97 protein-coding genes, 3 tRNA genes, 2 pseudogenes and 1 riboswitch (2 of these 103 running past the window's edge) are annotated in these 115,343 nt (G+C 36.3%); of the genes and pseudogenes, 45 read left to right on the forward strand and 57 right to left on the reverse strand.

The features are described from left to right. The 6 genes in view from BUB91_RS00555 to BUB91_RS00580 are tightly spaced (at most 42 nt apart) and all read right to left on the reverse strand, a layout consistent with a single transcriptional unit that may run on beyond the window. A protein-coding gene (locus BUB91_RS00555) for a hypothetical protein (RefSeq protein WP_073095751.1) crosses the window boundary here: on the reverse strand, nucleotides 1-573 show its 5' portion. Its footprint begins 495 nt before the window's first position; the window shows 573 of its 1,068 coding nt (coding positions 1-573); it begins with the start codon at nucleotides 571-573; its stop codon lies off the left edge, out of view. Continuing rightward, nucleotides 573-1,883 (reverse strand): oligosaccharide flippase family protein, encoded by a 1,311-nt coding sequence (locus BUB91_RS00560; protein ID WP_073095753.1) that lies wholly within the window; start codon nucleotides 1,881-1,883, stop codon nucleotides 573-575. Before BUB91_RS00560 ends, BUB91_RS00555 begins: the two co-directional genes overlap by 1 nt. 42 nt (nucleotides 1,884-1,925) lie before the next feature. Continuing rightward, entirely contained in the window at nucleotides 1,926-2,873 is a 948-nt protein-coding gene (locus BUB91_RS00565; protein WP_073095755.1) for a hypothetical protein, read from the reverse strand. Then, entirely contained in the window at nucleotides 2,874-4,565 is a 1,692-nt protein-coding gene (locus BUB91_RS00570; RefSeq protein ID WP_073095757.1) for a DUF6909 family protein, read from the reverse strand. Nucleotides 4,566-4,583: 18 nt separating this feature from the next. After that, on the reverse strand, nucleotides 4,584-6,077 hold the full coding sequence (locus BUB91_RS00575; protein ID WP_073095759.1) for a GH3 auxin-responsive promoter family protein: 1,494 nt from the start codon (nucleotides 6,075-6,077) through the stop codon (nucleotides 4,584-4,586). After that, nucleotides 6,077-6,943 (reverse strand): M23 family metallopeptidase, encoded by an 867-nt coding sequence (locus tag BUB91_RS00580; RefSeq protein WP_073095761.1) that lies wholly within the window; start codon nucleotides 6,941-6,943, stop codon nucleotides 6,077-6,079. The genes BUB91_RS00575 and BUB91_RS00580 overlap by 1 nt, the downstream gene beginning before the upstream one ends. Nucleotides 6,944-7,062: 119 nt before the next feature. Here BUB91_RS00580 and BUB91_RS00585 point away from each other — a divergent pair, with 119 nt between their 5' ends. Further along, nucleotides 7,063-7,269 (forward strand): Sec-independent protein translocase subunit TatA/TatB, encoded by a 207-nt coding sequence (locus BUB91_RS00585; protein ID WP_073096364.1) that lies wholly within the window; start codon nucleotides 7,063-7,065, stop codon nucleotides 7,267-7,269. Between the two features lie 80 nt (nucleotides 7,270-7,349). Here the strand turns inward: BUB91_RS00585 and BUB91_RS00590 are convergent, their stop codons facing one another. From BUB91_RS00590 to BUB91_RS00600, 3 genes and pseudogenes are all read right to left on the reverse strand, one after another. After that, nucleotides 7,350-8,318, reverse strand: a complete 969-nt coding sequence (locus BUB91_RS00590) for a DUF4837 family protein (protein ID WP_073095763.1) — start codon at nucleotides 8,316-8,318, stop codon at nucleotides 7,350-7,352. A gap of 18 nt (nucleotides 8,319-8,336) precedes the next feature. Next, nucleotides 8,337-9,874, reverse strand: a pseudogene (locus BUB91_RS00595) (transglycosylase SLT domain-containing protein). A gap of 85 nt (nucleotides 9,875-9,959) precedes the next feature. After that, on the reverse strand, nucleotides 9,960-11,147 hold the full coding sequence (locus tag BUB91_RS00600) for a phosphoglycerate kinase (protein WP_073095764.1): 1,188 nt from the start codon (nucleotides 11,145-11,147) through the stop codon (nucleotides 9,960-9,962). Between the two features lie 139 nt (nucleotides 11,148-11,286). Between BUB91_RS00600 and BUB91_RS00605 the strand changes: the two genes are divergently transcribed. After that, entirely contained in the window at nucleotides 11,287-12,435 is a 1,149-nt protein-coding gene (locus BUB91_RS00605) for a DNA polymerase III subunit (protein WP_073095766.1), read from the forward strand. A gap of 46 nt (nucleotides 12,436-12,481) precedes the next feature. Here BUB91_RS00605 and BUB91_RS00610 read toward each other — a convergent pair whose 3' ends face one another. The 5 genes from BUB91_RS00610 to BUB91_RS00630 form a co-directional block, all read right to left on the reverse strand. After that, nucleotides 12,482-13,045: an OmpH/Skp family outer membrane protein gene (locus tag BUB91_RS00610; RefSeq protein ID WP_073095768.1), complete on the reverse strand. Its 564-nt coding sequence runs from the start codon at nucleotides 13,043-13,045 to the stop codon at nucleotides 12,482-12,484. A 211-nt stretch (nucleotides 13,046-13,256) separates the two neighbouring features. Further along, on the reverse strand, nucleotides 13,257-14,099 hold the full coding sequence (locus BUB91_RS00615; protein ID WP_241652546.1) for a class I SAM-dependent methyltransferase: 843 nt from the start codon (nucleotides 14,097-14,099) through the stop codon (nucleotides 13,257-13,259). Nucleotides 14,100-14,155: 56 nt separating this feature from the next. After that, nucleotides 14,156-16,033: a tRNA uridine-5-carboxymethylaminomethyl(34) synthesis enzyme MnmG gene (gene mnmG / locus BUB91_RS00620; protein ID WP_073095770.1), complete on the reverse strand. Its 1,878-nt coding sequence runs from the start codon at nucleotides 16,031-16,033 to the stop codon at nucleotides 14,156-14,158. Nucleotides 16,034-16,112: 79 nt separating this feature from the next. Next, nucleotides 16,113-16,526 carry an rRNA maturation RNase YbeY gene (ybeY, locus tag BUB91_RS00625; protein ID WP_073095772.1) on the reverse strand — a complete coding sequence of 138 codons (414 nt, stop codon included), beginning with the start codon at nucleotides 16,524-16,526 and terminating at the stop codon, nucleotides 16,113-16,115. Next, entirely contained in the window at nucleotides 16,519-19,911 is a 3,393-nt protein-coding gene (locus tag BUB91_RS00630; RefSeq protein ID WP_073095774.1) for a hypothetical protein, read from the reverse strand. The genes ybeY and BUB91_RS00630 overlap by 8 nt, the downstream gene beginning before the upstream one ends. 212 nt (nucleotides 19,912-20,123) lie before the next feature. Between BUB91_RS00630 and gltX the strand changes: the two genes are divergently transcribed. After that, the gene (gene gltX, locus BUB91_RS00635) at nucleotides 20,124-21,638 is read left to right on the forward strand and encodes a glutamate--tRNA ligase (RefSeq protein ID WP_073095776.1); all 1,515 of its coding nucleotides are present in this window, start codon (nucleotides 20,124-20,126) and stop codon (nucleotides 21,636-21,638) included. Here gltX and BUB91_RS00640 read toward each other — a convergent pair. Next, entirely contained in the window at nucleotides 21,633-22,292 is a 660-nt protein-coding gene (locus BUB91_RS00640) for a hypothetical protein (protein ID WP_073095778.1), read from the reverse strand. The two genes, gltX and BUB91_RS00640, sit on opposite strands and share 6 nt — an antisense overlap. A gap of 89 nt (nucleotides 22,293-22,381) precedes the next feature. Between BUB91_RS00640 and BUB91_RS00645 the strand changes: the two genes are divergently transcribed. Continuing rightward, on the forward strand, nucleotides 22,382-23,404 hold the full coding sequence (locus BUB91_RS00645) for an SPFH domain-containing protein (protein ID WP_073095779.1): 1,023 nt from the start codon (nucleotides 22,382-22,384) through the stop codon (nucleotides 23,402-23,404). Nucleotides 23,405-23,475: 71 nt separating this feature from the next. Here BUB91_RS00645 and BUB91_RS00650 read toward each other — a convergent pair whose 3' ends face one another. From BUB91_RS00650 to BUB91_RS00665, 4 genes are all read right to left on the reverse strand, one after another. Further along, nucleotides 23,476-23,718 carry a DUF6327 family protein gene (locus BUB91_RS00650; protein WP_073095781.1) on the reverse strand — a complete coding sequence of 81 codons (243 nt, stop codon included), beginning with the start codon at nucleotides 23,716-23,718 and terminating at the stop codon, nucleotides 23,476-23,478. Nucleotides 23,719-23,720: 2 nt separating this feature from the next. After that, nucleotides 23,721-24,119, reverse strand: a complete 399-nt coding sequence (locus BUB91_RS00655; RefSeq protein ID WP_073095783.1) for a hypothetical protein — start codon at nucleotides 24,117-24,119, stop codon at nucleotides 23,721-23,723. Between the two features lie 6 nt (nucleotides 24,120-24,125). Further along, nucleotides 24,126-24,500, reverse strand: a complete 375-nt coding sequence (locus BUB91_RS00660) for a YtxH domain-containing protein (protein WP_073095785.1) — start codon at nucleotides 24,498-24,500, stop codon at nucleotides 24,126-24,128. Nucleotides 24,501-24,697: 197 nt separating this feature from the next. Further along, complete coding sequence (locus tag BUB91_RS00665; RefSeq protein WP_073095787.1) at nucleotides 24,698-26,728, reverse strand: glutamine--tRNA ligase/YqeY domain fusion protein; 2,031 nt, start codon at nucleotides 26,726-26,728, stop codon at nucleotides 24,698-24,700. A 183-nt stretch (nucleotides 26,729-26,911) separates the two neighbouring features. Between BUB91_RS00665 and folB the strand changes: the two genes are divergently transcribed. Further along, nucleotides 26,912-27,268 (forward strand): dihydroneopterin aldolase, encoded by a 357-nt coding sequence (gene folB / locus BUB91_RS00670; protein WP_073095789.1) that lies wholly within the window; start codon nucleotides 26,912-26,914, stop codon nucleotides 27,266-27,268. Between the two features lie 51 nt (nucleotides 27,269-27,319). Next, nucleotides 27,320-27,390: transfer RNA gene (locus BUB91_RS00675), tRNA-Cys, on the forward strand. A 99-nt stretch (nucleotides 27,391-27,489) separates the two neighbouring features. Here BUB91_RS00675 and BUB91_RS00680 read toward each other — a convergent pair. From BUB91_RS00680 to rnr, 3 genes are all read right to left on the reverse strand, one after another. Next, complete coding sequence (locus BUB91_RS00680) at nucleotides 27,490-28,206, reverse strand: LysE family translocator (RefSeq protein WP_073095791.1); 717 nt, start codon at nucleotides 28,204-28,206, stop codon at nucleotides 27,490-27,492. Nucleotides 28,207-28,330: 124 nt separating this feature from the next. Then, complete coding sequence (locus tag BUB91_RS00685; RefSeq protein WP_073095793.1) at nucleotides 28,331-28,999, reverse strand: head GIN domain-containing protein; 669 nt, start codon at nucleotides 28,997-28,999, stop codon at nucleotides 28,331-28,333. Nucleotides 29,000-29,055: 56 nt separating this feature from the next. Further along, complete coding sequence (gene rnr / locus BUB91_RS00690; protein ID WP_073095795.1) at nucleotides 29,056-31,260, reverse strand: ribonuclease R; 2,205 nt, start codon at nucleotides 31,258-31,260, stop codon at nucleotides 29,056-29,058. A gap of 1,005 nt (nucleotides 31,261-32,265) precedes the next feature. Between rnr and BUB91_RS00695 the strand changes: the two genes are divergently transcribed. Beyond that, nucleotides 32,266-32,706, forward strand: coding sequence for a GNAT family N-acetyltransferase (locus BUB91_RS00695; RefSeq protein ID WP_073095797.1), 441 nt, complete (start codon nucleotides 32,266-32,268; stop codon nucleotides 32,704-32,706). Between the two features lie 45 nt (nucleotides 32,707-32,751). On the opposite strand, the gene BUB91_RS00700 is transcribed toward BUB91_RS00695, so the two are convergent. The 8 genes from BUB91_RS00700 to BUB91_RS00735 form a co-directional block, all read right to left on the reverse strand. Further along, a complete protein-coding gene (locus BUB91_RS00700) occupies nucleotides 32,752-33,129 on the reverse strand; it encodes a hypothetical protein (protein WP_073095799.1) in 378 nt (125 codons plus the stop codon). Between the two features lie 143 nt (nucleotides 33,130-33,272). Continuing rightward, nucleotides 33,273-34,898, reverse strand: coding sequence for a S41 family peptidase (locus BUB91_RS00705; RefSeq protein ID WP_073095801.1), 1,626 nt, complete (start codon nucleotides 34,896-34,898; stop codon nucleotides 33,273-33,275). 3 nt (nucleotides 34,899-34,901) lie between these two features. Continuing rightward, nucleotides 34,902-35,720: a DUF4349 domain-containing protein gene (locus BUB91_RS00710; RefSeq protein ID WP_073095803.1), complete on the reverse strand. Its 819-nt coding sequence runs from the start codon at nucleotides 35,718-35,720 to the stop codon at nucleotides 34,902-34,904. Between the two features lie 17 nt (nucleotides 35,721-35,737). Next, on the reverse strand, nucleotides 35,738-36,121 hold the full coding sequence (gene rnpA / locus BUB91_RS00715; protein WP_073095804.1) for a ribonuclease P protein component: 384 nt from the start codon (nucleotides 36,119-36,121) through the stop codon (nucleotides 35,738-35,740). Nucleotides 36,122-36,201: 80 nt separating this feature from the next. Then, nucleotides 36,202-38,775 carry a M1 family metallopeptidase gene (locus BUB91_RS00720; RefSeq protein ID WP_073095806.1) on the reverse strand — a complete coding sequence of 858 codons (2,574 nt, stop codon included), beginning with the start codon at nucleotides 38,773-38,775 and terminating at the stop codon, nucleotides 36,202-36,204. Between the two features lie 130 nt (nucleotides 38,776-38,905). Beyond that, nucleotides 38,906-40,750: a M1 family metallopeptidase gene (locus BUB91_RS00725; protein WP_073095808.1), complete on the reverse strand. Its 1,845-nt coding sequence runs from the start codon at nucleotides 40,748-40,750 to the stop codon at nucleotides 38,906-38,908. Between the two features lie 6 nt (nucleotides 40,751-40,756). After that, nucleotides 40,757-42,415, reverse strand: coding sequence for a S8 family peptidase (locus BUB91_RS00730; RefSeq protein WP_073095810.1), 1,659 nt, complete (start codon nucleotides 42,413-42,415; stop codon nucleotides 40,757-40,759). 88 nt (nucleotides 42,416-42,503) lie between these two features. Beyond that, complete coding sequence (locus BUB91_RS00735; RefSeq protein ID WP_073095812.1) at nucleotides 42,504-43,361, reverse strand: MBL fold metallo-hydrolase; 858 nt, start codon at nucleotides 43,359-43,361, stop codon at nucleotides 42,504-42,506. 228 nt (nucleotides 43,362-43,589) lie between these two features. Here BUB91_RS00735 and BUB91_RS00740 point away from each other — a divergent pair, with 228 nt between their 5' ends. Continuing rightward, the gene (locus tag BUB91_RS00740; RefSeq protein ID WP_073095814.1) at nucleotides 43,590-45,467 is read left to right on the forward strand and encodes a cation:proton antiporter; all 1,878 of its coding nucleotides are present in this window, start codon (nucleotides 43,590-43,592) and stop codon (nucleotides 45,465-45,467) included. 153 nt (nucleotides 45,468-45,620) lie between these two features. Continuing rightward, the gene (locus tag BUB91_RS00745; RefSeq protein ID WP_073095816.1) at nucleotides 45,621-46,715 is read left to right on the forward strand and encodes a Gfo/Idh/MocA family protein; all 1,095 of its coding nucleotides are present in this window, start codon (nucleotides 45,621-45,623) and stop codon (nucleotides 46,713-46,715) included. Between the two features lie 62 nt (nucleotides 46,716-46,777). Here the strand turns inward: BUB91_RS00745 and BUB91_RS20865 are convergent, their stop codons facing one another. Continuing rightward, nucleotides 46,778-46,945, reverse strand: coding sequence for a hypothetical protein (locus BUB91_RS20865; RefSeq protein WP_164917808.1), 168 nt, complete (start codon nucleotides 46,943-46,945; stop codon nucleotides 46,778-46,780). Then, nucleotides 46,946-48,742: a translation elongation factor 4 gene (gene lepA, locus BUB91_RS00750; RefSeq protein ID WP_073095818.1), complete on the reverse strand. Its 1,797-nt coding sequence runs from the start codon at nucleotides 48,740-48,742 to the stop codon at nucleotides 46,946-46,948. Between the two features lie 168 nt (nucleotides 48,743-48,910). On the opposite strand from lepA, the gene BUB91_RS00755 reads away from it, so the two are divergent. Then, entirely contained in the window at nucleotides 48,911-51,316 is a 2,406-nt protein-coding gene (locus BUB91_RS00755; RefSeq protein ID WP_073095820.1) for a TonB-dependent receptor family protein, read from the forward strand. A 135-nt stretch (nucleotides 51,317-51,451) separates the two neighbouring features. Then, on the forward strand, nucleotides 51,452-52,456 hold the full coding sequence (gene dusB / locus BUB91_RS00760) for a tRNA dihydrouridine synthase DusB (RefSeq protein ID WP_073095822.1): 1,005 nt from the start codon (nucleotides 51,452-51,454) through the stop codon (nucleotides 52,454-52,456). Here dusB and BUB91_RS00765 read toward each other — a convergent pair. Then, nucleotides 52,453-53,655 carry an ABC transporter permease gene (locus tag BUB91_RS00765; protein WP_073095824.1) on the reverse strand — a complete coding sequence of 401 codons (1,203 nt, stop codon included), beginning with the start codon at nucleotides 53,653-53,655 and terminating at the stop codon, nucleotides 52,453-52,455. The genes dusB and BUB91_RS00765 overlap by 4 nt on opposite strands. A 10-nt stretch (nucleotides 53,656-53,665) precedes the next feature. Further along, nucleotides 53,666-54,058, reverse strand: coding sequence for a 30S ribosome-binding factor RbfA (gene rbfA, locus BUB91_RS00770; RefSeq protein WP_073095826.1), 393 nt, complete (start codon nucleotides 54,056-54,058; stop codon nucleotides 53,666-53,668). A gap of 193 nt (nucleotides 54,059-54,251) precedes the next feature. Here rbfA and mce point away from each other — a divergent pair, with 193 nt between their 5' ends. Both mce and BUB91_RS00780 read left to right on the forward strand, forming a co-directional pair. Next, nucleotides 54,252-54,674, forward strand: coding sequence for a methylmalonyl-CoA epimerase (gene mce / locus BUB91_RS00775; RefSeq protein ID WP_073095828.1), 423 nt, complete (start codon nucleotides 54,252-54,254; stop codon nucleotides 54,672-54,674). A 70-nt stretch (nucleotides 54,675-54,744) separates the two neighbouring features. Continuing rightward, nucleotides 54,745-54,818: transfer RNA gene (locus tag BUB91_RS00780), tRNA-Ile, on the forward strand. An 80-nt stretch (nucleotides 54,819-54,898) separates the two neighbouring features. Here BUB91_RS00780 and BUB91_RS00785 read toward each other — a convergent pair. Further along, nucleotides 54,899-55,129: a helix-turn-helix domain-containing protein gene (locus BUB91_RS00785; RefSeq protein ID WP_083557794.1), complete on the reverse strand. Its 231-nt coding sequence runs from the start codon at nucleotides 55,127-55,129 to the stop codon at nucleotides 54,899-54,901. A 153-nt stretch (nucleotides 55,130-55,282) separates the two neighbouring features. On the opposite strand from BUB91_RS00785, the gene BUB91_RS00790 reads away from it, so the two are divergent. The 3 genes from BUB91_RS00790 to BUB91_RS00800 all read left to right on the forward strand — a co-directional run bounded on the left by BUB91_RS00790 (nucleotide 55,283) and on the right by BUB91_RS00800 (nucleotide 57,029). Next, nucleotides 55,283-55,573 (forward strand): hypothetical protein, encoded by a 291-nt coding sequence (locus tag BUB91_RS00790; RefSeq protein ID WP_073095830.1) that lies wholly within the window; start codon nucleotides 55,283-55,285, stop codon nucleotides 55,571-55,573. Between the two features lie 365 nt (nucleotides 55,574-55,938). After that, on the forward strand, nucleotides 55,939-56,361 hold the full coding sequence (locus BUB91_RS00795) for a hypothetical protein (protein WP_073095832.1): 423 nt from the start codon (nucleotides 55,939-55,941) through the stop codon (nucleotides 56,359-56,361). A gap of 44 nt (nucleotides 56,362-56,405) precedes the next feature. Next, nucleotides 56,406-57,029, forward strand: a complete 624-nt coding sequence (locus BUB91_RS00800; protein ID WP_128759270.1) for a hypothetical protein — start codon at nucleotides 56,406-56,408, stop codon at nucleotides 57,027-57,029. Between the two features lie 44 nt (nucleotides 57,030-57,073). On the opposite strand, the gene BUB91_RS00805 is transcribed toward BUB91_RS00800, so the two are convergent. From BUB91_RS00805 to BUB91_RS21705, 5 genes are all read right to left on the reverse strand, one after another. Next, nucleotides 57,074-57,994, reverse strand: a complete 921-nt coding sequence (locus BUB91_RS00805) for a hypothetical protein (protein ID WP_073095836.1) — start codon at nucleotides 57,992-57,994, stop codon at nucleotides 57,074-57,076. Next, nucleotides 57,994-58,197 carry a helix-turn-helix domain-containing protein gene (locus BUB91_RS00810; RefSeq protein ID WP_073095838.1) on the reverse strand — a complete coding sequence of 68 codons (204 nt, stop codon included), beginning with the start codon at nucleotides 58,195-58,197 and terminating at the stop codon, nucleotides 57,994-57,996. The genes BUB91_RS00805 and BUB91_RS00810 overlap by 1 nt, the downstream gene beginning before the upstream one ends. A 167-nt stretch (nucleotides 58,198-58,364) precedes the next feature. Beyond that, nucleotides 58,365-59,315: a hypothetical protein gene (locus BUB91_RS00815; protein ID WP_128759271.1), complete on the reverse strand. Its 951-nt coding sequence runs from the start codon at nucleotides 59,313-59,315 to the stop codon at nucleotides 58,365-58,367. A gap of 4 nt (nucleotides 59,316-59,319) precedes the next feature. Beyond that, a complete protein-coding gene (locus BUB91_RS00820; protein ID WP_073095842.1) occupies nucleotides 59,320-60,603 on the reverse strand; it encodes a tyrosine-type recombinase/integrase in 1,284 nt (427 codons plus the stop codon). 180 nt (nucleotides 60,604-60,783) lie between these two features. Continuing rightward, entirely contained in the window at nucleotides 60,784-61,296 is a 513-nt protein-coding gene (locus tag BUB91_RS21705) for a transposase (protein WP_241652547.1), read from the reverse strand. Between the two features lie 468 nt (nucleotides 61,297-61,764). Between BUB91_RS21705 and BUB91_RS00830 the strand changes: the two genes are divergently transcribed. From BUB91_RS00830 to BUB91_RS00855, 5 genes are all read left to right on the forward strand, one after another. Continuing rightward, nucleotides 61,765-62,163, forward strand: a complete 399-nt coding sequence (locus BUB91_RS00830; protein WP_073095844.1) for a hypothetical protein — start codon at nucleotides 61,765-61,767, stop codon at nucleotides 62,161-62,163. A 931-nt stretch (nucleotides 62,164-63,094) separates the two neighbouring features. Further along, nucleotides 63,095-63,841 (forward strand): hypothetical protein, encoded by a 747-nt coding sequence (locus BUB91_RS00840; protein ID WP_073095846.1) that lies wholly within the window; start codon nucleotides 63,095-63,097, stop codon nucleotides 63,839-63,841. Between the two features lie 56 nt (nucleotides 63,842-63,897). Then, entirely contained in the window at nucleotides 63,898-64,926 is a 1,029-nt protein-coding gene (locus tag BUB91_RS00845; RefSeq protein ID WP_073096370.1) for a sensor histidine kinase, read from the forward strand. Between the two features lie 2 nt (nucleotides 64,927-64,928). Then, entirely contained in the window at nucleotides 64,929-65,693 is a 765-nt protein-coding gene (locus BUB91_RS00850) for a LytR/AlgR family response regulator transcription factor (RefSeq protein WP_217653695.1), read from the forward strand. Between the two features lie 2,113 nt (nucleotides 65,694-67,806). Then, nucleotides 67,807-68,028: a hypothetical protein gene (locus BUB91_RS00855; protein WP_073095850.1), complete on the forward strand. Its 222-nt coding sequence runs from the start codon at nucleotides 67,807-67,809 to the stop codon at nucleotides 68,026-68,028. Here the strand turns inward: BUB91_RS00855 and BUB91_RS00860 are convergent. Next, entirely contained in the window at nucleotides 68,015-68,599 is a 585-nt protein-coding gene (locus tag BUB91_RS00860; protein WP_073095852.1) for a riboflavin synthase, read from the reverse strand. The genes BUB91_RS00855 and BUB91_RS00860 overlap by 14 nt on opposite strands. 63 nt (nucleotides 68,600-68,662) lie before the next feature. Between BUB91_RS00860 and pdxA the strand changes: the two genes are divergently transcribed. From pdxA to accC, 6 genes are all read left to right on the forward strand, one after another. Then, nucleotides 68,663-69,733: a 4-hydroxythreonine-4-phosphate dehydrogenase PdxA gene (gene pdxA, locus BUB91_RS00865; RefSeq protein ID WP_073095854.1), complete on the forward strand. Its 1,071-nt coding sequence runs from the start codon at nucleotides 68,663-68,665 to the stop codon at nucleotides 69,731-69,733. A gap of 104 nt (nucleotides 69,734-69,837) precedes the next feature. Next, nucleotides 69,838-70,392 (forward strand): YceD family protein, encoded by a 555-nt coding sequence (locus tag BUB91_RS00870; protein WP_073096373.1) that lies wholly within the window; start codon nucleotides 69,838-69,840, stop codon nucleotides 70,390-70,392. A 9-nt stretch (nucleotides 70,393-70,401) separates the two neighbouring features. Next, nucleotides 70,402-70,602 (forward strand): 50S ribosomal protein L32, encoded by a 201-nt coding sequence (rpmF, locus tag BUB91_RS00875; RefSeq protein ID WP_073095856.1) that lies wholly within the window; start codon nucleotides 70,402-70,404, stop codon nucleotides 70,600-70,602. A gap of 162 nt (nucleotides 70,603-70,764) precedes the next feature. After that, on the forward strand, nucleotides 70,765-71,760 hold the full coding sequence (locus tag BUB91_RS00880; RefSeq protein ID WP_073095858.1) for a beta-ketoacyl-ACP synthase III: 996 nt from the start codon (nucleotides 70,765-70,767) through the stop codon (nucleotides 71,758-71,760). Nucleotides 71,761-71,790: 30 nt separating this feature from the next. Further along, the gene (gene accB, locus BUB91_RS00885) at nucleotides 71,791-72,285 is read left to right on the forward strand and encodes an acetyl-CoA carboxylase biotin carboxyl carrier protein (protein WP_073095860.1); all 495 of its coding nucleotides are present in this window, start codon (nucleotides 71,791-71,793) and stop codon (nucleotides 72,283-72,285) included. A 178-nt stretch (nucleotides 72,286-72,463) separates the two neighbouring features. Next, nucleotides 72,464-73,816, forward strand: a complete 1,353-nt coding sequence (gene accC / locus BUB91_RS00890) for an acetyl-CoA carboxylase biotin carboxylase subunit (RefSeq protein ID WP_073095862.1) — start codon at nucleotides 72,464-72,466, stop codon at nucleotides 73,814-73,816. Nucleotides 73,817-74,325: 509 nt separating this feature from the next. Here the strand turns inward: accC and BUB91_RS00900 are convergent. Next, complete coding sequence (locus BUB91_RS00900; RefSeq protein ID WP_073095866.1) at nucleotides 74,326-75,252, reverse strand: ABC transporter ATP-binding protein; 927 nt, start codon at nucleotides 75,250-75,252, stop codon at nucleotides 74,326-74,328. Between the two features lie 138 nt (nucleotides 75,253-75,390). On the opposite strand from BUB91_RS00900, the gene BUB91_RS21595 reads away from it, so the two are divergent. Further along, a complete protein-coding gene (locus tag BUB91_RS21595; protein ID WP_394342895.1) occupies nucleotides 75,391-75,549 on the forward strand; it encodes a PLDc N-terminal domain-containing protein in 159 nt (52 codons plus the stop codon). A 189-nt stretch (nucleotides 75,550-75,738) separates the two neighbouring features. Here the strand turns inward: BUB91_RS21595 and BUB91_RS00910 are convergent. From BUB91_RS00910 to BUB91_RS00930, 5 genes and pseudogenes are all read right to left on the reverse strand, one after another. Continuing rightward, a pseudogene (locus tag BUB91_RS00910) lies at nucleotides 75,739-77,904 on the reverse strand (prolyl oligopeptidase family serine peptidase). Nucleotides 77,905-78,010: 106 nt separating this feature from the next. Next, on the reverse strand, nucleotides 78,011-79,000 hold the full coding sequence (locus BUB91_RS00915; protein WP_073095870.1) for an aspartate-semialdehyde dehydrogenase: 990 nt from the start codon (nucleotides 78,998-79,000) through the stop codon (nucleotides 78,011-78,013). A 443-nt stretch (nucleotides 79,001-79,443) separates the two neighbouring features. Next, nucleotides 79,444-79,863, reverse strand: coding sequence for a large conductance mechanosensitive channel protein MscL (gene mscL, locus BUB91_RS00920; RefSeq protein WP_073095872.1), 420 nt, complete (start codon nucleotides 79,861-79,863; stop codon nucleotides 79,444-79,446). 76 nt (nucleotides 79,864-79,939) lie between these two features. Beyond that, a complete protein-coding gene (gene alr, locus BUB91_RS00925; protein ID WP_073095874.1) occupies nucleotides 79,940-81,037 on the reverse strand; it encodes an alanine racemase in 1,098 nt (365 codons plus the stop codon). Further along, on the reverse strand, nucleotides 81,038-81,679 hold the full coding sequence (locus tag BUB91_RS00930; protein ID WP_073095876.1) for a thymidine kinase: 642 nt from the start codon (nucleotides 81,677-81,679) through the stop codon (nucleotides 81,038-81,040). Nucleotides 81,680-81,780: 101 nt separating this feature from the next. On the opposite strand from BUB91_RS00930, the gene BUB91_RS00935 reads away from it, so the two are divergent. Beyond that, a complete protein-coding gene (locus BUB91_RS00935) occupies nucleotides 81,781-82,674 on the forward strand; it encodes a hypothetical protein (protein WP_073095878.1) in 894 nt (297 codons plus the stop codon). Between the two features lie 55 nt (nucleotides 82,675-82,729). Next, nucleotides 82,730-83,407 carry a 16S rRNA (cytidine(1402)-2'-O)-methyltransferase gene (rsmI, locus tag BUB91_RS00940; RefSeq protein WP_073095880.1) on the forward strand — a complete coding sequence of 226 codons (678 nt, stop codon included), beginning with the start codon at nucleotides 82,730-82,732 and terminating at the stop codon, nucleotides 83,405-83,407. Here rsmI and BUB91_RS00945 read toward each other — a convergent pair. Further along, nucleotides 83,404-83,820 carry a hypothetical protein gene (locus tag BUB91_RS00945; protein WP_073095882.1) on the reverse strand — a complete coding sequence of 139 codons (417 nt, stop codon included), beginning with the start codon at nucleotides 83,818-83,820 and terminating at the stop codon, nucleotides 83,404-83,406. The two genes, rsmI and BUB91_RS00945, sit on opposite strands and share 4 nt — an antisense overlap. Nucleotides 83,821-83,914: 94 nt before the next feature. Between BUB91_RS00945 and BUB91_RS00950 the strand changes: the two genes are divergently transcribed. From BUB91_RS00950 to BUB91_RS00960, 3 genes are all read left to right on the forward strand, one after another. Then, nucleotides 83,915-85,501 (forward strand): hypothetical protein, encoded by a 1,587-nt coding sequence (locus tag BUB91_RS00950; RefSeq protein ID WP_128759272.1) that lies wholly within the window; start codon nucleotides 83,915-83,917, stop codon nucleotides 85,499-85,501. Next, a complete protein-coding gene (gene recJ, locus BUB91_RS00955) occupies nucleotides 85,501-87,195 on the forward strand; it encodes a single-stranded-DNA-specific exonuclease RecJ (protein WP_073095886.1) in 1,695 nt (564 codons plus the stop codon). The genes BUB91_RS00950 and recJ overlap by 1 nt, the downstream gene beginning before the upstream one ends. 61 nt (nucleotides 87,196-87,256) lie before the next feature. Next, nucleotides 87,257-87,604 carry a hypothetical protein gene (locus tag BUB91_RS00960; RefSeq protein WP_073095888.1) on the forward strand — a complete coding sequence of 116 codons (348 nt, stop codon included), beginning with the start codon at nucleotides 87,257-87,259 and terminating at the stop codon, nucleotides 87,602-87,604. Here BUB91_RS00960 and BUB91_RS00965 read toward each other — a convergent pair. Together BUB91_RS00965 and BUB91_RS00970 are read right to left on the reverse strand one after the other, a co-directional pair. After that, nucleotides 87,601-88,380, reverse strand: a complete 780-nt coding sequence (locus BUB91_RS00965) for a UDP-2,3-diacylglucosamine diphosphatase (RefSeq protein WP_073095890.1) — start codon at nucleotides 88,378-88,380, stop codon at nucleotides 87,601-87,603. The genes BUB91_RS00960 and BUB91_RS00965 overlap by 4 nt on opposite strands. A 33-nt stretch (nucleotides 88,381-88,413) precedes the next feature. Beyond that, a complete protein-coding gene (locus tag BUB91_RS00970; RefSeq protein ID WP_073095892.1) occupies nucleotides 88,414-88,869 on the reverse strand; it encodes a 6-pyruvoyl trahydropterin synthase family protein in 456 nt (151 codons plus the stop codon). A 373-nt stretch (nucleotides 88,870-89,242) separates the two neighbouring features. Between BUB91_RS00970 and BUB91_RS00975 the strand changes: the two genes are divergently transcribed. Next, on the forward strand, nucleotides 89,243-89,890 hold the full coding sequence (locus BUB91_RS00975; RefSeq protein WP_073095894.1) for a 2OG-Fe(II) oxygenase: 648 nt from the start codon (nucleotides 89,243-89,245) through the stop codon (nucleotides 89,888-89,890). Between the two features lie 15 nt (nucleotides 89,891-89,905). Here the strand turns inward: BUB91_RS00975 and BUB91_RS00980 are convergent, their stop codons facing one another. Next, complete coding sequence (locus BUB91_RS00980) at nucleotides 89,906-91,240, reverse strand: MATE family efflux transporter (RefSeq protein WP_073095896.1); 1,335 nt, start codon at nucleotides 91,238-91,240, stop codon at nucleotides 89,906-89,908. A gap of 42 nt (nucleotides 91,241-91,282) precedes the next feature. Next, the gene (locus BUB91_RS00985; protein WP_073095898.1) at nucleotides 91,283-91,786 is read right to left on the reverse strand and encodes a GNAT family N-acetyltransferase; all 504 of its coding nucleotides are present in this window, start codon (nucleotides 91,784-91,786) and stop codon (nucleotides 91,283-91,285) included. Between the two features lie 117 nt (nucleotides 91,787-91,903). Between BUB91_RS00985 and BUB91_RS00990 the strand changes: the two genes are divergently transcribed. From BUB91_RS00990 to BUB91_RS01010, 5 genes are all read left to right on the forward strand, one after another. Next, a tRNA-Ala gene (locus BUB91_RS00990) sits at nucleotides 91,904-91,977 on the forward strand. A 104-nt stretch (nucleotides 91,978-92,081) separates the two neighbouring features. After that, nucleotides 92,082-92,741, forward strand: coding sequence for a sugar-binding protein (locus BUB91_RS00995; protein WP_083557796.1), 660 nt, complete (start codon nucleotides 92,082-92,084; stop codon nucleotides 92,739-92,741). A gap of 8 nt (nucleotides 92,742-92,749) precedes the next feature. Further along, nucleotides 92,750-93,676 carry a nucleotidyltransferase family protein gene (locus tag BUB91_RS01000; protein WP_073095901.1) on the forward strand — a complete coding sequence of 309 codons (927 nt, stop codon included), beginning with the start codon at nucleotides 92,750-92,752 and terminating at the stop codon, nucleotides 93,674-93,676. Beyond that, on the forward strand, nucleotides 93,667-94,779 hold the full coding sequence (locus BUB91_RS01005; RefSeq protein ID WP_073095904.1) for a phosphotransferase enzyme family protein: 1,113 nt from the start codon (nucleotides 93,667-93,669) through the stop codon (nucleotides 94,777-94,779). The genes BUB91_RS01000 and BUB91_RS01005 overlap by 10 nt, the downstream gene beginning before the upstream one ends. Before the next feature lie 10 nt (nucleotides 94,780-94,789). Further along, the gene (locus tag BUB91_RS01010) at nucleotides 94,790-96,154 is read left to right on the forward strand and encodes a Gfo/Idh/MocA family oxidoreductase (protein WP_073095906.1); all 1,365 of its coding nucleotides are present in this window, start codon (nucleotides 94,790-94,792) and stop codon (nucleotides 96,152-96,154) included. 95 nt (nucleotides 96,155-96,249) lie between these two features. Here the strand turns inward: BUB91_RS01010 and BUB91_RS01015 are convergent, their stop codons facing one another. Continuing rightward, on the reverse strand, nucleotides 96,250-99,165 hold the full coding sequence (locus BUB91_RS01015; RefSeq protein WP_083557797.1) for a helix-turn-helix and ligand-binding sensor domain-containing protein: 2,916 nt from the start codon (nucleotides 99,163-99,165) through the stop codon (nucleotides 96,250-96,252). A 278-nt stretch (nucleotides 99,166-99,443) separates the two neighbouring features. Here BUB91_RS01015 and BUB91_RS01020 point away from each other — a divergent pair, with 278 nt between their 5' ends. The 6 genes from BUB91_RS01020 (at nucleotide 99,444) to BUB91_RS01045 (ending at nucleotide 109,776) form a co-directional block, all read left to right on the forward strand. After that, nucleotides 99,444-102,560, forward strand: a complete 3,117-nt coding sequence (locus tag BUB91_RS01020) for a SusC/RagA family TonB-linked outer membrane protein (RefSeq protein ID WP_073096375.1) — start codon at nucleotides 99,444-99,446, stop codon at nucleotides 102,558-102,560. Nucleotides 102,561-102,570: 10 nt separating this feature from the next. Then, a complete protein-coding gene (locus tag BUB91_RS01025) occupies nucleotides 102,571-104,085 on the forward strand; it encodes a RagB/SusD family nutrient uptake outer membrane protein (RefSeq protein ID WP_073095910.1) in 1,515 nt (504 codons plus the stop codon). A gap of 16 nt (nucleotides 104,086-104,101) precedes the next feature. Next, nucleotides 104,102-104,968, forward strand: a complete 867-nt coding sequence (locus BUB91_RS01030) for a hypothetical protein (protein ID WP_073095912.1) — start codon at nucleotides 104,102-104,104, stop codon at nucleotides 104,966-104,968. A gap of 162 nt (nucleotides 104,969-105,130) precedes the next feature. After that, complete coding sequence (locus tag BUB91_RS01035) at nucleotides 105,131-106,615, forward strand: glycoside hydrolase family 30 protein (RefSeq protein ID WP_073095913.1); 1,485 nt, start codon at nucleotides 105,131-105,133, stop codon at nucleotides 106,613-106,615. 9 nt (nucleotides 106,616-106,624) lie between these two features. Beyond that, entirely contained in the window at nucleotides 106,625-108,355 is a 1,731-nt protein-coding gene (locus BUB91_RS01040; protein WP_073095915.1) for a cellulase family glycosylhydrolase, read from the forward strand. Nucleotides 108,356-108,372: 17 nt separating this feature from the next. Next, a complete protein-coding gene (locus tag BUB91_RS01045; protein ID WP_083557798.1) occupies nucleotides 108,373-109,776 on the forward strand; it encodes a glycoside hydrolase family 30 protein in 1,404 nt (467 codons plus the stop codon). A 542-nt stretch (nucleotides 109,777-110,318) separates the two neighbouring features. Here BUB91_RS01045 and BUB91_RS01050 read toward each other — a convergent pair. The 4 genes from BUB91_RS01050 to BUB91_RS01065 all read right to left on the reverse strand — a co-directional run. Further along, nucleotides 110,319-111,629 carry a voltage-gated chloride channel family protein gene (locus BUB91_RS01050; RefSeq protein ID WP_073095917.1) on the reverse strand — a complete coding sequence of 437 codons (1,311 nt, stop codon included), beginning with the start codon at nucleotides 111,627-111,629 and terminating at the stop codon, nucleotides 110,319-110,321. Between the two features lie 45 nt (nucleotides 111,630-111,674). Further along, nucleotides 111,675-111,739: riboswitch (Fluoride riboswitch) on the reverse strand. Between the two features lie 118 nt (nucleotides 111,740-111,857). Next, entirely contained in the window at nucleotides 111,858-112,247 is a 390-nt protein-coding gene (locus BUB91_RS01055) for a hypothetical protein (RefSeq protein WP_073095919.1), read from the reverse strand. 122 nt (nucleotides 112,248-112,369) lie between these two features. Beyond that, nucleotides 112,370-114,313, reverse strand: coding sequence for a M1 family metallopeptidase (locus tag BUB91_RS01060; RefSeq protein WP_073095921.1), 1,944 nt, complete (start codon nucleotides 114,311-114,313; stop codon nucleotides 112,370-112,372). Nucleotides 114,314-114,496: 183 nt separating this feature from the next. Continuing rightward, nucleotides 114,497-115,343, reverse strand: partial view of a PD-(D/E)XK nuclease family protein gene (locus tag BUB91_RS01065; protein ID WP_073095922.1) — the 3' end only. 1,853 nt of this gene lie beyond the right edge of the window; 847 of the gene's 2,700 nt are visible here — the last part of the coding sequence; its start codon lies off the right edge, out of view; the stop codon is at nucleotides 114,497-114,499.

Consider the following 115,343-nt stretch of genomic DNA (forward strand, 5'->3'; position numbering starts at 1 on the left):
ACCGGTAAGCACTTTTCGTTTAAAATTAATCAAGCTCGTTAGATAGATCACTCCTGCAATTATGGGAATCAAAACATAATATGGGCGGTACCAAACACCAAAAATAAACAGGCTCAAAAAGATTAAAACAATGGTTTTTGAAAGGCTGAAATACTGTTTTTTTAGAAGAAAAGGAACAAACGAAATAAAGATAAATGTGATGAACTCTTTGGAAGGCATCGAGATAAAAAAAGCAAGCATCAATATCAAAGAATAGGCTAAAGCATTACGCACGGTCAACTTTGCAAAACACTCAGGAATTCCCAATTTGTAAATGATAAACAACAACACCGGAAGCTGCATCAAAGCAACTAATGAAAAGGTTAAACTACCTAATCCCGTAATATCGTAAAAGAGCATGGTCACCGGGTAACTGCGCCAAACCCCTTTCTCATTGTAAAAATCTTCAGCAATAACGACCGCATCATAAAAAAAACGTGCTGGTAAGTAAAAAGGTGCTAAAATTCCGAGTATCAAAACCGCCAGTCCTAAAAGCCAATAAACCAATTTCGATCTTGAAATAAAGAGCTGCATTAGTGTAGAAAAATTTTGATGTTATCTTTTTTGTAAACCCAAAGCGCCGCGAGTAAATTCCAGAAAATCACACTTAGTGCCGAAGCGATGGCAGCGCCTTCCATTCCGTATTTTGGTATTAATAAAAAGTTTAAAAGCGCATTGAGCAGCACAGCAAAAATTAAGATGTATTGTAAAACCACTTGCTTCTTAGTCATATTGAGATACACTTGTGTGATACCACATAAAGTGCTCAAAAAGTGTCCTGTAATTAAGATTAATAAAGCACTATTGGCCTGTTCATATGCAGCTCCAAAAACCTGCAAAATAGATTTTGAAAAAAGCATTAAAAAAACCGAAAGTACAGTCGTCAAGATTACAATTACACGCACTCCGTTTTTCACCAAGGCTTGCAATTTTTGCTTATCTACCGCATACAAATTAGCGATTTTAACTGCTATAAACGAGCTTATTGTATTAACCACCGTAGAAATCAAAAAAATGATTTTTATAGAAGTCCCGTAGTACGCCAGCGTTTCAAAATCTGTGTAGCGTTTCAAGAAAAATACATCGATACTGATCAATAAATAAAAGCCCAGCGCACTTATAGCAATGGGAAGCGTGGCTTTTAAAACACTTTTAATGGGTATTTCTAAATCTTGATTTTTACGCTGAACGCGTTTTTTGTACTGAAAAAACACCTCAATGGAAGATATAATTGCCAAAACAAAATAACTGAGTAAAAATACCTCAACTACATAATGCTGTTCCCGAAGCAAAAACAGAATGAGTAAACCAATCCCAAAAGGGAGCTGTTTGAAAATGCCGCGGTATAATTCTGATTTTGGGTGCAATGCAAAACCCCTGAAGAATTCTGTATTCAACAGTGTGATGGCATAAAAAAAAAGACAAGCCGCAGCTTTAAGAATCAACGTGCCCGAAGTTTCATCATTAAAAACAGATTTATAAACCGAATCAGAGATATTCCAGGCTAGAATTAAAAGAACGATAGCGCCTGCCAATAGCAATAAAACCATTTTGAAATAAACCTTGAATAATGCACCTAGTTGTTCCTTTTTTGAAAACCTTCCGGAAAAAAATAAAATAGATTGATCTGTGCCCAGAATGGTAAAACCACCGATTAAAAAAAGTGCAGAACGCGTAAACTCATAAGCTCCTACTTCTTCTGCAGGATAAAAATTGGTAAGAAATAAGGTAATTCCAAAAAGAAAAATCACACCACAAACACGCAATATCAAAACCTGAAACCCACCTCGCAGAACCGAAAGATCTCCTAATTTGCTGAGCTGATTTCTGAATCTATTCCGCATAAAGTGTCATCAAATTATAAAACGGGTTGAGGTTGAAATCTTTTACAATTCGTTTTTGAATCGCTTTTTAAAGCGATTCAATGCATGGTAGCAAACAAACAAAAAGACCAGTAAAACCGGAATAATTAAAACCAATACACTTCTTAAAGATATCTTTTCAACCCAAGCGGACTTAGAATATACTTTGAAAACAGCATCTAATTTTGTTACTTTTTGCTCTAAAATTCTGTTATTAAGCAGTAATTCTGTCTTAGAATTGAGAATCGCACTTGTTGATGAATTCTCATTATTTGCTAAAACATTAAGCGATGTGTTTCCCTGTTTTAAGGCGGCAGAAACATTAGTAAGCACACTGTCTATCTGACGAATGGAAAAATTATTAGCTTCTATTTCCTTTTTCATGCTTGATACAGCTGCTATTCTTTTTTGCTGTAAAAACGTATTGGATTCAAGATATGCCATAACTGCATCCAGATCTACTAAAGAATCTGAAGCGACGAGGACAATGCGATGTAAATCATAAGCGGGAGCATACAAAGGTTTATCGTAAAACGCAGATTTATCTGAATAATTCTCAGAAATTCTGGGAATAATATCCTGCGGCAAATCTTCCAGATTCTTTAAAACACTTGTAATATCTTCAATAGGTTCAACAGCAATTTTCTTTAGATTTTCGGTTGAAAAATCAGTACTAAATTTGTGATTTTCATTTTTTAAGCTTTTTTCAATTTGCTCAACTTTTCCATAGAGATAAGCGGTGCTTTTTACATTAGGAGCAACAAGTATTTCTGCAGTTTGTAAGGGCTTAATGAGCTTTGATAAACCATAGCCCACAACCACTCCCAGAATAATCAGACCAATAATGATGAGCGCTTTTCTAACAATAAACCGACCAAAACGATAGGCATAAATCAAGCACTTTTTAAACAGATTTCGCATCCCTCTAAAAAGATCAAACAGATCTATATCTTGATTTTTGTCTTGGCTCATTTAGTCTCTAAATATCTGTTCTAGAATTTGCTCAGTGATTAAATAAGTTGGTTTAACACCCGTAGTTCCTAATCCCCCTGAAGCCAGTGTACTTCCTGTTTCTAACGGGTTATCTGAAGCATAGTACGCATAACGTACTTTCACCTCATCGCTGATACTTCCGCGTAATTTTGCAGCTGCCTGAATCGCTTTTTGATAATGTGCGCCTTCCATCTCCAGACCTATAACATTCCAGGTGCTCTCGTAAAAGAAGCGCAAAATATCTCTGTTTTGAAGTGAAGTCCCTAGTACGGTAATCATCGCTCCATCAAATACTGAAATCCCGTGACCTTCCAAATCCTCTTTTTTAAGTTGGTTTTCAAACGGATAATTATCTGCAGTCCCTTCAAATAAATGCGCAGAAGGAATCATAATATCGCCTTTTCCGCCTTCTAAAATTCCGGCTTTACCCATTATAGAAACCGACTTTACATCAAGATGCACCGTTTTACGTTTGTCTTCATAGGGCTTCAGCAACTCTTCCATCGTCTCGTATGCCTGCTCACCAAATGCATAATCCATCACGATAATAACCGGCTCTTTTCCTTTTATATACTCCGTTTTTGAACAGAAATTATTTTGAGCCAAATCTAGCTTTGCCGTGTCAAATATTTGCACGTCAATGTTGGTCCCACTCTGATCTGGAATGAAGAGCATCCCATGTTGTTGTGCGGTTTTCTCAACGCGTGAACGCAGTTTGCCACTGCCGGCATTGCTCAAGGTCTCGTAAATCTCCAGGTTGTTCTTTTTAACCATTTCTTTAGCTAATGCAACCGGAGCAAAAAGCGTATTCATCACACTGTGCATATTGGCACTAATGATATGAATAGGTCTTCTTAAAAGATCTTTATTTTCTAGTTCTTTTTTAATGTTATCAGCCCAAACTTCTCCGTGAATGTGATGTCCAAGACGCTCCCGTAAAACCGGTGAAAAAGTAACTAAACGCTTATCGTTCTCCACAATTTCTTCAATTGCGCGTTTACCCAGCCAATACACTAGTTTTAAAAAACGCTTTTCATTATTAGGTGCCGAAAATTTGCTGTAAATCGAAGAAACCTCGTGAAAAGTTCGGCCTAAAATATTTGCGGTGTGGGTTAATGCAATCTCGCGATCTTGCTGCGAAAGTGGCTCTTCTGCAAGAACGGCTTTCTCCAGTTTTTGCCAATCGCGGGTGGTATGCCCCTCTTCATTAATCACAACACGTTTCATAATCTTGTGTGACTCTACAAAAAGAAATGTAAGGTGCGTCAAAATATCATAAATCTCAGAGCGACCTCTGGTGATTTCAATATTCATTTGCTCATCATCTATGCGGTAGCAATTGCGACGACGCTTAGGCGGAACAATAGGTTTAAAATGTGAATCTTTATAACCTTCATCACTTGTGAGATTGATATACCTGCACTCCTCAATACCTTCCGGAAGGCGATCAATTACATAAAGCAATCCATTTAATTCTACTTTTTCTTCGGCAATGGTACCGTAGATTTCAGGACGAAGAATTAAAAGTGCTTCGCGTAACGTTTCGCCAGAAACACCCATTGGTTTATAAAAACCTCTGTTAAACAAATGCCGCATGGTAATATACATACGCTCAATAGCTGCAGAGCTTTCTTGAGAACGGGTTCGATCTTGTTGTTTTATTAAACTCATTAAATCAAATATACTTTTTTAAAAATCAAGTTTGTCGAGGGCATCTGCAATAGTGCGATCGTTTGATAATCTAGGCAGTTTATTTTGTCCGCCCAATTTTCCTTTTGACTTCATATACGCATTAAAGCCACCCTGCGGAATTACTTTGATTTCTAATGTTTTTAAAATTTTTCCTGTTATTAAATCTTTATAATAACTGTTTTGTTCCTGAAGCTCTTTGTCTATCGCATTTGCGAAAGCTTCAAAATCTTCTGGCTGAGTATCAAATTCTATAAACCACTCGTGATACGGTAAGCCAGTTTCCGGATTGATTTGCGGTGCTACGGTAAATTCACTTACCTGAGCTTTAAATTGGCTCGCTGTGCTCGCCAGAGCTTCTTCTACCTCCTTACCTATTACATGCTCTCCAAAAGCCGAAATAAAGTGCTTTATACGTCCCGTAACAACAACTCTATGAGGTTTTGTTGAAGTAAACATCACCGTGTCACCCACATTGTAAGCCCACAATCCGGCGGTTGTAGAAATAATCATCACATAATTTACACCGATTTTGACTTCGCCTATGGTTAAACGCTGCGGATTCTTATTAAAAAATTCGTCTGCTTTTATAAACTCATAGAAAATACCTGAATTTAAAAGCAGCAACATCCCTTTCTCGTGTTGTGAATCCTGAAAGGCAAAAAAACCTTCACTTGCGGGATACAACTCGATACTATCAACTTTACGACCTATGAGGTTTTCAAACTTTTTGCGGTACGGCTCATAATTAACACCGCCATAAATAAACAGGTTAAAATCTGGGAAAATGTCTCCAATATCTTTTCCGGTTTTAGCCTGAAGTTTTTCAAAATACATTTGCACCCAAGGTGGAATACCGCTAATCACGCTCATATTCTCAGGAAGAGTTTCTGCTACAATTGCATCAACTTTAGACTCCCAATCTTCAATACAATTAGTTTCCCAACTTGGCATTCGGTTTTTCTGAAGGTAACCGGGAACATAATGCGCCACAATCCCAGATAGTCTTCCGGTCTTGATGCCATTTTTTACCTGAAGCTCTGGGCTTCCTTGTAAAAAAATCATTTTACCATCTACGAACTTACTTTTTCCGCTTTCGGCGATATAATGCAAAATTGCATCACGTGCTGCGTTAACGTGCATCGGCATAGATTCACTCGTAATAGGAATGTATTTTGCTCCAGAAGTTGTCCCTGACGTTTTAGCAAAATACTCTGGCAATCCCGGCCATAAAACATCAGGTTTGCCGCCAACTACTTCTTCAACATAGCTTTTCAACGCCTCATAATCCCTTATAGGAACCTGTTTTGCAAAATCTTTATAAGACTGTATGTTGTCAAACTTATGGTCTTTTCCAAAATGGGTATTTGCAGCATTTTTAATCAAATACTCAAAAACCTTCTGCTGAGTTTCTTCAGGATTTGCACTCCATTTTCGTGTCTGCTTAGCAATGTATTTAGCAAAGATTTTTGCTGAAAAAGATTTAATAGACATTATTCAAATGAAATATAATTAGTAGGATCTACTGGGTACCCGTTGTTCCAGAGTTCAAAATGTAAATGCGGTCCGGTAGATAATTTTCCGGTAGAGCCGGCGGTTGCGATAACCTCTCCTGCTTTTACCAAATCACCCTGATCTTTTGTGAGCGAAGCGTTGTGTTTATAAACCGAAATCAAATTATTACCGTGATCTAAAATAATCACATAACCTGTTTCTGCTGTCCATTCTGAGAAAATAACGATACCATCAGCTGCAGCTTTTATGGCTTCATTCTTAGGGACAACTACATCTACGGCATAATGCTTTTCTTCTGCGTCATAACCTTGGGTGATATTACCTTTCACTGGTGGAAATAATGAAAAACTAACTGTTGAAGATGCGGGTTCAAAAAGATTGTATCGATCTTCATTAGCAACCTGTTCGCGCAACAAACTATCTTCTTTAGAAATCTGAATATCGAGTCCGCCGGTATCTCTAGGTTCGATAAGTAAAATAGAGTCTTTATTAAAATCTACCTCATCCACATCACCGGTAAGTACCTTTTTTATGCTCGAATAATATTGCTGGTTTATATCTAGCTGACGCTTTAAAGAATCAGTCTCAAACATCAATTCTGTCGCTTGGCGTTTGAGTTTCACCGAAGAATAACCCGGTATGTATTCGCGAAGCGGAGTATAAGCAATTAAAAAGGTGGTTAGCGCGATAAGAATTATAATCGAAAAGCCAACAACTATAAAAACATTGAGGCGCGTAAGCTTGAATGAAACACGCTCTTCAAACGTATCTTCATTAAGAATAAGTAGCCTGTATTTGTGTAAGAGGCGCTTTTTAAACTTCTTTCTTTCTTTAGATTTTGCCATAAAAATCAATAGTTAAGCAAATATAAAATTTAAAAGGCATAACCCGACTGCTAAAGTTTTCAAAGGAAATGTCTATTCTTACGAATTCTTGTTATATTTACGGTCTAAATTATCATGATATGAATGCATTAGCAATATTTTTAGGAATGGTAGGGCCTTGGCAGATAGGACTTATCGTGGTTGTAATACTTTTACTTTTTGGAGGAAAGAAAATACCAGAGATGATGAGAGGGTTAGGAAGCGGGATTAAAGAGTTTAAAGATGCTTCTAAAGATGAAGATGCTCCACATAAATCTGACGAAACAATCGAAGAAAAAAAGTCTTAACTCTTAACGCGTTTAAGAGTATAAAAAAAGCCCTTTAAGTTTTACTTAAAGGGCTTTTTTCTTGTGTTCTATTTTATGGATTAGTCTACAAATTCTACTGAGCGTAAAATAGATTCCAATTCAAAAATATTATCTCTTTTATTTGCTGAAGGTTTAAACACAAAACCTTCTAAAACTAAATATCTGTTGTTCTTTTTATCGTCAACAGTGAAGTTTACAAAAGGTCCTGCCATAAAGCGACCTTTTACTTCCCACATACCTTTCATTTGGTAGGCCGGTTTCCCGTCTATTGTAGTTTCACTTAGATAAGGAGCAAAAGCTTCTTCAGTAATAAAGCGCATTCCTTCAGTTACCGTGATATTATCGCCGCCTATAGAATCACGCATTTTAATCAACGAGCCTATGATATTAGAGTCTTTATTGATGAGATTATAAGGTACTTCGTAAACTGTGATGTTCATATCCCCATTAGGAATATCTTTTCTAATCCAGAAAAAGTCTGGGTCTTCTTTTGCATAACGATACGCTGACGGAAACTTCATAGTAATCCCAAAAGCTTCAGTTAGAGGCTTGTCTTCTTTAAGTGATAAACTTATACGTCTAATTTTTTCTGTAATCTCAGCATTTTTATACGTGTCAACAATCTTAGCACTATCTTTTTTGATGAGATTTATAATCTCTTCTTCTGTAGGGCCTTTAAGAATAATACCCGTTTGAGGACGTGCATATTCGTCTTTAACAACTTCTAATGATGCAGTATCTGCCTGTTCCACTTTTAGAAACGTACGTTGTTTCCGCATAAAACCAGAAAATGCCTCATTGGGCATCTGATTGATCTCAAACATAGGTTCTACCTGAGGTAGACCATTTACGGGACCTGCTAGTTTTTCTCTGATATTTTCACCTACCAGACCAGACCATAAATCATTAGGCATTACAACCGTAAGATTGTTCAATCCGCCAGAAGATGCGGATAATATCTTACCTTGAGGTTTGTCATTACAAGCTACGAGAGCAAAAAGAAAGAAGGCTAAAAGTAGTTTTTGCATAATAAAAATCTATTGTAGTTAGTTAGCTATAACCAAGGTCATCCCTGGTTTTAGTTTAGTACCACTAATATCGTTCCAAACTTTAAGATTTTCTGCACTTACGCCAGGAAATTTACGGGCGATCTTCCATAAACTGTCTCCACGTTGCACTACATATTTCTTTTCACCACTACTTACAACAGATTTTGAACTCCCTTTAGAAGGGTTTGTAGCCATAGGTTTACTTGGGTATAAGCTCAATCGCTGTCCTATTCTTAGATTATTAGATCTAAGGTTATTCCATCGTTTTATTTGCGAAACGCTTACACCATATCGAGAAGCGTTTTTTCATCACGCTCCAGCTCCTTTTTTGCAGTATTGTAAATATTTTTTTCATTAGCTACGAAAGGTCCTATTGCAGTAATAGGCAAACGCAAATAGTACTTTTCTTCTTTAACATAAGGAATTACATCTAGCTTATAAGCAGGATTTAAAAACTGAATTTCATTTAAGGAAACTCCTGTATACGCTGAAACTTGCTGAAGGGTGATGGTCTCTTTAACCCGAATGGTATCGGTTTCAAAATAATTTACATCAGGTTGAGCCGGATGATACCCATGTTCTTCGGCATATTCAAAAATGTACATCGTGGCCAAAAATGCCGGAATGTAACCCGCTGTTTCACGTGGTAAATGATGACGAATATTCCAGTAATTAGTTCGCCCGCCACTGCGGCGTATGGCTTTACTCACATTACCAGGACCTGAATTATAAGAGGCTAATGCTAAATCCCAATCCTCAAAAATCTCATAGAGCTTAGATAAATATTGCGCTGCAGCTTCCGTAGAAAGAATAGGATCCATACGCTCATCTACATAAGAGCTAACGTCCAAACCGTATAACTTACCGGTGTTGAACATAAATTGCCACATACCCGTAGCTCCAACACGAGATTTTGCGCGTGGCCTTAAAGCAGATTCTACAATTGCTAGGTATTTTAATTCGAGCGGCATATTGTGCTTATCAAGCGTTTCTTCAAAGCCTGGGAAATAAAAATGGGACAATCCCATCAAACGCTCTAAAGTAGGTTTATGACGCTTTAAATAGCCTTTTATGACATTCTCAAGTGAGCGATTGTACTCCACATTAAATGGAGTGCGTGCATCAAGCTCTGCTAAGCGTTGTTTAAGAACTTCGGTAGTGAGTTCTGGATAATCTACATCTTCATAGTCAATATCATTTACTATAGCAGATATAGAGTCGTAAAGTGTACCTGTTGTAAGCTCTTCCATCCAGAGTCTATCAATCTTTGCGGCATATTTACGATCATTCAGGTTTTGCAGGGTACTGTCCCACACCACTTCTTTATATAAAAAAGGCTGCTTTTTCTGGGCAGTATTGCTTCTAGCAATTTCCTGTTCCATTAAAAGCAGCTTTTCTTTTAATTCTATAGTATCAACTATTGGAAGTGTTCTAGACACATCATATGTATCAAGACTTGTCGGTTTCTTTTGAGCATTTAAGCTCATTGTGGTCATGACTACAAGTGCACAACCTAGACGATAACGTTTTTTCATACCTCTTTACAACGATAAAAATGCGAAAGTCGTATTTTTAAATCGAAATCTAAAACGCCAAATTCATTCAGTATTGCGAAGCTAATTAATCACGTATTGCAGCAATACCCGGAAGCTCTTTACCTTCAAGCATTTCTAGCATTGCGCCACCACCTGTAGAAACATAACTTACTTTATCTTCAAAACCAAATTGTTTTACAGCAGCCACACTATCACCTCCACCTACAAGAGAAAAGGTTCCATTCTTGGTAGCATCTGCAATAGCATTTCCTAAAGCGATTGTACCTTTTGCAAAAGGCTCCATCTCAAAAACACCTAAAGGACCATTCCAAAGAATTGTTTTACTGTTTGCAACAACCTGAGCAAAATTTTCTAAAGACTTAGGACCTGCATCAAGACCTTGCCATCCATCAGGAATGCTGTCTATTGGCTCTACTTTTGTATTTGCAAATTCAGAGAAGCTATCTGCCGCAAGAACATCTACAGGTAAATGAACATTTACATTTTTCTCTTTTGCTTTTTTAAGAATTTCTAATGCCAATTCTTGTTTATCATCTTCACAGATAGAGCTTCCTATCTTTCCGCCTTGCGCTTTGATAAAGGTATAAGCCATACCACCACCTAAAATTAGGTCATCAACCTTGTCCAATACATTTTCAATAACCGTGATTTTAGAAGAAACTTTAGCTCCGCCTAAAATAGCCAATACTGGCTTTTCATTGTCGTTAAGCACCTTATCAATGCTTTCAATTTCTTTAGCTAAAAGGTATCCGAAGCATTTATCTTCTGGAAAAAACTGAGCGATTATAGTCGTTGAAGCGTGTGCGCGGTGAGCTGTACCAAAGGCATCATTCACATAAATATCTCCCAATTTTGAAAGTTGCTCAGCAAAATCTTTATCTCCATTTGTCTCTTCCTCGTGATAACGTAAGTTCTCTAAAAGAAGAATCTCTCCCGGCTCTAATTCAGCTGCTGCTTTTTCTGCAGTTGCACCTACACAATTTTCAGCAAATTTAACCTGAACACCTATGATTTCAGAAATCTTAGCAGTGATATGCTTTAAAGAGAATTCTGGTTCGTTATCCTTCGGTCTTCCTAAGTGAGACATTAAAATAGCAGAACCACCATCTTCTAAAACTTTTAAAATTGTAGGTTTTGCAGCTTCAATACGAGTAGCATCTGTAACCTGGTGATTTTCATCTAAAGGAACATTAAAGTCTACACGAATTAGTGCTTTTTTATTTTTAAAATTAAAATCTTCGATGGTTTTCATGAATTCGTTATTTGTGATTTCAGTAATTAATTAGTAGTTTCTCTTTGAGAGAAAACACGCCATTCAAGGGCGTGCTGTAGCTAACAAATATAACAGATAGGTTCAAAAAATACGTTACATTTCTGTTATATTTGAGCCCATGTTATTTCAAACTATACTCGGTCAGAATTTTATAAAAAAACACCTCACTACCAGTGTTGACCGCAAACGCGTGGCTCACGCCCAATTATTTGTAGGTACCAGCGGTAGCGGCGTCTTACCGTGTGCCATCGCTTACGCACAATATTTAATTTGTAGCAACACCGAAGGTGAAAATACCGGTGGCTCTACTTCTTGCAATTTAAAGTTTGACCATCTGGCTCATCCTGATTTGCATTTTGCCTATCCTGTGGCAACCACAGATAGCATAAAATCGCATCCAGTATCTGATAATTTTGCAAAAGAATGGCGCAGTTTTATAAAGCAAAATCCTTACGGAAGCCTTTATGACTGGCATCAGCACATAGGTATTGATAAAAAACAGGGAAAAATAGGTGTAGATGAAGCCCATGATATCGTCAAAAAACTTTCTTTAAAATCCTACGAAGGAGGTTTTAAAGTGATGATTATCTGGATGGCTGATAAGATGAATAGCGCTGCTTCTAATAAATTGCTAAAGCTTATAGAAGAACCGCCACAAAAAACGGTTTTTATACTCATTGCCGAAAATGAAGATCTCATTTTAGACACTATAAAATCACGCTGTCAAATACTTAAATTTCCTCCTTTAGCAGCAGAAGCTTTAGAAACAGCACTCATAAATGAGCACAATTGCAATGCTTCGGAAGCTAAAAAACTAGCTATAAAGGCACACGGAGATTACAATCTGGCAATGCATTTACTAGATCACAGCAGTGATGAAGAAGAATTTGAAACTTGGTTTGTAAGCTGGGTCCGTACAGCATTTAAAGCTCGCGGAAATAAAAAATCTATCATTGATCTAATATCCTGGAGTGAAAGTATTGCCTCAAAAGGAAGAGAAACTCAAAAGAATTTTTTAGGCTACTGTGAAGATTTTTTTAGGCAAGCCATGCTACTGAATTACGGTGCTACCAATCTCGTATATTTACAACCGGTAACCCAATTTGAACTCGCAAAATTTGCTCCATTTATTCACGGAAACAATATAGAATCTCTTATTGAAGAGTTGCAAACTGCTGCTTACCACATAGAACGCAACGGAAATGCGAAAATCATTCTTACAGATCTTTCTATAAAACTTACCCGTTTATTACACACTAAAGCATAAAAAAAGCAGCCAATGAGCTGCTTTTCAGTTTCTTTTTTAAAACAAATTATTCTACAGCTGTTGTATCTGCAGAAGCTTCCGTTTTAACAGGTTCAGTTGAACCTGACGAATAATGCTTATTTAAAGCTTCTAAAACTTTGTCTGTAATATCTAATTCAGATTTACCATAAAGCACATTACCACTTTCATTTTTACCGTAAATAAAATCGTAACCGTTTTCTTCACCATAGTTATCAATAAACTTTCTTACTTTACTGATTACTGAATCTACAGCTATCTGACTCTCTTGTTGAATCTGACCGCCACGGCTTTGTTGCATTTGTTGAATTTCTTGTTGAAGTGTTCCTAATTCTTGCTCTTTTGCCTGGCGTTCTGCAACACTCATGGATTGTGCGTTTTTTTGATACAAATCTACTTTAATTTGAAAAGCTTGAATTTTTGGTTCTAAATCAGCTCGTACATCATCTGTAAGTTTGGTGTATTTATCTTGAACTTCTGTCATTTCTGTATAATCCTCAAATAACTTTTGAGTATCAACAAAAGCTGATTTTGATTTTGAACAACCGATAAGGCTTAGTGCAATTAATAAAATGCTAAATGTAGTTTTCATAAGTTTTTTAAAATTTGGCGTAAAAGTAATTAGTTGGTTTAAATAAGAACTCTATTCTTCAGAAATAATATCTATTTATAAAATCTATTTTAATTTAATCAAAAATAACAAATTCCTATTAAAATTAAACCCCTCAGAGCTTATCTAAGAACGTTTTGATGATTTCTAAATAATAACTAAAGCTTTAGCCTTAAAACAGCTTTAAAGAGGCTTATTTATCTAAATTGATTCTTTTGAGTACATAAATAAGGGAAGAATACTCGCCAGAACGATTTGCCTTTAAATTAGAGCGTAAACCATTAATAAATGCCGGAATAAATTTTAATTGAGAACCTTTGTATTTTTCTGAAAGTAAGCTCACATAAAATGAATCAAAGATTAAAGGTTTTTGATCTATAACTTCAAATCCGTTTTTACTAAAAAGTTCATTTATACTTTTAGCTGAAAAGTGATGCAAATGTCTAGGCACATCCCAAGCTGCCCAGAATTCTTTATAAGCTTTAGCGTCGTAAGAATTAAAATTGGGAACTGCTATTATAAGTGTTCCATTTTTATCAAGATGCTTAGCTAACCAATTCATTTGTTTTTGAAGATCGGGTACATGTTCTAAAACGTGCCACATTGTAATCACATCAAAAGTTTGCTCCCCTAGTCCACTTTCATCTGCATTTAATGAAAGATCTTTTGTCGCTGCATGAGTTCTTGCGATTTCGCTGGGTTCTATTCCTTCAACTTCCCAGCCTTCATTTTTTGCAATTTTTAAAAAATCACCGGTACCAGCACCAATATCTAAAAGTGATCCTGTTATTGAATAATTAGAGATAAGTTTCAGCTTTTTCTTCAACATATAACTTTTTACAAGCTGATATAATTTTTCGACAGCGCCTTTTTTGGAATCGGTGTGAGAAATATAATTTTCGCTTAAATAATACTTTTCAATATTCTGAGGAATTGGATTTGTACTATACATATCCAATTCTTCATTATAAATAAGATCAAATTTTTCTTTAGAAACAGAATGATCTTTGATATTGATTTTAGATTTTTTATTCAAGGAATGTTTACTTTTTTCTGAATTTTAAACTGATTGTTTCACGTGGAACTATAAATTCATCTTCCCATGTAAACCAACATAACCGAAATATCACTTGGTGAAACTCCACTAACTCGTGAAGCTTGAGAAATAGTTGTGGGTTGGATTTTGGTTAATTTTTCACGCGCTTCATAAGACAATGATTTCAACTTCGTATAGTCAAAATCAGCAGGAATCTTTATATTCTCTAAGCGCTGTAGTTTATCTGCATTCGCTTTTTCTTTTGCGATATAACCAGAATATTTAATTCTAATTTCTGCTTGCTCTAAAACTTCAATATCCAGATTATGTTCTGCAACGTAATCTTTCACATCATTAAAAGATAACATATCATTGAGATCAATCTGAGGACGACTAAAGATTTTAACCATCTTATCAGATTGCTTCATTGGCGTTGTACCCTTCTCAGCTAATACAGGATTTGCCTCTTCCGGAGCAATACTTGTAGTATTGAAAAAATCTACTAGACTTTGAGCTTCACTTTCCTTTTGTTCTAAAGCACGCATACGCTCGTCATTAGCGAAACCTATTGCATGAGATAAAGGCGTTAACCTACTATCTGCATTATCCTGACGTAAAAGGGTTCTATACTCTGCACGAGATGTAAACATTCTGTACGGTTCTTTAGTTCCTTTAGTGATCAAATCATCAACTAAAACACCGATATAAGCTTCATCTCTTTTTAAAATAAAAGGATCTTTTTCCTGAACTTTTAAGCTAGCATTTACACCTGCAACTAATCCTTGAGAAGCTGCTTCTTCATAACCTGTAGTTCCATTAATCTGACCTGCAAAATATAATCCAGAAACCAATTTGGTCTCTAAAGTATGACGCAATTGTGTAGGTGGAAAGTAATCGTATTCTATTGCATAACCGGGTCTAAAAAACTTCACGTTTTCAAAACCTGCGACTTGACGCAATGCTTTAAATTGAACTTCTTCTGGTAAAGAAGTAGAGAAACCATTCACATAATATTCAATCGTATTCCATCCTTCAGGTTCAACAAAAAGTTGGTGACGATCTTTATCTGCAAAACGGTTAATTTTATCTTCGATAGAAGGACAATATCTAGGTCCTGTACTTTGAATTCTTCCATTAAACATGGGTGAACGATCAAAACCTTCGCGAAGCAAATCGTGAACTTCAGGACTTGTATAACTCATCTGACAAGACCGTTGATTTGTGAGTGGTTTAGTCACATTACTGTAACTAAATTTCTGCGGATTGTCATCCCCAGGTTGCTCTATCATTTTAGAGAAATCTAAACTTCTACCATCAACGCGTGGCGGAGTTCCGGTCTTCATTCTCCCGGAATCAAAACCTAAATCAATAAGTTGCTCTGTAATACCAGTTGAATTTCGTTCTCCTGCTCTACCTCCACCAAATTGTTTATCTCCAATATGAATTAATCCATTTAGAAAAGTACCGTTAGTAAGAATAACAGATTTGGCCTTTATTTCAATTCCTAAAGAAGTACGAACACCAGTTACGCGATCTCCTTCTACTAAAAGACCATTTACCATCTCCTGATAAAAATCGAGATTAGGAGTGTTTTCTAACATCAAACGCCACTCTTCTGCAAAGCGCATACGATCACTTTGCACACGAGGACTCCACATGGCGGGACCTTTACTTTTATTGAGCATTTTAAACTGTATAGCTGTACGGTCTGAAACGATACCACTATAGCCTCCCATTGCGTCAATCTCGCGTACAATCTGCCCTTTAGCAATACCCCCCATAGCCGGATTACAAGACATCTGTGCAATGTTTTGCAAATTCATAGTAACCAATAAGGTGCTGCTCCCTGTGTTAGCTGCAGCAGCTGCGGCTTCACAACCAGCATGTCCTCCTCCTACTACAATAACATCATATGTCTGATCAAAAAAACTCATTGTTCCACGTGAAACATTTAATTATACTTCCTTTAAAAATGGGCGCAAAGATACTTAAAATAAAGGCGCTAGCAATAACTTAGGTATTCCATAGAATAAGACACTCATCTTCCTTAGCTCGCATGATATTCTTTTCTTTATTTGTCTTATCACCATATCCACACATATGTAATAACCCATGAGAAATTACACGAAGTAATTCCGTATTAAAAGACACCTCAAATTGCTCAGCATTTTCAGCTACACGATCTGTACTTATATAGATCTCGCCATTCAAAATTTTATTTTCAGTATAGTCAAAAGTGACTATATCAGTAAGCGTATCATGGTTTAAAAACTTCTTGTTTATATCTAAGAGAAAATCATCAGAGCAAAAAACATAACCTAATAAATCGATACCATAAGACTCTTTCAGAGCAATACCCTTTAACCACTTCGTAACGCGTTCTTCATTATCAAGAACGAAATCATTTTGACTACTAAATTCAATCATTACTTTCTTTAAAATATTCTTTTACTCTACGTTTATAATATCCATCCAAGGGCAATTTATCACGGTTTAATATCTCCTGAGAATTGAAATACTTTTTAATTTCAGGAAGTTCATTAGTCGTATTATTTTGAAAAGATGACGTATTGGAATTAGATTCCCTTTGATTGTTTTTGTCTTTTTTATTTTCAGCATCTTTTAACTTTAAAAATTGCTGAATCACATCACTCATACGCTTTTTGGCATTCTGAGAATTACCAGATAAAAGATCTTCTTGAATCAGATCTAATTGCTCTAAGGCCTTTTTTGCCTCTTCCTCTAATCCATTCTTTTCAATCAAATCTTGCAACTGATTACGTATCGCTTCTTGCTGCTTATAAACTTCATATTGTCTGGCCAATTCAGTTTCAGAAATTCCATTTTCTTCAGCACCACCTGTTCTATTTTGGCGTCCAGAATTTGCTCCATTTTCACCTTCTCCTTTACTACCTTTCTCTCCAGAACTTCCTTCTTTAGCCTCTTCTTTTCCCATTGCTTTTTTATCACCATCTTCTCCTAATTTATTTTGCAATTCCTCTTGAGACATTATAATATCAGAAAGTTGCTTGCCGGCACCTCCGCCTGCATTAGGAATTGGCATCGGCATACCACTAGAACCAGAACCCATAGCAAGAGATAATTGCTGATTCATATTATCTAAAATATCAGATAACATATCTGCTAATTTATTAGCCCCCGCAAACACATATTGCTGACTAGAAACCCCTTTTACAACATCATTATCTGCTAATCGCTCTAAGGTTTGATCCAAATTATAAGTAATCGAAGTCAATTCTTTATTGATGTCTTCTTCAAGAATTGGGTTGCGCAATGAAAGCACAAACAAACTATCATCAATATGCTTAAAATTTTCTTTTAAAGTATTCTGATGCACTAAATATTTTGAGAATGCCGGATTTGAATTGTTGATGTTTTGAAACATATCTTTCAGATCTTCCTGATCAAAAGAGAACACCATAAGGTTATCTAATATTTGCCGAAGCATTTCAACATCTTCTTCTAATTGTTGAGCGCCTCCACCTCCAGCACTCATCTGTTGCATCATTTGCTCCCCCATTTTTTGCATCTTCTTACCAGCATTTTTTTGATTCGATTTTGTATCTTTCTGTTGTTGAGATTCCCTTTCAGTATCTTTTGGTTCAGACTTAAGTTTATCTAAAGCTTCTTGCTGTTCTTTTTCGATATCCCTTTTCTGATCTTTGTTATCCGGAAGCTCTATAGGTTGCTTCAACTCCTCATTTTCCTTATCCAAATTATCCAATTCTTCCTTTAAATCTTGAAAATCTTTATTCAACTCTTTTTGTTTTTCAGCAGAGGAAGACTCCTTTTTAAGACCCTCCTGAACTTGTTCTTCACCCAGCTTTTTTAGTTGTCTTCCTATACGGTCAGCTTTGGTCTGAATAAAAAATCGCTTGGTTAATTCCAGTAACTGCTCCATACTTCTGCTAGAGTTCTTACTATTCTTACTCATCTTATCAAGGCGATCTTTAAGCTCTTCATCATCCATCATATCTTGCAATTTATCGAGCTCATCAAGTAGTTTTTCTTGCTCTTCTAACTGCTTTTCATTATTCTCGATCCTCTTTTTTAAAAGTTCATTTGCAGGGGATTTTTCTTCACTTAACTTATCAAGTTCGTTAAGACTATTCTTTAATTTTTCAGAATAACTTTTCATTAAAATCTCCTGAGATTTCTGGCGCTGTAAGAAGGATTTCAGTTTACGTTTATCGTTAAAATCAAGACTGTTTTTTTCTTTCTGTAAATTTTGTAATTCTTTTAGGTCGCGCTCTTGTTCCTGCATTTTAGAAACAGATATATCTAAACCATTAATACTGTTCTCTTGGAGTTCTAATTGTTTTTCTATTGCTTCATCTTGGGATAATGAAGCATAGCTTTGTACATCAGACCGTATAGCTTTATAACCGTTTGGAGCATCATTATCTCGAACTTCAAAGTAATAATTATAACCAACTCCTTTCTCTAAATCTAAATTTCCAGGGAATGCAGTGTAAAATTGATCAACTGTACTTTGATTTATCGAAATTGGTTCTGCTTTCTTATTATTTAATTGATTATCAATATAATAAACTAATTTTAAATCTTTTAAACCATAATCGTCAGAAACAATACCCCTAAAATAAGTTTGTGTGTCATTTAGGCTATCTTTTTTTATGGTCAACTCCAATTCTGGATACGCATCTCTTATAACGTCAATTTTATAATTCAGTTCTTCATAGCGGTGCAGGTTAGAATTACTTGTTGCTATACTGTAATCTGTATTGTTGAAAAAACGTTTTGAAAAAACGAATTGTTTCTTTTGCTGATTAAACAAATAAATAGAATCACTAATCCATTCTAACCTATCCGCATTACGGGTATCAATATTCCAAGAGATTTTGGTTCCTTCGGGTATAGCGACCGAACCGGTATTTTGTATCGTTTCAGCGCTTCGATTTAAATAAACCGGAAAATCCAAATGCATTTTAAAATCTGAAATCAAGGGCGTCTTAACAACCGGAAGATTATGGGTGGAAGAATTAAAACCATTACCTGAAAACTGAAACTTTAAATCTTCAGTTGCTTGTTCTACGGTATAAGAAAAACGACCTCCTCCCCTATTTTTCATTAGGTAGGTTATACCGTTAAGATCTAGACTTACCTCTTCAGGAATTTTATCTCCTTCAACCTTAGCTAGAATTTCAACAGATTTTCCTTCAATAATATTTCGCTCTTCATTAAGCAGCACAAATTGAAAAGGTGCCGGCGGAATGTATTCTGTTTTATAATCCAAAACACGTTCTGCGCTTTCGCTAAAAAAAGAAGTGCCTTTACTCAGACTTATAGCAACAAAGACTAAAACCGGAATCAAAGCGTATTTAATATACTTTGCATTCTTTTTATAATTAATCGCAAGTGAAAAAGGAACCGCCTCGAGCTCTTTACTTTTTTGTAAAATACTAGCCTGAATCAAATCTGAATCACCAAAAGTATTTTTAAGCTGTAATGTGTTTAGTAATTTGTCACGCACTTCAGGAAAATGATTTCCTATAAGTTTTGAAGCGCTGTTGTAATCAATTCCTTTAGAAAGTTTAAATAATCTGAATAACGGAATTAAAATCAATCTAACAAGGAGCAATAATTCTACTCCAATAAAAGACCAAAATAAAAAGGCTCTTCCCCACCTACTAAACCAGAAAAAATATTCAATACCTACAATCAGTAAAACATAAGTAAGCCCAATCGCAATAAAAAACAGTAAACCTCTAAGAATCTCATTCTTGTAATATTTCTTGATAAACTGTTCTAATTTTTGCTCTAAAACTTTCATAAACCACTTGGTTTTTTGGTCTCTCTCATTTAATAACTAAAACTACAATTTTATAGTGTAGTGGGTTATACTAAAAGTTACAAGATATTATTGCATAGAATGACTACAAAGTATCCTTTCCAGTTTATAATTTCCATTATCGAGTAAAACAGAAACGTTCTAGTGTGTGTCAATTAGGGTTATTAAGTACCTTTACATCCTAAAATTTTACTATGTCTCAAAATGTACGTGTGCGTTTTGCACCCAGTCCCACCGGTCCTTTGCATATAGGCGGTGTACGAACAGCTTTATATAATTATCTATTTGCTAAAAAACACGGGGGAACCTTTGTTTTGAGAATAGAAGATACAGACCAAAATCGTTATGTTGAAGGTGCTGAAAATTATATAATTGAAGCTTTAAACTGGTGTGGAATTCCTTTTGAAGAAGGTCCCGGTAAAGAAGGTGGTTTTGGTCCCTACAGACAAAGTGAACGCAAGGATAAATATTTCGCATTCGCGGAAAAATTAATCGTTTCTGGTGATGCGTATTATGCATTTGATACCGCCGAAGCACTTGATGCCCATCGTAAAGAACACGAGGAGAATGGCAAAACATTTATCTACAACTGGCATAATCGCAACAAATTAGATAACTCACTTACGATTTCTGCTGAAGAAACACAGCTAAGAATTGAAGCAGGCGAAGACTATGTAATACGTTTTAAATCTCCAGATAGTGAGATTTTAGAACTCGAAGATATCATTCGGGGTTCTGTAGAAGTAGATACCAGTCTTCTTGATGACAAAGTACTTTTTAAAGCAGACGGGATGCCTACCTATCACCTGGCAAATATTGTAGATGATCATTTAATGGAAATCTCTCACGTTATTCGTGGTGAAGAATGGTTGCCATCACTAGCCTTACACGTGATGTTGTATCGTGCATTTGGTTGGGAAGCTCCTCAATTTGCGCACTTACCCTTAATTATGAAACCCGTAGGAAAAGGAAAATTGAGCAAAAGAGATGGAGACAAAATGGGATTTCCTGTTTTTCCTTTAGAGTGGAAAGATCCTAAAACAGGAGATAAGGCTTCCGGTTATCGAGAAGATGGGTATTTACCGGAATCAATGGTAAATATGCTGGCATTCTTAGGTTGGAATCCGGGAACTGAAAAAGAGATTTATACTTTAGAAGAGCTGGTAAAAGACTTTGATCTAGAACGTGTTCATAAATCAGGAGCTAAATTTGATCCTGAAAAGACAAAATGGTTTCAACAGCAGCATTTGCATTTAGCAACAGATGAATCTTTGGTGTCTGGTTTGCAGGCTATCTTAGCAGAAAAACAAATCAATTGTGATGATGCTTATGTGCAACACGTTATTCATTTGGTAAAAGATCGTGCTATTTTCATCGCAGATTTATGGGAACAAGGCAGTTTCTTCTTTGAAAGACCAACATCTTATGATGAAAAAGCAGCTAAAAAAGCCTGGAAAGAAGATACCGGAAACATCATGACTTTATTAACAAAAATCATCGCAGAAACTGAAGATTTTACAGCAGAAAATCTATCTGCAAACGTAAAAGATTGGATTCAATCCGAAGGTTTAAGTTTTGGGAAGGTTATGCAACCGCTAAGATTGAGTCTGGTAGGCTCTATGTCTGGACCAGATGTGTTTGAGATTGCTTCAACTATAGGTCAAGAAAAGACCTTAGAGCGCATCAGATTTGCGATAGAGACTCTATAAATACAAAACGATTCCTGCAGTAATAAGCCCTAGATTTCCTTTGAAGTTTATTGCTGCAGGATCTTTTAATTCAAGATCTTGGTCATTTAGTTTATTCAGTGCATTTGTAAATCCGTATTGATAATTTACTGTTAAACGTACATGCGTAAAACCTGCACTTATACCGGTCATAACAATACCATTTACCCGAGACCATTCTTGTAGATCTTCAGCTTGTAAATTGGTATATCCTTTTACAATCAGATTGCTTTGATCTCCAGTATCTAATTTCATTTTTCCGTTTACTTGTAAAACAGGTCCTGCTTCAATACTCAAGTGATCACCGGCAATCAAATAACTCAACAATAATTTAACCTGTGCCCCACTCCAAGTATATCCTACTTGTTCAATAGCTGTAGTACTTTCAGCATTTACAGCAATCGAAGTCTGCATAAAATCAACTCCAAAGATTAAATCAAAATCATTGTAAAAAGCAGAACGCTTAGATAAACCAACTAAGAAACCCGATTCCTGAGTGGTTTGAAAATTGGACGTATTTAAGTCTAATAAAGCATATTGCCCTTGTAAACCTATTCTATTGGAAGAGTAACTTTTACGTTGAGCCTGAATTGAAATTGAATAAAAAATTAGCAGAGAAAAGAAAAAATGCTTCAAAACGTTACATATTTTTAAAAAAGACGACAAATGTATTATATTATTGATAATCCTATTCTTTAATTTTTCAATTAATTAAAACTTAAAATATGTCACCAACATTTATCTTACCCATCATTCTCTTTTTTGGGTTAATCATTTTGATTTCGGCAGTGTTTATTGTCAAACAACAAACAGCTGCAATTATAGAACGCTTCGGAAAATTTACCAGCGTACGTAATTCCGGTATTCAGTTAAAAATTCCGATTATAGACAAAGTTGCGGGTCGCGTGAACTTACGTATTCAGCAATTAGATGTGATTGTTGAAACAAAAACTAAAGATGATGTTTTTGTAAGATTGAAAATTTCTGTACAATTTCAGGTAGTAAAATCTAATGTATATGATGCATTTTATAAGCTTGAAGATCCACAAAATCAGATAACTTCTTATGTATTTGATGTGGTGCGTTCTGAAGTGCCAAAAATGAAGTTGGATGATGTTTTTGAACGTAAAGATGATATCGCAATTGCTGTAAAAAGTGAATTGAACCAGTCTATGACAGACTATGGTTATGACATTATTAAAACGCTTGTTACCGATATAGATCCAGATCAGCAAGTTAAAATCGCTATGAACCGTATTAACGCTTCTGAGCGGGAGAAAGTAGCTGCAGAGTATGAAGCAGAGGCTGAACGTATTAAAATAGTTGCTAAAGCGCGCGCAGAGGCTGAAAGTAAGCGTTTACAAGGTCAAGGTATAGCAGATCAGCGTAGAGAGATTGCACGCGGTCTGGAGGAGTCTGTAGAGGTTTTAAATAACGTTGGTATCAACTCGCAAGAAGCTTCGGCTTTAATTGTAGTTACGCAACATTATGATACGTTACAATCTGTAGGAGAAAATACCAATTCTAATCTTATTTTGATGCCAAATTCTCCGCAAGCCGGTAGTGATATGCTCAACAATATGATTGCGAGTTTTGTCGCTTCTAACAAAATAGGAGAAGAAATGAAGAAAAAGCGCAATGACGAATTGGGAATACAAGCTAAAGCAAAAAAGAAATCGCAACCTAAATCACAGTCTGGTTATGATGATGATTTCACAGATTTAGACGACGATTTATCGAGATTATAGCTCAAATTGATACCCATAAAAAAACCGAGGCTTTCACCTCGGTTTTTTTATTTTTCTATTTCAATAGCAATTTATTTCTTATCGTCAATATTCTTGACTTTCACTTTTTTGATACCTAATATTTTATTAACTGCTTTAAGAACAACTGCTTTTTGAACAATAGCTCCTAAAGAACCTGCTACCAGACTTACGGGTGAAAAGGCATTTTTAGTATCATTTATACTTAATTTTAGTTGCTCTTCATCAATTTGCTGTTGCAACTTTAAAATTTTAAGATCGTTATCTATCTGATCAAATGATTTATATACTTTCATACTTATTCTCTTAAGTGTTTAAATTCTTCATCTAAAACTTCTTCTTGAGTAGACTCATTAAAAAAGACCTTAGAATATTTTCTTAAGACAATTTCTGTTATAAAAGATTTTCCAAAAAGTTTATAAAGTATAAATATCACTAGATATATACCCGCTACGATAAAATAGCCATAGCTCAAACTTTCTAAAGATTCACCTATTATTATAGCAATCCCAACAGAAATGAAAAGTATGAATATAAGAAAAATACTACCGCTTACCATTAGATTTACTAATGATACGGCACCATCCATCATTTTTTTAAAACTATCTAATTTGTAATATTCTAAACTACTATTTAGATATTTTTTTGCATCATCTGATACTTTATTTATGTGCTCTGAAATATTAAATATAGACATGCACGCTTATGCTTTTGCAGTTGGTACATCAATATTTTTTACCTCTTCAACAACTTCATCAGCAGTTTTAGCATTTTTCTTTCTTAATTCTTCTAATTTCTTTTCCATTGAAACTAAAATGTTATCAGCTTTAGAACTTGCCGTTTTTAAGGTGTCTTCTAATTTAGCATCAAAAGATTTCTTAGCATCCTTTGCAGAAGCAGATAAATGCTCAGAAGTTTCTTGAATTTGCTTTTCTAATTTCTTTTTAGCGTCTTTAGCATTTTTTGAGATTTTTTTTCTTGTTTTATCTCCACTCTCTGGTGCATATAATAGACCTAAACCTGCTCCTATTGCTGCTCCTGTTATTAATGCTAAAATTGTATTTCCTGTTTTTGACATGGTGATTGTTTTTAGTTATAATCAAAAGTAAGAATGTTAAAATCTAATCTCCGTTAATAACCGGTTAATAAATTGACTATTAACCTTAAAGGTATGCTAAAAAAGAGCCATTGAGACTCCTTTTAGTTGATATACGGTAATTTAAGAGTTAACTTTAATGAAACGCTCTTTTAAAATAAGCTTCTAACTTTAATTAGTTACAGCTGATTTAGTGATTCTTGAAGCAATTCATTATCAGAAGTTTTCATTTCTTCTAAATAAGCAGCTACTTCTACATCATTTGCATTTACCTTATCAAATTTTATAAGCACAATTAAAGTTTCTAAAACAGCTAATCGTGTACCTATTTTTTTAGCTGAAGTATTGAATAATTCTTTCAGTTCTTGAAAATCTACATCTTTTGCCAGTTCTCTAATTCTTGTGATTGCTTTTACACGCTTTTCATCAGGAAGCTGTGCTAACTTCTTACCTACTTTTTTGATTTCATTTAAAGCCGGTATCTGCGGAATTTGCTTTTTTGGAGCCGCTTTTGGCTGATTTTGATGCGTTGTTTTTGATTCTACTTTTGACCAAGTATCGCGTAAACCTACAGTTCTATTAAAAACTAAATGTTCTGCTGTGCTGTCTTTATCAACATTAAAATATCCTAAACGCTGAAACTGAAAAATATCTCCGGGTTTTACATTACTCAAACTGGGTTCTAAATAACCGGTAATGGTTTCTAATGAATTAGGATTAAGGTGCTGCATAAAGTCTACCTCTTTATCCCCATCTGGTGACTCATGATTAAACAAACGGTCATACAAACGTACTTCTGCTTTAATAGCTTGCTCAACAGAAACCCAATGTAGTGTTCCTTTTACTTTGCGCAGACTTGCTTCTGTACCGCTTCCACTTTGTGAATCTGCATCATAAGAACAATGTATTTCTATGATATTTCCTGCATCATCTTTAACTAGAGATTCACCTTTTATGATATAAGCGTTCTTAAGACGAACTTCCTTACCTAAAGTAAGTCTGAAATATTTGCTGTTTGCAGATTCTTTAAAATCATCTTTTTCTATATACAGTTCTTTAGAAAAAGGCACTTTTCTGTAACCCGCACTTTCATCTTCCTGATTATTTTCAGCATCGAGCCATTCTACTTGATCTTCAGGATAATTATCTATAATCAGTTTTACAGGATCTAAAACAGCCATCACACGCGGAGCCGTCTTGTTAAGATCTTCGCGAACATTAAATTCTAAAAGCGAAACGTCAATTACATTATCGCGTTTTGCAACTCCTACAGTATCTATAAAATTACGGATAGCCGCCGGGCTATAACCCCGTCTGCGTATTCCGGAAATAGTAGGCATTCTAGGATCGTCCCAGCCACTTACAATTCCCTCCTGTACGAGCTTAAGTAACTTACGCTTACTCATAATCGTATAACTGAGATTTAAGCGCGCAAATTCACGTTGTTTAGGTTTTACCCCATTTGTAAATACATTATCAACAAACCACTCATAAAGCGGTCTGTGTGGCTTAAATTCTAAGGAACACAAACTGTGAGAAACCTGTTCTACATAATCACTCTCTCCATGAGCCCAGTCATACATCGGGTAGATATTCCAGGTATTTCCCGTACGGTGGTGTGCTTTGTTAATAACCCGATACATAATAGGATCTCGCAACAACATATTAGGGGATTTCATATCTATTTTAGCACGTAAGACATGTACACCTTCAGCAAATTCACCTTTTGCCATTTTCTCAAAAAGCTCCAGATTTTCTGCAACAGAACGATCCCGATACGGACTGTTCTTACCCGGTTCTGTAGGAGTTCCTTTTTGTTCAGCCATAACTTCACTAGACTGTGAATCTATATAGGCTTTACCATCTTTTATAAGCTGAATTGCCCAATCGTATAATTGCTGAAAATAGTCTGAAGAATAACAAACTTTATCCCATTTAAAACCCAGCCATTTAATATCTTCTTGAATAGCATCTACATACTCTTGCTCCTCTTTTGAAGGATTGGTATCATCAAACCGAAGATTTACAGGAGCATTGTATTTCTCACCAAGACCAAAGCTTATGCAAATAGCTTTGCAATGACCTATGTGTAAATAACCATTGGGCTCCGGTGGAAATCTAAATCGTAAATCAGATTTAGGAAAACCGTTATTTATATCTTCTTCTACTATTTGCTCTAAAAAATTGAGAGCTACATATTCTTCTGCCATAGTTTGTGTCGTGCTATACTTGAGTCCTTCCTAATTTTAATAAAATTACAGACTCATTAGGTGCGTAAAATTACTAAAAAATACACGTGTTTACGGCTTTTAAAAAGGCTATTTAAAGCTGGTCATTCTCCTATTTCTGTAATTAGAAATAATATCTTTACAGTCTTAAAGTGCTTAAAAACTATGGGAACTATAAAACTAAACCGGGTAAAAGTATACGCTTACCACGGCTGTCTTATTGAAGAAGGCCAGATAGGATCTGATTATCTGGTAGATTTAAAGATCAAAACAGACCTTATTAAACCTGCTGTAACAGATAATTTAAGCGATACAGTAGATTATGTACATCTCAATAAAATAATTAAAGAAGAAATGGCACAGCGCTCTAAACTTCTTGAACATGTATGTGATAGGATTCTAAATCGTTCATTATCAGAAATATTACAAATCACTAAGGCTAAGGTTACCGTACGTAAAATAAACCCACCAATAGGTGGAGATGTAGCTTCTGTAGGAGTAACTATGACTAAAAAACGTTAATAGCTTTTATATCTAAAGAAAAACCTTAAATTTGCAGTCCTATTAAAAAAGGGTGTCGTGGCCGAGTGGCTAGGCAGTGGTCTGCAACACCATCTACAGCGGTTCGAATCCGCTCGACACCTCAACAAAGACTCTTCCTAACTGAAGGGTCTTTTTTTTTAATAAAATTGAATGTATTCAAGATTTTTAGAAAACCTAAAAAAATAAAAATCAGTAGTGATTCAAAGGGAGATTGAATCCCCATCCAGGCCAAACTGACTTTCTGGAGCGATCTCTTCGATACGCTTTTCTATCTGATGTATTTTAGAAGGAAACAATCCCTTTGATATCAGCAATAATCCAAAAGCCAGCATTAAAACGCTTATAATTTGTTTAATTACCGATATACGCTGGGGTGTAAGTTTACTCCGTAATTTTTTAGCTAAAAGAATTTTAATAATATCTATAAATAGATAAGTAGCTAAAATTCCACCGAAAAATATAAGTAAACGCTCAGAATTCATATCGAGCTGTGGTCCTGCAGATATAAGAATAACAAGCCAAAAACCCAGAACTCCTATGTTGATAAAATTCAGTAAAAAACCTTTTACAAAAAGCCCCAGATAATTGCGTTTGCTCATCACAACTGTAGGATGCTCATCATCATCAAGTTTGTTTTTGCGCACTCTTAAAAAGGAAATAACACCGTATACGGTGAGCAACATTCCACCAAAAATGAATAAAGCCGGATCATCTTTAAGTTTATCTAGCAGCTGATTTGTACTAAAATAAGCAATAAAAATAAAGATGGTATCTGCGGTTACAACACCTATATCAAATATAAAAGCTGCTCTAAAACCTTTTAAAGCAGCTGTTTCCAGTAGTACAAAAAACACGGGTCCTACAAGAAATGCGAGTAGAAAACCCAGTGGTATTGCAGTTGATAAGTCTTGTAACATTTAGGAGTATGAAATCTTTTTACCTGATTAGAGGTTAAAAGTATTCTAAGAATAATTCAGTTAAGATTCTCGCTTCAGACAAACCTGAAGCCTGTACTCACAAAAGTAACTAAATTGAATCAAATCACTTCATAACCGTCACACGACCTCCAATAAATTTATCTTTTATAAGTTCTGTAGGATTACCGTAAACGTGTACATCACCACCGGCTCTGATCTTTACTTCAGCAGTTCTTCTTGCAAAAATATCTGCCTCTCCCCCTGCCTGAATGCGTAAGGTAGTATCTGTAGTTTCTAAAGATTTACCTTCATAAATACCACCGGTATTCACTTCTACATTTTGATTTTTAGCAGTTCCGCTTGCGTTTATAATTCCACCGGTAACAGCACGCATTTCGGCATTTTCTACTTCAAGACCCACTTTTACCTGTGCACCTTCCTGAACACGTATTTCTATTCTAGGTTGTTCTATAAGTTCATTTACCACGATCTCTGCACCTTCATTAGCATCAATAACTCTTAGATTGTTATAATGTACTTCTACAAAAGTCTCATTACCATCAAAGATCTTATTGATATCCATACGTATTTTTAAGACTCCGTTTTTGTTTATAAGTTCAATATCTTCGATATCTTTTCCTTTTAGGATTACTTTGTTATCTGAAGATTTGATGAGGTTTACACGCATACGGTCAAAAACTTTAACCTCGGTAAAATCTCCAACAGCTTTAGTTTCTTGTGCATAAGTAGCGGTTGTAGCAACCAGCAATAATGCAATGATTAGTTTTTTCATAAGATTTTAATTTTAGTATTAGAAAGACAATACAAAACTCAATTTGTTACAGTTGCTTAAGCTTCTATTGCACTCTTTACTTCTACTAACGTAAAATCTAAATGTTTCTTGACTAAATCTGCTTCTTTAACTTTTACCAACACTTCATCACCTAAAGTGATTACTTGTTTAGATTTACGACCTACAATCGCGTATTGCTCCTGATCAAAATCAAAATGATCACCTTTAATATCCCGCAAGCGAATCATTCCTTCACATTTGTTAGCTACAATTTCAACATAGATTCCCCATTCTGTAACTCCTGAAATAACGCCCAAGAAGGTTTCATCTTTGTGGTCTTGCATAAATTTAACCTGCATATACTTGATAGAATCACGCTCTGCACTCGTAGCCAGATATTCCATCTCGCTACTGTGCTTGCATTTCTCTTCATATTCTTCTTCGTTTACAGATTTTCCCTGATCTAGATAATGCTGTAACAATCTATGAACCATAACATCTGGATAACGCCGTATGGGAGAAGTAAAGTGAGAATAATAATCAAATGCAAGACCATAATGGCCAATGTTATCTGTGCTGTACACCGCTTTACTCATCGTACGTATCGCGAGTGTATCTATTAAATTCTGTTCTTTTTTACCGGCAACATCAGTCAATAAATTATTTAAAGATGCAGTTGTACTTTTTCGGTCTTTAAAATTCATTTTATATCCAAAACGACCGGCGATGGTTTGTAAAGCAGCAAGCTTTTCATCGTTAGGTTCATCGTGTATTCTGTATACAAATGTTTTCTTAGGATTTTGCTTACCTATAAACTCTGCAACTTTCTTATTAGCCAAAAGCATAAACTCTTCAATAAGTTTATTAGCATCTTTAGAAGTTTTAAAGAAAACTCCAACGGGATCATTTTCCTGATCCAATTCAAATTTTACTTCAACTTTATCAAAAGAAATGGCTCCATTCTTCATACGTTGTCTGCGCATGATTTTTGCTAATCTGTCTAACTCTAAAGTTGCATTTACTAAAGCCGGATCTACGTTATATGACTTTCCGGTAATTGAAACTTCTGCAGGAATGGTTGCTTCTCGCGTTTCTATAATTTGTTGCGCTTCTTCATAAGCAAAACGCGCATCACTATAAGTTACCGTGCGACCAAACCATTGTTCTTTTACTTTACCTGAAGATTTATCTAATTCAAAAACTGCAGAAAATGTATATTTTTCCTCATTAGGTCTTAGCGAGCAAGCATTATTAGATAAGATTTCCGGAAGCATAGGAACCACACGATCTACCAAGTAAACCGAAGTTGCACGTTCATAAGCTTCTTCATCTAAAATGGTTCCCGGAATCACATAATGTGAAACATCTGCAATGTGAATACCTACTTCGTAATTCCCATTTTTTAAAACCTGAAAACTCAATGCATCATCAAAATCTTTTGCATCCTTTGGATCTATCGTAAATGTGAGAACATCACGCATATCACGGCGTTTTGCAATCTCATCTGCTTTAATACTGGTATCTATGCTGTTAGCATATTCTTCTACTTCATTAGGAAAATCATGCGGTAGACCATATTGAGCCAGAATTGAATGAATCTCTGTATTGTGCTCTCCTGGCATTCCGAGAACCTTAATTACTTTACCGAAAGGCGAATCTGCTTTCTCTGGCCAATCTTCAATTTTTACTAAAACCTTCTCACCATCTTCAGCTCCATTGAGTTTATTCTTCGGAACAAAAACATCAGTACGCATTTTACCTTCCGCAGAAGTATTTATGAATGCAAAGTTCTTTTGCATTTGCACAACGCCTACAAATTCATCGGTCTTACGCTCTATAATTTCTACAATTTCACCTTCGTGTTTCTTGCTTCTGCGTTGCTTATAAACATAAACTTTTACGATATCCCCGTTTAAAGCTTTACCCATGTTATTTTTAGGAATGTAAATATCATTTTCCATCCCTTCAACAATTACATAACCATCTCCTTTACTGGTGCAATCTAATTTACCGGCATGATAATGAGATTCTGCACTAAAAATATATTTTCCACGTTCTTTCTCCTGAATGTGTTTTTTTGCTGTAAGCTGTGCTAATTCTCTGACGATCTCATTGCGGCTGTTAGGATCATCTACTTGTAGTTTTGCCGCAATCTGTTTATGGTTGAATAATTTACCGGGTTCCCGTTTTAAAATAGAGATAATTTTCTGAGTAAGGTTACCGATTTGTATATTGGATCTTCGTTTTTTTTTATTTGGCATTCAATGCTTTGTATTAATTAGTTCAAAATTAGCTTTAAAAGCTGAAAAACTTAAGTGTATTACGTGAAGTTTAAGTTAATCTTAGTCCTTAAAAATCAAATAAATACAGATTTAACAGTTACATGACCAATATTTAATTTTAAAAAGGGGTCACTTGTTAAATAAATGCTAAATTTGTTGTATTCATTAATCAAACTTTTTCAATATGAAAACGTTTTTGTTGAAGCGCTATACGATCATCCTCCTCTTTCTTAGTATTTTTATTCTAGGATTCTTAGGAGTTTTATCGTACGTCAATTCAATTTTTTAAAAGATACATCAATTCTAAGATTAAAAAAAGGAACTCTCTAAAAAGGGTTCCTTTTTTTAATCTTAGAATTCAAAACTTCAATTTTTCTTTCAATGCAATTTCAGTTGTTAACAGTATATATAATAATCATTTTTCTTTTTTAAAATTTAAATTAAATCTGATGCTTATTATTGTTTGTTAATAGCGGTATAAGTTTAACTATCTAAAGTTTGGAATTTTAATTATGGGTAGATATTAACGGTTTATACAGATGTTTTCAGATTAAATAGCTGTTGATTTTCAACGAATTTAGAAAGGCTGTTAACAATTGTTGATAACTACAATTAGCAGTTATTTTTGAATAAAATGTTACTAACATTTATTAAAAATGAAGCTTTGAATTGCTCATAAACTACCAACAAAATTTAGAAAGATTTTCTTGCATAGTATTACCCATGATCTGCTTTGTAATTTTTTTGATAGAAAGCAATTTTCATTTTACTTTTTTGATGACAACTTATAAACAATCATGTTAACTAAGTGTTAACTCATTTGATCCTAGATTGTTAAGTTGAATAAAAAGCTGTAAGTTCTTTAGAACGAGTACTCAAGGCTCATTAGGTTATTCACATGGTATTTATGCTACTTCTAAATCATCATTTGATAAGGAATATTTTCAATTAATGCAGATATTGCATCACCTCTAAAAGTAACTGATGGAAATTAAAATACTAAGCTTTGACCAATTAACCATTCATACTTTATATGAATTACTACAGTTGCGTGCTGAAGTATTTGTTGTTGAACAAAACTGCCCGTATCAAGATATAGACGGTAAAGATCAGAAAGCTTTACACGTTTTAGGATATAAAGATGGCAAACTGGTCGCCTATACGCGTTTGTTTAAATCAGGTGCTTATTTTAATAATGCAAGCATAGGCAGAGTTTTGGTTAAAGAGAATCAGCGTCAATACGGTTATGGTAGAGTGATTATGCAAAATTCTATAACTTATATAGAACGTATTTTTGATTCAAAAACTATAGAGTTATCCGCGCAAACCTATCTTAAGAAGTTTTATAATGAATTAGGTTTTGAAGAAGTAGGAGAAGGATATCTGGAAGATGATATACCACATATACGTATGATTAAACACTAAAAAACCGCCAGCTGGCGGTTTTTTATTTTGTTATGTAAAATGCTTTTAAATCTTAACTGGGGTTTTATCTAAGTTGATACTATTTAAAGTTTCATCGGTAAATTTATAATGACCTCTGGTAGTAAAGATTTTAAATTTAAAATTTTTCATACCACTCAAAGTGTCTAGAAATAACCATTTTGACTTTAAGAGTCTGGGTTTTTTCGACTTTAAACTCAATTCAAAAATGTGTTTCTCGCCATCGCGTTCCGCAACAATGTCTGGTGTTATAGACACTTCGCTTCCGCGTCTGATATACGATTTAGGAGATTCAAATCCATCTGTATCGGCTTTGATGTTTTCAAAACCTCTATCTTCTAAATAGCTTATCGCAGTTCCTAAAATTTCTGTGTTCTTATCGGTATCCTTATCTATAGTTATCATAAATATAATATAAGAGATAGATATTAAAAAACTCTTAACTTAAGGTTAAATAATTGATTTTCAATGTTAATTAGTGAGGTGATTATACTATATTCTAAAATATTTACAGTATATTTTACTCTTTTGGTTAATTAAGCATAGAATCAACGATTCAATACTTTTAAGTATTTACTGCTGTTGTTTAAAATAGATTTAGCTTCAGCAATCTCCTCGTTGTGCGTAAGTTGATATTCATACAAACCTTCTCTATAAAAATATCTTTTGACTAATTCGTCAATAATCAATTTTGAAATTTCCCGCTCTTTTTTATCCAATTGCTGTTTTTTAGCAGCATCGATTCTTTTCATCAAATTCGCATATTCGGTACTGATTTCACTTTGCAGATTATCTTTTTCAGCAACGATATACGCTTCTTCCAAATCTCTTTCGGTTTGTGTTTGATAGGCAAATCCTTGCTTATCCAGAAAACTTTTAAAGGCAGCATAATCTGAATCAGTAAAATCAAAATCCTGCAGATTGCTGTAATCATGCTTGTAGAAGTATTCTGTGGCGAAATCAAAAATCGCCTGATCCCGCAATAAAGCTTCCGTAATAGCGCTCATTCCTGCAGATTCTATTTGAATATCCGGTAAAACTCCACCTCCATCATAAACTTTTCTACCCGTACTGGTTTTAAATTCGTTATAATCGGCAACATTTGTACGCACTGCGTTCCCTTTCTCATCCCGATTCCAATAATCTAAGGCTTGTATACAGCGTCCACTAGGTGTATAATATCTTGATATAGTAATTTTCAATTGGGTACCGTAAGTAAGCTCTTTAGGTCGCTGTACAAGTCCTTTACCAAAACTACGAGCACCTACAACAACTGCACGGTCATAATCTTGCAGAGAGCCTGAAACAATCTCACTTGCAGAGGCACTACGGCCGTTTATTAACACAGCAACCGGTATTTCTGTATCCAGAGGTTCATTGCGTGTATAATATTCCTGATTGTACTTCTCAATTACTGATTTTGTTGTGGTAATCAGTTTATCCTTTGGAAGAAATAAATTACTCACATTTATTGCTTCGGTTAGTAAACCACCAGGATTTCCTCTAAGATCTAAAATGATTGAAGTTGCCCCTTCACTCTTTAATTCTTTTACCGCAGCAGCAGTTTCTGAAGATGCTTTTTTATTGAATTTTGACAACACAATATACCCCACTTTATTGTCAATAAGTGTGTAAAAAGGTACTGCTTCAATATCAATTTCTTCCCGTTTCAATGATGTGGTTTGCAATTTTCCCTGGCGTTTATAAGTGATGGGAATACTGGTACCGGGAGCACCTTGCAACAAATCACCGGCATCATCTTCAAAATCTGCAATGTTGATATCTCCTATTTTTATCAACTCGTCACCAGCTTGTAAACCAGCTTTATCAGCAGGATAATCTTTATAAGCTTCTAGAATGGTAATAGTTTTATTACGTGTTAAAACCGAAGCACCAATACCTGTATATTCACCAGTGTTGCTAATTCGTGCATCTTCTACTTCTTGTTCAGTCCAGTATTTAGTGTAGGGATCCAGATCTGCAAGCATACCTTCAATTGCACTATCCATCAACTCTGCAGGATTCACTTCATCAACGTAATTCATGTTGAGTTCTTTAAACAGTGTGGTAAAAATTTCGATTTGCTTAGCGATTTCAAAAAAATCACTTTTAAAACTAACGGTCGTAAACAAGATCACTACAGCAGTAGCCGATATGAGTATGCGCTTTTTCATATATTATTTTTTTAATGCTTTTTTACGTTGCCAGCGTCGTATTAGAAAGATAGCAAGAATCAATAAGATTATAAAGGGCCATATATAAAGTATGCCTAATAAAAACGTTGAAATACCTTGCCAGCCCCCTTTTAAAGCCTGAATAATTTTAGAACCGTAAGAATGCGTTACGTCACTTTCTACAGTAGTTTTATAAAAATAAACAGTGAGCGTACTGTATGAAACCTGCTTTTTTAGGTAATTGAGTCTGCCTTCTTTGGCTTCTATTTCTTCACGTATTGTGGAAAGTTCTCGTTCTATTTCAAGAATTTCTTTTACTGATTTGGCTTTTTCTAAAAGTTGAAGGTACCTGTTTTCAAGTTCTCGTTTTGCTTTTAAGCGTGCTTTTAAATCAATAAATTCTTCAGTTACATCACGTTGACTGATTGATTTCTCATCATAAAATTCAACGCCTTTTGAGATGATCGTTAATGCCTGCTGAAAATTTTTAGAAGGAATGCGTAACTGTAATTCCTGATAATTGCTTTGATAAGCTTTACCTGAACGTTCATTCTGAATATATCCATCTGTAGCTTCAACTGCTTTTAAAATAGTTGATTTTGTTTCTGTAAGATTTTGAGTTTTAAAACGCAGATTCCCGGTTTTGATAATCTTGTGCTCTATATTTTTATCAGAGTCTGTTGATGAATCTTGTTCTCGATACGATGCATCATCATATGCAGCTTCTTCCATTTCCAGAGATGCAAGTTCAGTATTACTTTCTGAAACACCACTTGAGCACATATAAACCATACTCAACATTAAAAAACCAAGTATTTTCATAGTTGCTGCATTTAAATTTAAGGGTTTTCGGGTAGATGTCGTTTATTAAACTTCTCAGCGAGTTTCAACATCGCTTTCTCAAGTTCTTCAATCGTTACCACTTCTCTGCCGGTATAGATAAAAATAAACCCAAAAGTCTTGTCATTTGTTTGAAACTGCGTCTTGTTTTTTCGGTAAACTTCGCGCATTAAGCGTTTTATGCGGTTGCGGGTAACGGCAAGTTTGTGATTGCGTTTCGCTACCGAAACTCCGGCTTGTATAGCAATATTTTTTTCAGGTAAGGGGGTTTCTACATAAAAAAGCAACAGCGGATAAGCACTTGCTTTTTTACCGGTACTGAATAATTCATCCAGCAATTTCTTACGCTTTAAATGCTCTTTTTTAGGAAAGGTTTGCTTCATTTTTTTGCCGAAGGCGAAATTTAAAAGTGTAAAGATAACTAACTTCTTCCGGGCAATCTTCAGAAGCTGGTATTGCTCATTTAATCTTCAAGTTGTGAACGCATACGATGCAAACGGTCCAGATCATCTGTGGCCTGATACAATTTGTTTTTCAACACAAGATTTAAATCAGGATTTGACTCTAAAAACGCTTTTCGTATTTGATAAGCTTCTTCTGAAGAATAATTTCCTATGGTTGCATTCAACCAGTTTTTAGGGAAGAAAATATCTCCTGTCAATTGTATTTCTTCTAGCAATTCTAAGCTTGTTTTAAGGTGTTTTACGCTGCTTTCCTGACGTAATGGATGATTGATATATCCTAATGCAGAAAGTACCCAGGATTCTTTTTCTCTATTCTTAGAATTTTTCAGGCTTTCAAAAAATGCATCGCGAGTTGCTTCATCAGCAGACAAGGCCGGTTGTAAAAACTTAAATCTTTTTTTCTTATCTGGATTTGTGATTGCAGCTTCTGCCTTTTGAAGAATTTCAGCTGTATTCTCGTGATCGTAAAGCGCCAGAGTCATCGCCATACCGGTATAATCGTCTTTATTGAGTTTGAGATTAGTTATTTCAGTTTCTTGATTCCAGATAGCATACAAACGCTCTTTCCCACTTTCTGAATATGCAACGGATTTAAACAGGCCAAAAAGTGTTTTTTTACTATTTGCCGGCAGGTCTTTTTGAAGTTGGTTGTAAACTAAATCTTCCAATTCCTGTTGATGACTTTCCCGTTGTATTTTGGTAAAATAAGTCCAGAATAAATTTTGAGTTTGATTTGAAATCCGGTTAAGAATCAGTGCATTTTTTTCAGTAGTCAATCCATTTGTATACAAATCAAAAACTACTACCGGATCTAGGCGTGCATTCAATAGATTTTCGTGTGTGTTAATGTAACTGTAACCGCGGGCCACTTCATCTTCTAAAGAATCAATTTTTAATAAATCGTGTTCTTGCTGCGGAAAAACCCCATAACCCATTCCGTCATAATTGTAGATGATCTGTTGAGGTTTGGGTAAACCTTCAGTCTGTTTTAATTGGAGTTTTTGATCAACAAATGCAGCGGTAATAACCTGTGTAGAATCTGGGTAAACTAAGCCAATTTTAAAAGTTTGTGGCCAGATTTTAGCACTACCATCTTCGGCTTGCTGCGTTAAGTTAAATGACTGAATACTTCCATTTTCAGCATAGATTAATTCTTCAGAAATGACCGGTCTTCCGCTTTGATTAACCCAGACTTCACTCCATTTTTTAAGATCTACATCGGTCTTTGTATCCAAAATCGAAACAAGATCATTCCATACCGCATTGTCATTTGCGTATGCTTTTATATACTCTTGAATTCCCTCTTGAAAAGCTTCTTTACCGGTTGCCAATTCAAGTTGACGCATCATAATTGGCGCCTTGTTGTAGATGATATTTCCATATAAAGAACCGGCATTTTTTAGGTTGTCCAGTTGCTGTCTTATGGGATTAGAACCTTGTGTACGGTCTTCCCCATATGCGCTGGGATAATGGCTCAACACAAAAAGCAACTCGTGATTCACATCAGGAAATGCCGGATTCACAATTTTATCTGCCATAAAATTGGCAAACACTTCTTTCATCCAGACATCGTTAAACCAGTTCATCGTTACCAAGTCACCAAACCACATGTGCGAGGTTTCGTGTGCGATGAGTTTCGCTCTGCTCAATTGTTGACGTTCGGTAGCGGTGTTGTCTAAAAACAATGAAGATTCGCGGTATTGAATAGCACCTACGTGTTCCATCCCACCATATTGAAAAATAGGAATCGCAGCAAAATCTAATTTTTGAAACGGAAATGGATAGGCGGTGTAGTCTTCTAGAAAAGCCACGGCACCCGCGTGAAGATCAAAAATAGGATTCATACTCGCTTGTATCTTGGCACTATCGGTCTCGCGGTAGAGCATTTTCATATCCAAATCAGCTATTTTTTGATTGACTACGTTAAATTTCCCCGCGACAAATGAGAATAAATAGCTGCTCATTTTATCTGAAGTTCCAAAGTTGTGCGTTGTATAATCTCCTTCTGAAGTCTTATCAACTTCAGGAGCCCCGGCCAATACTTCCCAGTCTTTAGGTGCAGTGATCTTCAAGTTATAAACCGCTTTTAAATTAGGCTGATCAAAAACCGGAAACAAAGTGCTCGCACGATCGGGAACCAATAACGTATACAAGAAATCTTCGTTTCTGTTTAGTGATTGTTCGCCCGCAATAAATTCAATACTAAAGTTATTAACACCGGTTTTTAAATATTCCGAAGGAATAATGAGATGTTCTTTTTTATGCTGAATAGCGATTTCTTCAGTATTTGCTACTACCCTATTGACGCGACCTTTTTCAACATTAAAATCAAGATAAAGTGGTTGTGAAGTATCGCTAATAGTAACTTCTAAATCTAATGTTGCCGGGATTGAATCTTCAATTTTTTCAGGAATGGAAAAACTTAAATTATAAACAATATCACTCAATTGTTCTTTTCTAAAATCTGCAAGTTCTATAGAAATTCCGGGACTGAGGAGTGTTTCTTCTTCTGAGGTATTCTGACAAGAAAAAAGGCTTAAAACTAAAATTGAAAGTAAAATTCGGGTTGTCATTAGGGAGGCATAATTTTGATTGCGCTAAATATCGTGAAAAGCCGTGGTTCTAAGAATTAAAAAAGCCGCTTTCAATTTTGAAAGCGGCTTTGAAATAATTTAATAACAGTAAATTTCGATTATTGAGTAGTTACTCCGTTTCTTTTGACCAGCTGTTGTTAGTGCGGTCAATATCTGCCATCAATTGCTGAGCGTCTATTGTCATTGCTTTGATTTCAGCAAGCGGCTTATCTATAGTAAACGTATAGGTAGGATTAGCCCAAGTCCAATCTTCTAATTGCGTACGCGTCATTTCAGGAAACGGATTTGCCTTTTCTGCACGCATCATACGTAACGGAATATAGTAAGCTTCATTTGTATCATCTGTAGTATTCACATAAAAGTCTATAGGCATTGGCATTAAGCCTTTACGCTCTAAAGTTACCTGAGTTTTACCATCTACTTCTTCAACGTTTTTAATAGCATAATCTATGGTATTTGTAGTCTGTGTCCAGTCTATTAAATACCAGTCTAACTGCATCCCACTCACTTTTTCTGCCACGCGTTTAAAATCGTTAGGCGTAGGATGCTTAAAGTGCCATTTATCAAAGTACTGCTTTAGCGTTTCATCAAGGTTTTCTTTCCCGATAACATAACCCAGCTGTGCTAAAAATACTGCTCCTTTAGAATAAGCCGAAGCTCCATAAGCTGCGTTTAAAGCATAGCGATCTGCATAAGTGGTTTGCGGTTGTTCAAAACCACTTGTAGCCAATCTGAAGTATGAATTGTAATTACCTGCTTGGGGATTAGGCTTGTTTTGTTCCATAACGGTATTCATCGCTTCATCAGAAATGTAAGAGGTAAAACCTTCATCCATCCACTCATGTTTTTGCTCGTTTGTAGCCATCAAGAACTGAAACCAAGTATGAGCAAATTCGTGAGCGGTAACGCCTACTAAACTTCCAAAGCTTCTTTCACCGGTAATAAGAGTACACATTGCATACTCCATACCACCGTCACCCCCTTGAATCACCGAGTATTGATCGTAAAGATATTGACCAACATGCTCGTTGTAATATGCCAAAAGCTCTGCAGTTTTAGGCTGCATTTTTTTCCAGTTTTCAACAATTTCTTTATTGTCTTTGTAGAAAAAGTGTAATACCGTACCGTCTTCAGCAGTTAGTTTATCGTGAATATAGTCAGGATCTGCTGCCCAGGTAAAGTCGTGTACATTAGGCGCAACAAAATGCCAGGTATATTTTCCTTTTGTAGGCTTCACAGCTTTTTGCCCAGGTTCACCATAACCGTGACCTATTTCCGGGTTTTGTAAATAACCGGTACCACCAATTGTATAATCTGAATCAATCGTGATTTTTACATCAAAATCTCCCCAAACCCCGTGAAATTCACGAGCGATATAAGGATCTGCATGCCAACCTTCAAAGTCATATTCAGCTAATTTAGGATACCACTGCGTCATAGACAGTGCTACACCTTCTGCGTTATTGCGGCCACTTCTTCTGATTTGTACCGGTACTTGTCCGTTAAAGTCCATTTTAAAAGTAGTGCTTTCGCCCGGCGCAATAGGTTTTGCCAGACTTACTTCAAGAACAGTTCCGGCTACGTTATAGGTTAGTGCAGTGCCATCCTGAAAAAGTGTATTTACTTTTAAAAAACCAATTTCATCCGGCTCTAATTTAGAGATACGATCTACAACGCGACGGTCTGGATCTTTAATAGTTAATGAACGCATGTCCATCTCACTACCCGGTTGAAACGCATTAAAATACAAATGATAAAACACCTGATCTAAGGTATCTGGAGAATTGTTAGTATAAACCAGTTCTTGTTTTCCGGTGTAATTATAATCTTCAACATTCATATCAACATTCATCTTATAGTCAACATGCTGTTGCCAGTAAGAGGTGTTATTTTGTGCTTGCGCGAAAGCGAAAACACTAAAGAATGAAAGACTTATTAACGTTTTTAGCTTCATAAATAATTAGTTTTTACTTGATAATTCGGCCATTTTAAAGGCGTTGTACATATTGATCATTTTTCCAGATTTTGAAAGGCTAGAAAATGACTTTACATTTTCAGGATCACCACCTGCAGAAACCTGAATGTTTGTACTTACACCGGTCTGCATAATGATTTGCTTTATTTGAGCTGCAGAAAACTGTGGGTAATATGAGCGTAACATTGCTGCTACACCTGCAACTTCTGGTGCTGCCATAGAAGTACCTTGTAAAAATTGATATTCATTACCCGGCACGGTTGACCAGATCTGAACACCTGGTGCAAATACATCTACATTAGACTTCCCATAATTAGAAAAACTTGCTGCAAGTTTACCGCCGTAAGAAAAGTTTAAAGCACCTACTGAAATCACATTATCAGCAAATTCAGTGATATTATCTAACTGATCGTTAGGGTAAACGGTATCGCCATTATCCAGATCAATACCTTCATTACCTGAAGCATTTACAATCAACACATCTTTTTTAGCTGCATATTTGATTGCGTCATAAACCCATTCCGGATTGGTAGCATAGTATTTACCAAAACTGGTGTTGATCACTTTAGCACCGTTATCTACTGCATAACGAATAGCGAGTGCGATATCTTTATCACGCTCATCACCGTCAGGTACTGCACGTACACTCATAATCTGCACGTTGTTTGCAACACCATTCATCCCTATACCATTATCACGCTCTGCAGCGATAATACCGGCAACGTGCGTTCCGTGCATTGCAGATTCCGGGTCAGGACCAATAACATTATTGTTTCCGTATTTGGTATCTTTAATATCATCAGGATTGTCTCCAAGAGCCGCACGGTAATTTCCGTTGAGATTATAGTTGTTATTTAAGCGATCTGCCATACTCTCCAGCTGCTCACCTATCATTGTGATAAATTCAGGGATGGTATCTTCATAATTAAGCATCTGAGTCAAGATAGCCTTATTACGTTGCTCCATATCTGTTGTAGCTTCTAAGGCTTCTACTTCTTCTGCAGTATAATCTTCTTTACCTAACTTTTGAGAAACAGCGGTGTGTGCACTCTTAACGGCTGCAAGTATTTGCTCGTATTGTGTTTTTTGCTGAATCAACTCATCACGTTCTGTTTCAACTTCTTCTTTAGCCTTTGTATAGGTTTTAAAAAGTTCTTTTTGTGCCGAAGGAATCTGCTCTAAAGTTTTCCCTTTGAACTGAGCATCATATTTCTGAACTATTCTGCTTTTTTCTAATTGTTCCTGAACGATATCTCCTAAGAAATTCCATCCGTGTACGTCATCTATATAACCGTTTTTATCATCATCGATTCCGTTTCCTGGAATTTCATCTGGATTTGTCCAAATAACTCCTTCAAGATCTTCATGGTCAATATCTACACCACTATCTATAACTGCAACAATTACAGAAGTACCTTTTCCTTTGATTAATTCATTATAAGTTTTTTCAACACTCATTCCGGGGATTGTGTCTTCTTGAATGTCTTTTGCAGGCCAATCTTTAAGTTGGTCTTCAGATAAATCTGAAACTTTTAAAGGAAGTTGATCTACATTTTCAGCCGGGATATTTATTAATGGAGCTGTAGTATCACAACTTGACATAAGTACTGCAACACTAAAGGCTGCAAGAAATATTCTTTTCATTTCTTAGGGTTATTTGTTTAAAATTTTTGATTTTCTAAACCTGAAATAGGTTGAGGTATTTTTATTTATGTTCTTTAAAGCCTCACTTTTAAAGAACATCTGCAATATTAAATTTTTCAGCCAAGCGCACGCCTTTTTCAGTATGTTTTACGGTGATAACAGGGTTATGTGCATCGTGCTGTAACCAGAGGTAATACTCTTGATCTGCTGCTTTATTTAAAAACGATTCTTTTTCATCTAAAGTCAACAAAGGTCTGGTGTCAAAACCCATTACATACGGCAAAGGTAAATGCCCTGCGGTAGGTAATAGATCTGCTGCAAAAACCAGAGTTTTATCGTTGTAGGTTATATGTGGAATCATTTGCTTATCGGTATGACCATCAACAAATAAGATACCAAAATCTAATTCTGAAGTTTCGGAGAAGCCATGTTGAGGTTTATCTACAAAACGCAACTGACCGCTTTCTTCAATAGGTAAAATGTTTTCTTTTAAGAACGAAGCCTTCTCTCGGGTGTTGGGTTTTGTAGCCCATTTCCAATGATCTTTATTGCTCCAGTAAATGGCATTTTTAAAAACAGGAACTAATGTTTTTCCGTCTTTAGCCCATTTTATACAACCACCAGAGTGGTCAAAATGTAAATGCGTTAGAAAAACATCAGTAACATCATCCGGGTGAAACCCTTTTTCTTTCAGTGAATTTTCTAATGTAGCTCCACCCCAAGGATGATAATAACCAAAGAATTTTTTGCTTTGCTTATCACCCATTCCGGTATCTATTAAAATAAGTCTGTTGCTGTGTTCTATAAGCATACACCGCGCACCAATATCTATCATATTGTTGCTGTCTGCAGGATTTGTACGCGTCCACAACGTCTTAGGAACTACACCAAACATAGCACCGCCATCTAATTTGAAGCTGCCGGCATCTATCTCGTGTATTGTCATAAAATATTAAATCTAGAACTGTTGTAAGTTCGTCTATTAGAAGTTTTATTTTTCGTTGAGGAAGACCTCAAAATAACCCTATTCAAAAGGGTAAAGTCTTGCAAATTACTAAAACGGCGTTAAATCAAATTTTCTGACCGGTGTAATTAAGCTATATTTAACAAAGAATGAATCATATGTGCTTTAAAATCGATTAATAAAGCCGTATCATAGCAAAAAATTGAATTCATGTTAGAATTAGGAGGAATCATTATTTTAGGTATATTGGCTCAATGGGTTGCCTGGAAATTTAAAATACCAGCAATTTTACCCCTTATATTAATCGGACTTTTTGTGGGTCCTATATCTACACTTTTCACCTATGATGGGTCTAAGTGGATAGAACCTATCTGGGATGGCGAAGTAGGGATTTTTCCCGGAGAGCGGCTGTTTAACTTTGTTTCGCTTGCCATTGGGATTATTCTTTTTGAAGGTGGACTTACCTTACGCTTTAGCGAGATTAAGAACGTAGGACCGGTTATTACCAAACTTATAATCATAGGTTCGCTGGTTACTTTTTTTGGAGCCGGTGCTGCTGCGTATTATATTTTTGATCTAAGCCTAAGAATCTCCTTTCTTTTTGCAGCCTTGATTATTGTTACGGGACCAACCGTGATTACACCTATTCTGCGTAATATTCCGCTTAAGAAAGATATTTCTACTATTTTAAAATGGGAAGGGATTCTTATAGATCCCATTGGTGCATTAGTTGCCGTATTGGTTTTTGAATTCATCAGCGTAGGTGCCGGTAGTGAGTTTACCTTGACGGCACTTGAAGAATTTGGTAAAATCGTTCTTTTTGGTTTTACCTTCGGTTTTACGTTTGCACACGCCTTAGCCTTGTGTATCAAACGCAATGTGATTCCGCATTATTTATTGAATGTATTTACGCTTGCTTGTGTGCTGGGCGTTTTTGTACTTTCAGATATGTTTGCACACGAGAGTGGATTACTTTCTGTGGTAGTTATGGGGATGGTTATGGGGAATATGAAATTGCCTAACATTAAAGAACTACTCTACTTTAAAGAATCATTGAGTGTTCTTTTAATATCACTTTTATTCATCCTGCTTTCTGCAAATATTGAAATGCAAGATCTGTATCTGGTTTACACTTGGAAGGCAGCCTTGCTTTTTGCAGTTGTAGTTTTTGTACTGCGACCCATTGGTGTTTTCCTAAGTGCAAAAGGTTCCGGTTTAAAATTCAACGAAAAACTCTTTGTAAGCTGGGTAGGACCTCGTGGTATTGTTGCGGCAGGTATCGCTTCTCTTTTTGGTTTACAACTAGTAAGCGAAGGTGTTGAAGGAGCAGAATACATCACACCATTGGTGTTTATGATCGTGCTGGGAACCGTTTTATTAAATGCAACTACTGCCCGATTGTTTGCTAAAATAGTAGGTGTTTTCCTTACGGAATCTAAAGGTATTGTGATCATTGGTGCTTCTAAAGCTTCTCGTATTATTGGGGAATATCTGATGCAAAATGGGCGTCACGTTGTGCTTGTAGACAGCAACAGTTATAATATTGAAAAAGCAAAAGAACGCGGTCTAGAAGCTATAGAAGAAAGTATTTATTCTGATAGTCTGATGAATAATATTGAGTTGAATGATGTGGGCTATTTAATGGCCTTGACCGGAAACGGAGACATCAACGATTATGCGATAAACCGTTTTAAAGATGTTTTTGGAGAAAACGGTTCATTTAGATTGATTACACCAGAAGAAATGAGAAGTTCTGATGCTTCTCCGCACGAAGGACTCTTCTCTCCCACAGACGATTTTATTCGACTTACTGAAGTTGCCCGGGCACACCCTACGATTCAGGAGATTAATATTGAATCAAAAGAAGCTTTTGAAAAACTGGTTAAAAGCACCCGTGCTGACGAAAATATCATTCCAATTTTCTTGAAAAAAGAATCTGGCGAACTCGAGATTCTTAAGTCTAATCTGAATGAGGTAGATGTAGATAGTTTTACAGACACAAAATTAGTCTATCTGGGAAAACCTTTTGATCCTGAAGAAGTAGCTGTAGCTAAAAAAGAAGTTGAAGAATCAGACCTCGATTCGTAAGAAACAAGTTGGTTTTTAAGTTTTAAAGGATGCTCGTGAGCATCCTTTATTTTTAATGAAATATCAGATTTTCAGTATATTAAAGTTTTATTAATACTTATGTTTCATGTATTTGATTAGAAATAGTTAAGTAACTTTCTAAAAAAGAATGCTATGAAAAACAGACGTACTTTTCTTAAAAATACCGGACTTGCATTGGCTGCAACAACATTGCCACTACCCTATTTTGCATGCTCAAAACCGCAAAAAAAGCTTGGCGTTGCGCTTTTAGGATTAGGCGGTTATGCGATTAATAATCTCGCTCCGGCTTTGAATGAAACAAAGCATATAGAATTACGCGGCATCGTAACCGGAAGTCCTGAAAAGATTCCTGTTTGGCAAGAGAAATATGGTATTAAAGATGAGAATGTCTACAACTATGAGACCTTACCAGAGATTGCAAACAATCCGGATATTGATGTTGTATATATCGTAACGCCTACTTTTCTTCATAAAAAATACAGTGTGATGGCTGCCAATGCCGGTAAACATGTTTTTTGTGAAAAACCAATGGCAATGACGGTAGAAGAATGTCAGGAAATCATCGCGGCTTGTGATAAAAATAAGGTGAAGCTTGCTATTGGCTACCGTATGCAACACGAGGAAAATACTCAAACCATTATAAATTGGGCAGAAACAAAACCTTATGGAGCACTAGAACATGTGCATACCGAAGCCGGATTTAAAATAGATTCTAGCGGAGGTTGGCGTTTAGATGGTGCCAAAGGTGGTGGCGCAATTTACGATATGGGCGTGTATCCTATTAATGCAATGCGCTATGCAACAGGATTAGAACCGATCTCGCTTACTGCCACACATGAAACGCAGCGACCGGACTTATTTTTAAATGGTGCTCCTGAGATTACTTATTTTGATTTGGAATTCCCTAATGGTATTACAGCTAAAGGTCGGGTTACCTATGCAGATAACGTCAATTTTCTAAAAGTGAATTGTACTGACGGAAATTATGAATTGTCACCTTTTCAAAGTTATAATGGCGTAAAAGGTAGCACGAGCGATGGTAAAACCTTAGCTCCGTGCAACTGCAATCAACAAGCGATACAAATGGATGATGATGCACTGGCAATATTGAATAATAAACCGCTAATAGCTCCCGGGATTGAAGGTTTACGAGATATTCAAATAGTAGAAGCTGCTTTAGAATCGGGTCGCAACGGTGGTAAAAAAATAGAACTGAAACAGTATTAAAAACAAACACCCTCGCAAAATTAATGGAGGGTGGTGTTCAAGGTTATAATATGATTGAAAGATTACTCTTTTTTAGAGGTAAAATACTCAGAGATTACCATAAAAATTCCTGCTACGGCGCCAATGGCTAATACCCAAACTGCAAACTGATTTTGATTTGCAGCCGTCCATTGACTGATTGCCCCGCAACTAATGATCAGACCAAGCCCGATGAGTTGAATACGCTTCATTTAATCATTCAGTTTTAATACCGCCATAAATGCTTCTTGCGGAATTTCAACATTACCTACCTGACGCATACGTTTCTTACCTTTTTTCTGCTTTTCTAATAGCTTTCGCTTACGCGAAATATCACCACCATAACATTTTGCGGTAACATCTTTTCGAAGTGCTTTTACCGTCTCTCTTGCAATGATTTTGGCTCCGATAGCCGCCTGAATAGGAATATCAAATTGTTGACGCGGAATGAGTTCTTTTAACTTCTCACACATCTTTTTACCTATGTCATACGCGTTGTCTTTATGCAGTAAAGCCGAAAGCGCATCTACAACATTTGCATTCAACAGTACATCAACTTTCACAAGGTGCGAAGCACGCATTCCTATGGGTGCATAGTCAAAGGAAGCATAACCTTTAGATACGGTTTTAAGACGATCGTAGAAGTCAAAAACAATTTCCGCTAGCGGCATATCAAAACTCAATTCAACACGTTCTGGAGTCAGATACGTTTGATTTGTTATTTGACCACGTTTTTCGATACAAAGCGACATAACCGGTCCTACAAAATCTGCCTTGGTAATAATCGAAGCTTTAATAAAAGGCTCCTCTACACGATCCATTCCTGAAGGATCTGGCAGATCTGAAGGATTATTAACCAGTATGGGTGTTTCTTTATCTTTTATGGTGTAGGCTTGATACGATACGTTAGGTACGGTAGTAATCACGGTCATATCAAACTCACGTTCCAGACGTTCCTGAATGATTTCTAAGTGCAACATTCCTAAGAATCCACAACGGAAACCAAAACCTAATGCAGCAGAACTTTCCGGTTGAAAAACCAGAGACGCATCGTTAAGCTGTAGTTTTTCCATTGAAGAACGTAAATCTTCATAATCTTCAGTATCTACAGGGTAAATACCGGCAAATACCATCGGTTTTACATCTTCAAAACCTTCAATCATATTCGTAGTAGGATTCTTAGCATCGGTTATGGTATCCCCTACTTTTACTTCTTTTGCTTCTTTGATACCGGTAATGAGGTAACCCACATCACCTGTTTTAATCACTTTTTTAGGAGTTTGTTTCAAGTTTAGCGTTCCTACTTCATCAGCATAATAGGTTTTTCCGGTCGCCATAAACTTAATGTGCTGCCCTTTTGTGATCTCGCCATTAAGCACTCTAAAATAAGTCTCTACTCCTCTAAACGGATTGTAAACCGAATCAAAAATAAGAGCCTGCAGTGGTTCGTCAACAACACCTTTGGGAGCCGGAATACGTTCGATGATTGCATCTAATATTTCCTGAATTCCCAAACCTGTTTTTGCACTGGCAGGTATCACATCTGAAGCATTACAGCCCAAAAGATCTACGATATCATCTGTAACTTCTTCAGGGTTTGCACTAGGTAAATCTACCTTATTCAGCACCGGAATAATTTCCAAATCATTCTCTAAAGCCAAATATAAGTTAGAAATGGTCTGCGCTTGTATACTTTGTGCAGCGTCTACAATAAGCAAAGCTCCTTCGCAAGCAGCAATACTCCTTGAAACTTCATATGAGAAATCTACGTGACCCGGAGTATCAATAAGATTCAAGATATAAGGTTCACCGTTGTGTATATAATTCATCTGGATTGCGTGCGACTTAATGGTAATACCACGCTCGCGCTCCAGATCCATACTATCTAGTAATTGCTCTTGTTTTTCACGGGCAGTTACAGAGCCGGTAGCATCGAGTAAGCGATCTGCCAGAGTACTTTTACCATGATCAATGTGAGCGATAATGCAAAAATTGCGAATGTTCTTCATAGACGTTCTTCATCAATGTTCGCAGTAAGCGAACTTTAGCCCGCAAATATACAGTTTAGAAAATGCATTTTCTAATAAATATGTTTTCAAACGAAATAGGTTTTTTTTACTAAAAATCCGGAGTTTAATTTTATTTTAACAAAGATTTTACATTAGTTTTGAAAATATATGAAGTATACCATATTATTCTCCATTTTAATTGCGCCCTTTGCCGTTTTTGCTCAATCAAATGAAGTAAAAACTAAGACCATCAATGATAAAAAAAAGGCTGTTGGTTATGCAAATGTTCTGCTACTTAATGCAGCAGATTCAAGTTTTGTAAAGGGTACTATGAGTGATGAAAATGGTAGCGTTATTTTTAATGATGTTACTCAAGGAAGCTATTTATTAAAAGCCAGTTTTGTTGGATACAAAGATTTTTACAGCGAAATTTTTGAAGTTCAAAACGCTGTTGAACTTCCACATTTAATTTTAGCAGAGAATACAGAGTTTTTAGATGCTGTGACGGTTACTGCTAAACGACCTGTAGTGCAGCGGAAAATAGACCGCTATATTTATAATGTTGAAAATACTGTGGTATCATCAGGAACTACTTTTGATATTTTAAAACGCACTCCGGGAGTTATTTTGAGTCAGGGAGAACTTCTGGTAAAAAACAGACCAGCTCAGGTTTACATAAACGATCGAAAGGTTTACTTAACTAGTGATGAATTGCAACAATTGTTAGAAGGTTTTGCTGGAGTCAATGTAAAATCTGTTGAGGTAATTACCACACCTCCTGCAAAATACGATGCGGAAGGAGGAGCAATCTTAAATATTGTTACTTCAAAGAATTTATCAATTGGTTACAAGGGAAGCTTTAACGCTTCAAACACAGTGGGTATTTTGCCTAAATATGCAGTAGGAACCAGCCAATATTATAAAACAGATTGGTTAAATGCATATGCGAGTTATACCTTCAATTCTCGTTTTGACACAAAAACCGATGAAGGTTTTATTCAGTTTTTTAACCCTAACGGAAGCGAAAAAACAACTTGGGATGATTTATTTAAACGTGATACACGTACTTTTTCGCACAGCTTAAATACCATATTAGATTTCACCTTAAGTGAAACAGAATTGTTGAGTTTTAGCGCAAATATTTTACATACACCTAGAGCAAATTCAGATATTAGCGGTAGAACAGAAATTTATAATCCTCAAGGCCAATTAGATTCGCTGTATACTACGCAGAGCAGGTTGGAGAATCAAAATGATAATTTCTTGTTTAATCTGAGTTATGAAAAACAGTTAGGAGATAACGGAGCCAGTTTATCTGCCAACGCTAATTATATTGATTATACTAATGATCAAACCCAAACTGTTGCAACGCGTTATCTTTCACCGCAAGGCAATCTTTTAAACGCGAATGCATTCAGCACCATACCTACTCAAAACTCAAAAATTTATACCGGTCAGTTAGATTATACCGGCAATTTAGGAAGCTGGGGATTTGAAGCCGGCGGAAAGTTTTCTGGGATTAATTCTGAAAGCAGACAGGAGTTTTTCAATACAACAGGCGATGTAAACGAGTCTGATGCGATACTGAATGATAATTTTGATTATACCGAAGCTATTTACGCATCGTATTTCAGCTTTGCTAAAGATTGGAACAAATGGAGTTTTAAAGCCGGTCTGCGCAGTGAATATACAGATGCTAACGGAAACTCCAGAACTCTGGGTGTTGTGAATACTCAACAGTATTTTGAGCTGTTCCCAACTATTTACTTGATAAATACTCCTTCTGATAATCATTCTTTTGGAGTTGAATATAGCCGTAGAATTGACCGTCCACGTTTTCAAAGCTTAAACCCGTACAGGTATTTTTTAAATGAAAATAATTTTCAGGAAGGAGATCCTAATATTCAACCGGCTATTGCTAATAAAATAAAGTTCAACTATACCTATAAAAATAAGTTGAGCTTTGATTTGTATTGGGATCGTATAGATAATGCGATGAGTGTTTTACCATTTCAGGATAACGAGAACCTAACCTTAAGAAGTGTAAATACTAATTTGAATTATGAGCAACAATTTAGTCTTGATCTTACTTATAGTGAGTTTGTGAATAACTGGATGTGGATGAGTGTATATGCTTCTGGTTTTAGAATTGAAAATGAATTCAATAGCCTTGATGAAACTGAAGGAACTGTAGCTAAGAGAGTAAATGGCATGTTCCTACAGACTCAGAATTATATAATTATTAAACCCGATTTAACGGTAACGGTAGCAAATGATTTTTTGAGTAATTTTTTATCGGGATCTTATGAATATAATCGACCGCAATACAGACTTAATATAGATATTCAAAAAAGATTTTTAGATGGAAGATTGATTATAAATCTGGCATCAGAAGATCTTTTTAATACCTATAATATTCCGCTTACTTCCAGATATTCAAATCAAAACAACTCCTTTTTTGCAAAACCAGAATCTCAGAAAATACGCGTAGGCTTACGTTACAAATTCGGGAACTTTAAATTGCGTGACAACAGTAGAGAAACTTCGGCTGAAGAAGAAACGCGTCTTCAATAATGTGCTCTAATTAAGAATATTTTTTCTAAAAATTTCATATATCCTATTTAAAGAAACATTCCTTAATTTTGCGCGATAATCGCGATGCGATTACCTTGAGGTTTTTCTTAAAGGTATTTACTTAAAATTATTGCTTTGGCTAAAATAGGAGATATAGATGTAGGAGACTTCCCGTTGCTTTTAGCACCTATGGAAGATGTGAGTGACCCACCATTTCGTGCGCTTTGTAAAGAGCAGGGAGCAGATGTGGTGTATACGGAGTTTATCTCGAGTGAAGGTTTGATACGCGACGCAGCAAAAAGCGTTATGAAGCTTGATATTTACGAAAAAGAACGTCCTGTGGGTATTCAGATTTTTGGAGCCAATCTGGAGTCTATGCTGCAAAGTGTTGAGATTGTTGAAGCTTCAAAGCCAGATATCATTGATATCAACTTTGGTTGTCCTGTAAAGAAAGTAGTTTCTAAAGGTGCCGGCGCCGGTATTTTAAAAGACATTGATCTAATGGTTTCGTTGACCGAAGCCATGGTAAAACACACCAATCTTCCTATTACGGTTAAAACCCGCTTAGGTTGGGATCACGATTCGATTAAAATTGTGGAGGTTGCTGAAAGACTTCAGGATGTGGGGTGTAAAGCTATTTCCATTCATGGGCGTACCCGCGCACAGATGTATAAAGGAGATGCCGACTGGAAACCGATTGCTGAGGTGAAAAATAACCAACGTATGCATATTCCGGTATTTGGAAACGGAGATGTTGATACTCCAGAACGTGCTGTAACGATGCGCGATGAATATGGTTTAGACGGAGCGATGATAGGTCGTGCAAGCATTGGCTATCCTTGGTTTTTTAGAGAGGTAAAGCATTATTTTAATACCGGTGAGCACTTAGCTCCGCCCACAATGCAAGAGCGCGTAGATGCTGCGCGCAGACATCTTAAAATGTCTATAGACTGGAAAGGTGAGAAACTAGGCGTTTTTGAAACCCGTCGTCATTATACCAATTACTTTAAAGGCATTCCCGGTTTTAAACCGTATCGTATGAAAATGGTAACCAGTGATGCTCCTGAAGATGTTTTTGCTGCTTTTGATGAAGTAGAAGCGCTTTTTGCAGATTACGATTTTGCTCAGCAAACTAGTTAATCTTCTAACAGTTTAGGTCGTATAGTTGAAGAAGCCAAATAGGAGGCTAGAATTCCTAAAATTGAAATTGTAAAGAAGACCGCTAAGAAGTTCACCAGTGTGAATTCCATAGGATAGGGAAGTGTAGGGGTAATCATTTTAAGCTGAAATTGTAATTGAGCTCCCACGATTAAAGCTCCTAAAAAGATGCCTATAAGTCCGCCAAAAACGGTCATCATTGCTCCTTGTAAAAAATATATTTTTTTGATTTCTTTTAAGGAAGCGCCCAGACTGTGCAGGGTTTTAATATTCGCTTTCTTATCAATGATGATCATAATAATACTTCCCACCAGATTGAAAAGCGCGATGATTAATACCAGTGTGAAAATTAAGTAAACCGCGAGATTTTCAGCATTCAACATTTTATAAAGCTTGTCGTTAAGTTGAAAACGCGTTTTTACTTCAACTTGATCTCCAAAAAGTCTTTGAACAGAATCTTTAACCACAAGCGGATCTGCATTCGGCTTAATTTTAAGCTCTAACGCACTGAGGGTAGTGTCATCATAGCGTAATAATTGACGCACATATTCCAGATTTGTAAAGATGTATTTCTGGTCGATTTCTTCATTCACTTGAAAGATATCTGAAACTACCAGTTGCGAAGTGTTAAATGCCTGACTGGGATCTGTAAATTGTCCGGTTCCCGGTTTGGGTACCATCACCCTGAGCAAATCTGTATAATTATTGACGCCTAGAGAAAGAATACGTGAAATGCCAAAACCTATCGCAGCTACCGGTTCTTCGGGCGTAATCCAGTTTCCGTAAAGTAAGGTGCTGTCTATATTATTAACACGCATATAATTTTCATCAACACCTTTGATGTAAGCAATATGATTTTTCCCTCTAAATTCAAGAAAAGCGCGTTCTTCAATGATCTGCGTATAGTCAGCAACACCTTCAATATCCTTGAGGTCTTCCCTTTGTTTCTCAGAAAAAGAAATGGTTTTTCCGCTTGCAGGAATTATTTTTAAATCAGGATCAAAAACTGAAGAAAAAGATAGACTGAAATCTTTCAATCCTGAAAATCCTGACAATACTATAAATAGTGCAGCAGAGCCTGCAATAATACTTATAGCCGAAATCAGAGTAATGATATTTATAGCATTGTTACTGCTTTTTGTAAACAGGTAACGTTTTGCGATAAATACTGAAAACTTCAAAAATGTAGTCTTATGATTTTTTACGACGCGGAAGCAAATCGGGATTTTCAATAGGATCTTCTGTTCCTTTTAAAGACTTGTCAATACCGTCTATATATTCTAGAGAGTCATCAATAAAAAATTGAAGCTCTGGCATACGACGCAACTGGTGTCTGGTACGGTTTGCAATTTCATGTTTAATAAATGGCTTTACCGCTTTAACCTCTTTGAGCATGGCTTCGGCTTGAGTATGTGGAAACACGCTCATATACACTTTAGCCTGAGATAAATCTGTAGTCACGTTTACTTTACTAACAGAAACAATGATGCTTTTAGCGCCGGCTTGCATCAATGCTTTTTGAATGACATCTACCAAGTCGCGTTGCAGAACACCTGCTACCTTTTTTTGTCTGTTTGTTTCCATAGTGCAAAAGTACGTTTTTTCTTATTGCATTTACTTTTGCAATTGTGTCATTTACTCGATAATCGAGATTTAAATGATCTGAGTCCTGATAGCTCGGGGATGTCTCATTTTAAAAATGTATTGTTCAATTTAATGCTTCGTGGGCTTGCCCCAAAGTAGTTTACTATCTTTCTACAGTTTTAATACAGTCGTGATGAAAAAAATTGAACATATAGGGATTGCAGTAAAAAGTCTTAAGGATTCTAATTTGATGTATGAGAAATTGCTGGGAGTAAAACCTTATAAAATAGAAGAAGTAGCCTCTGAAGGAGTAAATACCTCTTTTTTTGAAATGGGAGAAAGTAAAGTAGAATTGCTTGAAGCCATAACAGAAACAAGTGCGATTGCAAAATTTTTAGAAAAGCACGGACCCGGGATACATCATATCGCTTATGCGGTAGATGATATTAAGCAGGAGTTGCAACGACTAAAATCAGAAGGTTTTGAATTGATTAACGAAGAACCTAAGAAAGGAGCAGATAATAAATGGGTTGCTTTCTTGCATCCTAAAAGTACAGCTGGTGTTTTAATTGAATTATGTCAAGAAAGAACCCCTGAAAATGATAAGGAGGAATAAATGTTTGTAGTAAATAAAAAATAATGTTATTTTTGCGCCCGCTTTGATGCTGAAATACGCATTGCAAGCTGGTCCTATAGCTCAGTTGGTTAGAGCACCTGACTCATAATCAGGTGGTCCCTGGTTCGAGCCCAGGTGGGACCACTAAATGAAACCCGTTTTTAGCTTATAATCAGCTATTTACGGGTTTTTTGTTTGTTTTAGGGTGCTTGAAAGGGTGCTTTTTAGATTGGATGTTTCATTAATTCTATTAATTCAACATCTAATGCCTTTGCGATTTTTTGAAGAGTAAGGATAGTAGTATTTATATCTGACCGCTCAATTCTGCCTATTTGGTTCTTAGGTATTTCAGCTTCTATTGCCAGATCGTGTTGCGAATAGTTCTTTTTAAGGCGTAGTTCCTTTATATTTCCTCCAATTGAGTTTAAAAGCTGTATTTCTTCATTCGTAAACACGAATCAAAATTGAGAGTAACTACAATTTTAATCGGACACATATATGTGTTATGTTTATTTTTATATTATAATTACAAAAAAATCTGTCTAAATACGTAAATCTGTAAAATTTAAAGAGTTATAAGTATTAACCTTGTACGTAAACCATATATTATGAAAAAATTGATGTTATTATCTAGTTTTCTACTGTTGTTATCTTCTTGCGGCTCAGTTTCAAGAACCCTAACAGGAAATACTGAAAAGACAATGATTAAAACAGTTTCAGTAGAGCAAGGATGCGAAGTAAAGAATATTAAATTACTAGACAAAGTAAAAACCTGGCAAGGTGCTACATATAGTCTTGACGTCTGTGGTACTAGAATGGTTTATAAGCAAGTAGGATCAGTATTTATGGAATCGGGAGCAGCGGAAAAAATGAAAGAAGACCTACAGAATAAAAACTAATAAATTGTACCTTAAAAGGTATAGTATATAACTAGGCTAAAAGATATATTTATAAAATTCTTTCTTAATAAATTTTTCTCTTTGCTAGTGTGTCCTGTCGAATTCTATTGCTAGATTTCTAGGGGGTAAGAGAAAAAAAGTTAGTACAAATAAACCTTTTTTAACCTGTCCCCTTAGAATGATTCACGAATATTAAAATTTAAGATATGAAATATTTAATGGTAATTATGGCTCTTATGCTATTCTCTTGTAGAAATCAAATGAATGATTGTGTTGAGAATGTTATGAAAAGTAAAGGGGTTTCTAAATCTGTTGCAAAAGAAATGTGCGAGGAAAGTAGGAACGAAGGGCAAATACGGAGATAAATGAAGTTAGTTTTTACAATCCTAATATATTTAATTTCTTATCAGGTACATTCTCAATATGGTACTTTGCGAAAAAGGCAAGCTCCGCAGAAACCACTTAATACAGCTCTTATTTGGGATACAATGCAAAAACTTGAGGATAAGAAGAAAAAGAAAGAGTGTATTGACTTGATAAATTATGTGATTAAAAATTCTAATATAATAGATAAATTTTTTCCTGATAGTTCAACGGCTATATCTAAGTCTTATCTATTAGAATTAGAGGATGTGTACTATGCTTATATTATTTTCACCTCTAGTAATAATGGATATTTATACAATACTAATATTAACTACTGGAATAATTATAAATCAGCAGGAAGATACAGCGCAGGAAAATCCTTCAATGAATATATTTACCCGTATAAAGTTTGTGATTATTAGAATACAACTTTTGTAAGTTGATTAATTCATTTTAAAATTTAAAAATGAGATGTTTATTTTTTTTAATGTTTGTTCTTTCTATGATTTCTTGTAATAACAAGGATAGAGAAAACGAATTACAAAATGAATTGGAAGACCTAAAACAGCAAAACGAAGAATTAAATTCAAGAATCGATGAAGTCGAATATATAAATGGGTCTTCATCTAATAATCGAGAAATAAGTTTGCAGGATAAGGCAAATAAACGATTAGAAATGAATATTAAATCTTTCAGTCTTGATAAGTTAATTGATATAAATTCGACTTCAATTTCTATTGATAATATGCTTTACAGGGTATCTTTTAAATGTGAATACAATAATTCAGTTATAGAATATATACCAAATATTAATGGAATAACTGATTACGATTCAAAATCAGATACGACCTTTTATTTTTCTAAGCTAGATCCTTCTATTAAAGCAAAATATCTGCCTGATGGAATATATTTTTTAGGGAATTGTACTCTACCTGGCTGTTATAAATTTAATAGTAAAATAAGTATTCCAATAATTGAGAATCGATACACTCTAGCAATAGTTGATAGAAGTACTTCTCCTGAGGATGTTAAAAAAATACTTTCAAATTACTATGAGTTAATTACAATAGCAAAGGAATATAATTTTTAAGGATTAAACACTTTGTATAATGTATTATACTGTACATTATCACCCTAAGCGGCTTTTGAATAGCTTAGAGAATAACAATTCATCAGCTCCTTAAATTTAGCTTGTAGTGCTTTTTTAATGAATTCTTTCATTCTACTAGAATTATATTTTTCAATATGAGCATTGCACATTCTTTTAGCTTTGTAAAACTGGTTTGGTTTTAAATCCTTTTGTAACTGATTCCAATAATTTGGATTTGTAAAGTTTTTCAAATGATTGATTTCATCTGTTTTAAGAGCTTTATTTAATTTATCCACATCTATAATCATTAATTTTTCAAAACTAGCTAAAAGCAGCTCAAATAAGGTTTCATGAGTTTCTTCGCGGGATAGATCGGCTAAAGAAAATATATTATTGCGCTCTAAGATTCTAGCCCTAATTATTTTAAGCTCGATACGCAAAATATGGGTGCTCTGTTTGTACTGTTTTGATTTATTATACACCTTAATCGAGTAATCACTTTTTTTAAACTCTTTATAATTTCCTTTACCATTAAAACCCTCTCTAATGTTATGATCTTTAAAGTCAAACATTAAAAGTGCATCTTCTATAAGGATTTTAGGATCATAAGGTACTTCAATATTTAAACCGAATTCGAGATTTGTAATTTTAGTTTTATCTGGTATTATGTAAAGGTCATCACATAAAATCTGTAGATATTCTTTACAGTCGCAAAATGAAAAATCATTATAATTTTGATTTCCTAACCCTTGATATAGATTTCCAAATTTTTGAAGGCTCCCTTTTAAATAAGAAGCATTTTTCGTGATATTGGCCTCCATATTATAATACTTACCATTTTTAGGAAACTCTAAAATTTCGCCTGTTTCATAATCAAACCTAGAGGTTAATTTAATTGTTTTCTTAGTTTCTGTTCTAAAGTCAAAAGCTTCTTTGTCTAGCATTCTAAATTTTATCAAATCCATTACGCAGCAGTTTTATAGTTAGACAATTCAATTTGTTTAAGAAGCTCACTATATAGGTAAAGAGGCTTTCTACCTATTTTGTGAGTTGGAACAACAATTTTACTTTTCTTTAAATTGTGAAGTGTTACTAAAGATACTCCTAGCATTTTTGCTACTTCCTGTCTGCTTAGGAACAGGGGGATTTGATTTTCTACATTTACCATTTTTATATTTTTTTAAAATTATAACCGCAATGTAGAATGAGATTGAGGGAGGTAAAGAAGAGTAATTCAGGTATATAAATGTTTATAAAAATGTCCTGATTTTCTATGAAAGAACTTTGTATATCTGGGATAATGCGAATTTCATAAATGGAATAAAAAGGGAGTTTTTAGGGAGTAGTTTTAAATAAAGTAATCAATCCATCTATTTCAGCCTGTAATTTCAGCCTATTTTCTCCTGAATTAATTTTTGAAACCAGTCTAGAAACGTCATCTAAAGATTTTTCTGAACCATTATATGTAACGCGGTCACTCCACCAAGTATAATAAGTTTTAGTAACTGCTTTAATTTCTGGTATAAAGTAATTTTGTAATTCCCTAATTAGATAAGCATAGTCTGCTAAATTATATCCATTTAAATTGACTTTGCGGAATGAACCTTTATAATTTGGATTGAAAATTAGTAAAAAATCAAATTCATTAATATTTTCATCAAATAAGTACTCATTAAGCCATTGATAAAGGCTTTTCACATAGAAAAGATTGTCACCAAATGGACTGTAAGGAACTGCTTTTGCTAGCTCATATCGCAATGCCTGGTAATGATCATTGAAAAATTTAAGCCTTTTATTTGTAAGAATATTGAAATCACTTATACAGTCTTTAAATAGATTAAATGATTCTTTATAAAATTCTTTGTTAGAAAAGGCATCAATAAATGCGAGTGAATTATATTCGAGTGCTTTCAACTTGATTTTTCCTTTTGCTTTGTGAAGTCCTTTTTCGGCAATTAAATAGTCAAAGTCTTTCAAATCCTCTATTTGTTGAAGAATGCCTGCGTATTTAAGTTGTACGGACTGAATTTTTACCCTCAATTTCAGGATAAGATCACTTATTTCACCTTCATACTCAAACGAATTTGAAGGGTATTCAACCTTCAAACCTAGATCACTTCTAATCTCTAAATGCTTTCTTATCATAGCTTCATCAACCCCTTTCGAAGATTGTTGAACATTAAAATTCTCATATAGAAATTTATTGATACTATCTATTGAGCTTGGTATATCACTAAGCAATAAACTTAAATTGTCTAGATACCTATTTAAAGTTTCCTGTAGCAAATAATTAAATATTAAAATACTTTCCTGTTTCTACAATATGAGACGCTCTTTCTTGATCTTTAATCTTAATGTAATTGAAAAATTCCTTTTCACTTTTATGACCCGAAAAATAACGAATATCTATCGTTGGCATACCTTTTTTATATAGATTAGTACAAAAACTTCTTCTGGCAGTATGAGAACTAATCAGTTTATGTTTTTCTATACTTTCGGTAGTTTTCTTACCTCCTTTAGTTTTTATGATTTTAACTTTATTCTTTAAACCAATCTTTCTACATATTTTTTTAATATCATCATTCAAATCCTGTTCGTAAATCTTTGGGGGTGGTTGGTTATTATATCTTTGCATTATTTCTCTAATTTCAGTAGTTATAGGTACTGAAACTTCATTTCCAGTTTTTTGCTGAAATATCTGAAAATATTCTTTTCCATTTATAGTAGAAATATCATTAAGATTTAGACCATTATAATCACTTATTCTTTGACCTGTATAACACCCTATTAAAAATACGTCCCTTGTAACCTCCCAACGTTTATCGAATGATAAATCTGTTTTATGCAGTTTTTCGATTTCATTTTCATCTAAATAAACAGATATAGAGTCTTCTTTCGGAACCTCATATTTTGTAAACTTAATATTAGTGTGGTATTCTTCCTCAAGCCCAAATCTAAGAAAGGCTTTAAGGTTTTTTATATGCTTTCCTATAGTATTGAGAGCATAACCTTCTTCCTCTAGGTGGGTAATGAACTGACTGTAAAATTCTTTATCAAAAGAATCAAATGTTATTTGTCTTTTTTTGTCATATTTTTTTATAACGTTAATAGTTTGCTTGTGCTGCTTTGCTGTATTTTTTGATTCTTTGGCACTTCGTATTTTCTCAAATTTTTCTAATGAATCGTAAAAGGTTATTTTCTTTTCATCACTAATTACAATTTTCCCCGTTTTTAGATCTAAAAACTGTTTCAACCCTTCTTTACTAATTGGCAATCCTTCGGCAAGCAATCTTGAGTATTCTTTTTTTAAGTCATTTTCAAGATTAGAAAGGTGTTCATTTATTTTATCAGCATCTAAAAGACCCGCTTTACCTTCTTTAATGCGCTGTCTTCCTTCATTCCAATCTACCCAACAACTTTTAAATCCAGTTGAGTATTTAAATTTTTTTCCTCCTCCATATGAAAAATTGAGATATATGAGACTTTGTTTAGTTGGTTTTATTTTTAAGTTTTTAATTGCATCCTTAAACATAAACCTTACAACCCCTCTAGTTCTATTTATTGTCTTTGCCATTTTTAAATACTTTATACAAATATCGTAAAATACATTATAGGGTGCTTGAAAGGGTGCTTAAAATGATTAATGAATATTAACTTTATTGAATTTCAATTACACTTTAAATCTCCTATATGCCAGTTATAAAGGTATTTATGAGTAATTAAAATAAATCACAATTAATCAGAGTTAAGTAAATTATGGTTCAGGTGGGACCACACTAGTAAAGACAAGCCTTACGAGAGATCGTAAGGCTTTTTTGTTTTGGGGTAAGTCCAAAATCTGATCCGCTTTTTTCTGTCCTCTTAGATTTCCTTTAGCATATGCCATACATAATTTAATCAATCGATATAAGAAGTATTCGGTATTCCTCACTCCTCTGAATTGTGATCTAAAAGCCTTTACTTTGGCATTAAAGGATTCTGCTGAAGCGTTTGTAACGATCCCTCTTACAATTGAACCGGGCTGTACAGGAAATGCATACTTAACTCCGTAAACAAGAAACTCAAAAGTATTCATTCTACTTACCGACTTGTTATGCTTACTGTATAACTGGGCATAATCTAAACGTGATAAAGATCTACTCACTTCAGACTGGGCAATATATAATTGCTCCGAAAGCTGAGTTTGCATAAGCGGATTATCTTGATTAGCTATTAATTTTAGAAGCATAGCTATATCAATTGCAGTAAGTTCTGTTGTTTTTTGCATAATAATATCCTGTATCCGGATATTAGATATTACTTAAATATTAACTGTAACGAAAACTATAATTATTGATTTTGATTACTACTTAACTCTCGATAATTTAGGAGTTAAATAAAGCATTTATGATAGCGCAATTCACTCGTAAAAAGTTTTACATAGATTAAGTATTGTGGTGAATGCTGATAAAATAGTTGTATTAGAAAAAGGGATTGAGTTCGCTTAACCCTGCTTAGTTGAGAATTCTGTTTGTCTTTCTAGATTAGAATAATTTCAGTTTTATCGGGAACGATTTTTAAAGATTTCTTTAAAAATCCTCCCAAATATTTGATGATTGTAATGAAACAAGCCCCATCAAATTTAAAGTTTTTGAAAAATCTGCTTTAATACATACATCTTTGTTTTTCAGTATATTAATCATTAATTTTGATAAATTATTGTTTTCATTTTTCGCCTTCTCAAATTTTAAACAATATGCACCTACATTATTCTGGAAAACAGAGCTTCACAAATAAAGCTGTCAATAAAGCAAATCGAATTTTAGTCAGTTCCTTTTATCAAAAAGAAATTGAGAACAAAATTGATTTTATTGATACAGCTACGTTGATTGCTCAATTAAAATCAAATAACCCCGAAACTATCGAAGTAGTCAGCTCTTGGGGTCCTTTCAAATTAAAAAAGGAGGATTCAATCCTTCAGACAACTAAAATTTCAATAAACCGAAGTCATATAAAAAATTCTAGATATCTGTTAGTTGTTAAATTGTTAACGGATTATACCTGTATACAACTAGGTCTGCTAGATACAGCTCAAGAAGAGAAAAGACGACAAGTAGGTTTGATAATTGAAAAGCTTGTTAAATCTTATATCTAAATTTTACGCCGTTTTTCTCTATCCCGCAAAAGGCTTCATTGCGGTAAAAGCGGTTCATTCCAAAATCTTGAACCCAATCCCAGAAAAAGGGATTGAGTTCGCTTAACCCTTCTTAGTTGAGAATTCTATTTGTCTTTCTAGATTAGAATAATTTCAGTATAAACAGAGCGAATGATTATCCTAATCTTAAATTTTGTAGCTATGAGTCCTAAATTTTCTAGAATCAATTTTCATATAGAAACAGTGGAGCGTTTTAAAAAGTAGGCCATAGCAAATTATACAGAAACTTTAGAATGCCATTTTAGACTTTTTTGAGAAGTATTCGATCAATTCTTTTGTACCTTTTGATGATTCCGTTCACAGTTTACACCTCTTAATTGATAAGCGAATGGATGCTGTTGAGGCTATCTAACGAAGAATTGAAGCCGAGCAATTGAAGTCAATCAAAGAGCATTGGAAAGCTTATTTCGTCCTCAAAAAAGTGATGAACCCTTGCTTGTGGAGCGGATAAATTTTAAGAAAGAGTAGCTAGCTTTTTAAGATTTGGAAGGCAATGATTTTTGATTCAAAACCTTACCGAAATAGAATTAATTCAATCTGGAAGGGCTCTTTTTTTCCTTTTCATCAGCATTAAATGTTTTCGATTGTACATTTTAAGGCTAAATCACGTCCGTTGTATATGCCCGTTAAATTTAGTGCCTATCGTTGCCAGCATCTGAAAGTTAAACAAGCACCTTTAATACAAAATAAACTTATTGGATAACTCGGTGGATAATCACTCCAAAATAGCCCCTTATTTAAAAACCCAGTTAAACTCAAACATTAAATTCCTTAACTCATCAGTTTTTTTCCTTGGCTCATTGTTTTCTTATTTCACAAAAAGTGCACTTGAAATAGGTTTGCTTCATCAACAAAATAAATATTAAAAACCATGAAAAGAGAACTAGTTTTTTTAAGAGCTTTTGCTGTAACGATTGTAGTCGGAATGATTTTAATAACCACTTCAGGTTTCAAAAAAAATGAAAATCAAAAATTCAGTGAAATTGATGTCGAAAGAATCAATATTGTGGAAGCAGACGGAACCGTAAAAATGATTATTACAAACTTTGAGCGCTTTCCTAACGGAACCGATAAAATCAATGCGAGACCTACAAATGAGGAGCGGAAAAAGCGTTCAGGGATGTTATTTTTCAATGAAGATGGAATAGAATGTGGTGGATTTATTTATGATGGACAAAAAAATGAAAACGGACATAGCTCCGGATTATCATTAACCTATGACCAATATGACGGTGATCAGGTGATGCAACTACTCACCCAGGATTATCAAAAAGGAGGCGATAGGTTTGTGAGTAGCAGTCTGGCCTTTAACGATCGCCCAAGTAAAGAATCTCAAATCAAAACAGCAGAGATTATGAAGGAGTTGCAAGAGCTTCGTATGAAAGATCCCAAGGCTATGCGGCTAAAGCAAAAAGAATACGAAAATCAGGGTTTGATAGGGGGTGTTCCTCGTATAATGCTAGGAAAAACACGAAGTCAGAATAACGGCTTATTCCTTTTTGATGATAAAGGTCTGCCAAAGGCGATGTTTTATGTAGACAAAGAAAACAATGCTAAACTTGATTTCTATGACGAGCAAGGAAACACGATTGCGTCATTCCCGGAAAACAAAAAATAATAAATCTATTAAAATAGCATTATAGAGATATAATGCTATTTTTAATTTTTGACGCAATGAAAAAACTGCTACATACTCTATATGTGAACCGGTATTTTTTACTGTTCATTTTACTGTTTGCATATTTTCAATCTATTTATATCCGTATAGTAGTAAGAGGAGGTGTTAATGCCTATGTTTTTACGCCAGATGCTGCATTTGCTGCGCTCATTTCAGTAAGTATCCTTTTTTTAATTATGCTCTTTTTTATCAGAAAATGGAATACGTCTATTGTTTTTGGAGTACAAGAAATGATAAAAATATTCAGTGCTTCGCTCGTTACTTTTTTAATTGTTACGCATTTAATCGGGTTCGTGATAGCCTTTTTTTTTGATACTATTGAACGAAATTTTAATCAACAAACGCTTATTTTGTCTACGTTTTCTATTTTTTTAGACGGTATAATTTACGGTAGCTTTTTTCTGGTATATTACTATTTCCAACAAAATAGTAAAAAACAGAAGCAACTAATTAGTTACAACCAGACAATTTCAGAAAGTAAAATCAATCAGCTTAAAACACAACTCAACCCCCATTTTCTATTTAATAATCTGAATGTATTGGATCAATTGATTGAGGAAGATAAAGACAAAGCATCTGATTTTTTGAATGAATTTGCAGACATTTATAGATATGTTTTACAAGCCTCAGAACAAAAATTTATTAGTCTCAAGGAAGAATTAATTTTTGCCGAAAATTACTTTAGATTAATAAAACACAAGTATGGAAACGCATACCAATTGAATATTGAAAATCAAAATAGTGACGGGTACATCGTACCGCTTACCTTACAATTACTAATTGAAAATGCCGTTCAGCATAATTTGGGAACGGTAAAAGAACCTATTTATATTCAAATTAATATCGATAGGAACATTAATGTAATCAACAACTACATACCTAAACGAAATGCAAAATTGACTTCTGGTAGAGCCTTGAACAACCTAAAGGAGCAATATAAATTACTAACAAAGACTCCGATTAAAATTGAGAAAGCTAACAGTATATTTTCTGTAAACCTTCCTATAATTAAAATCTTAAACTAGTGGTGAAAGTACTAATAATAGAAGACGAAATTCCAGCCAGAAAGAAACTGAAACGATTTTTAAAGGATTTAGACACAAAAACTGAAGTTGTAGCAGAGCTTGATACCGTAGCAAGAGCAGTTGACGTTCTTAATACTACTAACGTAGATCTTATTTTTTCGGATATTGAATTGTTAGATGGTAATGCTTTTGAAGTCTACAAACAGGTTCGAGTTTTTTGTCCAATTATTTTCACCACAGCCTATGATCAGTTTTTGATGAATGCTTTTGAAACTAACGGAATAGCCTATTTATTAAAGCCATTTTCCAGAGATCGTTTTCAAGCCGCCTGGGATAAATTTTTACTATTAAAAAAGTCAGCTTCCGAAGAAAATCAACAACTGAATATACTGACAAACCTTATCCACCAAACTTTTACAAAAAAGGCATATAAAGAACAGTTTACAATTCATAAACAACAGGGGATTTATTTTTTAAAAACAGAAAACATCAGCTTCTTTGAAGCTAATGAGGGCGTTATTTTTGCATTTGATATAACTGGAAAAAAGCATTTATTAAGCGAATCTTCTTTAAAAAGTATAGAACAGAATCTTAGTTCTGAAGATTTTTTCAGAATCAACCGTAGTGTACTGTTAAATAAACAAAACGTAGAGAAAATAGAACGCTACACAAAAAACACTTTAGCAATAATAGTTAAAGGTTTAAATAACCATCTTAAAACTAGCCAAAGTAATACAGCCTCTTTTAGAGAGTGGATTGAAAAATAGAAAAAATTTTACAACAAAAAATAACCTTTGATCAAGGCTGAAGTTCTAAGAAATATCAACAACACAATCTAAATCATCACAATCCGTTCATTATAGTCATCCAATACCGTACTAAGCAATGACTTTAAATAAATCTGTGTAGTATTCAAACTGGTGTGCCCTAACAGCTCTGATATCGCTTGTGTAGCAAAGCTGTGTCGGGCTACATATGCCGTGAGTGTCTGTTGAATCTGGCATTTTTTACCGATTCACCTTGCTTCCGCTAGTCTTTGACTAATGAAGCATAAGTAAGCACAAGCATAAAAGCTCCTGATGTTTTAGAGACTTATTCTCAAATAAGTTGAATTAATCTTTGCCATTAGCCGGTCCAATATTTTAAGTAGAAAATTAGAACAACATTCAATTGTTACAAAATTTTGACAACTGCAGGGCGGTAAAAATTGTCTTTCAAAATTTTAAAACCTGAAGACCTATTAGGCAACAAGTCAAACTCTAAACATCTGATTAACAAAACCCTTTATACATCTATTTTACACCTCAATCTCCGCCAGATCCTGTAAACAAAAGCTACTTCCTGCACCGAGAACATTAGGAGCTGCCTTGAGAAGGAAGCATTTTGTCCAGTTTTGGAGCTATAAATCAATCAGGTTTCATCTGTTAATAAATTCTTAAATTCTAGCATTTCAAAACCCGTTTTCATACACTCTTCATACACTATCCTAGGGGATGCCTAGGGGTTGACTGGGAGTTGCCCTTCCTGGGGGCTGAATTTGCCTTGAATACCGGTTCAAAATACAAAAAAGTCACTTCGAATGGTTGAAGCATAGCGTTAGCTTAAGAATATATATTCAGGAGCATGTTGACCCCTCTGTGAATTTATTCCGGGTACTTCTTGCTATACTTAAGAAAAAGAAAATCAAAGAATAAAATTTTCAGTTCTAATTTTAAATCCGGCCTACTTTTTACATCTGTAGCAAAACAAGCAAATACCGCAGCGGTGGGAGCGGAGGATGGAATAGCGCAGCGGTTTGCCATCCGCAGGATAAGGGATTTGTGTAGTTTTCAAAGATGTAAAAATAAGCCTTGATCTTTTGGTTTCCAGCCGCATCAACTCGCTCAAAGACATGCTTTGCCGTATCAATACAAAAGAACAGGAACACGAATAGAAGTAATAGGTTCTATAGTGTCTTCCTTACTTTTCTTTACTCGCGTGATTATTATTTCACGGGAGCTCGTGAACCTCGTGTCCTCGGTTTGCATCGAGAAGTCTTTTTAGTTAACCTCGGTTATCTCAATCCCCCGGATACAACAGGCTAAATGCAAGGATACTGCCTTGTGCTCCTTTGTTCCCTCCAACGTGAACCCAGATCCGCCCACAAAAAGTGTGGCAACCTGTGGGTGCAGTGTGGACTCAGTGTGGACTTACTGTGGACTCATTTGGCTTTATCGGGGAAGCTGTGGATATCTGAACCGCTATCAAATCATCACGATGCGTTCCTTAATAAGCGTCTCAATTCGTACTGGAGGCGATTTTAAATAAACCTGATTGATATACAGGCTGGTATGCCCTAACAGCTCTGATAGGGTCTGTTGAATCTGGTACTTTTCGTCAATTTTACGTAGACTTAAGTTGTAGCCGCGGCGGGCGCGGTGCAGGTCTTTATAAATTAAGCTGTTGTAAACGGAATTTTCAGGTCTCCTTAAAATTTTCACAATCAGGTGATTCCTAGTTCGAGCCCCGGTTTGACCACAAGAGAAGCCTTACGAGAGATTGTAATGCTTTTTTTTGGCACCGTCAAAGGGTTTAATATTCCGTCCCGATAGCTCGGGATGCCTCGAAATTTAAAATTTGTTTCTAACGAATGCCTTGCGGGTCTGCTGTTGTCAGATACAGACAGGCTTGCCCCGAGCTAGTTTACTGTTTTTTATGAAAATAAAAAAATCGCTACAGCTGATTTCTACGTAGATAAGTTAATTAAGTATACTTACTCGGTTAAGTAAGTAAAGAATTAGTTCTTTTAATTGCTCTATCGATAAAGAACATTGTTATGTAGTTAAAAACCTGCATATTTTCTTAATTTTGTATATTCTTTAAAATGAAGACCCTACTTCTATGAACGTTAAACTATATACTAAATATGTAGTTGCCTTAGCTTTTGCAATAGGGTTTGTAGGTATGGGGTATTCTAAAGGAGCTCCACCTCCACCTATTCCTCCACCAGTAGGTGCACAAGTTCCAATAGATGATTATATCCCTTCTTTGTTTTTTATAGCTTTTATTGCCGGTATTTATTTTTACAGTAGGCTTGATAAGAAACAAGCTACAAACGCATAAGACGTTTTACATACTTTCCGATAACATCGAATTCTAAATTTACAGGTGTACCTGTTTTAAATAAGTTAAATGTAGTATGCTCGTAAGTATAAGGAATGATAGCAACGCTAAAACTGTTTTTCTGAGAATTGACAACCGTCAGACTTACTCCATTTATGGTTATTGATCCTTTTTCTATTGTAACATTGTTTAAAGAGGAATCATATTCAAAGGTGAAAATCCAGCTTCCGTCTTTTTGTTCTATGTTGATGCAGCTTGCGGTTTGATCTACATGTCCTTGTACGATATGCCCGTCAAGTCGGGTGCCTAATATCATTGCTCGTTCAAGATTTACAGAATGATTTACTTGTAATGTATTTAGGTTTGTCTTTTGAAGCGTTTCTTCGATCGCGGTAACCGTATATTCATTTTCTTTTATAGAAACCACGGTAAGACAAACGCCATTATGCGCAAGGCTTTGGTCTATTTTAAGCTCAGGAGTTAGCTTGCTAGCTACGGTGATGTGTAAATTAGAGCCTTCGGTTTGTAAATTTTTAACGATACCTAAATCTTCAATAATACCTGTAAACATGTTTGCGTTTTAATTGAGTACTTTTACATTTCAATTTACAAAAGAAAGCCAAAGCGGTCTAGCATGAAAGGACAAAGCATAAAATTAGGAATTAGCATAGGAGATTTAAACGGAATAGGGGGCGAGGTCATTTTAAAGACTCTTGAAGACTTGAGAATGCTTGATTTTTGTACTCCGGTAATTTTCGCCTCTGCGAAAACCATAAGTTTTCTTTTAAAGCATTTCAACCTTGATATGAATTTTCAAGGGGTGAAGAGTGCTGACAAAGCCATCCACGGAAAGATTAATGTGGTTAATATCTGGAATGATAATCCGCATATACAATTTGGGGAAGAGACTGCTGAAGGAGGAAGTTTTGCTATTCAATCTTTGAGGGCTGCTGTTGATGCTTTGAAGAAAGAGGAGGTAGACGTTCTGATCACAGCACCTATTAATAAAGCTAATATTCAGGCTGATGACTTTAAATTCCCGGGACATACAGATTTTCTGAATCAGGAATTAGAAGGAAATAGCTTGATGTTTATGGTTTCCGAAAAGTTGAAAGTTGGTCTTTTAACCGATCATGTTCCGGTAAAAAATGTTTCAGATAAGATTACTGCAGAACTAATTACGCAAAAGTTTCAGACTATTCACCATTCTTTAGTTCAGGATTTTGGGATACGTAAACCCAAAATTGCTTTTTTAGGCATAAATCCGCACGTAGGTGATCATGGTGTAATTGGGAAGGAAGATGATGAAGTTTTGATTCCTGCATTAGCGCGTTTACGTGATAAAGGACATTTAAGTTATGGTCCTTATGCTGCAGATAGCTTTTTTGGCAGCGGAAACTACAAAAACTTTGATGCGATTATTGCTGCTTACCACGATCAAGGCTTAATTCCATTTAAAACCTTGGCATTTGGTAAGGGCGTGAATTATACAGCCGGATTGAACAAAGTACGTACTTCGCCAGATCACGGTACTGCATTTGAGATTGCAGGAAAAGGCATAGCAGATATAAATTCTTTTAAAGAAGCCGTGTTTGTAGCCTTAGATATTTATAATAAGCGTTGTGAGTATGGAGAATTAACCGAAAATGTCCTGCAAAAACAGCCCCGAAAAAAGCAATATTCGGGACGCTCACGTGGAAAATAAAGATATTTAAAAAATTTATCCACACTTAATTAACAGCTTAATAAAAATTTATATCTTTGCACCCGCCTTTTGCGGAAGAGAGGATTATAGGAAAGAGAAAGGTAATGAAGCATTTGAAAACGTATACCATTCAATTTGTTGGTTTAAAACAAGGGGAACACGATTTTCAATTCAATATTGATAATACGTTCTTTGAGCATTTTGAATATGATGATTTTAATTCTATAGCTATAGAATTAGACATCAAACTCATTAAAAAATCCACCTTGTTGGAATTTTATTTTGACGCTAAGGGTCTTGTAAACGTTAATTGTGACCTCACAAATGAACCTTACGATCAGCCCCTTGAAGCTACTTATAAATTGGTAGTAAAGTTTGGGCAGGAATATAATGATGAGATAGATGATATTTTGATTATTCCTCATGGGGAATATGAAGTGAACATCGCTCAATATATATATGAGTTGATAGTTTTAGCTATGCCGGCAAAGCGGGTTCATCCCGGTGTTGAAGATGGTACGCTAGAATCAGACATACTCGATAAGCTTGAAGAGTTGCGTATAAAGAATAATGAGGCAGAATCAGACGAGGAGCCTCAAAAAAAGGAGATTGACCCGCGTTGGGAAAAACTAAAAGATTTTTTAACAGATAATAAATAATAAACGGTAATGGCACATCCTAAAAGAAAAATCTCGAAAACCAGAAGAGATAAGAGAAGAACACATTACAAAGCTGCAATGCCAAAAATTGGTGTTGACGCCACTACTGGTGAAGCTCACCTTTACCACCGTGCTCACTGGCATGAGGGTAAACTCTATTACAGAGGGCAGATTGTAATTGATGCTACAGCAAACGAAGAGGTTGCTTAATAAAGACTTATAGATTAGTGAAACTCCCATAGAAATGGGAGTTTTTTTTATTTTTTGGAATGAGCAAAAAAAGTTAATTATAGGCTTTGTTTGCGCTATTTTTAGTACTTTTCCTTCCATTTTTAAGCGAAAAACCCTGTTTTTCGCAGAAACCAGATTTATATGAGTAAAATCACTGCAGCCATAACTGCTGTTGGCGCTTATGTGCCAGAATATGTGCTTACCAATGAAATTTTGGAAACAATGGTCGAGACCAACGATGAGTGGATCACGACCAGAACAGGAATTAAAGAACGCAGAATTCTAAAAGATCCTGATAAAGGAACTTCTTATTTAGGAATTAAAGCTGCTGAAGATTTAATCAACAAAAGCGGTGTCGACCCTTCAGAAATCGACATGGTCATTATGGCCACCGCAACTCCAGACCTACTTGTAGCATCTACAGCATCTTATGTAGCTACAAAAATAGGAGCGACTAATGCATTTTCTTACGATTTACAAGCTGCTTGTTCAAGCTTTTTATACGGGATGTCTACTGCTTCGGCCTATATAGCATCCGGAAAATATAAAAAAGTATTGCTTATAGGAGCAGATAAAATGTCTTCTATAATAGATTATACAGATCGTGCCACATGTATCATTTTTGGTGATGGGGGTGGTGCTGCACTTTTTGAACCTAATGAAGAAGGTTTAGGATTGCAGGATGAGTATTTGAGATCAGACGGTGTAGGTAGAGATTTTCTAAGAATAGAAGGTGGGGGCTCATTAATGCCACCTACTGCAGAAACTGTAGCAAATAAGAAACACTTTGTATATCAAGACGGTAAAACAGTTTTTAAATTTGCCGTTTCTAATATGGCAGATGTAAGTGAACGCATTATGCAACGCAATAATTTGTCTCATGATGACGTTAGCTGGCTTGTAGCACATCAAGCTAATAAACGTATTATAGATGCGACTGCTAGACGTATGCAACTTGACGACAGTAAGGTGCTTATGAATATTCAGCGGTACGGAAATACTACATCTGCGACATTACCCTTATTATTGAATGATTTTGAAAAACGATTCAAAAAAGGAGATAACCTAATATTTGCCGCTTTTGGAGGCGGATTTACTTGGGGGTCCATCTACCTAAAGTGGGCCTACAACGCTTAATTTTTTATAATCTAACTAACGTTATTAATTATGGATTTAAAAGAAATTCAGAATCTTATCAAGTTTGTTGCTAAATCTGGCGCAAGCGAGGTAAAACTTGAGATGGATGATGTAAAAATCACTATTAAAACTGGAGAAGAAAGCAAAGGTGAGACTACGATTCTTCAGCAAGTTCCTATGATGGGTTCTGCAATGCAACAGCCGGCTGTACCAGCAGCTCAACCTGTAGCAGCACCTCAGGCCCCTGCTCAGGCAGAAACACCTAAGGCAGATGAAAGCGACAAATATATTACTGTAAAGTCGCCAATCATAGGTACTTTCTACCGAAAGCCTGCTCCAGACAAACCTACATTTGTTGAGGTTGGAGCAAGTATTAAAGAAGGAGACGTACTTTGTGTAATTGAAGCAATGAAATTATTCAACGAGATCGAAAGTGAAGTTAGCGGTAAAATCGTTAAGGTTCTTGTTGACGATTCTTCTCCGGTTGAATTTGATCAGCCATTATTTTTGGTAGATCCTTCGTAACTTTAGGTAAAAGAAGTTCTTAAGACTATCGGGATATGTTTTTCGAAGTAAGCTAAAGACTTATTTCCTTATGATAAGAGGTAAAAATGTTTTAGTATATAAAGTCTCGATATCGAGTAAACCAGATCAATTTTTAAAGGTTAAAGTCTTCTGGCTTCAACTTTAATGCACAATAGATATGTTTAAAAAGATACTTATAGCAAACCGAGGAGAGATCGCTCTTAGAGTGATTAGAACTTGTAAAGAAATGGGCATCAAAACGGTAGCCGTATATTCTACTGCAGATGCAGAAAGTTTGCATGTACGTTTTGCTGACGAAGCGGTTTGTATTGGCCCGGCTCCTAGTAGTGAGTCGTACCTGAAGATTGCAAATATTATGGCAGCCGCCGAAATTACAAACGCAGATGCCATTCATCCGGGATATGGTTTTCTTTCAGAGAATGCCCGCTTCTCAAAAATTTGCGAAGAACACGATGTGAAGTTTATCGGAGCTTCTCCGGATATGATTTCAAAAATGGGAGATAAGGCTACGGCAAAAGCAACTATGAAAGCTGCTGGTGTACCTTGTGTACCGGGGAGTGATGGAATTCTTGAAAATTTTGAAGATTGTGAGCGCGTAGCTGAAGAAACCGGATACCCTGTAATGCTTAAAGCAACAGCAGGTGGTGGTGGTAAAGGTATGCGTGCCGTTTGGAAAAAAGAAGAACTGCGTAAAGCATGGGATTCTGCACGACAAGAAGCTTCTGCTTCTTTCGGTAACGACGGTATGTATATGGAAAAGCTTATCGAAGAGCCACGCCACATCGAGATTCAGATTGTAGGAGATAGTAACGGTAAAGCGTGTCATCTTTCTGAGCGTGATTGTTCGGTACAAAGACGTCACCAGAAACTTACTGAAGAGACTCCATCTCCATTTATGACCGATGAACTTCGTGAAAAAATGGGAACTGCAGCCGTTCGTGCCGCAGAATACATTAAATATGAAGGAGCTGGTACGGTAGAATTCTTAGTAGATAAACATCGCAACTTCTACTTTATGGAAATGAATACGCGTATTCAGGTTGAGCATCCTATTACAGAACAGGTTGTAGATTACGACTTGATCCGTGAGCAAATATTAGTTGCTGCAGGTGTTGCTATTTCTGGTAAAAACTATTATCCGCAACTGCACTCTATTGAATGTCGTATCAATGCAGAAGATCCTTATAATAATTTTAGACCTTCACCGGGTAAGATCACGAACTTGCACGCACCGGGTGGGCATGGGGTTCGTATAGATACACACGTGTATAGTGGGTATTCTATCGTACCGAATTACGATTCTATGATTGCTAAATTGATTACTACGGCTCAAACCCGTGAAGAGGCGATCAACAAAATGAAGCGTGCGTTAGACGAGTTCGTTATTGAAGGAATCAAAACTACAATACCATTCCACAGACAGTTGATGGATGATCCTGCATATATTTCAGGAAATTACACCACTGCTTTTATGGACACGTTTGTGATGAATCCTCCTGTAGAGGAATAAAAAAATCACATAACTATATTTAAAACCCTGGGCATCATGCTCGGGTTTTTTGCTTTTTGGGCATTACCTACTACCGTTTGGGTCGGGCCTGCCGGCAAAGGCAGGTTTTCACGGCTCGCTTTCTGCAATCTTTGGTTTGTTATGCATGTAAACACAATAACTCTTTCTTATTGAGAATATAAATCCAGGTTTTCTAAAGTAGATTTTACAATTTTAGGCAGCGGGATCACAGGTCTCAAGTGTGCATTATATTTGCGTGTGCTTCATCCTTCGCAAAGATTTTAATTTTGGAGCGCGGCAATCTTCCGGAGGGAGCAAGTACAAAAAATGCAGGCTTCGCTTGTTTTAGAAGTCTCTCAGAGCATATTGCAGATTTAGGCAAGCATAATGAAGAAGAATTGCTTCAGCTTATAAAAATGTGCGTCAAATGCTTAAACCTGTTACGGAAAACCGTGGGTGATTTCAGCAATTGGTTATACAAATAATGGAGGTTATAAACTTTTTTAAAACTAAACATCAATTTTCAGGAAAAGATCTTCACCCTTTTCAAAGGCTTTATTTGTGTTAAAATAGACTTTTTCGTTATTGAAAATTCCTTCAACTAAATAATAACTTCCTTTAAAATAGCTTTTTAAAATTTCAACTTCGATAGCGGTTTCATCTTCTGAAATTTTTAGCTGATGCGGCATTAACAGAAGGGTTTTGCCGTCAATTTCTAGTTCATTGATATCACTAAAAAATGAAGCTACATAGGCATCTTTTGGGTTTTGAAATAAAGCTTCCGGAGTGTCGGTTTGTATAAATGTACCGTCACGCATCATTTTGATTTCGTCAGAGAAAGACAGCGCTTCTTCGCTGTCGTGCGTGGCTGTGATGCAGGTAATCTCTTCTTTTTTCAGGTATGCATAAAGATTTCGTCGCAAGGCATTCCTTCTAAAATTATCAATATGACTAAAAGGCTCATCCAGTAATAACAATTCGGGTTCTTTAGCAATAGCACGCGCTAGCGCTACGCGTTGTTTTTGACCACCGCTCAACAATTTAACGTGAACCTCAGCAAAGGCAGTCATAGCTACGACTTCTAATAATTCAGCTATGCGCTCTTTACGATGTTGCATAAATCGGCGGGAAAGATGTTTTCCAATATTATCTGCTACCGAAATATAAGGCATCAAATCAAAATCTTGAGCGAGATATTTGATAAAAGGTTCGCCGGGAACAAGATTAAAATTAGGACCTAAAAGTTCGTTATCATCCCAAGAAACCGTTCCATTTTCTACGTGAAGCAGGCCATAAATGATTTTAAGGAGCGTGCTTTTACCGCAGCCACTTTCCCCCAGAATGGAAATATGCGTTCCTTTTTCAACTGAAAAATCAAGGTTTTTTAAAACGATTTCTTCGGTGTACCCAAAGTGTTGTATTTTAACGTTTAGCATTTATAAAAAATTAGCAGTTGATACATTTTATAATCTGACTCTATCCTTTTATATTAAACATACTCAATGGTAATTTAAATATAGCTTCTTATGGATAATTTTATCATACTATATCTGGTTCTTGGTTTAGCTCTTCTGATGTGGGCTTTAATTGATTTAGTACAAAATCATAATTTAAAAAGAAATCAGAAAGCAGTGCTGTTGATTCTACTCGTTGTTCTACCAGTGATAGGCTCTATAATCTATTTTCAATTTAAGAACAGGAATAGAAAAAGGAGTACTTATTTTTCAAGATAATTGGCACCGCCAAAAGGTTTAATATCGCGTTCCGATAGGTATCGAGATGCCTCGAAATTGAATATTTGTTTCTAATGAATGCCTCGTAGACTTGCCCCGAGGTAGTTTACTTAAACAAAAAAAACCTCACAGTCTGTTAAAAGCTGTGAGGTCTTTTATTTAAGAGTTCCCCCTTTGGGGGATAGGGGCCTAGCCTTTAATTTCTGATTTTGTTTTTTCGGGAAGTACATCAAATCCCATATTGTAGAGCGTAAAGGCAAAAATGTCTGCCGTTTGCTCTATTTGCTTACTTACGGGAGTTCCTGCACCGTGACCGGCATCAGTTTCTATTCGGATTAAAACCGGAGCGTCACCTGCTTGTTTTTCCTGCAGTTCTGCAGCAAATTTAAAACTATGTGCCGGTACTACACGGTCGTCATGATCACCTGTAGTAACTAAAGTTGCGGGATATTTTGTTCCTGCTTTTACATTGTGAACAGGTGAATAACCTTTGATGTAGTCAAACATCTCTTTGCTGTCTTCTGAAGTACCGTAATCGTACGCCCAACCCGCACCAGCAGTAAACGTATGATAGCGCAGCATGTCCATCACGCCAACAGCGGGCAATGCTACTTGCATCAAATCGGGTCTTTGTGTCATTGCAGCACCAACGAGTAAACCGCCGTTAGAACCCCCGCGAACGGCCAGATAATCGCTAGATGTATAGTTTTCTGAAATCAGGTATTCTGCAGCAGCGATAAAATCATCAAACACGTTTTGCTTTTGCAGTTTAGTCCCTGCATCGTGCCACTCTTTACCATATTCACCACCACCACGTAAATTAGGAACTGCATATACACCACCCATTTCCATCCAGATTGCATTGGTGATGCTGAAAGAAGGCGTTAATGAAATATTGAATCCGCCATACCCGTATAGAATAGTCGGGTTTTTACCGTTAAGCTTCAATCCTTTTTTGAAGGTAATAATCATAGGCACTTTTGTACCGTCTTTTGAAGTATAAAATACCTGCTTACTCTCGTAATTTTCCGGATTGAAATTAATCGCGGGCTTGCGGAATAATTCAGATTCTCCAGATTCGATAGTGTATTTATAGATACTTCCTGGAGTGGTATAATTGGTAAAGCTGTAATACAATTCGGTTTCTTCTTTTTTAGCACCAAAACCGCCTGCGCTACCTATACCCGGTAACTCAACTTCACGCACTAAATTTCCGTCATAATCGTATTGCTTGATTTGGGAAACCGCGTCAACCATATATTCTGCAAAAAAGTAACCGCCACCTGTTCTGGGTGAAAGTACATTTTCGGTTTCGGGAATAAAATCTATCTAGTTCTCTGGAGTAGGGTTTGAAGCATCAACCGTAACAATTTTCTGGTTTGGCGCATCTTTATCGGTAACGATATACAGCTTAGAACCTACATTTTCAATAATGGAAGTATTTGTATCCTCATTAGCTACAATCGCAACAAAATCAGCATTGGGTTTTGTAAGATCTTTAATAAAAAGCTTGTTACCAGAAGTTGCATTACTAGCACTTAAAATGAGGTATTTATTATCTTCTGTGGTACCGGCACTAATATAACGATGTTTTTGTTCCTGCGTTCCGCCAAAAATTAATTCGTCTTCTTTTTGAGGTGTATTTAATTTATGGTAAAACACTTTATGCTGATCTGTTTTTGCTGAAAGTTCGCTACCATCAGGCTTGTCGTAACTCGAGTAGTAGAAGCCGTCATTTTCTTTCCAGGAAATTCCGCTAAACTTGATATCTACCAAAGTATCTTCGGTAATTTCTCTAGTCTCGGCATTCATTACCAAAACTTTACGCCAGTCGCTTCCACCTTCCGAAATGCTGTAAGCCGCTAGTTTTCCGTTGTCTGAAAAACTAAGTCCGCCCAGAGAAATGGTTCCATCTTCCGAAAAAGTATTGGGATCTAAAAATATTGCTGCAGTAGAAGGGTCTTCATCGGTCTTGTAGCGGTAAATGACATATTGATTTTGGAGTCCGTCATTTTTATAAAAATAGGTGTAATCACCTTCTTTAAAAGGAGCTCCTATCTTCTCATAATTCCATATTTTTTCAAGTTTTTGCTTGATTTCCTCTTTAAAAGGAATTTTATCTAAATAGCCAAAAGTAACTTTGTTTTCAGCTTTAACCCAAGCTTCAGTTTCTGCGCTGCGGTCGTCTTCAAGCCAGCGATAGGGGTCGGGAACTTCGGTGCCAAAATACGTATCTACGGTATCCACTTTTTTAGTTTCGGGATAATTCACTGCCATTTCAGGAGATTTTTTTTCTTTGGTTTCACAAGCGCTAAACAACAAGGTAAAAGCGCCTAAATAAGCTAGTTTTTTCATTTTAAGCAAATTGAATTGATTTCAAATATACTCAATAAAAAAACCTCTTGAACACCGTGCTCAAGAGGTTTCTCTCTTTAAAACCTATTTTTTATATCAAATCAGATTACACCAATTCTTTAGCTGCTAAATATTCAGCGATTTGTACTGCGTTTGTCGCAGCACCTTTGCGTAAGTTATCTGCGACAACCCACATATTCAAGGTGTTTTCCTGAGAAAAATCACGGCGTAAACGCCCTACAAAAACATCATTCTTTCCTTCTGCATAAATAGGCATTGGGTAGGTGTTGGTATCCGGATTATCCTGAACCGTAACACCCTCCTGAGCTTGTAAAATCTGACGTACTTCAGCCAAATCAAAATCATTCTCAAACTGCACGTTAATCGCTTCAGAGTGACCACCCACAACCGGGATGCGCACAGCTGTGGCGGTAACCGCAATAGATTTATCACCTAAAATCTTCTGAGTTTCATTAACGAGTTTCATTTCTTCTTTAGTGTAGCCATTGTCGGTAAATACATCACAAGCAGGAATCGCGTTGCGGTGAATAGGATATGGGTAAGCCATTTCGCCTTGCTCACCTTTGTACTCATTTTCTAATTGCTGAACGGCTTTAACACCGGTTCCTGTAATAGACTGGTATGTAGAAATGACCAGACGCTTGATTTTATATTTTTTATGCAACGGTGCTAATGCTAAAACCATCTGAATTGTAGAGCAATTCGGATTTGCAATAATTTTATCAGTATCTTCTAATTCTGAAGCGTTGATCTCAGGAACGATAAGCTTTTTCTCAGGATCCATTCTCCAGGCAGAAGAGTTGTCTACAACTGTAGTACCCACTGCTGCAAATTTAGGGGCAAATTCTAATGAGGTAGCTCCACCGGCAGAAAATATAGCTATATCCGGGCGTGCAGCGATAGCATCTTCCATAGAGCTAATGGTATAGTCTTTACCTTTATACGAAACAGTTTTACCTACCGATCGCGCGCTTGCTACCGGTATCAATTCGGTTATTGGGAAGTTGCGTTCTGCTAATACTTGCAACATTACATGGCCTACCATCCCGGTAGCGCCTACAACAGCTACTTTCATAATCTATTATTTAGCGTATCTATAAGCTCAAAAAATTGAGTGTACTAATTGGTTTAAATAGTTAAGCTGAAAAACCAGCTAAACACCGAAGATTGCCTTATTACAAAGTGATTTACCTCGGGGAGGCCAAAAGTAGTAACACTTTATAAAATAGTAGACTAACTTCTTAAAAATATACACATTTGTTTAAAAAGTGACATTTTGTGAATTTTAAATACATTTTGTTATTTATATAACAAAAAAAGAACCCTCAAATTTCTCTGAGGGTTTAATTAAAATAAAGTCTGCAGTGTAGCGGTTTGTGCTTGACGCACGAAACTTTTTATTGGCACCGCCAAAGGGGTTAATACCCCGAGGCTTGCCTCAAAATTGAAAATTTGTTTCTAACGAATGCCTCGTGGGCTTGTCTTTGTCAGATACATACAGGCTTGCCCCGAGGTAGTTTACTTTTTTCTCAATTCGTCGCGAATTTCAATAAGTAATTCTTCTTGAGTTGGTCCTTTTGGAGCAGCAGGTTTTGCTTCTTCTTTCTTCTTGGTTTTTTCATAACCTTTAAGCAACCAGAAAATCACAAAACCAATAATGATAAAATCAATTACAGCTTGTAAAAAGTTACCATAAGTCATAATTGCACCTCCAGCTTCAACAGCAGCTTCAACAGTATCATATTGACCACCGTCTAGTGAAAAAAACAGGTTGTTTACGTTTTTACCTCCCATTATTACACCAATAACAGGCATGATAACGTCTTTTACTAAAGAACCTACAATTTTATTGAATGCTCCACCTACAATCACTGCTGTAGCAAGAGCAATGATGTCGCCTTTCATTAAAAAGGATTTGAAATCTTTTAAAAATGCCATGAATTTAGTTGGTTTTAGTTAATTAAAGGGCTAATATATTGAAATTAAAAAAGGTTATAAAAGTTATAGCTGTTACTTATTCTATAATTTTTCGTTTTACACGTTGAGAAATTGCTGTAATTAATTCATAAGGAATGCTGTTAATACGTGCAGAGAGTGCCACAGCAGATGCACCTTTTCCAAAAACAACAACTTCATCTCCTTCTTGACAATCTATTTCGGTAACATTTACCATAATCATATCCATACAAACATTACCTATAATTGGAGCTTTTTTACCATTAATCATAACGTAGCCACGTCCTTTTCCGTAGGTTCGTGCAATACCGTCTGCATGACCAATGGGTAATGTAGCACTGCGCTCTAATTTTGCAGCAGTGTGTGCTCTGTTGTAGCCCACAGTCTCATTTACTGCTACATCGTGTATCTGTGAAATAACAGTTTTTAAGGTCGCAACCGGTTTTAGCTTAAGGTCTTCTTCTTGTGTGTTCCCATACCCGAAAAGACCAATACCGCTACGCACCATATCAAATTGTGCTTCTGGATAATTTATAATTGCCGAAGTATTGCTCTGATGCATCATAGGCGTATATCCCAATCCATCAATCATATGCTTAGCATTCTTCTCAAAAGTCTCAATCTGATGATGGGTAAATCTACGCTCATTCATATCTTCACTCGCTACCAGGTGGGAGAATAGTGATTTAACCTTTAGCGCCTCTGTTGCTTCAAGTTGCTCCAGAATATCTTTTTCGTTTACATCTTTAAAACCAAGACGATTCAGTCCTGTGTTAAATTTAATATGAATAGGATACTCTTTTAAACCTTTAGCCTCAGCGACTTCAGTAAAAGCTTTTAGTACCCTAAAACTATAAATGCTGGGTTCCAGGTTGTGCTGAATTACTTCAGCAAAATTTTCAATTTGTGGATGCAACACCAGAATAGGTGTTTGGATACCTGCTTCTCTTAGAGTGATTCCTTCTGCGGTATAAGCAACTGCAAAATAATCTATTCCTTTTTCTTCAAGCTTTTTTGCAATGGATACAGACTCACTTCCGTATGCATAGGCCTTAACTACGGCTAACATTTTAACATCAGGTCTCAACTTAGACCTTAAATAATTATAATTATGTTCTAGTGCGCTAAGGTCTATTTCGAGAACAGTATGTGCCATTTAATCTTTTGTTTTAGTGTTTTTGAGTTCTTCAGGGTCTTTAACCTCAATTGTTTTGAGGCGTTCGCGTAGCATCGCTTTATAGTAAGCACTGCGACTTAAAGGTTCGTATTCTTCTGTTTCTCCTAATAAAACCAGATCGTCACTGGTAGCTTTACGATAACTGAATTGCGCCAGATTCCCGGTACGCGTACATACCGCGTGTACTTTAGTCACATACTCTGCCGTAGCCATAAGTGCCGGCATAGGGCCAAAAGGATTTCCTTTAAAATCCATATCAAGACCTGCGACAATAACCCGGACTCCGCTATTGGCTAAGTCATTACAGACTTTTATAATCTCGTCATCAAAAAACTGAGCTTCATCAATACCTACTACATCACAGCCATCTGCGAGAATGGGGATATTTGCAGCTGCAGGAACCGGTGTAGATCTAATTTCGTTAGCGTCATGAGAGATAACCAGCTCTTCATCATAGCGGGTATCTATAGATGGTTTGAAGATTTCAACCTTCTGTTTTGCAAATTTGGCACGCTTTAACCGGCGAATTAATTCTTCGGTTTTACCAGAGAACATAGAGCCACATATGACTTCTATCCATCCAAATTGCTCTTTATGATTAACGGTATTTTCGAGAAACATTTCGTACTTTTCAACCTCTTAAAGGGCAAAGGTGCTATTCTTTGAGGGCTAAGCAAATTTATTAAAAACCCCAGCAAATAAACAGAGCAAACAAAAAACTTATGAAGAAGAAATTAAAATCTGACTTGGTGAGCCTGGCGCACAAGATTTTAAAACTTGACTCAGAGAGTGATTACAACAGCCTCAAGTTAGAAGCCCAGAAGATTTATGAAGCTTTATCTATAATGGCTTATGTAGAAGCCAATTTTGATGCAGCAAAACCTACTATTGGCAAAGCCGAAATCATAACTGCACTTGAGGATGAAAATACGGAGTTTATTGAAGAAAGTATCGAAGAAGCTCAACAGCAATTAGAATTTGTAGCACCTGCCGAAACATCACAAAAAGAAGAAGAAGAAACAGACCTGGAGCGTATAGCCCGTATTGCTGCGGCTAACGAAGAACTCTTTGAACGTTTAAGAGTGCCTCAGCCACAAGAATCTAAAAACGAGTCTAAGACCGAAGAAACTTCAGCTAAAGCTAAACCTGAAGAAAAGATCAATCAGGCTTCTTTACACGAGCCGGTGATGGAAAAAATAAAAGATATCGTAGCTCAAATGCCACCGGAGGCAGACGCAATAGAGGCGATGTTTCAGCAAATTACGCGAGAGCCGCAACCGGTAAAGAATGATAAAGACGAGATAGGGGAATACGGTCGCATTGCAGAATTTGAAGATACTAAAACCGATGAGCCAATAAAACCTAGAAAATTAAACGATAGTGTATCGCGCGGACTTTCTTTTGGGCTTAATGACCGTATCGCATTTATCAAACATTTGTTTAACGGTAGTAATTCTGATTACAATCGTGTCTTATCACAACTCAATACGGTAAACAGTCAGCAAGAGGCCTTTGATTTAATAGACCATATGGTAAAACCAGACTATAACAATTGGGAAGGTAAAGAGGTTTTTGAAACCCGATTTAAAGAGTTAGTTGCTCGAAAATTATCTTAAGTCAAAACGTGTAATTTTTTAATCTCGAATCTCGAGTAAATTTGATTGAGGCAGTATGGCCAAACTTTTTCTAGTTCCCACACCTATAGGTAATCTGGACGATATGACTTTTAGAGCAGTTAAGGTCTTGCAAGAAGCAGATCTTATTCTTGCTGAAGATACCCGCACCAGTGGTAAGCTTTTAAAGCATTTTGAGATTACCACCCAGATGCATTCGCATCATATGCACAATGAGCATAAAACTGTAACAGGTTTGGTAGACCGAATCAGAAATGGTCAAACCATAGCTTTAATTAGTGATGCCGGTACACCGGCTATCTCAGATCCCGGATTTTTATTAACGCGAGCCTGTGTAGAAGCCGGACTCGAAGTAGATTGTTTGCCGGGCGCAACCGCTTTTGTTCCTGCGCTCGTTAATAGTGGTTTACCGAATGATAAATTTATTTTTGAAGGTTTTCTTCCGGTTAAGAAAGGGCGTCAAACCCGTTTTTTAATTTTAGCCGAAGAAGAACGTACCATGATTTTTTATGAAAGTCCGCACAAGTTATTGAAGACTTTAAAACATATGGCAGCATATTTTGGTGCAGACCGAAGGGTTTCTGTTTCCAGAGAGATTTCTAAACTTCACGAAGAGACGGTGCGCGGCACAGCAGCAGCAGTGCTACAGCATTTTGAAAGTAAACCTCCTAAAGGTGAACTTGTAATTGTAGTTGCCGGAAAACCTAAAGACTAGCTTGCTTCAGGAGCAATTTTAGTTTCAGGTTTTAGCAAATCAATAAGCCTGTTTACATCAGCTTTAGCATAACTGGCGGTATTTACCTTTTCAAATTTCTTTTTAGATTTATAAATAACGAGGTGATCTTCATAAGCTTCTACGTATTGTATTTGAGAAAATCGGTAGCTATATGTTCCTCCTTTATCTAATTTAAAGGAAATTATTTTTTGAGTATACTTCAAAAAATCACGCATCTTAAAAGGAAAAATAAGCGGTATAAACGTCAATAACATACCCATAGGTTGTAAGATTTTGCCAAGTATATTTTCTTTAAAACCCAATATAGCTGTAAAAAATAAGATCAAACCAATAGCAGGCACAACAAGACGCCACGGTTTATTTTGATTGATAAATGTGATTTTCTTAGACATACGTTGTGATTTTTGAACAAATTACACAAAAGCTTTTAATTAAAAAACCGGGCTAATTTGTAACTTGGCTCTTCCCAAGTCTAACTTCAATACTATGTACTTCAGATTATTAGCCTTCTTCTTTCTTGTTTCAGGTTCTTGTTTTTGTCAGAGAGAGTCTTTTAGACGGGTTAACGAGCATTATCTAAAAGGGGGTACACGAGTTATAGGTAACACCATTTTAAGTGAACACCCCACAAAACTATATGTGCATCCTAAAGGTTTAAACGACCGCACCGACATGGTATATGTAGATATTGATGCTGATTCTGACACCTTTAGCTCAAGCACTGCTAGTCTGGATATTCCGGTAGATGCAAAAATTAAATATGCCGGTTTATACTGGGCTGCAACCTATCCCGGCGCAAAGGGTAAACAGAAAACCCGTGGTAATAGAATTGTGTATGATATTAAGAAAAAACGAAATCGTCCATTTGATTTGGTGAAACTTCAGTTTCCCGGAAGTGACGGATATACTCAAGTTCAAGGTGAAGTCATTTACGATGGTATGCGAGATGCGGTTATCGAACTCAAGAACACCGCTCCTTATGTATGCTACAGCGATATTACAGATTTATTAATCAGTAAAAATGCCACATCTGGAGCTTACACACTGGCTAATGTCACGGCATTAGAAGGTTATATGTATGGGGGTAGTTCTGCAGGCTGGATGTTATACCTCATTTATGAAGATGAGGCGGAGCCACTACAGTACTTCACAGGTTATCATGGTTTTAGCTTTATCAAACCTGATAATATACAAGAACTAGACTTTAAAAACTTTAGAGCAGTAGAAAGTGGAGCTGTTAAAACCTCAGTAACCTTAGCGGCATTAGAAGGCGATTTAATTTTGTCTGGAGATGGCGTTTCGGTTTTTAAAGAAGATACTGAAGAGTATATTCCACTAAAAAGTAGTGTACGCTATGCTAATAACTTCTTCAATAGCAGTATTACCATTAATGACAAAAAGTATATCAATCGCGTTCCGGCAAATTTAAATACATTAGGTTTTGATTTGGCTAAAGTGCAAATTCCTAATAAAAATAATGAAGTGATTTCTAATGATGCAAAACAGGTAAAGCTTCAGTTTAAAACAGAATCAGACCGCCTTTTTGTTTTTTTTAGTGCTTTTCAAACCGAAATCAGTACTGATTATTATCAGCGTGTGGTGGTTGAAGGTAAACCGGATACAATCGTTAAAGCTGCTCAAGAGAAAATAGCAGAAGAAATTCGGCATAAAAAATTAACTCCGCAAGAAGATGTACAGTTATATGGTAAAGATGGCGAAAGGCTAAAAGAAAAGGCAGTAATTTCAAAAAGTGGAGATAGAATTTTAGAAGATTCCAGAAGTCAGGACTTAAAAGATATGTTGAGCGCATCGTCGATACAAGTGCCGGATATGAATTCTGGTTATTATGTGGTAAATCATGTTTTCTCTAAACGCAGCTATGCTTTAAAATGGAAAGAAAAAATGCAGTTAAAAGGGCTTTCACCCGTACGTTTTGTAAACCCCGTTAATGACTATCACTATATCTATTTAGATTATGGTGAAAATCCCGATGCCTTGTATGAGAGGCTATTAGAATATAGAAAATTAGATGACCTCGAAGAGGCCTGGATCCTTAAAGTAAATTTAGATTAATGCGCTGGACGCTAAAACCAACACCCGATACTCAAACTGTAAAATCATTTGCAGAATCTTTACAAATACCCCAAAAAATAGCAATACTCTTGCAACAGCGAGGCATTGACACCTATGAAAAAGCTAAAAAATTCTTTAGACCTTCTCTAGAAGATTTGCACGATCCGTTTTTGATGAAAGATATGGATCGTGCAGTAGATCGCATCAATCTGGCGATAGCGCAGGGCGAAAATATTCTGGTTTATGGTGATTATGATGTAGACGGTACAACCAGTGTCGCGCTGATGAGTAGTTATTTACGCAGTCACTATTCGCAGGTGGCGACTTATATTCCAGATCGCTATGCTGAAGGTTACGGTGTATCTTATATCGGAATCGATTATGCACACGATAATGACGTGAGTTTAATCATCGCTTTAGACTGTGGTGTAAAAGCGATAGAGAAAGTTGATTATGCTAAAAAATTAGGTATTGATTTTATCATTTGTGATCACCACCGTCCGGGTGCTGAGATTCCAGATGCAGTTGCCGTTTTAGATCCCAAACGCGAAGATTGCAGCTATCCCTATAAAGAATTATGCGGCTGTGGTGTGGGCTTTAAGTTGATACAAGCAATGGAACAACAAAAAGGCTTGCCTGTTAAAACATTGGTGCCTTATCTAGATCTGGTTGCCACCGCTATAGGCGCAGATATAGTGCCTATTACCGGAGAGAATAGAGTGCTCGCTTTTTATGGTCTTGACGTCATCAACACGTTACCGCGTACCGGTATACAAGCCTTGGTAAAAAATGTAAATAAAGATACACTTACGATTACCGATGTCGTTTTTATCATCGCACCGCGTATCAATGCAGCAGGGCGAATAAAACATGGGCTGCACGCAGTAGAATTGCTTACTGAACAAGATGATACGCGGGCTCAGGAAATGGCAGCGGGTATAGAAGCTTTTAACGCAGAGCGGAAAGATCTCGATAAAGCAATAACCGAAGAAGCACTTTTACAAATCGTAACCAACAAAGAAGAAGATCGAAAAACCACCGTAGTTTTTCAGGAAAATTGGCACAAAGGTGTGATAGGTATCGTGGCTTCACGACTTACTGAAACCTATTACAGACCTACTTTGGTGTTTACAAAAAGTGGCGAAAAACTTGCCGCCAGCGCCCGATCGGTAAAGGGTTTTGACGTTTATGAAGCGCTAGATTCTTGTAAAGAACATATAGAGCAGTTTGGTGGTCATAAATACGCCGCCGGGCTTACACTGGGCGAGCATCAGTACCATGATTTTAAAAACAAATTTGAAGAAGTAGTTAGCAGTTCTATAGATGAGCGCTTGCTCATTCCTGAAATTTCAATAGATGCAGCATTGGATTTAGATGAGATTACACCGAAATTCTACCGAATTCTGCGTCAGTTTGCACCATTTGGCCCCGGAAATATGACACCTGTTTTTATGACAGATAAGCTTCAGGATACCGGCTATGGTAAGTGTGTGGGTGCAGATGATGCTCATTTAAAATGCGCCGTTACGCAAAGCGGAAACACTACAACTGTTGGAGCAATCGGCTTTAATCTAGGAGACAAATGCGAATTGATACAGCATAAAAAGACCTTTAAAGCAGCGTATTCTCTTGACCTCAATGAATGGAATGGAAACGTGAGTATTCAACTCAAACTGCGGGATATTCAGGAATAATTCACAATCTATTTAGATTTGTTCTAAATTAGTTTTTTATATTTGTTGTAAATCGGCAGCTATGAAAAACATTGATATCATCTATCGCAATGAAAGTGGAATTGCTTTTTACTGGAAAACTTCAAAACAGGGTACTTTAAAAGCTCAGGTTATTTTTAGGGATATGGGTTTTTATTTTACCTTAGATCAGCTCAAAAAATTTGCGTATTTAAGTGAAGAAACCTTGGTACAACAGACGTGTAAAGATTGTCCTGCGCCTCGCGATTGCAGGTCTCTGTTACTCAAAACTCCGTTAAATGATGTAGACCTTGCAGTGAGCCGTCAAGAGGTTTATGAAATACAAGATCTTTTGGATCAGACTATTTTAAGAATGGAAATGCAGGCCTTTATGCAAACGGCACTTAACTAATCTTCAAAGGTTTTTAGTTCAAATTTACTTCCATCAAAAACACCGTAGGTATAGAAATTGATCCAGTCGCCCAGATTGTAATAGGTTGCATTTTTACCCACTTCAATAGTCATCGGCAGGTGTCTGTGGCCAAAAATAAAATAATCGTAGTGCGCGGTTTCTAACTTCCGCTTTGCGTAAGTCGCAAGCCACTCATTTTCTTCTCCTAAGAATTGCTGATCGTCATCACCACTAATTAACTTATTTTTTACCGAAAGATGCTGCGCCACACGCACGCCAATATCAGGATGCATCCATCTAAACAACCACTGAAAAAACGGGGAGGTAAACACTTTTTTCATGCGTTTATAGCCTTTGTCTCCGGGACCCAGACCGTCACCGTGACCTATAAAAAAGCGCTTAGCATTGAATTCAAAAAGCTGTGGACTGTGATAAACGGGGATGTCGAGTTCGGTTTTAAAGTAATCATTCATCCATAAATCGTGATTACCCACAAAAAAAAAGATAGGAATACCGGAATCGCGCAGTTGGGCTAATTTGCCTAAAACACGCACAAAACCTTTTGGTACAACGGTTTTATATTCAAACCAAAAATCAAAAAGATCTCCCAATAAAAAGATAGCAGCAGCATCCTTTTCTATAGTATTTAACCAGGAAACAAACTTTTTTTCACGAGGTTTACTCGCCGCGGCATCAGGAGCTCCCAAATGGTTGTCACTAGAAAAATAGACCTTTTTACCTTGAGGAATAGTGAGTTGAACTACCGGTTGCTTCATGCTGTAAATTTAGGCTAAATCCCTTTTATCCTTTTAGTTTGTGTTGTCTGAAGCGTACCACTCAGCAAAGCTGCTGTCTGTTTCCTGTAGTTTTAAAGAAAACAGTTTAATATTTTGAGGTAAGTGTTTTTGAATTTTTTCAGCAAAATCTATCACCATCATTTCGCTGGTAGGTTGATAATCTACAAGAAGTACATTATGCCCACGGTCAGACAGTTCTTTTGCCAATTCAACGTGCGGTGTGTTTTTGTTGAAAACAGTCGCGTGATCAAAAACATCTACAATCTCATCTTTTACAATTTTCTTGAGATCACCAAAGTCTATTACCATCCCAAACTTGACGTTTTCGCTATCAGAAATAGGAGTTCCAATTACGGTAACTGAAAGTTTATAACTGTGCCCGTGAACGTTGCGACACTTTCCATCATAGCCGTAAAGCGCGTGACCAGTTTCAAAAGAAAACTGCTTGGTAATACGAATATTGCTCATCTAAATCTGTTTTTACGAAATGCCTTAAAGACATAAATAGCTGCTATTATTAAAACAAGAACGAGTAAAATATAAAATAAATTACTCCCTATAAAATATCCCAGTTCATAGAACTTGCCGCCCTTTTCTTTGTCTAAAACGAGTGTGCAGAATATTTCTGTCATTTTTTAAATTTTCTAACGAGTACAACAACGATAAGCGCAATTGCAAAAATCAGATAGATTCCCGTACCGCTTAAAAACTCTAAAATTTCCATTCCTCAAATGTGGTTTAATTAGGCAAAAGTAACAAAGTATATTCGGCGTACCTAGAAAATAATCAAAGGCTTAAAAATTGTGAAATTCGCAAGGTTTTTTAAACGTTATTTGCGCGCATGAATACACAGCTTTTTGAACAGGTAGATTTTGTTGAGAATCCCGTATATGAACAGGTTATAACCTCTTTATTAGATCAGAAATATGCTATTGTTGATGACTTTTTTAACACTGAAGAGATTGAAGAATTGCGAGAATCCCTTAAGACGGTTTATGAGGCAGACTGTTTTAAGAAGGCAGCAATTGGTAACAAGTTTAATGAAGAAATAGATACAACCATTCGCGGGGATTTTATCAAATGGATCAATGAAGCTGAAGGTCGTGCTGAAGAACGCCTGTTTTTCACTAAGATAAATGACTTGGTTGCTTATTTAAATCGTACATGTTTTTTAGGAATTTTGCAGAAAGAATTTCATTATGCAGTCTATCCTAAAGGAACTTTTTATAAGCGTCATCTCGATACTTTTCAAAACGATTCTCGTCGTAAACTTTCTATGGTTTGTTACTTAAATGATGCAAGTTGGCTAGCTACTAATGGCGGCGAACTCACGCTTTATTTACCTGATGAAACCGGTGAGCAGGCTTTAGACATTATACCCAGACCGGGACGTGTGGTAATTTTTGAAAGTCAGATTCTGGAGCATGAGGTAAAACCGGTTTTAAATTCTGAACGTTTGAGTATTACGGGGTGGTTGAAGACAAGGTAGTTGCAGTAAGCAGGATTACTGGATCTTCGGTTTAAAGCGTTTTCTGAAATTTAGGATTAAGGCAGCACTGCGAACCAGCATCCATACGGAGAAGGCAATCCATACGGCGTAAAGCTTCAGGCCAAAATAGTCACCAATAAAAATAGCGGGTACAAAACCTAGAAAGGTCGCAGCCATCAATACGTTGCGCAAGTATTTCATTTCGCCCATTCCTTTAAAAATACCATCAAAAATAAAAGCTAAAGCATTGAGCGGTTGCATTAATATTACAAGAAAAAATAGTGCGGTAAATCGTGTAATTACTTCAGGCTCTTTGCTGAAAATCAGTCCTAGTGGTTCATAAAAAAGCGCCGAAAGCAGCATGAGTCCGCCTGCTATAATCAGGCTGTATTTGCTCAGTTTTTTGCTCAGTTCCCAGAGACTTTTATAATCTTTTGCTCCCAGAAAACGCCCTGCTAAAATGTTTCCTGCAGCCGCATAACCATCAATAAAAAATGCTGAAAATAACCAGATATTGATCAAAATGGTTTGTGCGGCAATGTACGATGCACCATAATCTGTAGCAAAAGAATTGGCCAGATATAAGGCGAGATTCAATGCGATGGTACGTACAAAAAGATTAAGCGCCATACCCACGAGTCGCCACAATTCCGGATGAATAGGGAATTTAAGCTTCAAGCTTACATCGGTTTTAATAAGAACCAGAATAAGTGACAAAACAGCCATAAGCCCCTGAGCGCCCAGGCTGGCATAAGCAGCACCTTCAATTTGCATTGCGGGGATATAGCCGTCAATTCCATAGACTAAAATAAAATCAAAAAGGATATTCACAGCGGCACCTATTATCGCCACTACCATAGGCCAAAAGGTATTTTGCAAACCTCTAAAAATTCCAAAAATAGCAAAGGTGAACAAGGTTAACGGAAACCCCCATACACGAATGGAATAGTATTGCACGCAATAGTCAAGGATTAATCCTGAAGCATTGTATAGCGAAAAAATAGCTTCAATAAATGGAAGTGTGGTGACCAAAATAATAACACTGAGTAAAATATTGAAATAGATCGCTTGCGCCGGAAGCGTACTGATTTCATCAATTTTATCTGCACCATAATATTGTGCAATAATAGCCTGTAATGCACTTCGTGTTTGTCCTAAAATCCAAATAAGTGCTGATAAAAACGAACCTACAATTCCTACAGCCGCCAGAACTTCTGTAGCATGCTCAGGTACGTTGCCCACCACAGCCGCATCTGTTGCAGAAAGGATGGGTTCTGCGATACCTGCCAGCAATGCCGGAACCGCCAAGCGATTGATGTTTTTAAAAGAAAGCGGATTGGTCTTCGACATAAAGTGGAGCTTGCTGTGAAATTACTGTTTCTTAATCAGGATTTATAAAACCAATTCATAGCAATAAAAAGGAAACTTGCTTTGTTTAGGGAAATAAACCGGATCAAGCTTTTCATAGCCGCGTTTTGTATAAAAGATATGGTTACGGTCATTTTTACTAAACGTATCCAGACGCACAGACGCAAACCCATTATCACGGGCATATTCTTCTGCAAACTGCATCAGTTGTTGTGCGATACCTTGACCTTGAAAATCAGGGTGCACCGCCAGACGATGTATATATACGCAGTGAGCATCAGCAGGAGTCAACCATGTAATGGTATCGTAAATCTCATCTTTTAAGGTTGAAACCACCACAGTACCTATGATGTGCTTTTCTTCAGTAAAAACGAACAATTCGTCTCGTTTAATATCTTCTTCAAAAGCAGCGCGAGAGGGGTAATGCTCGTTCCACTGATGAATATTTTTTGAAATCATAGCCTTTGCACATGCAGCGGTGACTTGCAAGATTTCATCTACATCAGCGAGATTGGCTTGTCGTATCATTTTAATGGGATTTATGCAAAAATCACGTATTTATGCTGAACGAAAAAGCATCTGTAGCAAAATTGAATAAGCAGAAGTTTATTGCATATTTTGGTTATATTTACGCCCTTAATAAATGGGGATGTAGCTCAGTTGGCTAGAGTGCTTGACTGGCAGTCAAGAGGTCGTGGGTTCGAATCCCATCTTCTCCACTAGTGTTTACAGGGGTTTCCAGAGTTTTGCTTTGGAAACCCTTTTTTTGTTTCAGAAATTTTTAATTTCTAAATGGGTAATTTCACTGTTTTAATTAAAGAAAATGATGAATAATTTAGAATATAAAGTCAAGCATATTGCTTCTCAGTCCTTAGCGATTACCAGGAGATGTGATGCTAAACAATGGTCTGTTGCAAACACGCTAGAAGATTTTGTTTCACCTTGGGATCTAGCACCCATAAAGCCTATTGCTTTTAGAGCCTTATACGATTCAGAATACTTTTATTTTAGTTTTAACGTACAAGATGGAGCTGTGTTTACCGAACTCAAAGATGACAGTAAAGCCAGCATTGCAGAATCTGATCGGGTGGAGCTTTTTATGAGAGCGGATTCAAGAATGAGCCCGTATTACTGTTTAGAAATAGATACAAAGCCGCGTATTATGGATTTTAAAGCGATGCCTAATCGTGATTTTGATCTAAGCTGGAATTGGCCAAAAGATCAGATTGAAGTGAAATCTATTGTTCTGAGCGATAGTTTTTCAGTAGCAGGAAAAATCAGTCTAAAATCTTTAGAAGAACTTCATTTACTCAAGAAAGATTCCGAAGGAACGTTTATGGAAATTGGTGTCTATCGCGCAAAATACACTACAGACGATGCCGGTTATAACCATCCAACCTGGATAACTTGGGTTGATCCTAAAACCCCTAGGCCAGACTTTCATATTCCAGAATCTTTTGGGATATTTAGATTTGAATCTTAAACGCCCTTATGTCAATAGATAAACAAAACACTAAAGATCTTACACTTGTGATACTTGCTGCCGGGATGGGAAGTCGTTATGGTGGTTTAAAACAATTAGATACCTTTTCAGTACAAGATGAAACCATTTTAGATTTTTCGATTTATGATGCCATACATGCAGGTTTTACTAAGATTGTTTTTGTAATTCGAGAACATTTGTTAGAAGACTTTAAAGCCATTTTTGAGTCTAAGCTTTTGGGGAAAGTAGCTGTAGCATATGTTTTTCAAGAATTAGACCGCGTGCCCAAAGAATATATTGATCCTAATCGCACCAAGCCCTGGGGAACGGGTCACGCCCTTTTGATGACAAAAGATGTTGTAAAAGAGAATTTTGCAATTATCAATGCAGATGACTTTTACGGACGAGATTCCTTTATAAAAATGGCTGCTGCTCTCCAAGCTATTGATCCCAAATCGTATCAGTTTAATATGGTTGCTTATCAGTTAAAAAATACAATTTCAGAATACGGTTATGTGTCACGCGGGGAATGTACAGTTTCTGAAAATGGATTCTTAAAAGAGGTTACCGAACGCACGCATATCGAGAAAAAAGGAGATGAAATTTTTGTAAAGACTGAAGAAGGTGCTTTAAATCCTATTGATCCTGATACCTTTGTATCCATGAATTTCTGGGGTTTTACACCTAAATGCTTTGAATTTGGCTGGGAACTTTTTAACGAGTTTCTCGAGCAAAATACAGGCAATCTAAAAGCCGAATTTTATATTCCTACTGTAGTGAATGAGATGCTGCGTTCTGATGAAGTAAGCGTAAACGTATTGAGCACGACAGCAAAATGGTTTGGCGTTACTTACAAAGAAGACAAAGCCGTCGTACAAGAAGCGATTCAAAAATTAAAGGACGATGCTATATATCCCGTGAAATTATGGGATTGAACACAAGTCATTTAATTACAGTATTTAATGCATTTAATCATTATTGCACGCTTACTGAAATACAAGAATTTTCCAGCGGTCATATTAACGACACCTATTTAATTCGTACAACAGGGCAGCAATATTTTGTTTTACAGCGTATCAATGCTGAGGTTTTTAAAAATGTACCGGAGCTTATAGCAAACAAGGTCAAAGTGAGTACCCATTTGATTTCAAAACTTCCTGAATTACCAATCGAAGAAAAACACAGACGCGTACTTACTTTTTTACCCACTAAAACAGGCGCTTATTATCACCAAGACGAATTTGACCAGTTTTGGAATTTAACTTATTACATATCCAATAGCATTTCATACGATACAGTAACCAATAAGGAGATTGCCTATGAAGGCGGAAAATTATTTGGAAAATTTATAAGTCAAACCCGTGATTTTGATGCTTCAGAATTGGTAGAGATCATTCCTGATTTTCATAATGTACCGATTAGGTTATTACAGTTTAAACACGCAAAACAGAAAGCTTCCGCAGAACGAATAAGAAAAACTTCCACAGAGAGACTAAGAGTAGAAGCCTTAAAAGAAGAAATGGTGATTTTACAGCATCTTAAGGATGAAGGTAAAATTCCTACCCGAGTTACACATAACGACACCAAAATTTCCAATGCCCTTTTTGATAAAAACGATAAAGGCTTGTGCGTGATTGATACAGATACGGTGATGCCGGGTATTGTGCATAATGATTTTGGCGATGCTATTAGAACCATTTGCAATATTGCTGCAGAAGATGAGCAAGACTTGAGTCTGGTGAAATTTAATGTAGTATACTACGAGGCGTATCTCAAAGGATTTTTAGAAGAATTACGCGACTCGCTATCTGATCTGGAAATTCAGTATTTAGCACGAGGCGCAAAAACGATTATATTTATAATGGGATTGCGATTTCTTACCGATTATCTGGCGGGAGATGTGTATTACAAAACTTCATACGATGCGCACAACTTAGACCGGGCTAAGAATCAGTTTAAACTTATAGAAAGTTTTGAAGAGCAATATGAAGCGATTCTAAAAATCAGCAAAAAATACAGCAGATCATCAATTAATTAAATCACAGAATATGAATTCAAGAAGAAGTTTTATCAAGGGATCAGCAGTTGTGGGTGCAGGATTAACATTAGCTCCTAATCTTGTATTTCCTTCTAATTCAAAACCTGCTGCAGATAAATTAAAAATAGCATTTATAGGTGTGGGGCTTAGAGGAACAAATCACCTCACTAACGCTATGCACAGAAAGGATACAGAGATCACTGCAATTTGTGATATAGACCCAAAACGTATTGATATTGCTTTGGATTTAATTAATAAAGCAGGTCGAAAAAAGCCTTTGGTTTTTGGTAAAGATGAAGATGATTATTTAAACCTTTTGGATTCATCTGAAGTTGATGCTGTTGTGGTTGCGACACCCTGGCTGTGGCATACTAAAATGGCTGTCGCGGCTATGAAAGCAGGGGTTTATGCAGGTCTTGAGGTTTCTGCCTCACAAACTATTGAAGAATGCTGGGACTTGGTAAACACCCACGAGGCTACCGGTACGCATATGATGTTCTTGGAGAACGTAAACTTCAGAAGAGATGTAATGGCAGTACTCAATATGGTTAGGCAAAACGTTTTTGGCGAAATGTTACATTACCGCTGTGGGTATCAACACGATTTACGTGAAGTAAAATTTAATAATGGCAAACAACCTTACGGCGGTGGAGTAGAGTTTGGTGATAAAGGGCTTTCTGAAGCTAAATGGAGAACCAAGCATTCCGTTTTACGTAATGGTGATACCTATCCCACACACGGAGTAGGCCCCATTGCAGCAATGGCCGACATCAATCGGGGTAATCGGTTTACGAGTATGACTGCAAATGCTACTAAAGCTGTAGGCTTGCATAAATATGTATTAGATAAAGGCGGAGCCGATCATCCCAATGCAAAAGTAAAATTCAAGCAGGGAGATGTTATCACTTCTATGATTGAGTGTGCTAATGGTGAAACCATCATTGTAACGCACGATACCAATTTACCCAGACCATATTCCTTAGGATTTAGAGTTCAGGGTGCTAACGGTCTTTGGGAAAAAGATGGAGATCGTATTTACATTGAAGGAAAATCTCAACCACACCGTTGGGATGATTCAGAAGAATGGCTTAAAAAATATGATCACCCGGTATGGCAAAAATATGGAGAAGAAGCCACTGGTGCTGGTCACGGTGGTATGGATTATTTTGTGATGAAATCCTTTGTAGAATCTGCTTTAGCCAATGTAGCTCCTCCTATTGATGCGTATGATGCTGCAGCCTGGAGCGCAATTACTCCGTTATCTGAAGCTTCTATAGAAAACAATGGTGAACCACAAGACTTCCCAGACTTTACAAGAGGCCAGTGGGTTGGTAGAAAGCCTTATGATTGGATGAAAGATGAATATGGTAAATAATTGCAAGAACTTAGAAGTGAACTTATTTGATAATTTTAAAAACCTGATGCTTTTGATGTGTCAGTTTTTTTATTTTAAGATTCCGAATACCTTCATTAAATGCTTTGTGCGTTTGCTAGATTCTCCAGATACGCGTTAAAACTTTCATCATTGATATTGAGTTTTTTGCGTATTCTATATCGGGCAGTTTCAACTCCTCGTGTAGAGATGTTTAGAAGCGGAGCTATCTCTTTATTCGTAAGATTCATTTTTACAAATGCGCACAAGCGTAATTCTCTTTTTGTAATGCCCGGGTCAATTTCTTTAAGTTGATTGAAGAAGTTTTCGTGCACTTTTTCAAAATGAACATCAAAAACATTTAGGTATTCTTCGCCCATTCTATGTTGATTGAGGTTGAATAAAACCTCTTGCAGTCTTTTACGAGCAGCTTGAGTTTTTAATGAGTTTCTAAAATCTTTTAATGCATTAAAAGTGTCTGTAAAAATCTCTTTCTTTTTAACGAGTAACATCGTGTAATTTGCAAGCTCTTTACTTTTTATGAGGTTATCCTCTTCCAGCTGTTCTTTGTGTTTTTTAATTCGAGCTTTGTCTTTTTCTAGTTTAAGTTGTTCAATCTCTAATTCAAGCAATTTTTTTGATTTATGAGCAGCCAGTTTTTCTTTTTGGCGCTCTTTTTCAATTTTTTTATTGACCAATTTTACGATTACAAGTGTAATGCCAAGCAAGCCTATTATGTATAGAATATAAGCTAGAGTTGTTTGATACCACGGGTGTGGAATGATAAAACTTAAAGAAGTTTCATCTGCTGTTTGTCCCATATAATTGCGACCACGCACTTTAAAAGTGTAATTACCGGCATTAGGATGAGTAAACTCTTTAAAGGGGTTTGTAGTCCACGCAGACCAGTCTGTATCTACTCCTTCTAATTTATATTGAAATTCTTTTTGAGATGAAGGGGTCAAACCTGGGGCAGCGAATTCAAATCGTAAGACATCTACAGCATTAGGTAATTGCTCATTATTTTCTAAATTTATAGAGGTTGAGATTTGTTTTTTTCCTTGAACATAAACCCCCGTGATTTTAGTTTTTGCAGATTGAGCAGCCTTTTCTTCAAGATTGTATAAAAAAACACCATTTGTAGCTCCTATTAAAACCTGTTGATTATTCAGAGGTAAGATACTTTCCATACCTCTATTTAAATTTCCTTTAAGGTTTAGAAAAAGGTTTTTTCGCAGTTCACTACCTTGTTTTTCGGTTTCAAAATATCCTACTTCATCATCCTGTACAAACCATACTCTTGAATCTTGTTGTAAAAGTTTACGCGTATTTAATTTGGGGTTTAATACTTTATTTAAAGGTGTATAGGCTGTGAATTTTGAAGTCTCATCGTCAAAAGTATAAATACCGGTATTTGTCGTAAACACAATAGCATCATTATATAGAGCCACATTTACGTTGAATGAAGATTGAAGTCCATTTTGATCTGTATAATGTTCTAGAGCGTATACGCGGTCTAAGCGATCATCTAGCTTGAGCTTATAGACACCTTTGTAACCATGACAAATCCATAAACTGTTTGTAGAGCCTATTTGCAAAACGTCACGGCTAGACTCATCAAAACCTTTAATTTTCTCCTCAAGTTGCCATTCGCTTTCATATTTTAGCGGATATAAGCCGGAGTACCCTGCGGCTAGAAATTGATTTGTATAACCTTTGAGAGGAATTATTTTCCAGATCCCATTTGTACTTCCTATACGCTCTGGTTGAAAGTTATTTAAACGAAAAAGACCTTTGTCGTGACCTATAAGCACATCCCCATTTTGCTGTGTGACAGACCAGGCTTGCCCCTCCAGATCGGGAATTTTTTTGAATCTCAAATCTTTAATTGAGAAATCTTCAGAGTTAAAAGGAGTATAATAAACACCGGTGTTTGTAGCCAGATATAAGATGTCTTCATAAATATAAATGTCTGCAATAGAAGAGTTGTCAAAGAGTTGTGATACCGGTGAATCAAATTCTACCAAGTCTATCCCATTATTCATCAAGGCCCAGATGCGGTTATTTTTTTCTTGAGGATAGATAGCCAGAACTGTAGAGTTGCTTAGTTTATCAAAGGTTGAATGACCAGGGTCTATCTCAAGGGCTCTGTTTAGTTTCAAAATTTTACTAGATAAAGTACCCAGAAGATAATTTCCGTTAAAATAGACGGCGGTTATTATTTGTTCTTGTTCTTCTTTGCGGAATAGACTTTTTAAAAATTGAAGTTGGTGCGTAGATCGGTTTGCTAGAAAGAGTTCACCAGATTTAGTAACAATCAATACCTCCTCTATATTTTGAGAAGGTAGAAAGGCAACGATACTGCTATTGATTATTGAAGTATCAAACTGCTTCTGAAGACTGAAGCTTTCCGGATCAAATTCAAAGATTCCGGTGTTTTGATCCTGAACGTAAAAATGACCATTTACTATACCTGAGTGTAAAAAATTTGCATTAGCTTTTATGTGTGAAGTATTCTTATTAGAAAGAACAGTGAGTTCGCTAAATGATCTGTAAATGATCGTGTTTTTAAAGTCATGAACCTGCCAAAAATTCTCAAGATTTTCAGATTCTATTTCTAGTTCTTCATTTTGGGAGTGGTAATAATAGGTTCCATTCCATTTTTTTTTTACAATTCCTATTTCATTATATCCACCTGCGTGAATTACATTGTTTTCATCTTTTATAAGGCTTCTCACTGTAGAGTGATTGGGTAAAGCCACTTTTTGCCAGCGCTCTCCATCATAAATTAAAATACCGTCATTATTACCAAAATATAGAATTCCCTCTTCACCTTCTGTCATGACCCAGAATTGTCCATCAGCCTCAAAATCATTACGCGTATAGTGGGTGATTTTGGGTATTATCTTTTCAAAAGATTCATTTTTTTGAGCAGAACTTTCAAAATAGAATAGCATTAGTAGTATGACAATCTTCAGATGAAATGAATTTTTTAGGAGTAAATAGTTTTGCATGAAGGCTATTTTGAGTTCTCTTAACAAATTTAATATTTTATTAATTTGTCAAGTATTTGATTTTCAGTTGTAAAAAATTATTTGAAGTATGCCTGACGTATCTGTTTAACATTATGGCGTAATGCAAGTGTAGTGATTTTTTTAAGTACCGCATTATTAGATTATAATTTTGAGCTACATAATTATGACAAGAAAACGTTTTCGTTGTACATGTTATTAAGAATATGATAATGGAAAATTCTCGTCTTAGTTGTTTAACAAACAAATATTTTAATCGAATGAGAATTAAAAACTACTTTTTGGTACTGTTTTTATTTGCAGTTTGCTCCATGAGTGCGCAAGTAAATACAATTACCGGTACTGTACTAGATGCTAATGCAATGCCTTTACCCGGGGCAAATATTCTAGTTAAAGGAACAAGTCAGGGAACACAGACAGATTTTGACGGTAATTTCACTGTTGAAGCCACGCCTCAAGATATACTTATTGTATCATATGTAGGTTTTAAATCTGTAGAACTATCAGTAGGGCAGCAAACTGCTATTGAAATTACTTTAGAAGAAGATTCTGCTGCACTTGATGAAGTTGTCGTCGTAGGTTATGGAACCCAGAAAAAAAGTGTGGTTACCGGCTCTATTTCCAGTGTTAAGGCTAGTGAGCTAGAAAATTTGCCCAATAACCGTATTGAGCAGTCCTTACAGGGTAGAACTTCTGGTATTACAATTGCTGCAAACTCAGGTCAACCTGGTTCTTCATCTACAATACGTGTGCGCGGTATTACTAGTTTTGGTAATAATGAACCTCTTTGGGTAGTAGATGGTGTCATAGTAGATGCAGGTGGTATAGGTTATCTAAACCAGTCTGACATCGAATCTATAGAAGTATTAAAAGATGCTGCTTCTCAAGCCATTTATGGAGCACGAGCTGCCGCCGGTGTTGTTCTTGTAACTACTAAAAAAGGAAAGCTGGGAAAACTGACTGTTAGCTATAACGGTTATACGGGATTATCTGGCCCTGCCAGAAAACTTGATCTGCTAAATGCTACTGAATATGCGACCTTGTTTAATGAAAAATATGCTAATGACTATGCAGGTTCACCTCAAGATTTTTCTTTACCATTTCCTGACCCACAGGGTTTAGGTCAAGGAACTGACTGGCAGGATGTGATTTTTAACTCGAGTGCTAAAAAAGAAAACCACGAGGTTAGTCTGAGTGGCGGTAACGAAGTGTCAACTTTCTATATGTCATTTGGATATTTTGATCAGCAAGGTATTGTTGCCAAAGACATTTCAAATTACAAAAGACAGAATATACGTTTGAACTCTACTCATCATATCAATGATTTTATCACTGTTGGTGAAACGATAGGCTATTCTAATGAAAAAAGTATAGGTATAGGGAATACAAATAGTGAGTTTGGTGGACCTTTAAGTTCTGCCATAAATCTTGATCCTACAACTCCTTTGGTGATTACAGATCCTGCAGTTGCAAATTCTGGTTTATACACTAACCCTGGTGTAGTAAGAGATCCTAACGGAAATCCATACGGAATTTCAAATCTTGTTATTCAGGAGATGGCAAATCCACTAGCTTATATACAAACCCGTTTAGGTAATTATAATTGGTCAGATAACTTTGTAGGTAATGTGTATGTGAATCTTGAATTACTTGAGGGATTAAATCTTAGAAGTACTTTAGGTGGAAAATTAGCCTACTACGGTTCTGAGAGTTTCACACCGGTTTCATTTTTAAATACCTCTTCGGTAGTATCTCAAAACAATATTTCAAGATCAACAAATAGAGGTTTTGGTTGGAATATTGAAAATACTTTATCTTATACAAAACAGTTGGGAGACCATGACTTCACGATTTTGTTAGGCCAGGGTTCTTATTCTGAAAATGATACAAAAGGTGAAACGGTTACCTATAATGATATACCAGTTAACAGCAGAGAAGATGCGGCTTTTATTCAGGTTCCCGATGATCAGATAATTGCGAGTGCCTATATAGGCATAGAGCATCGAGTAACTTCTTTATTCTCCAGACTTAGCTATAATTATAAGGAAAAGTACCTGTTTACAGGTATAGTACGTCGTGATGGGTCTTCTCGTTTTGGTTCAAACAATAAATACGGGTTTTTTCCTTCCTTTTCATTAGGTTGGAACCCTTTAAAAGAAGCTTTCTGGAAAGAAAATGATGTACTTAATCAGTTTAAATTAAGAGGTGGTTACGGAGTTGTAGGTAGTGATGCAATTGGAGATTTTAGATATCTTTCAACAATAGGTGCAGGTCGAAATTATACCTTTGGTAACGTATCTGCAGTAGTTATAGGTAACAGTCCTAATGCACCTGCTAACCCCGATTTAAAATGGGAAGAAACCAGACAGAGTAACATTGGTTTTGATGCACGACTCTTTAATAATCTGACATTGACCGTTGACTTTTACAATAAAAAGACAGTAGGTATATTACAAGATGTTCGTTTACCCGGTTATGTAGGAGCAACAGGCAGTCCTGCAGCAAATGTTGCAGATATGGTAAATAGAGGTTATGATATAGAATTGGGGTATTCTAAAACCTTTGGTGAGTTGAATGTATCGCTTAGCGGAAACCTTTCTTACTTAGAGAATGAGGTAGTATTCTTGGGTAATAACATCGATTTTTTATCTGGAGGTGCCGGTTTTCAGTCTAGTACCTATCCCATTACCCGAACAGCCGTAGGAGAAGCATATAATTCATTTTTTGGTTTCCAGACCCGCGGGGTTTTTCAAAATCAGCAAGAGATCGATTCGTATGTAAATTCTGAAGGTGTGGTTATTCAGCCTAATGCTGTTCCTGGAGATTTTAGATATGAAGACATTGATGATGACGGTTCTATAACTTCTGATGACCGAAAGTTCTTAGGAAGCTCCATTCCAAAATATACTTTTGGTTTAACGCTTAATCTGGATTATAAAAACTTTGATTTATTGGTGTTTTCTCAGGGAGCTGCAGGGAATAAAATTTTTCAGGGTCTAAGACGTCTTGACATCAGTAACGCTAATTATCAGACCGAAGCATTAAATAGATGGACCGGGGAAGGAACTTCTAATACCTTTCCTCGTTTAAGCAATGTTGATAGCAATAACAATTTCACCAACCCTTCTGATTTTTATTTAGAAAAGGGAGATTATTTGAGAATCAAAACGGTTCAATTAGGCTATTCTCTTAACAAAAATGTTATTGATGACATAGGCCTTACTCGTCTGAGAGTTTACTTAACAGGAGAAAATTTATTCACGTTCACAAAATATACTGGTTTTGATCCTGAGATAGGTGGAGGAATTTTTGGAATAGACAGAGGCTTTTACCCACAAGCTATGACGGGTCTTGTAGGTGTTAATATTCAATTTTAAAACTAGAGTTATGAAACTAAAAACAATTTTTTATCCGGCTGTCGGACTTTTTATGGCAGCATCTTTGCTTTCATGTTCTAAAGAATATATAGAGCTGGATCCATTAGGGCAGCCATTGGTAGATAGCTATTATTCCAATGAAAGCGAGGCCTATTCTGGCTTAATCGCCGCCTATGATATTATAGGTAAGCAGTCAAAAAGTTTCGAAAATATGATCACCATGATGAATGCTGGCTCTGATGATCATTTTGCCGGTGGAGGAGGTCCTTCAGACGGTATTGGCATTCAATCTTTTTCTAATTACAGTATAGATGCTTCAACTATTCCGGGGAGTTTCTGGAATGATTATTTTCAAGGTGTCTTTAGAACAAATATATTACTGCAAAAGTTACCTGATGTACCCATGGATGATGCTTTGCGTACACGGTTTACAGCAGAGGCAAAGGCACTAAGGGCATACTACTATTTTGAATTGGTTAGATTATTTAGAAATGTGCCTTTGTTTACGGAACCCATTTTAACCAGTGAAATTTACAATGTAGAGCAAGCAGCACCTGAGGATGTATATGCTCAAATTGAGACTGATTTAACAGAAGCATTACCTGACTTACCAGCACGCATCACAGATTTAGAAAATGAAGCAGGGCGTTTGACACAGGGTAGCGTTCAGGCTTTATTAGGAAAAGTATATCTGTATGAAGGCAAAAATCAGCTGGCTGCACAACAATTAGCTGAAGTAAATGGTACTCCTGGTGGAACGAGTAAATATGGTTATCAATTAGTAGATAATTTTGCTGATTTATTCAGCCTTGACAATGCGTTTAATTCAGAATCTATACTTGAACTTGCAGCGACTAGCCTTGCCAATGTTAATTATGACATTTGGGGTGGTGGTCAAAATGAAGGAAATACGGTAAACCAAATGGTAGGTCCTCGAGGATACTCTGTTACTGCAGGTTCTTCTGCTCCTGACTATGCAGGGGGATGGAGTTTTAATACTGTAACTCAAGGTCTATATGATGTTTTAAATGGTGATCCCAGATTTGATGCTACAATTGCAGATTTAAAAGCATTAGAAGCTGCGGGAGAAGCTACCTATACACCGGGTAATAAAGACACCGGTTACTTCCTTAAAAAATTTATGCCACTTAATGCAGATAAATCTACAGGTGGCGGAAATGTAGAACTTAACTACAGACAAAACGTATACATCATACGTCTTGCTGATACCTATTTAATGGAAGCGGAAGCTCTGGGTGCTTCGGGTGCCCGTGCGCAAGCCTTATTAGATGCTGTTCGTGCGCGCGTAGGTCTGGCTGCGGTTCCTGTTTCTATGGATAATATTATGCTAGAGCGCAGACGTGAACTGGCAGGAGAAGGTCACCGTTGGTTTGATCTGGTTCGTACAGGTAGAGCGGCATCTGTTCTGGCAGACCGTGGGTTCACTGCGGGTAAAAATGAAATTTTACCTATTCCACTTAATGAATTAGAAAATACATTAATCGTTCAGAATCCTAATTATTAATCCAAGCGTTTTAGATATGACATCACAAACTATAAAATCAAAATATATTGGCTTTGCAAGTCTTTTTGTTGCTTTCCTTGGCTTAACAGCTTGCCAGCCAGATGAAGTTACAGATGGTAATGGTCTTAGCGATCCTAATGTAGACGCTTCATTTACGATAGAAGCTGTAAGTGGTGAACCTAACCGTTTTGTATTAGATGCAAATCGGGATAATGTTTTAAAATCACTTTGGAATACCGGAGATGGCTTTTATAGAGGTTCATTTTCAGAAGAAATATTCTTACCAGACGCAGGCACCTATACTATAACACATCAGGCTTATGGCCGTGGTGGAATTATAAACGAAACCTCTCAAGATGTAACGGTTGCAACTTCTGATCCTGTTGCAGGAAACCTAATAAAAGGTGGAGGTTTTAAAAATCAGGCAGATCACGATGAATGGAGCATCTTACAAATTAGTGACTCAGGCACATACTGGACCTTTAATGAAGGGAGTGCAAATGTGGTGGGTTCCGGGTACAATCAGCAAGGTTTATTTCAGCCTATAGAAGTTGAAGCTAATAAAGAATATACTGTAGATATGAAAGTCTTTGGAAGCGGTGCTACAAACACCTGGTTTGAAGTTTATGTTTCTCAGGTACAACCCGTACAAAATCAAGATTATACCGCAGAGGGTCGCAGAATGGGTCTAAGCACCTGGGACGGTTGTGCTAACGGAGCTTTTGAAGGAAAACTGTCTAATGTAGGCTGTGTAGGTTCTGGCAACACCGTGAGCTTTGAGCAGTCCGGCACTGTTTACTTAGTTATAAAAAGTGGTGGAGAAAACTTGGGTTCTACCGGTATTTCTGTAACCAATATTGAGTTTAGAGGAAGTGCGAATTAGTCAAATTATGCAGTATTGGGTATTTATCCAATACTGCTTTTTTTATTGGCACCGCCAAAGGGTTTAATACCCCGAGGCTTACCTCGAAATTGAAAATTTGTTTCTAACGAATGCCTCGTAGGCTTGCCCCGAGGTAGTTTACTCTATAAAAAATTACAGAAAATGAAAACAAATAATAAATTATCTCATACACTTATTTATTTAATGCTAATACTTGCATTTCTGTTAAGTTGCTCCTCTTCTTCTACAGATGAAGAGCTAACGGAAACCCCTGAAAATCCGGAGAGCCCCTCGACACCTTCAGAACCTTCAGGATCTACAAATGATATGGATTTCTGGTTGACTAAAGGTGATCGCAGTGCAGAGTTGGCTAAACAATCAGGTAATTTAAGTTTTGGCTCTAGTCCTAATGGCTATACAAATATAGAGGTAGATGAATCTAAAACCTATCAGACGGTTGATGGTTTTGGGTTTTCATTAACCGGCGGGAGTGCTCAGGTTATTAATGCATTACCAGCTGATAAAAAGCAAGATTTGCTTCAAGAGCTTTTTGGTACAGGTACAAATGATATTAGCATCAGTTACTTGAGAATAAGTGTAGGTGCTTCAGATCTTAATGAAGCTCCATTTACTTACAACGATATGCCTAGGGGTGAAACGGATGAAGATCTTTCAGAATTCAGTATAGAAAAAGATCGTGAAGTTATTGATTTGCTAAAAGAAATACGAGTCATTAATCCGGAAATTAAAATTATGGCCTCCCCGTGGACGGCACCTGTTTGGATGAAAGATAACGACAGCTTTGTAGGCGGAAGTTTAAAGCCGGAATATTATGAGGTATATGCAAGTTACTGGATAAAATACTTAAATGCTATGCAAGCGGAAGGGATAATCATAGATGCGCTTACCCCTCAAAACGAACCTTTACATGGGGGTAATAATCCTAGTATGGAAATGTCTGCTGTTGAGCAAGCAAATTTTATAAAAAACAATCTAGGACCAGCATTGTCTGCAGCTTCAATACCTACAAAAATAGTGGTATATGATCATAATTGCGATAATCCACAGTATCCCATTTCAATCTTAAATGACGCAACTGCTAATGCGTTTGTAGATGGATCTGCCTTTCACCTTTATGCAGGGGATATCGCAGCTTTGAGTACAGTGCACAATGCTTTTCCTGATAAAAATGTGTATTTCACAGAGCAGTACAATTCTTCTCAGGATGATTTTGGCGGAACTTTAAAATGGCATTTAAAAAATGTAATCATTGGCTCTATGCGCAACTGGAGTAAAAATGCTCTGGAGTGGAATTTAGCTAACGATTCTGGATTTGGCCCGCATACAGATGGTGGATGCACAGTGTGTAAAGGAGCATTAACCCTAAATGGATCTACGGTTACCCGAAATGTTGGCTACTACATTGTAGCTCAAGCATCAAAATTTGTACCTGCGGGATCGGTGCGTATAGATAGTGCTATCAAAGGTGATTTACATAATGTTGCTTTTCTAACCCCTAAAGGCAAAAAAGTACTTATTGTTGAAAATGACGGTTCTACTAACCTTCCATTCAATATAAAATATAAAGGTAAATGGGTAGTCACTTCTTTAGATGCAGGAGCGGTAGGTACTTTTATTTGGGAGTAAAATAGAACTATGAGAAATTTGAAGTTTGCACTATTTGTATTTATACTGTGTGGTATAAGCGGTTTTAGTCAGGGTTTTTTAAAAGCAGAAAATACTAAAATAGTTGATGAGAAAGGCGAAAATGTATTGCTTCGTGGTATTGGTCTAGGCGGTTATATGCTGCAGGAAGGCTATATGCTCAAAGTTCCGTTTTCTGGTCAACAATATGTTTTTAAAAAACATATAGAACAACTGGTAGGTAAAGAGAAAACAGAAACTTTTTACAAAGCCTGGCGCAAAAACCATATGCAAAAACGTGATGTTGATTCTTTGAAAAAATGGGGGTTTAATTCTATACGATTACCCTTGCATTATAACCTGTTTACACTTTCTGTAGAAGAGGAACCTATTAAAGGAAAAAACACTTGGCTTGAAGAAGGCTTTCAACTTACAGATTCATTGCTTTCTTGGTGTAAAACAAATAAGATGTATTTGATTTTAGATATGCACGCCGCTCCCGGTGGACAAGGTCATGATGTGAATATTTCAGATAGAGATCCTTCAAAACCTTCGCTTTGGGAAAGTCAAGCAAATCAAGAGAAACTTATCGCCTTATGGCAAAGAATAGCTCAGCGTTACAAAGAGGAACCTTGGATAGCAGCTTATGATTTAATCAATGAGCCAAACTGGACTTTTGAAGAAGGAAAAAACAAAAATGGGATTGAAGATGTAGAAAACAAACCCTTACGTCAACTTCTTGAAAAACTAACAAAGGCAGTGCGTGAGATAGATAAAAATCATATTGTAATAATCGAAGGTAACGGATGGGGTAACAATTACAAAGGCATACTGCCACCCTGGGATGATAATATGGTACTGAGTTTTCATAAGTATTGGAATTATAATGATTCTGCCTCAATACAGCAGTTTTTAGACTATCGAAAACAATATACTATACCGGTTTGGTTAGGTGAATCTGGTGAGAATTCTAATGTCTGGTTCAGGGATGCCATTGCGCTGATGGAAAAAAATAACATTGGCTGGTGCTGGTGGCCTCTTAAAAAGTTAGGTTTTAATAATCCATTAGAGATTAAAGTAAATAAGGCTTATCAGGACTTATTGGATTATTGGGAAGGTAACGCAGAAAAACCATCTGAACAAAATGCTTTTGAAGCGCTTATGCAGTTGGCAGAAAATACTAAAATAGAAAATTGTATCGTGCATTACGATGTATTGGATGCGATGATTAGACAGCCTAAAAGTGGGCGGGCTATCCGTTTTAAAACAAATTCTCTAAAGCAAGATTTAATAATTCAAGCAACTGATTATGATCTGGGTACAGATGGCGTCGCTTATCACGATACGGTGTCTGCAAACTATCATATTTCAACGGGTAAAGAGCGTCAAAGCTGGAATTTAGGAAGAACGTATCGCAACGACGGAGTGGATATTTTTAAAAACAACAAAGGGCTTTTATATGTTGGAGATCTTGAGCGTGAGGAGTGGTTGCAGTATACGTTAGAAGCTAAAGAAGCAGGTGATTATACTATTTCCTTGAAAGTAAATTCAGAGAATGAATCAGCGCAGATTTCTGTTTTGGTAAATAATCTTGAGACAACAAGTTTTAAAATTTTAAAGAATTTAAAGGAGTGGACCTGGACTCAACCGCATCAAATAAAACTTAATAGTGGGAAAAACACTATTAGGCTTCAAATCAAACAAGAAGGTTTCAATCTAAAAAGCCTTAAAATCAGTAAATAAATTAAGAATTAACATAGATGAAATTCAATAAACACCCCTACTTGCTTTTGTGCTTGTTCAGCTTTTTTCAGAGTTGTTCTGTTTCAGAAAAAAAATCTGATGAAGCTGCGATTTATGTAACTTCTCTTGATGAGAAATCCTTGATTGAAAAGCGTGAAATTCATTCAGAAACTATTGATACTTCATTAATTGATGAGGTTATAACTCTATCTGATTCTATCACTTATCAAACCATGGATGGTTTTGGTTATACACTTACCGGTGGTAGTGCCTTACACATTCACAAGATGAGCGATACTGCACGTGCAAATTTGCTTAATGAACTTTTTGATACCACTCAATTAGGAGTGAGTTATTTAAGATTGAGTATAGGTGGCTCTGACCTTGATGCTTCTCCTTTTTCTTATGATGATTTACCTAGTGGTGAAACAGATGAAACGCTTGAGCATTTTTCTTTAGCGCAAGACACTTTACACTTAGTTCCTATTTTAAAAGAAATATTGAATATAAATCCAGATATCAAAATTTTAGGTTCTCCGTGGTCACCGCCTGTGTGGATGAAAGATAACGGAGATACCCGCGGAGGTAGTCTGTTACCAGAATATTATGATGCTTATGCTGCCTATTTTGTGAAATATATTAAAGCAATGAAAGCTAACGGTATAAAGATAGATGCGATAACCATACAAAATGAGCCCTTACATCCAGGTAATAATCCCAGTCTTCTAATGAAAGCTCCGCAACAGGCAGCATTTATTAAAAATCATTTAGGTCCTGTATTTAAAAAAGAAAACATTGAGACGAAGATCATTATTTATGATCACAATGCAGACCGCCCAGATTATCCCATTACCATATTAAATGACCCGGAAGCAGCTCAATATATTGATGGATCTGCGTTTCATTTATATGGGGGAACTATAAGTGCTTTAGAGGAAGTGCATAAAGCGCATCCTGATAAAAACCTCTACTTTACAGAACAGTGGGTAGGTGCGCCCGGTGATTTTGCTAAGGAACTTTCTTGGCATACTGAAAACTTGATTATAGGGGCGCCTCGCAACTGGTGTAAAACCGTTTTAGAATGGAATCTGGCAGCAGATCAAAATCAAGACCCCCATACAGACCGGGGTGGCTGTGACCGCTGTTTAGGGGCAATAACTATTAATGGAGATGCAGTTACCCGAGAGCCCGCGTATTATATCATAGGGCAAGCTTCAAAATTTGTTAAGCCGGGCTCAGTGCGTATAGCGTCTACAATGCCCAATGAGATTCCTAATGTAGCGTATAAAACTCCTGATGGAGGAATAGTTGTTATCATTCAAAACACCTCAAAAACAAGTAAAAAAATTCAGGTGCAGATCAATGATTCTAATCTTTTAGTGGCACTCGCTTCAGGGGATATAGGTACACTAGTATTCTAGAAGACTATAGGTGAAATTCCAAATAAAAGCATAATGAAACCGCACTGAAACCACACTCCAACCACACTCCAACCACACTCCAACCACACTTTACCACAAAATATGTGGGTGAATGTGGTTTGAGTATGGACTGACTTTTGGGTTACTTATAAGCATTCCTATCCTATCAATAGTGTATGTATAGCTATACGGGATTATGCGAATAGTTTAGAATAAGGTGTATTTAGAGGAGTGAAAAATGCAGCATTCTATTCTGTACAGATTAACTACATTTTTTGCTTAAACATAACAATTAGACTTGATCCGAAAATATTTTATGTATATGTGAAAGCTTCATTCTAGCCTAAGAAGAAGATTTTTAAAGTAAAAGTTTCAGAAGCTAATCAAACGGGAAAAATTGAGCAAAGCAGTGCAGTCATGATTACTGTCGGCATATTCATATTAACGGGTCTTGTATTGTTTTTTTTATATAACAAAACCATTTTATTAGGAACAACCATGCTTGCTATACATTTTAGAAAGCCAGAAGCGTTTACGATAATCTAAGATTCGTTCTTTTCCCTTCTTTTACTTATTTCAGAGAGGCTGATGCCTTTTTCGCTATTGTAATGTGTGTTCTTAGGGCTTCCGATGATTTGTGATGAATATACTCCAGAATGGCCAGAGAAGAGGTAAGCAGTGCTGCACGCGATGGCGATAAACACGCCAGATTCAATACCAAAAAGTTCAATACCCATAATGGTACACGCAATAGGTGTGTTAGTCGCACCCGCAAAAACGGCAACAAAACCCATCCCGGCGAGCAAATCCATAGGCAACGGGATAAACCAGATTAATGCATTACCCAGCGTGGCGCCAATGTAAAATAGAGGTGTTACTTCACCGCCTTTAAAACCGGCACCTAGGGTGAATGAGGTAAACAATACTTTTACCAGAAAGTCATATTTGTTCATCGTTTCGCTAAACGAATCTACGATGGTAGGTACACCAAGCCCAATGTATTTTGTGGTGCCGATGCAATACACCACAACTGCAATCACTGCACCGCCAATAAAGGGCCGCAAAGGCGGATACTTGATGTACTTTTTGAATTGTGATCCCCAGAAATGTGTGCTTTTTGAAAACAGCATACTTACCAAACCAAAAATGACTCCTGCAAGCAATGCCCACAGCAGATTTACCGGACTCATTTCAGCGATAGAATTGATGTGGTAATGTGTATGTCCTACATTCCAAGCCTGGCAAAAATAATCAGCTAGAACGGCAGCTAAAAAACTGGGAACAATAGCGTCCAGACGAATCCGACCTAAAAGAAGTACCTCAAGTGCAAAAATTCCACCGGCGAGTGGCGTTCCAAAAACCGATGCAAAACCCGCACTGATACCTGCGATTAGCAATATTTTTCGGTCTTGATTATTCAGTTTAAAGAGTTTGGTAAACTGATCTGCAACCGCACCTCCAATTTGCACAGCAGTACCTTCACGACCGGCAGAACCCCCAAAAAGATGCGTAGCAATCGTACCAAAAAGTACCAGCGGCGCCATTTTAAACGGTATCACTTTTTTTGGTGAGTGAAATTCTTCCAGCAGGAGATTGTTACCTTTTACAACACTATTTCCGTATAAATGATAAGAAAGGCCTACGATAAAACCGCCGATGGGCAGTAAGGCGATGATCCATAAATGCGATTCGCGATAGTTCGTCGCCCACTCCAGACTGAGTAGAAAAAATGCTGAAATACTACCAGCAATTGCCCCAATCAAGGTGCAAATGATAATCCATTTAAAAAGGTAAATCAGAGTAGGAATTTGCTCTATGGAAGAAAGCGCTCGCTTTAATTTATGTATGTTCATACTGCCGTATATAAATGATTCTACTGCGACTCACATTTGTGGCCGTTTTTAGTAGAAGTCATCAGCTTCATAAGAAGCGGTTTGAGGCAGACCTCATTGCCTGTAATTGAAAGCGCAAAGATAACAGAAAACTTGAAAGGATTTTGATGAAACTCAATTTTCATACGTTAGCAACCTGTTCAATGCTCTAAAATCAATTGATATTGAATTGTACTTCAATAAAAGGTGTTATTGATTCTGATTAAAGAGTACTTTAACGTGTGGTTTGTTGATTTCTAGAATAGCGAAAACACCGAGTAGAATACCTAGAATTCCGGTAAGGCAGTTCATTATCGAAGCGATAAGTACAAAAGTATAGTTACGCGCTTCACCAATGTATTTAGCCGCTATGAGTGTCACAACCCCAAAAATAAGACAGACAACAAAGCCTAAACCGCTTATGACACCAAAGAGGGTAGACATTTCAAAAGGAGCCGAAGCATCGTGTCCTACTTCACTAAAAAGCATATTCATAAAAAAGCCGTAACCCACAAAGAATAAAGCGCCAAGAAGATTGAAGATTCCTTTTATGATAAAAAGAACTCTAAAAGTACTGAGGTTGTTCGATTGAATTTCCATAATTGATTGATGATTTGTTCAACTATAGGTCTTGCAAGACAGAAGTTTGTTACAGTTCACATAACAGCATATAGACCCCGAATGTTGAAAATTCGGGGTTTATAGCTATAAAATTCAATTTTTTAATTCTGGTATTGAGATACCGGCCAGCTGTCATTAGAAAAGTTTACGTCTGGTAAGATCTTGTTAGGATCTAGCTCTACTTTGCTTACTTTTTTATCTGTGTTCAACATATAATTCCAGCTGTTTTCACGTTGCCAGATTTCTACTGGTAGCTCAACTAATTGCGTGGTGTTGTCGTCAAAAGTCACCAGCATTTTAACCGGCATAGGGATATCACCTTCGTTAGCAATACTAATCACATAATTATCCTGATAGGGTCTTACGCTTTTTACGGCCAGATCTATATTTCCGGTACCGTAGAACCATCCTTTAAAGAACCAGGCTAAGTTTTCACCGGCTACATTTTCCATATGGTTGAAGAAATCACGCGGTTGTGGGTGTTTATATGCCCAAGTTTTGATGTAGGATTTAAATGCGTTATCAAAACGTTCTGGCCCTAAAATATACTCCCGCAACATAAGCAAACCTTGTGCAGGTTTTGCATATGCAATCATCCCTAAGTTTCGTAAATTAACAGCATCTGGATAGGTGTCTATTCCCTCGCGCGATGGGCTCGTATACCAGCTTACAGAATTACGAGTTTGATTCAGTCGTGCAGGATATTCACCATTGTTGAATTTCATGGTGCTGTAATAGTTGATAAAAGTATTGAAACCTTCATCCATCCACGCATAGCGACGTTCGTTTGTGCCCACAATCATCGGAAACCAGTTGTGACCAAACTCGTGATCAGTAACGCCCCAAAGTCCGGCACTTGTAGATTTCCAGCTGCAAAAGCTCAATCCAGGATATTCCATTCCACCTATATCAGCAGCTACATTTACTGCAACAGGATAAGGGTACTCATACCACATTTCAGAATTGTTTTCAATAGAGTGCTTTGTGTATTCAGTAGAACGTGTCCATGCTTCCTGACCGTTACTTTCAATAGGATAGACAGATTGTGCTACTGCTTTTTTTCCGCTAGGTAAATTAATTTTTGCTGCATCCCAGATGAAAGCTTTAGAAGAAGCAAAGGCTACATCGCGGGTGTTTTCCATTTTAAAACTCCATGTCAAGGTACCGCTTTGTTTTGCACGCAAAGACATATCATTTAATTCTTCAGGCTTAACAATATAAACAGTCTCATCACTCTTTTCTGCTTTTTCCATGCGATCGCGCATTGTAGCAGAAAGCACATCTTTTTCATTTTGTAATTCTCCAGAGGCCACTACGATGTGGTTAAACGGTGCAGTGATTTTAAAATCATAATCACCGTAATCTAAGTAGAATTCACCAGCGCCTAAATAAGGCTCAATATTCCATCCTTCAATATCATCAAGAACTGCTGCACGCGGAAACCATTGTGCTAAAGCATAAATGGTTCCGTTTTTAGTGTCTAAACGTCCCATACGATCCATACCTTTCACCGGAATTTTATAGGTGAAATTCATAGAAACGGTCGCTTTACCACCGTCAGCAGCGATAGGTTCGTCAAAAAACACTTGCATGCGTGTATCGGTAATGATGTGTTTTGAAGAGTTGCTGCGTTTTACTTTCGCTTCAAGATTTGTAATGGTATACCCGCCATCTACATCACCGTTGTAACGATTACCGCCTATGGGGGTTGTTAGGTTTCCGCGAGAATTTTCTTTGAAGCGATTTTGCTCCAGATGCATCCAGATAAAATCAAGCTCCTGCGGACTGTTATTGGTATATTCTAAAGTGAGTTTACCCGTTATGCTGTGTGCTTCGTCATCTAGTGTAGCTTCAATTTTATAATCGGTTTCGTTTTGCCAGTAGTGTTCACCGGGTTTACCGGTTGCGGTGCGAAACTCATTGCCACTGTGCTCTAAGAACTCACTAAAAAGTTGTTGATTGCCTTGCGCTTCTTGCGCGTTGCCTATTGCAACACCTCCTAAAACAAGAGTTGCTAAGACTAATTTTCGATTCAAAAAATTCATTAAATAAAAGGTTTTACTCGAATTACGAGATTTAAAAAACAGTATTATTTCTGTAAATAAATAGACAAGGGTAAGCCCAATACATTTACACTGGTCTAAAAGTATAAGTTCTCTTTCGTTTATCGAAAAATTAAAGCGACAATAATGCTTGAGCATTTAATAAACTAGAAAAGTATTTAAGTATTAAACTTCTTTTTCAGTAAAGGGGATTGTGCTATCTAATATCTCATTAATGAGTTTGAGTAAATAAGTTTCAAAGGTTTCCAGAAGTTCTGGAGTGATGTTAGAATTTTTATTTTCGGTAAGTTTTAAAAATCCTTTATTTAAATTTTTAAAGGAAATGATGCCGGCTTCAACGTGCTCAGGTAGCGGCTCTTTTTTAGAGATCATCAAAGCATAGCACAACACCTGAAAGGCTTTGGATTGCTTGTCATAATCAGAGATAAGTTCGTCCCAATCTTTAATTGCAAGTTGCGGGGTGTCTACTTTACCTGTTTTATAGTCTAAAATACGAGTTACACCATTTACCTGATCAACGCGGTCAACAGTTCCTTTTATACAAATACCTGCATTTAGTTGAGCCACATATTTTGTTTCTAAATCTTTAATTACAATCTCGCTGCCAGAGTTTAGGGTTTGTAATTCTTGGTTGAGGAAGTTTGCTACAAATTGCTTTGCAACATTAAAGATAATGAGGTTTTTACCCGTTTTAATATTGATTGCGTTATAGTTAAGCTCAAATTGGTGTTTAACTTCAGTATTAATCTGACTCAGCATTTCCTCTAAAATTTCTTTAGAAAGTATAGTGTTTAAATAAGGTTTGTAAAGGGTGTCAAGCGTTTCGTGAACTACGGTTCCTAAAGTATTATGCGCGATAACATCTTCAACTTCATCCAGTTCTTTGATGCCTAAAACATATTTATAATAAAAATCAATAGGATTGCGTATGTAGGTCGTTAATGCCGAAGGTGAAAATCCGGAAGCTGCATGTTTTTTTATAGCTTCAATTATAGCAGGTGTTTTTTCTATT

It is taken from the genome of Leeuwenhoekiella marinoflava DSM 3653, from assembly GCF_900129005.1.
In the GTDB taxonomy this organism is placed as follows: domain Bacteria; phylum Bacteroidota; class Bacteroidia; order Flavobacteriales; family Flavobacteriaceae; genus Leeuwenhoekiella; species Leeuwenhoekiella marinoflava.

Excerpts from the sequence above, each read along its gene's own strand:
- BUB91_RS00560 (WP_073095753.1), bottom strand. The coding sequence starts at position 1,883 with ATGCGGAATAGATTCAGAAATCAGCTCAGCAAATTAGGAGATCTTTCG.
- BUB91_RS00565 (WP_073095755.1), bottom strand. The coding sequence starts at position 2,873 with ATGAGCCAAGACAAAAATCAAGATATAGATCTGTTTGATCTTTTTAGA.
- BUB91_RS00570 (WP_073095757.1), bottom strand. The coding sequence starts at position 4,565 with ATGAGTTTAATAAAACAACAAGATCGAACCCGTTCTCAAGAAAGCTCT.
- BUB91_RS00575 (WP_073095759.1), bottom strand. The coding sequence starts at position 6,077 with ATGTCTATTAAATCTTTTTCAGCAAAAATCTTTGCTAAATACATTGCT.
- BUB91_RS00580 (WP_073095761.1), bottom strand. The coding sequence starts at position 6,943 with ATGGCAAAATCTAAAGAAAGAAAGAAGTTTAAAAAGCGCCTCTTACAC.
- BUB91_RS00585 (WP_073096364.1), top strand. The coding sequence starts at position 7,063 with ATGAATGCATTAGCAATATTTTTAGGAATGGTAGGGCCTTGGCAGATA.
- BUB91_RS00590 (WP_073095763.1), bottom strand. The coding sequence starts at position 8,318 with ATGCAAAAACTACTTTTAGCCTTCTTTCTTTTTGCTCTCGTAGCTTGT.
- BUB91_RS00600 (WP_073095764.1), bottom strand. The coding sequence starts at position 11,147 with ATGAAAACCATCGAAGATTTTAATTTTAAAAATAAAAAAGCACTAATT.
- BUB91_RS00605 (WP_073095766.1), top strand. The coding sequence starts at position 11,287 with ATGTTATTTCAAACTATACTCGGTCAGAATTTTATAAAAAAACACCTC.
- BUB91_RS00610 (WP_073095768.1), bottom strand. The coding sequence starts at position 13,045 with ATGAAAACTACATTTAGCATTTTATTAATTGCACTAAGCCTTATCGGT.
- mnmG (WP_073095770.1), bottom strand. The coding sequence starts at position 16,033 with ATGAGTTTTTTTGATCAGACATATGATGTTATTGTAGTAGGAGGAGGA.
- ybeY (WP_073095772.1), bottom strand. The coding sequence starts at position 16,526 with ATGATTGAATTTAGTAGTCAAAATGATTTCGTTCTTGATAATGAAGAA.
- BUB91_RS00630 (WP_073095774.1), bottom strand. The coding sequence starts at position 19,911 with ATGAAAGTTTTAGAGCAAAAATTAGAACAGTTTATCAAGAAATATTAC.
- gltX (WP_073095776.1), top strand. The coding sequence starts at position 20,124 with ATGTCTCAAAATGTACGTGTGCGTTTTGCACCCAGTCCCACCGGTCCT.
- BUB91_RS00645 (WP_073095779.1), top strand. The coding sequence starts at position 22,382 with ATGTCACCAACATTTATCTTACCCATCATTCTCTTTTTTGGGTTAATC.
- BUB91_RS00650 (WP_073095781.1), bottom strand. The coding sequence starts at position 23,718 with ATGAAAGTATATAAATCATTTGATCAGATAGATAACGATCTTAAAATT.
- BUB91_RS00655 (WP_073095783.1), bottom strand. The coding sequence starts at position 24,119 with ATGTCTATATTTAATATTTCAGAGCACATAAATAAAGTATCAGATGAT.
- BUB91_RS00660 (WP_073095785.1), bottom strand. The coding sequence starts at position 24,500 with ATGTCAAAAACAGGAAATACAATTTTAGCATTAATAACAGGAGCAGCA.
- BUB91_RS00665 (WP_073095787.1), bottom strand. The coding sequence starts at position 26,728 with ATGGCAGAAGAATATGTAGCTCTCAATTTTTTAGAGCAAATAGTAGAA.
- folB (WP_073095789.1), top strand. The coding sequence starts at position 26,912 with ATGGGAACTATAAAACTAAACCGGGTAAAAGTATACGCTTACCACGGC.
- BUB91_RS00680 (WP_073095791.1), bottom strand. The coding sequence starts at position 28,206 with ATGTTACAAGACTTATCAACTGCAATACCACTGGGTTTTCTACTCGCA.
- BUB91_RS00685 (WP_073095793.1), bottom strand. The coding sequence starts at position 28,999 with ATGAAAAAACTAATCATTGCATTATTGCTGGTTGCTACAACCGCTACT.
- rnr (WP_073095795.1), bottom strand. The coding sequence starts at position 31,260 with ATGCCAAATAAAAAAAAACGAAGATCCAATATACAAATCGGTAACCTT.
- BUB91_RS00695 (WP_073095797.1), top strand. The coding sequence starts at position 32,266 with ATGGAAATTAAAATACTAAGCTTTGACCAATTAACCATTCATACTTTA.
- BUB91_RS00700 (WP_073095799.1), bottom strand. The coding sequence starts at position 33,129 with ATGATAACTATAGATAAGGATACCGATAAGAACACAGAAATTTTAGGA.
- BUB91_RS00705 (WP_073095801.1), bottom strand. The coding sequence starts at position 34,898 with ATGAAAAAGCGCATACTCATATCGGCTACTGCTGTAGTGATCTTGTTT.
- BUB91_RS00710 (WP_073095803.1), bottom strand. The coding sequence starts at position 35,720 with ATGAAAATACTTGGTTTTTTAATGTTGAGTATGGTTTATATGTGCTCA.
- rnpA (WP_073095804.1), bottom strand. The coding sequence starts at position 36,121 with ATGAAGCAAACCTTTCCTAAAAAAGAGCATTTAAAGCGTAAGAAATTG.
- BUB91_RS00720 (WP_073095806.1), bottom strand. The coding sequence starts at position 38,775 with ATGACAACCCGAATTTTACTTTCAATTTTAGTTTTAAGCCTTTTTTCT.
- BUB91_RS00725 (WP_073095808.1), bottom strand. The coding sequence starts at position 40,750 with ATGAAGCTAAAAACGTTAATAAGTCTTTCATTCTTTAGTGTTTTCGCT.
- BUB91_RS00730 (WP_073095810.1), bottom strand. The coding sequence starts at position 42,415 with ATGAAAAGAATATTTCTTGCAGCCTTTAGTGTTGCAGTACTTATGTCA.
- BUB91_RS00735 (WP_073095812.1), bottom strand. The coding sequence starts at position 43,361 with ATGACAATACACGAGATAGATGCCGGCAGCTTCAAATTAGATGGCGGT.
- BUB91_RS00740 (WP_073095814.1), top strand. The coding sequence starts at position 43,590 with ATGTTAGAATTAGGAGGAATCATTATTTTAGGTATATTGGCTCAATGG.
- BUB91_RS00745 (WP_073095816.1), top strand. The coding sequence starts at position 45,621 with ATGAAAAACAGACGTACTTTTCTTAAAAATACCGGACTTGCATTGGCT.
- BUB91_RS20865 (WP_164917808.1), bottom strand. The coding sequence starts at position 46,945 with ATGAAGCGTATTCAACTCATCGGGCTTGGTCTGATCATTAGTTGCGGG.
- lepA (WP_073095818.1), bottom strand. The coding sequence starts at position 48,742 with ATGAAGAACATTCGCAATTTTTGCATTATCGCTCACATTGATCATGGT.
- BUB91_RS00755 (WP_073095820.1), top strand. The coding sequence starts at position 48,911 with ATGAAGTATACCATATTATTCTCCATTTTAATTGCGCCCTTTGCCGTT.
- rbfA (WP_073095826.1), bottom strand. The coding sequence starts at position 54,058 with ATGGAAACAAACAGACAAAAAAAGGTAGCAGGTGTTCTGCAACGCGAC.
- mce (WP_073095828.1), top strand. The coding sequence starts at position 54,252 with ATGAAAAAAATTGAACATATAGGGATTGCAGTAAAAAGTCTTAAGGAT.
- BUB91_RS00790 (WP_073095830.1), top strand. The coding sequence starts at position 55,283 with ATGAAAAAATTGATGTTATTATCTAGTTTTCTACTGTTGTTATCTTCT.
- BUB91_RS00795 (WP_073095832.1), top strand. The coding sequence starts at position 55,939 with ATGAAGTTAGTTTTTACAATCCTAATATATTTAATTTCTTATCAGGTA.
- BUB91_RS00800 (WP_128759270.1), top strand. The coding sequence starts at position 56,406 with ATGAGATGTTTATTTTTTTTAATGTTTGTTCTTTCTATGATTTCTTGT.
- BUB91_RS00805 (WP_073095836.1), bottom strand. The coding sequence starts at position 57,994 with ATGGATTTGATAAAATTTAGAATGCTAGACAAAGAAGCTTTTGACTTT.
- BUB91_RS00810 (WP_073095838.1), bottom strand. The coding sequence starts at position 58,197 with ATGGTAAATGTAGAAAATCAAATCCCCCTGTTCCTAAGCAGACAGGAA.
- BUB91_RS00820 (WP_073095842.1), bottom strand. The coding sequence starts at position 60,603 with ATGGCAAAGACAATAAATAGAACTAGAGGGGTTGTAAGGTTTATGTTT.
- BUB91_RS21705 (WP_241652547.1), bottom strand. The coding sequence starts at position 61,296 with ATGCAAAAAACAACAGAACTTACTGCAATTGATATAGCTATGCTTCTA.
- BUB91_RS00830 (WP_073095844.1), top strand. The coding sequence starts at position 61,765 with ATGCACCTACATTATTCTGGAAAACAGAGCTTCACAAATAAAGCTGTC.
- BUB91_RS00840 (WP_073095846.1), top strand. The coding sequence starts at position 63,095 with ATGAAAAGAGAACTAGTTTTTTTAAGAGCTTTTGCTGTAACGATTGTA.
- BUB91_RS00845 (WP_073096370.1), top strand. The coding sequence starts at position 63,898 with ATGAAAAAACTGCTACATACTCTATATGTGAACCGGTATTTTTTACTG.
- BUB91_RS00855 (WP_073095850.1), top strand. The coding sequence starts at position 67,807 with ATGAACGTTAAACTATATACTAAATATGTAGTTGCCTTAGCTTTTGCA.
- BUB91_RS00860 (WP_073095852.1), bottom strand. The coding sequence starts at position 68,599 with ATGTTTACAGGTATTATTGAAGATTTAGGTATCGTTAAAAATTTACAA.
- pdxA (WP_073095854.1), top strand. The coding sequence starts at position 68,663 with ATGAAAGGACAAAGCATAAAATTAGGAATTAGCATAGGAGATTTAAAC.
- BUB91_RS00870 (WP_073096373.1), top strand. The coding sequence starts at position 69,838 with ATGAAGCATTTGAAAACGTATACCATTCAATTTGTTGGTTTAAAACAA.
- rpmF (WP_073095856.1), top strand. The coding sequence starts at position 70,402 with ATGGCACATCCTAAAAGAAAAATCTCGAAAACCAGAAGAGATAAGAGA.
- BUB91_RS00880 (WP_073095858.1), top strand. The coding sequence starts at position 70,765 with ATGAGTAAAATCACTGCAGCCATAACTGCTGTTGGCGCTTATGTGCCA.
- accB (WP_073095860.1), top strand. The coding sequence starts at position 71,791 with ATGGATTTAAAAGAAATTCAGAATCTTATCAAGTTTGTTGCTAAATCT.
- accC (WP_073095862.1), top strand. The coding sequence starts at position 72,464 with ATGTTTAAAAAGATACTTATAGCAAACCGAGGAGAGATCGCTCTTAGA.
- BUB91_RS00900 (WP_073095866.1), bottom strand. The coding sequence starts at position 75,252 with ATGCTAAACGTTAAAATACAACACTTTGGGTACACCGAAGAAATCGTT.
- BUB91_RS21595 (WP_394342895.1), top strand. The coding sequence starts at position 75,391 with ATGTGGGCTTTAATTGATTTAGTACAAAATCATAATTTAAAAAGAAAT.
- BUB91_RS00915 (WP_073095870.1), bottom strand. The coding sequence starts at position 79,000 with ATGAAAGTAGCTGTTGTAGGCGCTACCGGGATGGTAGGCCATGTAATG.
- mscL (WP_073095872.1), bottom strand. The coding sequence starts at position 79,863 with ATGGCATTTTTAAAAGATTTCAAATCCTTTTTAATGAAAGGCGACATC.
- alr (WP_073095874.1), bottom strand. The coding sequence starts at position 81,037 with ATGGCACATACTGTTCTCGAAATAGACCTTAGCGCACTAGAACATAAT.
- BUB91_RS00930 (WP_073095876.1), bottom strand. The coding sequence starts at position 81,679 with ATGTTTCTCGAAAATACCGTTAATCATAAAGAGCAATTTGGATGGATA.
- BUB91_RS00935 (WP_073095878.1), top strand. The coding sequence starts at position 81,781 with ATGAAGAAGAAATTAAAATCTGACTTGGTGAGCCTGGCGCACAAGATT.
- rsmI (WP_073095880.1), top strand. The coding sequence starts at position 82,730 with ATGGCCAAACTTTTTCTAGTTCCCACACCTATAGGTAATCTGGACGAT.
- BUB91_RS00945 (WP_073095882.1), bottom strand. The coding sequence starts at position 83,820 with ATGTCTAAGAAAATCACATTTATCAATCAAAATAAACCGTGGCGTCTT.
- BUB91_RS00950 (WP_128759272.1), top strand. The coding sequence starts at position 83,915 with ATGTACTTCAGATTATTAGCCTTCTTCTTTCTTGTTTCAGGTTCTTGT.
- recJ (WP_073095886.1), top strand. The coding sequence starts at position 85,501 with ATGCGCTGGACGCTAAAACCAACACCCGATACTCAAACTGTAAAATCA.
- BUB91_RS00960 (WP_073095888.1), top strand. The coding sequence starts at position 87,257 with ATGAAAAACATTGATATCATCTATCGCAATGAAAGTGGAATTGCTTTT.
- BUB91_RS00965 (WP_073095890.1), bottom strand. The coding sequence starts at position 88,380 with ATGAAGCAACCGGTAGTTCAACTCACTATTCCTCAAGGTAAAAAGGTC.
- BUB91_RS00970 (WP_073095892.1), bottom strand. The coding sequence starts at position 88,869 with ATGAGCAATATTCGTATTACCAAGCAGTTTTCTTTTGAAACTGGTCAC.
- BUB91_RS00975 (WP_073095894.1), top strand. The coding sequence starts at position 89,243 with ATGAATACACAGCTTTTTGAACAGGTAGATTTTGTTGAGAATCCCGTA.
- BUB91_RS00980 (WP_073095896.1), bottom strand. The coding sequence starts at position 91,240 with ATGTCGAAGACCAATCCGCTTTCTTTTAAAAACATCAATCGCTTGGCG.
- BUB91_RS00985 (WP_073095898.1), bottom strand. The coding sequence starts at position 91,786 with ATGATACGACAAGCCAATCTCGCTGATGTAGATGAAATCTTGCAAGTC.
- BUB91_RS00995 (WP_083557796.1), top strand. The coding sequence starts at position 92,082 with ATGATGAATAATTTAGAATATAAAGTCAAGCATATTGCTTCTCAGTCC.
- BUB91_RS01000 (WP_073095901.1), top strand. The coding sequence starts at position 92,750 with ATGTCAATAGATAAACAAAACACTAAAGATCTTACACTTGTGATACTT.
- BUB91_RS01005 (WP_073095904.1), top strand. The coding sequence starts at position 93,667 with ATGGGATTGAACACAAGTCATTTAATTACAGTATTTAATGCATTTAAT.
- BUB91_RS01010 (WP_073095906.1), top strand. The coding sequence starts at position 94,790 with ATGAATTCAAGAAGAAGTTTTATCAAGGGATCAGCAGTTGTGGGTGCA.
- BUB91_RS01015 (WP_083557797.1), bottom strand. The coding sequence starts at position 99,165 with ATGCAAAACTATTTACTCCTAAAAAATTCATTTCATCTGAAGATTGTC.
- BUB91_RS01020 (WP_073096375.1), top strand. The coding sequence starts at position 99,444 with ATGAGAATTAAAAACTACTTTTTGGTACTGTTTTTATTTGCAGTTTGC.
- BUB91_RS01025 (WP_073095910.1), top strand. The coding sequence starts at position 102,571 with ATGAAACTAAAAACAATTTTTTATCCGGCTGTCGGACTTTTTATGGCA.
- BUB91_RS01030 (WP_073095912.1), top strand. The coding sequence starts at position 104,102 with ATGACATCACAAACTATAAAATCAAAATATATTGGCTTTGCAAGTCTT.
- BUB91_RS01035 (WP_073095913.1), top strand. The coding sequence starts at position 105,131 with ATGAAAACAAATAATAAATTATCTCATACACTTATTTATTTAATGCTA.
- BUB91_RS01040 (WP_073095915.1), top strand. The coding sequence starts at position 106,625 with ATGAGAAATTTGAAGTTTGCACTATTTGTATTTATACTGTGTGGTATA.
- BUB91_RS01045 (WP_083557798.1), top strand. The coding sequence starts at position 108,373 with ATGAAATTCAATAAACACCCCTACTTGCTTTTGTGCTTGTTCAGCTTT.
- BUB91_RS01050 (WP_073095917.1), bottom strand. The coding sequence starts at position 111,629 with ATGAACATACATAAATTAAAGCGAGCGCTTTCTTCCATAGAGCAAATT.
- BUB91_RS01055 (WP_073095919.1), bottom strand. The coding sequence starts at position 112,247 with ATGGAAATTCAATCGAACAACCTCAGTACTTTTAGAGTTCTTTTTATC.
- BUB91_RS01060 (WP_073095921.1), bottom strand. The coding sequence starts at position 114,313 with ATGAATTTTTTGAATCGAAAATTAGTCTTAGCAACTCTTGTTTTAGGA.